The 111,446-nt window shown below is 71.0% G+C and carries 108 protein-coding genes, 3 tRNA genes and 4 pseudogenes; 55 read left to right on the plus strand and 60 right to left on the minus strand.

Annotation, left to right across the window (positions count from 1 at the left end):
- Positions 1 to 117: 117 nt before the first annotated feature.
- Positions 118 to 603 carry a HEAT repeat domain-containing protein gene (locus ABGB11_RS35030; RefSeq protein WP_347639780.1) on the minus strand — a complete coding sequence of 162 codons (486 nt, stop codon included), beginning with the start codon at positions 601 to 603 and terminating at the stop codon, positions 118 to 120.
- Positions 604 to 705: 102 nt separating this feature from the next.
- On the opposite strand from ABGB11_RS35030, the gene ABGB11_RS35035 reads away from it, so the two are divergent.
- From ABGB11_RS35035 to ABGB11_RS35050, 4 genes are all read left to right on the plus strand, one after another.
- Positions 706 to 1,047: a metalloregulator ArsR/SmtB family transcription factor gene (locus ABGB11_RS35035; RefSeq protein ID WP_347639781.1), complete on the plus strand. Its 342-nt coding sequence runs from the start codon at positions 706 to 708 to the stop codon at positions 1,045 to 1,047.
- Positions 1,048 to 1,050: 3 nt separating this feature from the next.
- A complete protein-coding gene (locus tag ABGB11_RS35040; RefSeq protein WP_347639782.1) occupies positions 1,051 to 1,545 on the plus strand; it encodes an SRPBCC family protein in 495 nt (164 codons plus the stop codon).
- Positions 1,545 to 2,177 carry a dihydrofolate reductase family protein gene (locus ABGB11_RS35045; RefSeq protein ID WP_347639783.1) on the plus strand — a complete coding sequence of 211 codons (633 nt, stop codon included), beginning with the start codon at positions 1,545 to 1,547 and terminating at the stop codon, positions 2,175 to 2,177. The genes ABGB11_RS35040 and ABGB11_RS35045 overlap by 1 nt, the downstream gene beginning before the upstream one ends.
- A gap of 115 nt (positions 2,178 to 2,292) precedes the next feature.
- Positions 2,293 to 2,595, plus strand: coding sequence for a DUF1905 domain-containing protein (locus ABGB11_RS35050; RefSeq protein ID WP_347639784.1), 303 nt, complete (start codon positions 2,293 to 2,295; stop codon positions 2,593 to 2,595).
- A 19-nt stretch (positions 2,596 to 2,614) separates the two neighbouring features.
- Here the strand turns inward: ABGB11_RS35050 and ABGB11_RS35055 are convergent, their stop codons facing one another.
- From ABGB11_RS35055 to ABGB11_RS35065, 3 genes and pseudogenes are all read right to left on the minus strand, one after another.
- Entirely contained in the window at positions 2,615 to 4,234 is a 1,620-nt protein-coding gene (locus ABGB11_RS35055) for a carboxylesterase family protein (RefSeq protein WP_347639785.1), read from the minus strand.
- Positions 4,235 to 4,359: 125 nt separating this feature from the next.
- Entirely contained in the window at positions 4,360 to 4,587 is a 228-nt protein-coding gene (locus tag ABGB11_RS35060) for a DUF2804 family protein (RefSeq protein ID WP_347639786.1), read from the minus strand.
- Positions 4,541 to 4,639 (minus strand): annotated as a pseudogene (locus tag ABGB11_RS35065) (DUF2804 family protein); the annotation flags it as partial. The gene ABGB11_RS35060 and the pseudogene ABGB11_RS35065, both read right to left, overlap by 47 nt.
- A gap of 247 nt (positions 4,640 to 4,886) precedes the next feature.
- Here ABGB11_RS35065 and hpnC point away from each other — a divergent pair.
- The 6 genes from hpnC to hpnH are packed head-to-tail and all read left to right on the plus strand — an operon-like array spanning position 4,887 to position 12,048.
- Entirely contained in the window at positions 4,887 to 5,750 is an 864-nt protein-coding gene (gene hpnC, locus ABGB11_RS35070; RefSeq protein ID WP_347639787.1) for a squalene synthase HpnC, read from the plus strand.
- The gene (gene hpnD, locus ABGB11_RS35075) at positions 5,747 to 6,664 is read left to right on the plus strand and encodes a presqualene diphosphate synthase HpnD (RefSeq protein ID WP_347639788.1); all 918 of its coding nucleotides are present in this window, start codon (positions 5,747 to 5,749) and stop codon (positions 6,662 to 6,664) included. The genes hpnC and hpnD overlap by 4 nt, the downstream gene beginning before the upstream one ends.
- A gap of 28 nt (positions 6,665 to 6,692) precedes the next feature.
- Complete coding sequence (gene hpnE, locus ABGB11_RS35080) at positions 6,693 to 8,078, plus strand: hydroxysqualene dehydroxylase HpnE (protein WP_347639789.1); 1,386 nt, start codon at positions 6,693 to 6,695, stop codon at positions 8,076 to 8,078.
- A complete protein-coding gene (locus ABGB11_RS35085) occupies positions 8,075 to 9,085 on the plus strand; it encodes a polyprenyl synthetase family protein (protein WP_347639790.1) in 1,011 nt (336 codons plus the stop codon). Before hpnE ends, ABGB11_RS35085 begins: the two co-directional genes overlap by 4 nt.
- Positions 9,085 to 11,040, plus strand: a complete 1,956-nt coding sequence (shc, locus tag ABGB11_RS35090) for a squalene--hopene cyclase (protein WP_347639791.1) — start codon at positions 9,085 to 9,087, stop codon at positions 11,038 to 11,040. The genes ABGB11_RS35085 and shc overlap by 1 nt, the downstream gene beginning before the upstream one ends.
- Positions 11,041 to 11,043: 3 nt before the next feature.
- Positions 11,044 to 12,048 (plus strand): adenosyl-hopene transferase HpnH, encoded by a 1,005-nt coding sequence (gene hpnH / locus ABGB11_RS35095; RefSeq protein WP_347639792.1) that lies wholly within the window; start codon positions 11,044 to 11,046, stop codon positions 12,046 to 12,048.
- 131 nt (positions 12,049 to 12,179) lie between these two features.
- On the opposite strand, the gene ABGB11_RS35100 is transcribed toward hpnH, so the two are convergent.
- Positions 12,180 to 14,165, minus strand: a complete 1,986-nt coding sequence (locus ABGB11_RS35100) for a phosphatase PAP2 family protein (protein WP_347639793.1) — start codon at positions 14,163 to 14,165, stop codon at positions 12,180 to 12,182.
- 214 nt (positions 14,166 to 14,379) lie between these two features.
- Here ABGB11_RS35100 and ABGB11_RS35105 point away from each other — a divergent pair, with 214 nt between their 5' ends.
- Both ABGB11_RS35105 and ABGB11_RS35110 read left to right on the plus strand, forming a co-directional pair.
- The gene (locus ABGB11_RS35105) at positions 14,380 to 15,054 is read left to right on the plus strand and encodes a PadR family transcriptional regulator (protein ID WP_347639794.1); all 675 of its coding nucleotides are present in this window, start codon (positions 14,380 to 14,382) and stop codon (positions 15,052 to 15,054) included.
- A gap of 2 nt (positions 15,055 to 15,056) precedes the next feature.
- Complete coding sequence (locus ABGB11_RS35110; RefSeq protein WP_347639795.1) at positions 15,057 to 15,560, plus strand: DUF1707 domain-containing protein; 504 nt, start codon at positions 15,057 to 15,059, stop codon at positions 15,558 to 15,560.
- A gap of 30 nt (positions 15,561 to 15,590) precedes the next feature.
- On the opposite strand, the gene ABGB11_RS35115 is transcribed toward ABGB11_RS35110, so the two are convergent.
- Complete coding sequence (locus ABGB11_RS35115; RefSeq protein ID WP_347639796.1) at positions 15,591 to 15,782, minus strand: hypothetical protein; 192 nt, start codon at positions 15,780 to 15,782, stop codon at positions 15,591 to 15,593.
- On the opposite strand from ABGB11_RS35115, the gene ABGB11_RS35120 reads away from it, so the two are divergent.
- On the plus strand, positions 15,754 to 16,074 hold the full coding sequence (locus ABGB11_RS35120; RefSeq protein ID WP_347639797.1) for an ABC transporter permease: 321 nt from the start codon (positions 15,754 to 15,756) through the stop codon (positions 16,072 to 16,074). The genes ABGB11_RS35115 and ABGB11_RS35120 overlap by 29 nt on opposite strands.
- 5 nt (positions 16,075 to 16,079) lie before the next feature.
- On the opposite strand, the gene ABGB11_RS35125 is transcribed toward ABGB11_RS35120, so the two are convergent.
- On the minus strand, positions 16,080 to 17,006 hold the full coding sequence (locus ABGB11_RS35125) for a LysR family transcriptional regulator (RefSeq protein WP_347639798.1): 927 nt from the start codon (positions 17,004 to 17,006) through the stop codon (positions 16,080 to 16,082).
- Between the two features lie 73 nt (positions 17,007 to 17,079).
- Here ABGB11_RS35125 and ABGB11_RS35130 point away from each other — a divergent pair, with 73 nt between their 5' ends.
- Positions 17,080 to 17,250: a hypothetical protein gene (locus tag ABGB11_RS35130; protein ID WP_347639799.1), complete on the plus strand. Its 171-nt coding sequence runs from the start codon at positions 17,080 to 17,082 to the stop codon at positions 17,248 to 17,250.
- On the opposite strand, the gene ABGB11_RS35135 is transcribed toward ABGB11_RS35130, so the two are convergent.
- Genes ABGB11_RS35135 through edd form a run of 4 tightly spaced genes read right to left on the minus strand, consistent with a single transcriptional unit; the run spans position 17,231 to position 21,137 of the window.
- Complete coding sequence (locus tag ABGB11_RS35135; RefSeq protein ID WP_347639800.1) at positions 17,231 to 17,620, minus strand: PPOX class F420-dependent oxidoreductase; 390 nt, start codon at positions 17,618 to 17,620, stop codon at positions 17,231 to 17,233. The two genes, ABGB11_RS35130 and ABGB11_RS35135, sit on opposite strands and share 20 nt — an antisense overlap.
- Before the next feature lie 36 nt (positions 17,621 to 17,656).
- Entirely contained in the window at positions 17,657 to 18,283 is a 627-nt protein-coding gene (gene eda, locus ABGB11_RS35140) for a bifunctional 4-hydroxy-2-oxoglutarate aldolase/2-dehydro-3-deoxy-phosphogluconate aldolase (protein ID WP_347639801.1), read from the minus strand.
- Entirely contained in the window at positions 18,280 to 19,329 is a 1,050-nt protein-coding gene (gene glk, locus ABGB11_RS35145) for a glucokinase (RefSeq protein WP_347639802.1), read from the minus strand. The genes eda and glk overlap by 4 nt, the downstream gene beginning before the upstream one ends.
- Complete coding sequence (gene edd / locus ABGB11_RS35150) at positions 19,326 to 21,137, minus strand: phosphogluconate dehydratase (protein ID WP_347639803.1); 1,812 nt, start codon at positions 21,135 to 21,137, stop codon at positions 19,326 to 19,328. The genes glk and edd overlap by 4 nt, the downstream gene beginning before the upstream one ends.
- A 172-nt stretch (positions 21,138 to 21,309) precedes the next feature.
- Between edd and ABGB11_RS35155 the strand changes: the two genes are divergently transcribed.
- Together ABGB11_RS35155 and ABGB11_RS35160 are read left to right on the plus strand one after the other, a co-directional pair.
- Positions 21,310 to 22,431: an ROK family transcriptional regulator gene (locus ABGB11_RS35155; protein WP_347639804.1), complete on the plus strand. Its 1,122-nt coding sequence runs from the start codon at positions 21,310 to 21,312 to the stop codon at positions 22,429 to 22,431.
- A 167-nt stretch (positions 22,432 to 22,598) separates the two neighbouring features.
- Positions 22,599 to 23,183 carry a hypothetical protein gene (locus tag ABGB11_RS35160; RefSeq protein WP_347639805.1) on the plus strand — a complete coding sequence of 195 codons (585 nt, stop codon included), beginning with the start codon at positions 22,599 to 22,601 and terminating at the stop codon, positions 23,181 to 23,183.
- A gap of 17 nt (positions 23,184 to 23,200) precedes the next feature.
- Here ABGB11_RS35160 and ABGB11_RS35165 read toward each other — a convergent pair whose 3' ends face one another.
- Positions 23,201 to 23,701: a helix-turn-helix domain-containing protein gene (locus ABGB11_RS35165; RefSeq protein WP_347639806.1), complete on the minus strand. Its 501-nt coding sequence runs from the start codon at positions 23,699 to 23,701 to the stop codon at positions 23,201 to 23,203.
- 170 nt (positions 23,702 to 23,871) lie between these two features.
- Here ABGB11_RS35165 and ABGB11_RS35170 point away from each other — a divergent pair, with 170 nt between their 5' ends.
- From ABGB11_RS35170 to ABGB11_RS35185, 4 genes are all read left to right on the plus strand, one after another.
- Entirely contained in the window at positions 23,872 to 24,531 is a 660-nt protein-coding gene (locus tag ABGB11_RS35170; protein ID WP_347639807.1) for a class I SAM-dependent methyltransferase, read from the plus strand.
- A 495-nt stretch (positions 24,532 to 25,026) separates the two neighbouring features.
- Complete coding sequence (locus ABGB11_RS35175; RefSeq protein WP_347639808.1) at positions 25,027 to 26,406, plus strand: DUF222 domain-containing protein; 1,380 nt, start codon at positions 25,027 to 25,029, stop codon at positions 26,404 to 26,406.
- 71 nt (positions 26,407 to 26,477) lie between these two features.
- Positions 26,478 to 28,655 carry a Tn3 family transposase gene (locus ABGB11_RS35180; protein ID WP_347639809.1) on the plus strand — a complete coding sequence of 726 codons (2,178 nt, stop codon included), beginning with the start codon at positions 26,478 to 26,480 and terminating at the stop codon, positions 28,653 to 28,655.
- A 174-nt stretch (positions 28,656 to 28,829) separates the two neighbouring features.
- The gene (locus ABGB11_RS35185; protein WP_347639810.1) at positions 28,830 to 29,330 is read left to right on the plus strand and encodes a DUF4265 domain-containing protein; all 501 of its coding nucleotides are present in this window, start codon (positions 28,830 to 28,832) and stop codon (positions 29,328 to 29,330) included.
- 89 nt (positions 29,331 to 29,419) lie between these two features.
- Here ABGB11_RS35185 and ABGB11_RS35190 read toward each other — a convergent pair whose 3' ends face one another.
- From ABGB11_RS35190 to ABGB11_RS35205, 4 genes are all read right to left on the minus strand, one after another.
- Positions 29,420 to 29,740, minus strand: a complete 321-nt coding sequence (locus tag ABGB11_RS35190; protein ID WP_347639811.1) for a recombinase family protein — start codon at positions 29,738 to 29,740, stop codon at positions 29,420 to 29,422.
- Positions 29,741 to 29,885: 145 nt separating this feature from the next.
- On the minus strand, positions 29,886 to 30,239 hold the full coding sequence (locus ABGB11_RS35195) for a hypothetical protein (protein WP_347639812.1): 354 nt from the start codon (positions 30,237 to 30,239) through the stop codon (positions 29,886 to 29,888).
- A 392-nt stretch (positions 30,240 to 30,631) separates the two neighbouring features.
- Complete coding sequence (locus ABGB11_RS35200) at positions 30,632 to 31,306, minus strand: DUF4234 domain-containing protein (protein WP_347639813.1); 675 nt, start codon at positions 31,304 to 31,306, stop codon at positions 30,632 to 30,634.
- 185 nt (positions 31,307 to 31,491) lie between these two features.
- Positions 31,492 to 31,995, minus strand: coding sequence for a hypothetical protein (locus tag ABGB11_RS35205; RefSeq protein ID WP_347639814.1), 504 nt, complete (start codon positions 31,993 to 31,995; stop codon positions 31,492 to 31,494).
- A gap of 155 nt (positions 31,996 to 32,150) precedes the next feature.
- Here ABGB11_RS35205 and ABGB11_RS35210 point away from each other — a divergent pair, with 155 nt between their 5' ends.
- Positions 32,151 to 33,020, plus strand: a complete 870-nt coding sequence (locus tag ABGB11_RS35210) for an NAD(P)-binding domain-containing protein (protein ID WP_347639815.1) — start codon at positions 32,151 to 32,153, stop codon at positions 33,018 to 33,020.
- 5 nt (positions 33,021 to 33,025) lie between these two features.
- On the opposite strand, the gene ABGB11_RS35215 is transcribed toward ABGB11_RS35210, so the two are convergent.
- Together ABGB11_RS35215 and ABGB11_RS35220 are read right to left on the minus strand one after the other, a co-directional pair.
- Positions 33,026 to 33,988 (minus strand): alpha/beta hydrolase, encoded by a 963-nt coding sequence (locus ABGB11_RS35215; protein WP_347639816.1) that lies wholly within the window; start codon positions 33,986 to 33,988, stop codon positions 33,026 to 33,028.
- Between the two features lie 55 nt (positions 33,989 to 34,043).
- Positions 34,044 to 34,607 (minus strand): DUF1349 domain-containing protein, encoded by a 564-nt coding sequence (locus ABGB11_RS35220; RefSeq protein ID WP_347639817.1) that lies wholly within the window; start codon positions 34,605 to 34,607, stop codon positions 34,044 to 34,046.
- 288 nt (positions 34,608 to 34,895) lie between these two features.
- On the opposite strand from ABGB11_RS35220, the pseudogene ABGB11_RS35225 reads away from it, so the two are divergent.
- Together ABGB11_RS35225 and ABGB11_RS35230 are read left to right on the plus strand one after the other, a co-directional pair.
- A pseudogene (locus ABGB11_RS35225) lies at positions 34,896 to 35,432 on the plus strand (phosphatase PAP2 family protein); the annotation flags it as partial.
- 49 nt (positions 35,433 to 35,481) lie between these two features.
- Entirely contained in the window at positions 35,482 to 36,243 is a 762-nt protein-coding gene (locus tag ABGB11_RS35230) for a creatininase family protein (protein WP_347639818.1), read from the plus strand.
- A 3-nt stretch (positions 36,244 to 36,246) separates the two neighbouring features.
- Here the strand turns inward: ABGB11_RS35230 and ABGB11_RS35235 are convergent.
- From ABGB11_RS35235 to ABGB11_RS35275, 9 genes and pseudogenes are all read right to left on the minus strand, one after another.
- Positions 36,247 to 37,038: pseudogene (locus ABGB11_RS35235) on the minus strand (lysylphosphatidylglycerol synthase domain-containing protein); the annotation flags it as partial.
- Positions 37,038 to 37,946, minus strand: a complete 909-nt coding sequence (locus tag ABGB11_RS35240) for an SAM-dependent methyltransferase (protein WP_347639819.1) — start codon at positions 37,944 to 37,946, stop codon at positions 37,038 to 37,040. The pseudogene ABGB11_RS35235 and the gene ABGB11_RS35240, both read right to left, overlap by 1 nt.
- Positions 37,943 to 39,049, minus strand: a complete 1,107-nt coding sequence (locus ABGB11_RS35245) for a glycosyltransferase family 4 protein (protein ID WP_347639820.1) — start codon at positions 39,047 to 39,049, stop codon at positions 37,943 to 37,945. The genes ABGB11_RS35240 and ABGB11_RS35245 overlap by 4 nt, the downstream gene beginning before the upstream one ends.
- Positions 39,050 to 39,051: 2 nt before the next feature.
- Positions 39,052 to 39,450 (minus strand): 6-carboxytetrahydropterin synthase, encoded by a 399-nt coding sequence (locus ABGB11_RS35250; RefSeq protein WP_347639821.1) that lies wholly within the window; start codon positions 39,448 to 39,450, stop codon positions 39,052 to 39,054.
- Between the two features lie 24 nt (positions 39,451 to 39,474).
- Positions 39,475 to 40,446: a zinc-binding alcohol dehydrogenase gene (locus ABGB11_RS35255; protein ID WP_347639822.1), complete on the minus strand. Its 972-nt coding sequence runs from the start codon at positions 40,444 to 40,446 to the stop codon at positions 39,475 to 39,477.
- On the minus strand, positions 40,403 to 41,233 hold the full coding sequence (locus tag ABGB11_RS35260) for a CDP-alcohol phosphatidyltransferase family protein (RefSeq protein WP_347639823.1): 831 nt from the start codon (positions 41,231 to 41,233) through the stop codon (positions 40,403 to 40,405). Before ABGB11_RS35260 ends, ABGB11_RS35255 begins: the two co-directional genes overlap by 44 nt.
- A complete protein-coding gene (locus ABGB11_RS35265; protein ID WP_347639824.1) occupies positions 41,230 to 41,895 on the minus strand; it encodes a GTP cyclohydrolase II in 666 nt (221 codons plus the stop codon). The genes ABGB11_RS35260 and ABGB11_RS35265 overlap by 4 nt, the downstream gene beginning before the upstream one ends.
- A gap of 112 nt (positions 41,896 to 42,007) precedes the next feature.
- Positions 42,008 to 42,751, minus strand: coding sequence for a nucleotidyltransferase domain-containing protein (locus ABGB11_RS35270; RefSeq protein ID WP_347639825.1), 744 nt, complete (start codon positions 42,749 to 42,751; stop codon positions 42,008 to 42,010).
- Positions 42,748 to 43,449, minus strand: coding sequence for a nucleotidyltransferase domain-containing protein (locus ABGB11_RS35275; RefSeq protein ID WP_347639826.1), 702 nt, complete (start codon positions 43,447 to 43,449; stop codon positions 42,748 to 42,750). Before ABGB11_RS35275 ends, ABGB11_RS35270 begins: the two co-directional genes overlap by 4 nt.
- A gap of 205 nt (positions 43,450 to 43,654) precedes the next feature.
- On the opposite strand from ABGB11_RS35275, the gene ABGB11_RS35280 reads away from it, so the two are divergent.
- The 11 genes from ABGB11_RS35280 to ABGB11_RS35330 all read left to right on the plus strand — a co-directional run bounded on the left by ABGB11_RS35280 (position 43,655) and on the right by ABGB11_RS35330 (position 56,149).
- On the plus strand, positions 43,655 to 45,016 hold the full coding sequence (locus ABGB11_RS35280; protein ID WP_347639827.1) for an ABC transporter substrate-binding protein: 1,362 nt from the start codon (positions 43,655 to 43,657) through the stop codon (positions 45,014 to 45,016).
- Positions 45,017 to 45,021: 5 nt separating this feature from the next.
- Positions 45,022 to 46,044 (plus strand): sugar ABC transporter permease, encoded by a 1,023-nt coding sequence (locus ABGB11_RS35285; RefSeq protein ID WP_347639828.1) that lies wholly within the window; start codon positions 45,022 to 45,024, stop codon positions 46,042 to 46,044.
- Positions 46,041 to 46,865, plus strand: coding sequence for a carbohydrate ABC transporter permease (locus ABGB11_RS35290; protein WP_347639829.1), 825 nt, complete (start codon positions 46,041 to 46,043; stop codon positions 46,863 to 46,865). Before ABGB11_RS35285 ends, ABGB11_RS35290 begins: the two co-directional genes overlap by 4 nt.
- Before the next feature lie 31 nt (positions 46,866 to 46,896).
- Positions 46,897 to 48,528 carry a glycoside hydrolase family 13 protein gene (locus tag ABGB11_RS35295; RefSeq protein WP_347639830.1) on the plus strand — a complete coding sequence of 544 codons (1,632 nt, stop codon included), beginning with the start codon at positions 46,897 to 46,899 and terminating at the stop codon, positions 48,526 to 48,528.
- 10 nt (positions 48,529 to 48,538) lie between these two features.
- Entirely contained in the window at positions 48,539 to 49,585 is a 1,047-nt protein-coding gene (locus tag ABGB11_RS35300; RefSeq protein WP_347639831.1) for a LacI family DNA-binding transcriptional regulator, read from the plus strand.
- Between the two features lie 176 nt (positions 49,586 to 49,761).
- Positions 49,762 to 51,057 (plus strand): ABC transporter substrate-binding protein, encoded by a 1,296-nt coding sequence (locus ABGB11_RS35305; RefSeq protein WP_347639832.1) that lies wholly within the window; start codon positions 49,762 to 49,764, stop codon positions 51,055 to 51,057.
- A gap of 111 nt (positions 51,058 to 51,168) precedes the next feature.
- The gene (locus ABGB11_RS35310; RefSeq protein ID WP_347639833.1) at positions 51,169 to 52,158 is read left to right on the plus strand and encodes a sugar ABC transporter permease; all 990 of its coding nucleotides are present in this window, start codon (positions 51,169 to 51,171) and stop codon (positions 52,156 to 52,158) included.
- Positions 52,155 to 53,057, plus strand: coding sequence for a carbohydrate ABC transporter permease (locus ABGB11_RS35315; RefSeq protein ID WP_347639834.1), 903 nt, complete (start codon positions 52,155 to 52,157; stop codon positions 53,055 to 53,057). Before ABGB11_RS35310 ends, ABGB11_RS35315 begins: the two co-directional genes overlap by 4 nt.
- Positions 53,054 to 54,478 (plus strand): GH1 family beta-glucosidase, encoded by a 1,425-nt coding sequence (locus ABGB11_RS35320; protein ID WP_347639835.1) that lies wholly within the window; start codon positions 53,054 to 53,056, stop codon positions 54,476 to 54,478. The genes ABGB11_RS35315 and ABGB11_RS35320 overlap by 4 nt, the downstream gene beginning before the upstream one ends.
- A gap of 33 nt (positions 54,479 to 54,511) precedes the next feature.
- Positions 54,512 to 55,522 carry a LacI family DNA-binding transcriptional regulator gene (locus ABGB11_RS35325; protein ID WP_347639836.1) on the plus strand — a complete coding sequence of 337 codons (1,011 nt, stop codon included), beginning with the start codon at positions 54,512 to 54,514 and terminating at the stop codon, positions 55,520 to 55,522.
- Positions 55,523 to 55,666: 144 nt separating this feature from the next.
- Positions 55,667 to 56,149 carry a nucleoside deaminase gene (locus ABGB11_RS35330; RefSeq protein ID WP_347639837.1) on the plus strand — a complete coding sequence of 161 codons (483 nt, stop codon included), beginning with the start codon at positions 55,667 to 55,669 and terminating at the stop codon, positions 56,147 to 56,149.
- A 32-nt stretch (positions 56,150 to 56,181) separates the two neighbouring features.
- On the opposite strand, the gene ABGB11_RS35335 is transcribed toward ABGB11_RS35330, so the two are convergent.
- From ABGB11_RS35335 to ABGB11_RS35410, 16 genes are all read right to left on the minus strand, one after another.
- Entirely contained in the window at positions 56,182 to 56,505 is a 324-nt protein-coding gene (locus ABGB11_RS35335; RefSeq protein ID WP_347639838.1) for a hypothetical protein, read from the minus strand.
- A gap of 73 nt (positions 56,506 to 56,578) precedes the next feature.
- Complete coding sequence (locus ABGB11_RS35340) at positions 56,579 to 56,971, minus strand: SSI family serine proteinase inhibitor (RefSeq protein WP_347639839.1); 393 nt, start codon at positions 56,969 to 56,971, stop codon at positions 56,579 to 56,581.
- Positions 56,972 to 57,193: 222 nt separating this feature from the next.
- Positions 57,194 to 57,391, minus strand: coding sequence for a BBE domain-containing protein (locus tag ABGB11_RS35345; RefSeq protein ID WP_347639840.1), 198 nt, complete (start codon positions 57,389 to 57,391; stop codon positions 57,194 to 57,196).
- A 132-nt stretch (positions 57,392 to 57,523) separates the two neighbouring features.
- Positions 57,524 to 60,358: a beta-galactosidase gene (locus tag ABGB11_RS35350; RefSeq protein WP_347639841.1), complete on the minus strand. Its 2,835-nt coding sequence runs from the start codon at positions 60,356 to 60,358 to the stop codon at positions 57,524 to 57,526.
- A 61-nt stretch (positions 60,359 to 60,419) separates the two neighbouring features.
- Positions 60,420 to 63,407, minus strand: coding sequence for a glycoside hydrolase family 3 C-terminal domain-containing protein (locus ABGB11_RS35355; RefSeq protein ID WP_347639842.1), 2,988 nt, complete (start codon positions 63,405 to 63,407; stop codon positions 60,420 to 60,422).
- 106 nt (positions 63,408 to 63,513) lie between these two features.
- Entirely contained in the window at positions 63,514 to 64,521 is a 1,008-nt protein-coding gene (locus ABGB11_RS35360) for a LacI family DNA-binding transcriptional regulator (RefSeq protein ID WP_347639843.1), read from the minus strand.
- Between the two features lie 110 nt (positions 64,522 to 64,631).
- Positions 64,632 to 65,996 carry a GH1 family beta-glucosidase gene (locus ABGB11_RS35365; RefSeq protein ID WP_347639844.1) on the minus strand — a complete coding sequence of 455 codons (1,365 nt, stop codon included), beginning with the start codon at positions 65,994 to 65,996 and terminating at the stop codon, positions 64,632 to 64,634.
- Positions 65,996 to 68,287, minus strand: a complete 2,292-nt coding sequence (gene yicI, locus ABGB11_RS35370) for an alpha-xylosidase (protein ID WP_347639845.1) — start codon at positions 68,285 to 68,287, stop codon at positions 65,996 to 65,998. The genes ABGB11_RS35365 and yicI overlap by 1 nt, the downstream gene beginning before the upstream one ends.
- Positions 68,287 to 69,177, minus strand: coding sequence for a carbohydrate ABC transporter permease (locus ABGB11_RS35375; protein WP_347639846.1), 891 nt, complete (start codon positions 69,175 to 69,177; stop codon positions 68,287 to 68,289). The genes yicI and ABGB11_RS35375 overlap by 1 nt, the downstream gene beginning before the upstream one ends.
- Complete coding sequence (locus tag ABGB11_RS35380; RefSeq protein WP_347639847.1) at positions 69,174 to 70,085, minus strand: sugar ABC transporter permease; 912 nt, start codon at positions 70,083 to 70,085, stop codon at positions 69,174 to 69,176. Before ABGB11_RS35380 ends, ABGB11_RS35375 begins: the two co-directional genes overlap by 4 nt.
- On the minus strand, positions 70,085 to 71,368 hold the full coding sequence (locus tag ABGB11_RS35385) for an extracellular solute-binding protein (protein ID WP_347639848.1): 1,284 nt from the start codon (positions 71,366 to 71,368) through the stop codon (positions 70,085 to 70,087). Before ABGB11_RS35385 ends, ABGB11_RS35380 begins: the two co-directional genes overlap by 1 nt.
- A 161-nt stretch (positions 71,369 to 71,529) precedes the next feature.
- A complete protein-coding gene (locus tag ABGB11_RS35390) occupies positions 71,530 to 72,996 on the minus strand; it encodes a cellulose binding domain-containing protein (protein ID WP_347639849.1) in 1,467 nt (488 codons plus the stop codon).
- A 20-nt stretch (positions 72,997 to 73,016) separates the two neighbouring features.
- Entirely contained in the window at positions 73,017 to 73,808 is a 792-nt protein-coding gene (locus ABGB11_RS35395) for a putative hydro-lyase (RefSeq protein WP_347639850.1), read from the minus strand.
- Positions 73,805 to 74,695, minus strand: coding sequence for a biotin-dependent carboxyltransferase family protein (locus ABGB11_RS35400; RefSeq protein WP_347639851.1), 891 nt, complete (start codon positions 74,693 to 74,695; stop codon positions 73,805 to 73,807). Before ABGB11_RS35400 ends, ABGB11_RS35395 begins: the two co-directional genes overlap by 4 nt.
- Positions 74,692 to 75,300, minus strand: a complete 609-nt coding sequence (locus ABGB11_RS35405) for an allophanate hydrolase subunit 1 (protein WP_347639852.1) — start codon at positions 75,298 to 75,300, stop codon at positions 74,692 to 74,694. The genes ABGB11_RS35400 and ABGB11_RS35405 overlap by 4 nt, the downstream gene beginning before the upstream one ends.
- A gap of 7 nt (positions 75,301 to 75,307) precedes the next feature.
- A complete protein-coding gene (locus ABGB11_RS35410) occupies positions 75,308 to 76,537 on the minus strand; it encodes an NRAMP family divalent metal transporter (protein WP_347639853.1) in 1,230 nt (409 codons plus the stop codon).
- Positions 76,538 to 76,694: 157 nt separating this feature from the next.
- Here ABGB11_RS35410 and ABGB11_RS35415 point away from each other — a divergent pair, with 157 nt between their 5' ends.
- Positions 76,695 to 77,390: a GntR family transcriptional regulator gene (locus ABGB11_RS35415; RefSeq protein WP_347639854.1), complete on the plus strand. Its 696-nt coding sequence runs from the start codon at positions 76,695 to 76,697 to the stop codon at positions 77,388 to 77,390.
- Between the two features lie 21 nt (positions 77,391 to 77,411).
- On the opposite strand, the gene ABGB11_RS35420 is transcribed toward ABGB11_RS35415, so the two are convergent.
- Positions 77,412 to 78,044 (minus strand): GntR family transcriptional regulator, encoded by a 633-nt coding sequence (locus ABGB11_RS35420; RefSeq protein ID WP_347639855.1) that lies wholly within the window; start codon positions 78,042 to 78,044, stop codon positions 77,412 to 77,414.
- 209 nt (positions 78,045 to 78,253) lie between these two features.
- Here ABGB11_RS35420 and pdhA point away from each other — a divergent pair, with 209 nt between their 5' ends.
- The 11 genes and pseudogenes from pdhA (at position 78,254) to ABGB11_RS35475 (ending at position 90,528) form a co-directional block, all read left to right on the plus strand.
- The gene (pdhA, locus tag ABGB11_RS35425; protein WP_347639856.1) at positions 78,254 to 79,357 is read left to right on the plus strand and encodes a pyruvate dehydrogenase (acetyl-transferring) E1 component subunit alpha; all 1,104 of its coding nucleotides are present in this window, start codon (positions 78,254 to 78,256) and stop codon (positions 79,355 to 79,357) included.
- Positions 79,358 to 79,368: 11 nt separating this feature from the next.
- The gene (locus ABGB11_RS35430; RefSeq protein ID WP_347639857.1) at positions 79,369 to 80,385 is read left to right on the plus strand and encodes an alpha-ketoacid dehydrogenase subunit beta; all 1,017 of its coding nucleotides are present in this window, start codon (positions 79,369 to 79,371) and stop codon (positions 80,383 to 80,385) included.
- Positions 80,382 to 81,659, plus strand: a complete 1,278-nt coding sequence (locus ABGB11_RS35435; protein WP_347639858.1) for a dihydrolipoamide acetyltransferase family protein — start codon at positions 80,382 to 80,384, stop codon at positions 81,657 to 81,659. Before ABGB11_RS35430 ends, ABGB11_RS35435 begins: the two co-directional genes overlap by 4 nt.
- Before the next feature lie 314 nt (positions 81,660 to 81,973).
- Positions 81,974 to 82,809: pseudogene (locus tag ABGB11_RS35440) on the plus strand (SDR family NAD(P)-dependent oxidoreductase).
- Between the two features lie 241 nt (positions 82,810 to 83,050).
- On the plus strand, positions 83,051 to 84,607 hold the full coding sequence (locus ABGB11_RS35445) for a DUF4331 domain-containing protein (RefSeq protein WP_347639859.1): 1,557 nt from the start codon (positions 83,051 to 83,053) through the stop codon (positions 84,605 to 84,607).
- 8 nt (positions 84,608 to 84,615) lie between these two features.
- Entirely contained in the window at positions 84,616 to 85,926 is a 1,311-nt protein-coding gene (locus ABGB11_RS35450) for a hypothetical protein (protein WP_347639860.1), read from the plus strand.
- Positions 85,923 to 87,305 (plus strand): High-affinity nickel-transporter, encoded by a 1,383-nt coding sequence (locus ABGB11_RS35455; protein ID WP_347639861.1) that lies wholly within the window; start codon positions 85,923 to 85,925, stop codon positions 87,303 to 87,305. Before ABGB11_RS35450 ends, ABGB11_RS35455 begins: the two co-directional genes overlap by 4 nt.
- 65 nt (positions 87,306 to 87,370) lie before the next feature.
- On the plus strand, positions 87,371 to 87,982 hold the full coding sequence (gene sigK / locus ABGB11_RS35460) for an ECF RNA polymerase sigma factor SigK (protein ID WP_347639862.1): 612 nt from the start codon (positions 87,371 to 87,373) through the stop codon (positions 87,980 to 87,982).
- Complete coding sequence (locus ABGB11_RS35465; RefSeq protein ID WP_347639863.1) at positions 87,979 to 88,713, plus strand: anti-sigma factor; 735 nt, start codon at positions 87,979 to 87,981, stop codon at positions 88,711 to 88,713. The genes sigK and ABGB11_RS35465 overlap by 4 nt, the downstream gene beginning before the upstream one ends.
- Positions 88,714 to 88,753: 40 nt before the next feature.
- Positions 88,754 to 89,404, plus strand: coding sequence for a nicotinamide riboside transporter PnuC (gene pnuC / locus ABGB11_RS35470; protein WP_347639864.1), 651 nt, complete (start codon positions 88,754 to 88,756; stop codon positions 89,402 to 89,404).
- A gap of 14 nt (positions 89,405 to 89,418) precedes the next feature.
- Complete coding sequence (locus tag ABGB11_RS35475; protein ID WP_347639865.1) at positions 89,419 to 90,528, plus strand: AAA family ATPase; 1,110 nt, start codon at positions 89,419 to 89,421, stop codon at positions 90,526 to 90,528.
- 14 nt (positions 90,529 to 90,542) lie between these two features.
- Here the strand turns inward: ABGB11_RS35475 and ABGB11_RS35480 are convergent, their stop codons facing one another.
- The 4 genes from ABGB11_RS35480 to ABGB11_RS35495 form a co-directional block, all read right to left on the minus strand.
- Complete coding sequence (locus tag ABGB11_RS35480; RefSeq protein WP_347639866.1) at positions 90,543 to 90,833, minus strand: hypothetical protein; 291 nt, start codon at positions 90,831 to 90,833, stop codon at positions 90,543 to 90,545.
- Entirely contained in the window at positions 90,830 to 91,141 is a 312-nt protein-coding gene (locus ABGB11_RS35485) for a hypothetical protein (protein WP_347639867.1), read from the minus strand. The genes ABGB11_RS35480 and ABGB11_RS35485 overlap by 4 nt, the downstream gene beginning before the upstream one ends.
- 79 nt (positions 91,142 to 91,220) lie before the next feature.
- The gene (locus tag ABGB11_RS35490) at positions 91,221 to 95,009 is read right to left on the minus strand and encodes a glycoside hydrolase family 2 TIM barrel-domain containing protein (RefSeq protein ID WP_347639868.1); all 3,789 of its coding nucleotides are present in this window, start codon (positions 95,007 to 95,009) and stop codon (positions 91,221 to 91,223) included.
- A 118-nt stretch (positions 95,010 to 95,127) separates the two neighbouring features.
- Positions 95,128 to 96,327, minus strand: a complete 1,200-nt coding sequence (locus ABGB11_RS35495; protein WP_347639869.1) for an ROK family transcriptional regulator — start codon at positions 96,325 to 96,327, stop codon at positions 95,128 to 95,130.
- Between the two features lie 126 nt (positions 96,328 to 96,453).
- On the opposite strand from ABGB11_RS35495, the gene ABGB11_RS35500 reads away from it, so the two are divergent.
- Both ABGB11_RS35500 and ABGB11_RS35505 read left to right on the plus strand, forming a co-directional pair.
- The gene (locus ABGB11_RS35500; RefSeq protein ID WP_347639870.1) at positions 96,454 to 97,737 is read left to right on the plus strand and encodes a Gfo/Idh/MocA family oxidoreductase; all 1,284 of its coding nucleotides are present in this window, start codon (positions 96,454 to 96,456) and stop codon (positions 97,735 to 97,737) included.
- Positions 97,734 to 99,017: an ABC transporter substrate-binding protein gene (locus ABGB11_RS35505; protein ID WP_347639871.1), complete on the plus strand. Its 1,284-nt coding sequence runs from the start codon at positions 97,734 to 97,736 to the stop codon at positions 99,015 to 99,017. The genes ABGB11_RS35500 and ABGB11_RS35505 overlap by 4 nt, the downstream gene beginning before the upstream one ends.
- Positions 99,018 to 99,191: 174 nt before the next feature.
- Here the strand turns inward: ABGB11_RS35505 and ABGB11_RS35510 are convergent, their stop codons facing one another.
- From ABGB11_RS35510 to ABGB11_RS35530, 5 genes are all read right to left on the minus strand, one after another.
- The gene (locus ABGB11_RS35510) at positions 99,192 to 101,027 is read right to left on the minus strand and encodes a glycoside hydrolase family 3 N-terminal domain-containing protein (RefSeq protein WP_347639872.1); all 1,836 of its coding nucleotides are present in this window, start codon (positions 101,025 to 101,027) and stop codon (positions 99,192 to 99,194) included.
- A 59-nt stretch (positions 101,028 to 101,086) separates the two neighbouring features.
- Positions 101,087 to 101,158 (minus strand) — tRNA-His (locus tag ABGB11_RS35515).
- Between the two features lie 2 nt (positions 101,159 to 101,160).
- Positions 101,161 to 101,233 (minus strand) — tRNA-Arg (locus ABGB11_RS35520).
- A 76-nt stretch (positions 101,234 to 101,309) separates the two neighbouring features.
- A tRNA-Ser gene (locus ABGB11_RS35525) sits at positions 101,310 to 101,394 on the minus strand.
- A gap of 37 nt (positions 101,395 to 101,431) precedes the next feature.
- Positions 101,432 to 102,067, minus strand: coding sequence for an SDR family NAD(P)-dependent oxidoreductase (locus ABGB11_RS35530; RefSeq protein WP_347639873.1), 636 nt, complete (start codon positions 102,065 to 102,067; stop codon positions 101,432 to 101,434).
- 9 nt (positions 102,068 to 102,076) lie between these two features.
- Between ABGB11_RS35530 and ABGB11_RS35535 the strand changes: the two genes are divergently transcribed.
- Positions 102,077 to 102,559, plus strand: a complete 483-nt coding sequence (locus ABGB11_RS35535; RefSeq protein WP_347639890.1) for a LysR family substrate-binding domain-containing protein — start codon at positions 102,077 to 102,079, stop codon at positions 102,557 to 102,559.
- On the opposite strand, the gene ABGB11_RS35540 is transcribed toward ABGB11_RS35535, so the two are convergent.
- Entirely contained in the window at positions 102,547 to 102,810 is a 264-nt protein-coding gene (locus ABGB11_RS35540) for a sigma factor-like helix-turn-helix DNA-binding protein (protein ID WP_347639874.1), read from the minus strand. The two genes, ABGB11_RS35535 and ABGB11_RS35540, sit on opposite strands and share 13 nt — an antisense overlap.
- A gap of 262 nt (positions 102,811 to 103,072) precedes the next feature.
- Between ABGB11_RS35540 and ABGB11_RS35545 the strand changes: the two genes are divergently transcribed.
- Positions 103,073 to 103,294 (plus strand): hypothetical protein, encoded by a 222-nt coding sequence (locus tag ABGB11_RS35545; protein ID WP_347639875.1) that lies wholly within the window; start codon positions 103,073 to 103,075, stop codon positions 103,292 to 103,294.
- Positions 103,287 to 103,886: a DUF2637 domain-containing protein gene (locus ABGB11_RS35550; protein WP_347639876.1), complete on the plus strand. Its 600-nt coding sequence runs from the start codon at positions 103,287 to 103,289 to the stop codon at positions 103,884 to 103,886. The genes ABGB11_RS35545 and ABGB11_RS35550 overlap by 8 nt, the downstream gene beginning before the upstream one ends.
- A 68-nt stretch (positions 103,887 to 103,954) precedes the next feature.
- On the opposite strand, the gene ABGB11_RS35555 is transcribed toward ABGB11_RS35550, so the two are convergent.
- Entirely contained in the window at positions 103,955 to 104,800 is an 846-nt protein-coding gene (locus ABGB11_RS35555) for a hypothetical protein (protein WP_347639877.1), read from the minus strand.
- A gap of 82 nt (positions 104,801 to 104,882) precedes the next feature.
- Positions 104,883 to 105,614, minus strand: coding sequence for an XRE family transcriptional regulator (locus tag ABGB11_RS35560; RefSeq protein ID WP_347639878.1), 732 nt, complete (start codon positions 105,612 to 105,614; stop codon positions 104,883 to 104,885).
- 171 nt (positions 105,615 to 105,785) lie between these two features.
- Between ABGB11_RS35560 and ABGB11_RS35565 the strand changes: the two genes are divergently transcribed.
- From ABGB11_RS35565 to ABGB11_RS35580, 4 genes are all read left to right on the plus strand, one after another.
- Positions 105,786 to 106,064: a hypothetical protein gene (locus ABGB11_RS35565; protein WP_347639879.1), complete on the plus strand. Its 279-nt coding sequence runs from the start codon at positions 105,786 to 105,788 to the stop codon at positions 106,062 to 106,064.
- A gap of 203 nt (positions 106,065 to 106,267) precedes the next feature.
- On the plus strand, positions 106,268 to 106,507 hold the full coding sequence (locus ABGB11_RS35570) for a hypothetical protein (RefSeq protein WP_347639880.1): 240 nt from the start codon (positions 106,268 to 106,270) through the stop codon (positions 106,505 to 106,507).
- Between the two features lies 1 nt (position 106,508).
- The gene (locus tag ABGB11_RS35575; RefSeq protein ID WP_347639881.1) at positions 106,509 to 106,967 is read left to right on the plus strand and encodes a winged helix-turn-helix domain-containing protein; all 459 of its coding nucleotides are present in this window, start codon (positions 106,509 to 106,511) and stop codon (positions 106,965 to 106,967) included.
- A 49-nt stretch (positions 106,968 to 107,016) separates the two neighbouring features.
- Positions 107,017 to 107,583 (plus strand): HD domain-containing protein, encoded by a 567-nt coding sequence (locus ABGB11_RS35580; protein ID WP_347639882.1) that lies wholly within the window; start codon positions 107,017 to 107,019, stop codon positions 107,581 to 107,583.
- Between the two features lie 18 nt (positions 107,584 to 107,601).
- Here the strand turns inward: ABGB11_RS35580 and ABGB11_RS35585 are convergent, their stop codons facing one another.
- The 4 genes from ABGB11_RS35585 to ABGB11_RS35600 all read right to left on the minus strand — a co-directional run bounded on the left by ABGB11_RS35585 (position 107,602) and on the right by ABGB11_RS35600 (position 111,289).
- Positions 107,602 to 109,197 (minus strand): hypothetical protein, encoded by a 1,596-nt coding sequence (locus tag ABGB11_RS35585; protein WP_347639883.1) that lies wholly within the window; start codon positions 109,195 to 109,197, stop codon positions 107,602 to 107,604.
- Positions 109,194 to 109,913: a hypothetical protein gene (locus ABGB11_RS35590; protein WP_347639884.1), complete on the minus strand. Its 720-nt coding sequence runs from the start codon at positions 109,911 to 109,913 to the stop codon at positions 109,194 to 109,196. Before ABGB11_RS35590 ends, ABGB11_RS35585 begins: the two co-directional genes overlap by 4 nt.
- Positions 109,914 to 110,065: 152 nt before the next feature.
- On the minus strand, positions 110,066 to 110,542 hold the full coding sequence (locus ABGB11_RS35595; protein ID WP_347639885.1) for an NUDIX domain-containing protein: 477 nt from the start codon (positions 110,540 to 110,542) through the stop codon (positions 110,066 to 110,068).
- Positions 110,543 to 110,545: 3 nt separating this feature from the next.
- On the minus strand, positions 110,546 to 111,289 hold the full coding sequence (locus tag ABGB11_RS35600; protein WP_347639886.1) for an XRE family transcriptional regulator: 744 nt from the start codon (positions 111,287 to 111,289) through the stop codon (positions 110,546 to 110,548).
- Positions 111,290 to 111,446: the final 157 nt, after the last annotated feature.

Genomic DNA, 111,446 nt, shown 5'->3' on the forward strand with positions numbered 1-111,446 from the left:
GATCGACTGGCTTAGACACCCAAGATCATCGGGGACCGCGTTCGTCGTTCACAACCCCGGGTGCCGCCTGCCGATGGCCTGCCGGTCTACCGGCTCATCTCAGCACCTGAGAACGCATCAGCCCTGCGCCACAAGTGCACCCAACAGCGGTTCGCGCAATCCTGGGAACTCACCGTCGGCAAGCGCACCGATCAGCGCGTCCTTTGCGGAAGTGTCCCCGATCCGTCCCAGTGCCCCGGCGGTGATGGAACTGATCGTCTCGTTGCTGGAAAATCTGGTGGCGCGGCCGTTCTTGCCATGGATCCCGCCTGTTTCGACGAGCAGCGGAACGAGTGCCGGCACAGCGCGAGGATCACCGATCTTGCCCAGCATTCTGCTGATCTCAGCACGGACGGCCCCGATCGGATGGCCAAGAACAGGGAGCAGCGGATCGATCCCCGTATCTCCGGCGATCCTTTCTAGAGCCTCGCGGGCCCGACTGTAGACAAGGACATTGTCGTGCCCCAGAAAGTTCGCCAAGCTAGCCACATCGCATTTCTGCTCAAGCCTGTCGACCTTTCGTTCGAGCCGGTTCAGCTTGCGTATCTGGGAGCCGGGGAGCATGCGCCCACTATGGCAGGGAGCCGGGAGCCGCGATCACCCCAGCGACACCTCCGGTCCAGCCAGCCGCTTGACGCATGCCCATATGAGCATATGATGACGGTCATGGCACGAGCAGCGACGACCTCGGACGTGTTCAACGCGATCGCCGAGCCGCAGCGCCGGGAGATCCTGGTCCTGCTGCGGGCGGGCGAGCTGCCGGTGACCGAGCTGGCGCGGGAGCTGGGCATGACCCAGCCGGGGGCGTCCAAGCACCTGCGGGTGCTCCGGGAGGTCGGGCTGGTACGGGACCGCAGGGCGGGCAAGCAGCGCCTGTACGGCCTGGACGCCCGCGGACTGCGACCGGTCCACGAGTGGACCGGCGGGTTCGAGCAGTTCTGGAACGAGAGCTTTGACCGGCTGGACGCCTACGTGCAGGACCTCAAACAGGCGAAGCAGGAGGAGTGACATATGGCAGCCGCAGAATCCAAGGTGGCGACGGCCGACCGCGAGGTCGTGGTCTCCAGGGTCATCGATGCCCCGCGGGAGCTGGTGTTCGAGGCGTTCACCGAAGTCCGCCACCTGTCGCAGTGGTGGGGACCTGAGGGGTTCACCACCACCACGCGGGCGTTCGAGTTCCGCGTCGGCGGGGTGTGGGACTTCGTCATGCACGGCCCGGACGGGACGGACTACCAGGAGTGGATCTCCTGGACCGAGATCACAGCGCCCGAGCGGATCGCGATGCTGCACGGCGAGTCCAGCGACGACCCGAACGCCTTCGGGTCCGTCCTGACGTTCACGCCCGACGGCGCGGCGACTCGGATCCAGATGCGCACTGTGTTCCCCACCAAGGAACTGCGCGACGAGGCGGTCGAGAAATACCACGCGATCGAGGGCGGCCGACAGACCCTGAACAACCTCGCCGCCTACATCACCGAAATTCTCCAAGCGGGAGATGAGAGCTGATGGCCGGAAAGGTATTCTTCAGCGTCTCGATGACGCTGGACGGTTTCATCGCGCCCGACCCCTCCGACGAAGTGATGGGGCGGCAATGGATGAAGCAATGGATGGAACTGCAGGCGTGGGTGTTCCCGCTGCGTTTCATGCGGGAGAATCTGAAGCTGGGCGAGGGCGGCGAGGAAGGCCGCGACAACGACATCGTGCGCGAGACGTTCGAGCGCACCGGCGCCAGCGTGATGGGTAAGCGCATGTTCGACGCCGGCGAGCAGGGGTGGCCGGAGGAGGCGCCGTTCCAGACGCCGGTCTTCGTCGTGACGCACGAGAAGCGCGACCCGTGGCACCGGCCGGGCGGGACCACCTTCCACTTCGTCAACGACGGCATCGAGGCCGCGCTCGACCAGGCCCGCCAGGCCGCCGGCGACCGGGACGTCCGCATCGCAGGCGGGGGCGCGACGATCCTGCAGTACGTCAACGCCGGCCTGGTCGACGAGTTCTCGATCGCGCTCTCGCCCGTGCTGTTCGGCTCCGGAGTCAGCCTGTTCGAGGGCGTGGACGCGGGCCGCGTGGCCCTGGAACCGATCCGGACGGAGCACTCCCCCAGGGTGACGCACCTGACCTACGCCGTCCGGGAACGTTGAGACTCGCGAGTCGTCGTCGACGTCCAGCCGGCACCGATGAGTTCTGCCGTCCAGCGTGGTCTCGCTAGTAAGAGGCCCTGGCAGAGGCGGGGCCGGCGCGCGGGAAGGACGCACCGTGGCAGCACAGCCCAAGAGCATGAAAAGCACGCCGCTCGACAAGGAATTCACCGAGATCCTGCGGAAGAGTCCCGCCAAGGGCGGTTGGACCTACGTCGTCTGGCCGGAGTCGGCTGAGTTCTTCGGGACCCGCGGCCTGGTGAAAGTGAAGGGGACCATCGACGGGCACCCGTTCCAGGGCTCCTTCATGGCACTGGGCGACGGCAACCACAAACTCGCCGTGAAGGCGGAGACCCGTGAGGCGCTCGGCAAGGAGGAAGGCGACCAGGTCACCGTCCACCTCACCGAACGCCTCGGCTAACCGAGCCGGCGGACCGTGCTCAGAGGGAGTCCCAGAACGAGCACTTACTGGCCCGGGTGGTGTCGGTGCGGTGAATGCCACCGGCCCCCGGCGCCAGCGACAACACATCGCCCGGTGACCGGAAGCGCGGCCATTGCGGCGCGTGCCGCGCCTTCGGCTTGCCGTTCCAGGCGAAGGACGTCCAGTAGCCGACCATCGCATCGGAGAGCTGCTGCTGCTGCGGGTCGAGTTCGCCGAGCAGTCCCGGGAACAGGTAGGTCAGCTCGGTGGCGTGTTCGGCGCCCTCGTCGAATCCGGGGACGTCGATGAGCGGCGGCGCCGCGCGGTCGGCGAACTGGTACGCGTAAACCGGGACGCCGGCACGTTCGAGCATCTGGAACGCGTCTTGATGCAGGCAGGTGGAGAGCGCGCCGCCTGCGTCGGTCTGGATGGTGGCCAGCGCGATTCGAGGATCGGAGTAGTTCCGCGCCGGATACCGCGCGAGCACAGCGTCGGCGGCGTCGCCGTACGTCGAGCGGACGATGCTCTCGTACTGCGCCTCCGTGATGGGCTGCGGGTAGAACAACGAGACGTACAGCCGCATCTCGTCCAGCGTATTGCCGTGCATCACCGGCACCCGGTTGAAGCGCCCCTGCTCGATGGCCTTCGCGGGTTGCAGTGGCAGCACGCGGTCGCCGCCTGCGACGGGTCCCGCGCTCATCCCCGCCTCCTCGAATGTCTCCAGCAGCGTCTTGACGGGGACGCCCCGCAAGCATGCAGCGTTCTCTGCCGGCGAGCCCTGGTCACACCCCACGGCCTTCGCGAGCGAGACCGCGTCGGCCTCTGCCGAGGCTTCGGTCCGGATGGGAGTGACGCAGCTGAAGCTTTCCGAAATCACCTTGTGGAACAGTCCGGCGGCGGACGGCGAGGTGAGGTTCGCGCAGGAGTCGGCGGCGCCCGCGGACTCCCCGAACAACGTCACATTCCGGGGATTCCCACCAAAAGCTCGGGCGTTGCGCTGCACCCAGCGCAACGCGGCCTGCTGGTCGAGCAGTCCGTAATTGCCTGCCTGGTAGCGCCGGTCGGCGCCGTTCTCCAGGCCGGGGTGCGCGAGCCAGCCGAGAGGTCCGAGGCGGTAGTTGATGGTGACGACCACGACGTCGCCGTCCACCGCGAGCTTGGCCGCGTTGTAGGCGCTGCCGCTCCCGGTCATGTTGCCGCCGCCGTGGACCCACACCATGACCGGCAGCCCGTGCCCCCGAGGTGCGCGGGCGGGGGTGGTCACGTTGAGGTACAGGCAGTCTTCGCCGTAGGTGGTGTCGCCGCCGTAGGGCGGGGCGAGTTGCGCGCACTGGCCGCGCGGGGAGGTCGCGTCGTAGATGCCCTGCCACGGCCGTACCGGCTGCGGCGGTCTCCAGCGCAGGCTCTCCGTCGGCGGCGCCGCATACGGGATGCCCTGGAACAGCCGGTAGCCCGTTTGCAGTTGGCCGCGCACCAGACCACGGTCAGTGCGCACGACGGCGGACGGCTCCGCAGCACGCTGCTGCGCCCCGGCAGGCTGGGCCCCGGCAGGCTGGGCCCCCGCGGGCTGGGCCACGGCCGGGGCGGCCCCGGCGAGAAGGAGAGCGGACGCGATCAGGGAGATGCCGGTGAGCCTCACAGGGCCCCCTTTCAGCATGGCGCTTCTGGCAACCCCCCGAGCCGGGCACGGAGCCGAACCCCGCACCCGGACCCAAATTAGAACTCGATTCTAAGATGGACGCAAGCCCCGACGCGGCAAGGGATTCACCAACGCTGGCGGCACTCCTCCGCCCACCCCGTAAGGCCGTCGAAGCCGATCCAAGTCCCGTCGTCGACACGGACACGCCCGCTGAAATGGCCGAAGCACTGGTGGGTCTCGGTGCCGACGAACGCCGAGTTCCGTCCGCGCGACCCGCTCATGGAAAGGACGGAACTCGGCCGCGCCCCGCCGCCCCCGGATCGTCCAGGAGTGAAGCCAGTCAGCCCGGTCATAGCTCCAGTCGAGCTCTCCGCCGATCTTGTGGAGCCGCCCGTCGACGAACACGTGCCGGGGCGTGACGATGCCCCAGTACTCCCAGCGCTTGTCTCACGCTCGTGGTTCGGCATGACCCGAGGCCAGGCCGCCCGCGGGTCGCCCGCGGGTCGCCCGCCGGCGAGTCGCGCGCCCGCACAAGGCCCGGTGATGGCGACGCCGGATCCTGGACCTGTTCAGGCCCGGGACACGCATCGTTTAAATAAGTCCATACCTCGGCCAGAGTTTCTCTCGTGCCGTACCTGCCGATCTCCACTAGGTGATCATTGAACCGTCCTGGAGCGCCGAGGAGCACGACCGCGCGCTGGACCGGCTCGCGGCACGGGAGAACTTCCCGGTGGCCGCGCGGCTGCTCCCGGCCCGGCACCGCGCCGACCTGCGGGCCGTGTACGGCTTCGCGCGGCTCGTCGACGACATCGGCGACGAGGCGCCGGCGGAGCAGCGGCCGAAGCTGCTCGGCCTCGTGGACGACGACCTGGACCGCGTGTTCGCCGGACGGACGCCGGCCCTGCCGCAGTTAAGGCGGCTGGCGCGGACGGTGCACGCGCACCGGATCCCGGAGGAGCCGTTCCGCGACCTCGTCCAGGCCAACCGGCAGGACCAGACCGTCCACCGGTACGACACGTTCGAGGACCTGAAGGGGTACTGCACCCTGTCGGCAGCGCCCGTGGGACGGATCGTGCTGCGCGTGTTCCGCGCGCACACGCCGCGGCTGGAGGCGGCGTCCGACGACGTCTGCACGGCGCTGCAGATCATCGAGCACTGCCAGGACGCCGGGCAGGACTACCGCAACGGGCGGATCTACCTGCCCGGCGAGGACCTGCGGCGGTTCGGCTGCGCCGAGGACGACCTGGCGCGCCGGGTGACGCCGACGCGGCTGCGCGGCGTCCTGGCGCTGCAGGCCCGGCGTGCCCGCGACCTGCTGGACGGGGGCGCCGGGCCGCTGATGGCGGAGCTGACCGGGTGGGCGCGGTTCGCCGTCTCCGGCTACGTGGCCGGGGGGCGCTCGGCGCTGTCGGCTCTGGAACGCGGGCGGTTCGACGTGCTCGCGCATCCGCTGCGCCCGCGGCGGGCCGCGCTGCCGGCCCGCTGGGCGCGCGCTCTTGGAGGGAGAGGGCGATGACGGTTTCGGAGGCTTGCGAGCGTTCCGAGCGGGTTGCCGAGGCGTACCGGCACTGCGAGCGGGTCGTGCGCGACGAGGCCCGCAACTTCGCCTACGGGATCCGGCTGATGCCGGCCCCGAAGCGGAGGGCGATGAGCGCGATCTACGCGTTCGCGCGGGGCATCGACGACATCGGGGACGGGCCGGAGCCGGCGTGCGTGCGGCTCGACCTGCTGGACCGGTCGCGGCAGCGGCTCGCGACCGTGCAGGAGGTGCTGCGGCGGCGGCTGGACGTCCGGGCGCTGGAGGGCCATCCGGTGCTCACGGCGCTGGCGGACGCGGCGAGCCGCTACCCGATCCCGCTGGAGGCGTTCGAGGAGCTGATCGACGGCTGCGAGAACGACGTCCGGGGCGCCGACTACCGGACGTTCGACGACCTGCTGCGGTACTGCCAGCGGGTCGCCGGGACGGTCGGGCGGCTGTCGCTCGGCGTGTTCGGGTCGGACGGCCGGCAGCGGGCCGAGGGGCTCGCGGACTCGCTCGGCGTCGCGCTCCAGCTCACGAACATCCTGCGCGACCTGCGCGAGGACCGGCTGGCCGGGCGGACCTACATCCCTGCGGAGGACCTGGCCCGGTTCGGCTGCACGCTGGAGCTGGACGAGTCGGGCGCGTTCGTCGACCCGCCGTGGCGGCTGAACGAGCTGATCGGCTTCCAGGCGGAGCGGGCGCGGGCCTGGTACGCCGAGGGGCTGCGCCTCCTGCCGCTGCTGGACCGGCGCAGCGCGGCGTGCACGGCGGCGATGGCCGGCATCTACCGGCGGCTGCTGGAGAACATCGCCGAGCGCCCGCATCTCGCGCTGAACACGCGGGCCTCGCTGCCCACCTGGCAGAAGGCCGTCGTGGCGGCCCGCGCGCTGTCGGGAGTGGAGCGGTGAGCGCCGCCGGAGCCCTGGGGGTGGGCAGGTGAGCGTCGTCATCGTCGGAGGAGGGCTCGCCGGCATCAGCGCCGCGATCGCGCTCCAGGAGTCGGGCGTGCCGGTCACGCTCGTGGAGTCCCGGCCGTGGCTGGGCGGCGCAACGCACTCGTTCACGCGGGGCGATCTGAGCGTCGACAACGGCCAGCACGTGTTCCTGCGGTGCTGCTCGGCGTACCAGGGGCTGCTGCGCAGGCTGCGCGCCGACCATCTCGTCGACGTCCAGGACAGGTTCGACGTCCCGGTCCTGCGGGCGGGGGCTGAACCGGCGCGGCTGCGGCGGTCGCCGCTGCCGAGCCCGCTGCACCTGCTGCCGGCGCTGGCCGGGTACGCGCCGCTGTCGGCCGCCGACCGGCTCCGCGCGGTGCGCGCCGCGGCGGCGATGCGGCGCCTCGATCCCGCCGATCCCGCGCTCGACACGCTGTCGGCGGGGGCGTGGCTGGCGCAGCACGGGCAGCGGCCGTGGGCGCGGGACGCGCTGTGGGGGCTGTTCATCACGTCCGCGCTGAACGCCGAGGTGGACGAGGCGGCGCTGGGGCTGTCGGCGATGGTGTGCCGGCGGGCGCTGTTCGGCCGCGCCGACGCCGCCGACATCGGGCTGCCGCTCGTCCCGCTGGAGGAGCTGCACGGCGGCCCGGCGCTGCGGCGGATCGCCGAGATGGGCGGGACGGTGCGGCTGAAGGCCAAGGTCGAGGCCGTCACCACCGACCCGAAGGTGGTGGTGGACGGGACGCCGATCGCGGCCGACGCGGTGATCATGGCGGTGCCGCACGAGGCGGCGGCGCGGCTGCTGCCCGCGCAGGCGCTGCCGGACCCGCTGCGCTGGGCCGAGCTGGACGCGAGCCCGATCGTCAACGTCCACGTCGTCTACGACCGCAAGATCATGGACTTCCCGTCCTCGCGTGGGGGGACGACCCCCGACACCCCGCGGAACGACCTTTTCGCCGCCGCAGTGGGCTCGCCCGTCCAGTGGGTCTTCGACCGGACGGCGGTGAGCGGGCTGCGCCGCGGCCAGTACCTCGCGATCTCGCTGTCGGCGGCCGACCGCTGGATCGACATGCCGACCGCCCGGATCCGCTCGCGGCTCGTGCCGGAACTGCGGCGGCTGCTGCCCGCCGCGTGGGACGCCGAGGTCCAGGAGCTGTTCGTGACGCGGGAGCGGCGCGCCACGTTCCGGCAGCGCCCCGGCACCGCCGCCGTCCGGCCCGGGCCGGTGACGCGCGCGCCGGGCCTGTTCCTGGCCGGCGCGTGGACCGCCACGGGCTGGCCGGACACGATGGAGGGCGCGGTGCGCAGCGGTCTCACCGCCGCCCACCTGGTCCGCCGCTACCTGCGGAGCACGCACCGGGCCGAGGAGAGGGTGAGCGTCCGATGACCACCGTGCCGGTCTCGCTCACCGACGTCCGCGAGCTCGTCGACGGGGCGCTGCGCGCCGCGGTCGGCCGCCTCGACCCGCGCACGTACCGGGTCGCCGCCTACCACCTCGGCTGGACCGACGAGGAGGGTCGCCCGCGCAAGGAGCCGGCGGGGAAGGCGCTGCGCCCGGCGCTGGCGCTGCTGTCCGCCCGCGCCGCCGTGGCGCCGCCGGAGAGCGCCCTGCCGGGAGCGGTCGCCGTCGAGCTGACCCACGCGTTCTCGCTCCTGCACGACGACATCATGGACCGCGACCGGACGCGCCGGCACCGTCCGGCGGCGTGGACGGTGTTCGGCGAGGCGTCGGCGATCCTGGCCGGCGACGCGCTGCTCGCCCTCGCGGCCGAGGTGCTGCTGGAGGCTCCCGCCCAGGGCTCGGCGCGGGCGGCGCACGCGCTGTCCACCGCGACCCGCCGCCTCATCGCCGGCCAGTCCCTCGACATGGACTTCGAGACGCGCCGGCAGATCGGCGTGGACGAGTGCGTCGCCATGGCGTCCGGCAAGACGGCCGCGCTGCTGGCGTGCTCCTGCGCGATCGGGGCCGTGCTGGACGGCGCGTCCGAGAAGCTGTGCGCCGCGCTGCAGGCGTTCGGCGAGGACCTCGGCATCGCGTTCCAGCTCGTGGACGACCTCCTCGGCATCTGGGGCGATCCGGAGACCACCGGCAAGCCCGCGCTGTCGGACCTGCGGTCCCGCAAGATGTCGCTGCCGGTCGTCGCCGCGCTGAACTCCGGGACCCCGGAGGCGGCGCGGCTCGCGGACCTGTACGCGCGGCCGGACCCGTCCGAGGACGACCTGGCCGAGACGGCCGCGCTCGTGGAGGCCGCGGGCGGGCGTGCCTGGGCCGAGCTCGAGGCCGAGAGCCGCATCCAGCGGGCCGCCGAGCACCTGCTGTCGGTGCGGCTGCCCGACCCCGTCCGCGCCGAGTTCCTGCACATCGCCGACTTCGTCACCTGCCGGGATCACTGATGACGACCACAGAACCAGTCACAGAACCAGCCCTGGAAACCACCACGATCAGGACGGCCGCGCAGGCACTGGACGCCGCGCGCGAGCACCTGCTCGGCCTCCAGTCCCCCGAGGGGTGGTGGAAGGGCGAGCTCCAGACCAACGTGACCATGGACGCCGAGGACCTGCTGCTGCGCGAGTTCCTCGGCATCCGCACCGGCGAGGACACCGCCGAGGCGGCCCGCTGGATCAGGTCGCAGCAGGCGCCCGACGGCACCTGGGCGAACTTCCACGACGGCCCGCCGGACCTGTCCACCACCACCGAGGCGTACGTCGCGCTCCGGCTCGCCGGGGACCTCCCCGACGCGGGCCACATGGTCCGCGCCGCCGCCTACATCCGCGGCGAGGGCGGCATCCCGGCCACCCGCGTCTTCACCCGGTTCTGGCTGGCGATGTTCGGCCGCTGGCCGTGGGACGAGCTGCCGGTGCTGCCGCCGGAGATGATGTTCCTGCCGCGCTGGTTCCCGCTGAACGTCTACGACTGGGCGTGCTGGGCGCGGCAGACGATCGTCCCGCTGACCGTGGTGGGCGCGCTGCGTCCCGTCCGGCCGCTGCCGTTCGCGCTGGACGAGCTGTACCCGGACCACGGCGTCCCGCGGCCCCGCGGGCGGCGCCTGCCCGGATGGGGGGAGGCGTTCGAGGCGCTCGACAGGGCGCTGCACGTGTACGAGCGGCGCCCGCTCAAGGCCGTGCGGAGGGCCGCGCTCCGCCGCGCCGCCGAGTGGATCATCGCGCGGCAGGAGCGGGACGGCTCGTGGGGCGGGATCCAGCCGCCGTGGGTGTACTCGCTGCTCGCGCTGCACCTGCTCGGCTACGGCCTCGACCACCCGGTGGTCCGGCGGGGGCTGGACGGCCTCGAGGGCTTCACGATCCGGGACGAGCGGGGGCGGCGGCTGGAGGCCTGCCAGTCCCCCGTCTGGGACACCGCGCTCGCGATGAACGCGCTGGCCGACGCGGGCCTGCCCGCCGGGCACCCGGCCCTGGAGCGGGCCGCCGAGTGGGTGATCGGCGAGGAGGTGCGGGGGCCCGGCGACTGGTCGGTCGGGCGGCCCGGCCTGCCCCCGGGCGGCTGGGCGTTCGAGTTCGACAACGACTGCTACCCCGACACCGACGACACCGCCGAGGTGGTCATCGCGCTGGACCGCGTCCGGCACCCGCGGGCGGAGCCGGCGATCGAGCGCGGCGTGCGCTGGCTGGCCGGGATGGTGTCGAGGGACGGCGGGTTCGGCGCGTTCGACGCCGACAACACCCGCGCGCTGTGCCGCAGGCTGCCGTTCTGCGACTTCGGCGAGGTGATCGACCCGCCGTCCGCCGACGTCACCGCGCACGTCGTGGAGGCGATGGCCCGCCGCGGCATGGCGGACTCGCTGCTGGTGAAGCGGGCCGTCGTCTGGCTGCTGAAGGCGCAGGAGCCGGACGGCTCGTGGTTCGGCCGGTGGGGCGCCAACCACGTGTACGGGACGGGCGCCGTCGTGCCCGCGCTGATCGAGGCGGGCGTCCGGCCGGAGAAGCCGGTGATCCGGGACGCGGTCGGCTGGCTGGAGCGCCACCAGCGCGACGACGGCGGCTGGGGCGAGGACCTGCGCTCCTACCGGGACCGGTCGTGGGTCGGGCACGGCGCGTCCACCCCGTCCCAGACCGCGTGGGCGCTGCTGGCGCTGCTCGCGGCCGGGGAGCGCGGCCCGTCCGTCGAGCGCGGGATCCGCTGGCTCGTCGACCGCCAGCGGCCGGACGGGACGTGGGACGAGGACCACTTCACCGGCACCGGCTTCCCCGGCGACTTCTACATCAACTACCACCTGTACCGCCTGGTCTTCCCGCTGTCGGCGCTCGGCCGCTACGTGAACGGAGCCGGCCCGTCCCCGGCACGGCCCGGCGCCGCCGACCGCGGGCACCGCGACCCGGAAGGGATCTAGAACATGGCGATGCCAGTGCGCCAGAGCCTGCGCGTCGGCGGGTACGTCCTGCGCAACCGGCTGGCGGGACGGCGCAGGTACCCGCTGATCGTCGAGCTGGAGCCGCTGTACGCCTGCAACCTGGCCTGCGCGGGCTGCGGGAAGATCCAGCATCCGGCGGACGTGCTGAAGCGGCGGATGCCGGTCGAGCAGGCGGTCGCGGCGATCCGCGAGTGCGGGGCGCCGATGGTGTCGATCGCGGGCGGCGAGCCGCTGATGCACCCGCAGATCGGCGAGATGGTCGCCGAGCTGGTGAGGATGAAGCGGTACGTGTTCCTGTGCACGAACGCGGCGCTGATCCCGAAGAAGATCGACGCGTTCCGGCCGTCGCGGTACTTCGCGTGGGCCGTGCACATCGACGGGCTGCGGGAGCGGCACGACGCGTCCGTGTGCAAGGAGGGCGTGTTCGACCAGGCCGTCGAGGCGATCCGGATGTGCCGGGAGCGCGGGTTCCGCGTCACGACGAACACGACCGTGTTCAACACCGACACCCCGCAGACCGTCATCGACGTGCTCGACTACCTGAACGACGAGCTGCGCGTCGACCAGATGATGATCTCGCCGGCGTACGCGTACGAGAAGGCACCGGACCAGGACCACTTCCTCGGCGTCCAGGAGACCCGGGACCTGTTCCGCAAGACGTTCGCGGACGGCCGGCGCAAACGCTGGCGGTTCAACCACTCGCCGCTGTTCCTGGACTTCCTCGAAGGGAAGGTCGACTTCCCGTGCACGGCGTGGGCGATCCCGTCGTACTCGCTGAAGGGCTGGCAGCGGCCCTGCTACCTGATGGACGACGGCTACGTCGACACCTACCAGGAGCTTCTGGACACGACCGACTGGGACGCCTACGGGCGGGGGCGCGACGACCGCTGCGCGAACTGCATGGCCCACTGCGGCTACGAGCCCACCGCCGTGTTCGCGACGATGGGCTCGCTCAAGGAGTCGATACGCGCCATGCGGAGCGTCTGATCGTCACCGGCATGCCGGTTCGACGGCGCGCGTCACTGCGCGCCATGCGGAGCGTCTGAGCCGGGCGGCGACGGCGCCGTGCCGCGTTCCAGCGCGTGCCGGATGAGGGCCACCAGGATCTCGGCGCCGGGTCAGGTGTCGCGGAGCTCGTCGATCACGTCGCGGACGGCGTCCATGAGGGCGTCGGCGTCGTCGGTGAGGCCGGGGTCGGCCGAGAGCCCGAAGCACAGGTCGCGGTCGACGCCGAGGCCCGCGATCGCCAGCGGCGTGCCGGGCGCGAGCGGGACGATCGGGTACACCGCGGTGAGCGGCGCCCCCGCGAGCCGCAGCTGCCGGTCGGGGCCGGGAAGGCTCGACACGGTGCCCTGCAGGAAACGGCCGCTGTAGGACATCCGGGCGAACCGGGCGTGCAGCGGGACCGGCATCAGCCGTCCCGCCTGCCACATGACGAACCACGCGGCCTGCGCCCGCGTCCCCGACCGCAGCACCCGGCCGCGCTCGGCGATCACGGCGAGCCGCTCGGTCTCGGCCATCTTCCCGATCGGCAGGTCGACCATCACGGCGGTGGTGTGGTTGCCGACCATCGCGCTGCCCGGCGGGCGCATCATCAGCGGGACCGCGACGCGGCAGCTCCCGGGCCGCCCGTCGTCCTCGCTGACGACCCGGTTCAGCGCGCCCGCGACCGCGCACAGCACCACGTCGGTGACGCGGGTGCCGTGGCGGCGGGCGACGTCGCGCACCGCGCCCAGCGGCAGGGCCATCGTGCTGTACCGGCGCTCGGACGTCCCGGCGGAGGGCAGCCGCTCGGGCCGCGTCACGGCGGTCGCGAGCTGGCCGAGCCCGACCACGGTCGCGAGCGCCTTGCGGAACGGCGCGCGCGGGGGCCCGGCGACGGGTTCGGGCGGCGGCTCCATCAGGTACATCGCCTGCGCGACGATGCCGACGCCGTCCGCGACGACGTGGTGCATCAGGTACACGACGGCGGTGCGGCCGGGTTCGGCGCCCTTCAGGACGGCCATGCGCCACGGCGGCCGGTCCGGCGGCAGCGGCTCGGACTGGATCCGGGCGACCTCGGCGCGCAGCCCGGCCATGCCGTCGACGCGCCGCTCCTCGACGTGCCACTCCCAGTCGACGGGGTCGTGGTCGCGCCAGACGGGGCGGCGCCAGCGGCCCCGCCGGACGAGCCGCTGCCGGAACCGGGGCAGCCCGTCCAGCCGGCTCCTGATCACCCGGACGAGGTCGTCGCGGCCGACGCCGGCCCGCGAGGTGTCGAGCATGATGACGCCGCCGGCCTGCTGCGGGGCCTCGGGCGTCTCCACGGCCAGGAAGAACGCGTCGGGCCCCTGCACGCGCGGCGCCGGCGGGCGGGCGATGCGCTCGGCGAGGTACACCGGGACGACGACGAACGGGATCGCGGCGACGGCGTCCAGCAGGTAGTGGTTCGCGGTCGCCAGGATGACGTAGAGGGTCACGATGATGTGCAGGGCGTTCACGCCCTGGACCCAGCGTTTCGCGTTGACGCGGGCGAGCTCGACGCCGACCCACAGCGTCCAGGCCATGTGCAGGGACGGGACGGCGGCGAACCGGTCGGCGTGCTCGACCAGCGGCGAGCCCCACGACCCCCAGGTGCGGCCCTCGGCGACGGTGTCGATGAACCCGAGGTCGGGCATCAGCCGCGGCGGCATGACGGGGTACAGCGCGAAGCAGGCCAGCCCGCCGAGGTTGAGCATGACGAAGGCGTTGCGGGCCGTCCGGTACCGCTCGGGGTGCCGGAGGAATAACCAGGTCAGCAGGGCCAGCGCGCTCGCGATGTAGGTGATCGCGTACTCGTAGTTGGCCAGCACCCGCAAGACCGGCTGGTCGGCCAGCCAGTGGTTGAGAGCCGGTTCGACGTCGAGGTGGAGCGCCCGCTCCAGGGCGTACAGCGACTCCCCGTGGTCGCGGGCGGCCTTCTCCCTCGCCTGCTCGGGCAGCATCGTCACCAGCGAGTACAGCACGAACAGCGCCAGGCCGAGCGCGAGCTCGTTCCGCACGCGCGGCCTTGCGCGCGGACCGCTGCCCGCCGCGTCCGGTGCCAGCACCGCGTCCGGCGCGGTCACCGCCTCGTGTGTGCCCATAGTCCCCCTCGCCCCGGGTGGTACCCACAGATTCGCCAAATCAGACGGCGATGCCGGTATTCGGGGATCACGCCCGGCCCGCCGCGAGGGACCCGCCCCGTCCGCCGGAAATCTCCCGGAACCATCTGGCCCGTTCGGACGTCTTCGATATATCGTTGTCGTATCGCGAGAGCTCTTAGAGAGATCTCAGAAGGTGGTGAAGAACCTGGGACACATGCACGGACGCGGCCCCTGGGGACGCGGCGGCGACTTCCCGAACTTCGGCGCGCTGTTCGGCGGCGGCCCCGGCCCCTGGGGCCCGCCCGGCGGCTTCGGGCCCGGCCCCGGCCCCCGGCCGCCCTGGGCGGGGGGACGCGGCGGGCCCTGGGGCAGGGGCCCGAAGGCGCGCAAGGGGAACGTCCGCGCGGCGATCCTGGTCCTGCTGGCCGAGGAGCCGCGCAACGGCTACCAGATCATCCAGGAGATCCACGAGCGCAGCGACGGGGCGTGGAAGCCGAGCCCCGGCGCGGTCTACCCGGCGCTCCAGCAGCTCGCGGACGAGGGCCTGATCGTCGGCGACGAGTCCGGCGGGCGGCGCACCTTCCGCCTGACCGACGAGGGCCGCGCCTACGCCGAGGAGAACGCCGACCGGCTCGCCGAGCCGTGGGCGGAGATGACCCCGGAGTTCGGCGAGGGCGTCCCGGAGCTGTTCAAGCAGGCCGCGCAGACGGGGGCCGCGGTGATGCAGATCGTCCACTCCGGTTCCCCCGAGCAGGTCGCCCAGGCCAAGGACGTCCTGTCGGACGCCCGCCGGAGCCTGTACCGGATCCTGGCCGACGACCTCGCCCACGACCCCGACGACACCCCCGGCACCGACGACGCGGGCCCGACGGCCCGCGACGAGGAGTAGAGATGGCACGGCACGACGAGATCCGCGTCGGCGACGCCGAGCGGGACGCGGTCATGGTCGCCCTGCACGACCACTTCGCCGAGGGGCGGCTGGACCGCGGCGAGCTGGACGGGCGGCTGGACGCCGTCCTGTCCGCCAGGACGCGCGGGGACCTGCGCGCCCTCGTCAAGGACCTGCCGGCCCCCACCGGGCTGCCCGAGCCGCCGAAGACCCCGTCCCTGGATCAGGGGATGGCGGTCATGTTCGGCGGCCCGGGGCATCCCGCCTGGCACCGCCGGCACCGGCACATGGCCGCCCGGCGGCACCGGCACGGGAGGCCGCCCTTCCCGGCGTTCCCGGTCCTGCTCGGGGTGTTCCTGGTGCTGGCCTTCACGGCCGGGCCGGGCACGGGGTTCCTCGTGGTCCTGCAGATCGCACTGGCCGTCTGGGTCGTGCGCGCGGTGCTGCTGGCGTTCGGGGTGCGGCGTTCCCGGCGGCCCGGCCCGCCCCTGTCCCCCGGCGCGTGACCCGCGTCCCCCGGCGCGCGACCGCCGGGCTCAGCCCAGGCCGGCGTCGCGGGCGAGGAGGCCGGCCTGGGTGCGGTTGGCGCAGCCGAGCTGTTCGCCGCCGTCGTCGACCGGCGCGGCGCGATCGTCGGGGCCGAACCGCAGACGGGCGTGGCCTGGGACGGCGACCGGGACCTGCACGCTCGCGCTGGCGGTGACGGAGCGGACCCGCGAGATCGGCATGCTCCGCGCCCTCGGCATGCAGCGCCGCGAGATCCGCCGCATGATCCGCTACGAGGCGGTCGCCGTCTCCCTGTTCGGCGCGCTGCTCGGCGTCGGCGCCGGCGTGCTGCTCGGGATCGTCCTGCAGCGCGCGATGGCCGAGGGCGACGGCGGCATGGAGGTCCTCGCGATCCCCGGCGCGCGGCTCGCCGTGTGCGTCGCGGCGGCGGCGCTGATCGGCGTCCTCGCCGCCGTGTGGCCCGCCCGCCGCGCCGCCCGGATGGACGTCCTGCAGGCGGTCTCCACCGAGTAGCGGGCTCAGGCGGCGGCGAGGACGCAGCGGTCCGGGACCGCGTCGCGCAGGGCCTGGAGGCCGCGGGCGATCAGCGGGTTGCCGCGGCTGCCGCGCCGCACACAGGTCAGCACGCGCCGCCTCGGAACGCCGTCGCCGCCCAGCGGGACGCGCACGACCGGCTGGTCGGACGGCCCGCCCGCCAGCCGCGGCACGAGGGACACGCCGAGGCCGTTGGCGACCAGCGCCCAGATCACCGACCAGGTGGTGGCGTGGTGGGCGATGCGGGGCGTGAAGCCGGCGGCGGCGCAGTAGGTCATGACCTGCTGGTGGTGGGCGCACTGCTCGGGCTCGACGCTGATCCAGGGCTCGTCCGCGGCGTCCTCCAGCCGGACCCCGGCGCGGGACGCGAGCGGGTGCCCGGCCGGGACGATGAGGTCGAGCGCCTCCTCCAGCAGCGGCCCCCGGTCGAAGCGCGGGTCGCCGGGCGGCGGCGCCTCCGGGGTGGGTTCGATGACCGCGATGTCGGTCTCGCCCGCGGCGAGCAGCCCCACCGCCACGTCGGTGTCGCACTCGCGGATCTCGACCGTGAGGCCCGGGTCGTCCCGCAGCAGGGCGCCGGCGGCCGGGGCGATGAGCCCGCCGACCGCGGTCGTGAACCCGCACATCCGCAGCGGCCCGGCGGCGCCGGCGCGGTGCGACTCCAGGTCGGCGAGGGTCTCCTCCCACTTGGCGAGGAGCCCGTCGGCGTGCTCGACCAGCAGGTGCGCGGCCGGGGTCAGCCGCACCTTGCGGCCCTGCGGCTCCAGCAGCGGCACCTTCAGCTCCCGCGCCAGCTCGCGCAGCTGGTGCGAGACCGCCGACGGGGTCAGGTGCAGCGCGTCCGCCGCGGACGTGACCGTACCGTACTGGTGGACGAGCCGGAGCATGTGCAACCGCCGCAGATCAATCATGCAACCATATTGCACGATCTAGTGCGCAAATCTGAAATGGACGGCAACGTTCGACGGGCCGCAGACTGGTGCCATGACGAACCAGAACACCCTCGTGTCCCGGCACCTCACCAGCGACGGCATCGTCGTCTGGACGCGGTGCGCCTGCGGCAGGCTGCGCATGGACCTCGTCCCGAACGACGGCGGGCGCGGGCTCGTCGCGGGCCCGTGCCCGCACTGCACGGTCAGCCCTCGTCGATCGTGACCTCGTAGTGCAGCGTCCGGTAGCGCTTCACCTTGTGGAAGAGCGGCACCGCGAACCCCTGCAGGAACGGGTGCTTGCGCGCCAGCAGCCTGCGGATCGGCTTCGACTCCTCCTCGCTGAGCAGCCGGACGCGGCCGTGCGTCTCCGGACCGGTGGCCTCGCCCTTGAAGGTGCTCGGCGCGATCTCCACCTCGGGGTTGCGTGCCAGCCGCTTGGTCTTGAACGCCTTGTCGTAGGTGCGGAAGTAGGCGTGGTCGCCGCGGACGACGATGTTCACTGGCGTCCCGACCGGCGTGCCGTCCTTGCGGTAGGTCGTCAGCCGGACGGTGCGCTGCGCCTTCAGGTTCTCAAGCGTCGATGTGGTGTTCATGTCCAGGAGACGGGGGCGCCGCCTCCGGATGTGACATCACCGCGCCCGGAGGGCGGCGGCCTCGGCGGCGAGCTTGCGGATCCGGTCCCAGTCGCCGTCGCGGACGACGTCCGCCGGGGTCAGCCAGGACCCGCCGACGCAGCCGACGTTTCCCAACGCGAGATAGTCCGCGGCGTTGCGCGGGCTGATGCCGCCGGTCGGGCAGAACCGGATCTGCGGCAGCGGCCCGGCGAGCGACTTCAGGTAGGCGGCCCCGCCCGCGGCCTCGGCGGGGAAGAACTTCATCGCCGTGACCCCGCCCTCCAGCAGCGCGATCGCCTCCGACGCGGTCGCCACGCCCGGCAGGAACGGCAGGCCCGTCGCGACCATCGCCGCCTGGAGCCGTGCCGTGCAGCCGGGGCTGACCAGGAACCTCGCCCCGGCGGCGACCGAGCGCTCGGCGTCCTCGGGACGGACGACCGTCCCGGCGCCGACGACCGCGTCCGGGACCTCCGCGGCGATCCGCGTGATCGCCTCGATCGCGGCCGGGGTGCGGAGCGTCACCTCGATCACCGGCAGCCCGCCCTCGACCAGGGCGCGGGCCAGCGGGACGGCGGTGTCCGCGTCGTCCAGCACGACGACGGGGATGACGGGCGCGAGGTCGAACAGGTCTTCGGCGATCATGCGGGCTCCAGGTCGGGCAGGCTCTGGGCGAGCCGGACGGTGGCGCCGACCAGGGCCGGGCCGGGGTGGACGATGAGGGCGGTCGGGATGGCGCGCATGTAGTCCTCGACGGGAGGCTTCCCCTCGAAGCGGGCCCGGAACGCGCTGCCGCGCAGGACGTCCACGATGCGCGGCAGGATCCCGCCGCCGAGGTAGACGCCGCCGCGCGCGCCGAGCGTCAGGGCGGCGTTGCCGGCGAGCGAGCCGAGCAGCGCGCAGAACATCTCCAGCGTCTCGCGGCAGCGGGGGTCGTCCTGCCTCTCGCAGATCTGCCGCGGGGACGGCTCCTCGCGCGGCTCGCCGTCGAGCGTCGCCAGGTAGCGGTGGACGCGGACGAGCCCCGCCCCGGACAGCAGGTACTCGGCGGTGGCCGCGCCCTTCTCGGCGCGCAGGAGCCGCGCCACGGCGATCTCCCGCTCGGTTGCGGCCGGAATGTCGACCTGCCCGCCCTCGCCGGGAACCGGCACCCAGCCGGACGGGGTCGGCACGAGACCCGCCACCCCGAGACCCGTCCCGGGCCCGACGACCGCCAGCGGCGCGCCTGCTTTTGCCGCGCCTGCTTTTGCCGCGCCTGCTTTTGACGCGGCCGCGTTCGGCCGTTCTCCGCCGATGGGGATCAGGTCGTCCGCGTCCAGGCGCGGGAGGGCGAGGGCGAGGGCCTCGAAGTCGTTGATGATGTCGAGGTACGGGAGGCCGAGGTGGGCGCGCACCGCCTCGGGGGTGCCCTCCGGCCAGCCGGCGTTGGTCAGGCGGAAGGTGCCGTTCCCCACCGGCCCGGCCACCGCCAGGCACGCGGCGGACGGTTTCGCGCCGGGCGCGTGCCGTGCGAGGTAGTCGGCCGCCGCCTCCGCCAGGCCCGGGTAGTCGCGCGTGGGAAGCGACTCCACCTGGGCGGGGAGTCCCTGCGGGCCGTCCACCAGCGCGAACCGGGCGTTCGTCCCGCCCACGTCCGCGACCAGCCACGGGCTGATGCGCGCACCTCGTGGGGGGACGTTCGGTTCGCTCATGAGAAGACCCCCGCACCGCGCTCCGCCGGGCCGACCGCGTGGCGGAACGACCGGAACAGCTCGCGTCCCGTGCCCCACGTCTGGCCGGGCGGCCCGGCGGCGGGCTCGCGGGCCGCGAGTTCCTCGTCCGGGACGAGGACCTCCAGGAGCCCCCCGTCCGCGTCGAGACGGACGATGTCGCCGTCGCGGACGCGGGCGAGCGGCCCGCCCGCCGCCGCCTCCGGTGACACGTGGATCGCGGCGGGCACCGCCCCGGAGGCGCCCGACATCCGACCGTCCGTCACCAGCGCGACGCGGTGCCCCCGGTCCTGGAGGACCGACAGCGGCGGGGTGAGCCGGTGCAGCTCCGGCATCCCGTTGGCGCGCGGCCCCTGGTTCCGGACGACCGCCACCACGTCCCGGTCCAGCTCCCCGGCGGCGAACGCCTCCTGGAGCTGCTCCTGCGAGTCGAACACGCGGGCGGCGGCCTCGATCACCCGGTGCTCCGGCCGCACGGCCGACACCTTGATCACCGCCCGTCCCAGGTTGCCGCGCACGGTGTGCAGGCCGCCGTGCGAGTCGAACGGCTCGGCGACCGGACGCAGCACGTCCGTGTCGCCCGATCCTCCGCCGAGCGGCCGCCACTCGACCCCGCCGTCGGTGAACTCCGGCGCGTTCCGGTACGCGGCGAGGGTGTCGCCGCCGACCGTCCGGGCGTCCTCGTGCAGGAGCCCGGCGTCGATCAGCTCGCCGATGAGGAACGCGGTGCCGCCCGCCGCGTGGAAGTGGTTCACGTCGGCGGTGCCGTTCGGGTAGAGGCGGGTGAGCAGCGGCGTGACCTTGGACAGCTCGTCGAAGTCGTCCCAGGTCAGCTCGATGCCCGCCGCCGCGGCCATCGCGACCAGGTGCAGCGTGTGGTTGGTCGAGCCGCCCGTCGCGAGGAGGGCGACGACGCCGTTCACGAACGCGCGCTCGTCCAGCATCTCGCCGATGGGCGTGTAGCCGCCGGCCAGGTCCGTGAGCTGCAGGACGCGCTTGCCGGCCGCCTCGGTCAGGGCGTCCCGCAGCTTGGTCCCCGGCGGGACGAAGCTCGCCCCCGGCAGGTGCAGGCCCATGACCTCCATGAGGAGCTGGTTGGAGTTGGCGGTCCCGTAGAAGGTGCAGGTGCCGGGCGAGTGGTAGGAAGCCGCCTCGGCGGCCAGCAGCTGGTCGCGTCCGATCTCCCCGGCCGCGAACCGCTTGCGGACCTTCGCCTTCTCCCCGTTCGGCAGCCCGGACGCCATCGGCCCGGCCGGCACCAGGACCACCGGCAGGCGCCCGAACGACAGCGCCCCGATCACCAGGCCGGGGACGATCTTGTCGCACACGCCGAGGAGCAGGGCGCCGTCGAACATGTCGTGGGACAGCGCCACCGCCGTCGCCATCGCCACCACGTCCCGGCTGAACAGCGACAGCTCCATGCCGGCGCGGCCCTGCGTGATGCCGTCGCACATCGCGGGCACCCCGCCGGCGAACTGGGCCGTCCCGCCCGCGGCGCGGATCGCGGCCTTCAGCAGGTCCGGGTAGTCCTTCAGCGGCTGGTGCGCGGAGAGCATGTCGTTGTAGGCCGACACGATGGCGATGTTCGGCGTGGCGTCGCCGCGGAGCCACAGCTTGTCCTGGACGCCGCAGGCGGCGAAGCCGTGCGCCAGGTTCGCGCAACCCATTCCAGAGCGCACGGGGCCTTCCGTCCTTGCGTCGCGGATCCGCTCCAGATACGCGCCGCGCGGCCCGGCGCTCCGCTCGACGACGCGCCGGGTCACTGCCGCCAGCACGGGATGCACAGCCATCAGACGCTCCTGCTCCACACTTCACGATCGGGGGGCTCTAGATCGTCATCGTCATCGTCAAGCTATCGAGACATCGGTCATCCGATCAACCGTAATTATGAACTTTGAATGACATAAGTCCATCGATTCCGCCAACTGGACTGGCCGAAAGGGCGCGTGCTTGACTGGCGGGATGCCGCGCCCCGTCACCCGCCCCTCCACGGTCGGCGACATCCTCCGCCTGATCCGCGAGGACGGCGTCGCCACCCGCGCCGACCTCGGCCGCATCACCGGGCTGTCCCGTCCCGCGGTGGCGTCCCGCGTCGCGTCCCTCATCGCGCGCGGCCTCGTCGCCGAGCACCCGGACGGGACGTCCACCGGCGGACGTCCCCCCATGCGGCTCGCGTTCAACGCCGCCGGCGGCACCGTCCTGGTCGCGAACCTCGGCCAGTCGCGCGGCCAGCTCGCCGTCTGCGACCTCGCGGGGAAGATCCTGGTCCGCACCGACGGGCCGCCCGCCGAGGTGTCCCCCGGCAAGACGCTCCCCCGGCTCCTGGACCAGTGGACGTCGCTGCTGTCCGCCTCCGGCATCGACGCGTCCACCGTGCGCGGGGTCGGCCTCGGCGTCCCCGACGCGGTCGAGCATGTCGCCGGACGCTGGGACGCCGTCGAGATCGGCGCGCCCATCTCTGCGCGCTTCGGCGTCCCCGCCTACCTGGACAACGAGGTCAACGCCGCCGCCCTCGGCGAGCACCAGGCCCACCCCGGCGTCGACGACCTGCTGTTCGTCAAGGTCTCGACCGGCATCGGCGCGGGCGTCATCGCCGGCGGCCGCATCCAGCGGGGCGCCCTCGGCGCGGCCGGGGAGATCGGCCACGTGCCCGTCCCCTCGCCGGACGAGGCCCCGTGCCGCTGCGGCAACGTGAACTGCGTCGAGGCCATCGCGGGCGGCACCGCGCTCCTCGCCCGCTCCCCCGCGGACGACCTGCCCGGCCTCGCCGCCCTCGCCCGCGCGGGCGACCCCGCCACCGTCGCCCTCCTCCGCGACGCCGGCCGCCGCATCGGCGAGGTCGTCGCCACCGCCGTCAACCTGCTCAACCCCTCCGTCGTCGTCCTCGGCGGCGACCTCGTCGGCGCCGACGAGCCCCTGATCGCCGGACTGCGCGAGGTCGTCTACCAGCGCTCCACCGCACTGGCCACCCGCAACCTCCGCATCGAACCCAGCCGCCTCGGCGAACAGGCCGGCCTCACCGGCTGCGCCGCCATGGTCCTCGACCACATCCTCTCCCCCGCCGCCATAGACGCCACGCCGTAACAATCGGGCACTCCGCAGACGACAGGCACGCCGTAGACGGCGGGCAAGACTTGGGTTGCTGGCGCGGCGTGCACGGCAGGGGCGACGTGGGCGTCACGGCTTAGAATCGGCGGCAGGCCGAAAGGGGCGCAATGGACGCGTCGGTCCCTCTTCATCAACCGGGTGACATGCTCTTCAACGCGCTGATGACGCGGGAGGAGACCTGGGAGACCATCCCCAAGCAGGTCCGCAAGGAGCTCACACGGCGGTCGGGCAAACCCATCGACTGGATCGCGAACCTCGGTCCTGACGGCCTCCCCTGGGCCGTGATCTTCGGCAAACGCGGCCTCGCCGCATACCGGCCCAGCTTCGGCGTCTTCTCCTTCGACTTCACCCCTGAATCCCTCAGCCAGGCGCCAGTCGAGGGCGGGTACCCCTCGGCCGCCGGATCGCCCGAGGACGGCATGCCGGTCGACCCGCCCGATCTGGGCCTCAACCAAGAGGACTACGACATCCTCGGCAACCTTCCAGCCCAGGCGCAGCGGCTGCTCCAACTGCCCTTCCTGGACGGCCAAGAGATCCTGAGTAACTGCTGGCTGTACAAGGGAACCCTGGAGCGCATCGACGAGTTCATGTTCTACCTTGCGGGACCGCAAGAGGTCACCGCCGCCACCGGCACGATGGTCACCCCACCCGGCGGCACCGCCCACTGGTCGCTGACCTGCTACCACGCCACCGTCGCCCACACGGACGCCCCACGGAAAACGTCCTGAAGCTCCGCATTCAGCGTTCAGGCGCGCTCGGCCAGGAGGGGGCCTAGCACTTGGGTGCCTGGGCCGACGCGTCCGCCTGGACCAGGGAGCTGGGTGGTGTTGGACGGCGTGAGCGTCCCGCCGCAGTGGGCGCAGGACGGGACGGACGTGGTGTCGCTCCCGCAGTCCAGGTGACGGATGCGCGCCGGCGGGCCTTCGGGACCGGCATACCAGCGATCCCCCCATGCCATGAGGGCCAGCAGGACCGGGTAGAGGTCCTCCCCCTTCGCGGTCGCGCGGTAGTGCTCGCGGGGCGGATGGTCCTGGTAGCGCTCGCGTGTCAGCACGCCCTCCTCGACCAGACGCGCCAGGCGCGCGGCCAGGACCTTGCGGGAGATTCCGAGGTCCCGGGCCAGATCGTCGAACCGCGTGACGCCGGTGATGACGTCCCGCATGATCAGCGCCGTCCACGCGTCCCCGAACAGGTCGGTGGCACGGGCGATGGAGCAGGCGACCTGGCCCAGTGGTGTACGTGTCACGGCGCTGGATCCTACCCGAGTTCCCCGAGGAAACCCGGCATGTTAAGTTTCCTTAAGAAACTTAGTGGAGGGATGTGCCGGTGGCCTCACCGAACCTGGTCTTGGACTCGTCCGCACCTGGCGGCGTTGACGGACGTCATCTTCGAGCCGTCGTCTTCCAGGACGTCCGCATGCAGTACGTCACGAAGGTTCTGGACGAGACTTCGGGCAAGCGCGCCGCCGTGATCGGCGGTGGACGGGGGGTCCTCGCCCAGGGGCTGGTACACCTGGGAATGGAGGTCGCGTCCCTGGACCCGTCGCACGAGGCCACCGCACTGGCCCGGGAGTCCGACGACTCCGAGACGGCCAGCTACAGCACCGCACCTTTCGAGCGCCCCGGCCTGCCTGAAGGGACGTTCGACCTGGTCTACTGCGCCGACACGTTCGAGATCACCGAAGACCTGGACGCGGTGCTGGCCGCCGTCGCCCGGTTGCTGCGTCCTGGCGGCACGTTGATCTACGACACCGTGAACCGCACGCCGATCTCCCGCCTGGTCTATCTGGGGATGCTCCAGCGCTTTCCCGGCACCCGCATCATGCCTCCCGGCCGCTATAGCGCCGCCCGGCTGCGTCCGCCTGCCGAGCTGGCCGCCCGGATGACCGCCCACGGCCTCGCCGACCTCGGCACCTGCTCCTTCAAACCCCGCAGTGTCGGCGCACTGATCACCGCGACTCGCGCCCGCCGCGCCGGCCGTGTCACCGACGATCAGTTGTCCTCGATGGTGGACTTCAAGCTCGACCCCAACGGCCCGCCCGTCGTCACCTACTTGGGCCACGCCGTCCGCAGCTGACAGAGATGATGTAGGTGAGCACCTCCCGGCGGGGTCTGACCCAGCAACTGACTGACCTTGGGTCCTGAATCGGATCTGTCGGCCTTGGCCGGGAGGTGCTCATGTGCACTCACTGGACGTGGATCACGCTCTTGGCTTGGGGTCTGCGCCCGCCTGCGCCTCTCTGCTCATGCGGGTGGGGGATTTATCGAGAAGCCTGGCTGATGCGAGTGGACGGCTGAGCCCGTTCCCGTTTGTCCGCGGGCCCGTTCCTGCCAGCGCTCATTGCTGTCACGTTGGCTGAGGCAGTCGGTGGGGGTTTGATTTTATCTGCGGCTTTGCGACCCTCCTGCTTTTCGGCGCGGCCTTGCGGCCGCGCCCTGTCGTCGGCAATGCCCCGCCTCAGCTTTGACGATCAGAGAGTGAGAACGTTCTTACTTAGAGTCACAGAATGACTCCAAAGAGTCACAGAGATGGTAAGATGAATTTGGTTGGACGAGAGGGGGTGATCCAACGATGACGGCCCTGACGGTCGCCGAAGACGTGCACACCGAAATCGGCGAATGGGAAGGGCGCGGATGGTTTCCGCCAGGCCCCCAACTGGCCATCTGCCTTTCCGGCGGATTGGACGGTCTCTCGGACACCGGACTCCTGGAAGTGGCCGCTGCCGCGCGACGTCAGACCTCGTGGGCGCAGGCTCGGGAACTCGCCGCCGTCGCGGAGTTGTCCCGCCGACGCGCCGCCGACGAGGCAGAGGGCGACCCCGATTACCGGATCCTTTCCGGTTACGAATCGGTCGTCGAAGAAGTCGCCGCCGCGCTCACGGTGACCGGCGACGCGGCCGCCACTCTGGTCCACCTCGCCGGCCGGCTCGCCGACGACCTGCCGGCCACGCGCGAAGCTCTGGAGACCGGCCGGATCGACCTGTCGAAGACCCGCGTCATCAGCGACCTCACCGACGGGCTTCCGGACGGCCTCCCCGAGAGGGTCGAAGCCGCCGTCCTTGAAAGGGCGCCCGACCAGACCACCGGCCAGCTTCGCCGCCGTATCCGGCGCATCGTGCAGAAGCTCGCTCCCGAGCAACTCGAAGAGCGCAAGCGCGAGGCCGCCCGCCGCCGCGATCTGCAGGTCTGGGACACCCCCGACGGCACCACCGACCTCACCCTCACCGGCCTGGAGACGACCGAGGCCCACGCCATCTTCAACAAGATCAGCGCAGTCGCGCGGGCCTTGAAGACGGACGGCGACCTGCGGCCTCTCCACGCCATCCGCGCCGACCTCGCCAAGGAACTCCTCCAGGGGACCTCGTACCCCGAGGCCGCGCATGCGTCCGGCGTCCAGCCGGTCGAGCCGCCGCGAGTTCCGGCCGTCACCCCCTCAACGGTCGCCCTTCCTGACACGACGATCGTCGAGACACTCGCCAAGATGGCCGACCAGCGGCTCAGTAAGGTCCTCGCGCACGCCCGCGCCACGGGACGGACGAACGCCCTGCCCTTCCTGATCAACCGGGCCGTCCGGGACATGCACGACCAGCTGCGCGGCCTTCGCGAGACCTGGTGCCAGGCCACCGGCCCGACACCCGGCCGACACGGCCATAACGCCTACCGCCCACCGGCGGCCATGCGGCGCCTCATCGAGGCCCGCCACGAAACCTGCGTCTTCCCCACCTGCAACCGACGGTCGAACCGCTGCGACCTCGACCACACCGTCCCCTGGGGCCAGGGAATCACCTGCCAGTGCAACCTCGCCCCACTCTGCAGGCGACATCATCGGACAAAACAGTCCCCCGGCTGGACCCTGATCCAGCCCTGGCCAGGCCTCCTGATCTGGATAACCCCATCAGGACTCTGGCACATCACGGCCCGCGAGGAGGATCGGACCGGATTTTGGCGGTAGCCCGCCGGGGGTTGACGACAGTTCGGTGACGGCAGGCTTGGTGTGGTTGGCGGAGCTCTACGTTCCTGGGCATGCCAGTTGATTTCTTGTCGGATGAGCAGGTCGCGCGGTATCGCCGGTTCCGTGATGAGGTGACGGTCGGCGAGCTGGAGCAGTTCTTCCGCCTGGACGCGGCGGCGCGGGCGGTGGTGGCGGACAAGCGGCGCCCGGCGACCAAGCTCGGGTGGGCGGTGCAGTGGGGCACGGTCCGGATGCTGGGGACGTTCCTGGCGGACACTCCGCTGAAGGTGCCGGCGGAGGTGGTCGAGTTCGCCGCCGAGCAGGTAGAGGTCGATCCGGCGTGCGCGCCGGAATACCTGGCCCGGCCCAAGACCGCCTATGAGCATTCCTGGGAGATCCGCGACCTGCTGAGGTTGTCGGAGTTCGCCGACCGGGATCAGGACGTGCGGGCGTTCATCGCGGCGCGGGTGTGGGCCTCGGCCGAGGGACCGCGCGCGCTGTTCGACCGGGCGGTGGTGTACATGCTGGAGGCCGGAATCTTGCTGCCTGCCGGGGTCACGACGCTGACCCGGCTGGTCAGCGAGGTGCGTCGGGCCGAGAACGCCCGGCTGTATGGGTTGTTGGCCGAGCGGACGCCGGCCGAGACCGCCGTGACGCTGCGGGGCCTGCTGCGGGTGCCGGAGGATCGGCGGGTGTCGGAGCTGGAGCGTCTTCGAACTTCGCCGGTGAAGGCGTCGGGGCGGGTGCTGGTGCGGGAGCTGGACCGGGTCGCCGAGATCGGCGGGATCGGGGCTGGGCGGGTGCAGGTCGAGCCGGTGCCGGCGGTGAAGCTGGCGTCGCTGGCCCGGTATGGGATGGCGTCCAAGGCTCCGACGCTGCGGGATCTGGAGGTACGGCGGCAGACGGCGACGCTGCTGGCCACGGTCCAGCATCTGGAGACCGCGTCGATCGACGACGCGCTGGACGTGCTGGATCTACTGATCACCTCGATTCTTCTGGCGCGGGCGGAGCGGGCGGGCAAGGCCGAGCAGTTGCGGACCCTGCCCAAGCTGCGGTCGGCGGCGCGGCATGTGGCCTCGGCGATGGAGATCTTGATGGGTGCGCCGCAGGCGACCGAGGACCGCCTCGTCTCGTTGGCGGAGGTGTGGAACGAGATCGAGCGGGTGGTGCCGCGGGAGAAGCTGTCAGCGGCGGTTGAGGTGATCGCGGCGTTCGTGCCCGAGACCGACGATGACGCGGCGGCGGCGTGGCGGGCGGAGCTGGTCAAGCGGTACCGGACGGTGCAGCAGTTCATCGAGCTGCTGCTGGAGACGATCGAGTTTCGGGCGGTGGCGGCCGGGCGGCCGGTGCTGGCGATGGTGGCCGCGGCCGCCGCGATGGCCAAGGCCCGCCGCCGCGACGTGTTCGCCACCGGCGCCGACCGGTGGAGCGACCCGCGCGCCCGCCTGCTGGAAGGCCAGGGCTGGGACGCGGCGCGGCCGCGGGTGCTGGCGGCGCTGGAGCTGGAAGAGGAGCCGGCCGGGCATCTGGCCGAGCTCGCGAGTGCGCTGGAGGGCGCCTACACCCGGGTGCTGGACGGGCTCGGCGGCAACACCGCGGTGCAGTTCGTCGGTGGCCGCCTGCAGATCGCGGTCAGCCTGAGCGGGCTGATCGTGGCCGAGGCGTGCAACGTGGGCCTGGTCCCGATCGAGAAGCCGAACGTGCCCGCGCTGACCCGTGCCCGCCTGCAGCAGGTCGACCAGGGCTACCTGCGCGCGGAGACGATCTCGGCGGCGAACGCCCGGCTGATCGCCGTCCAGGCCGGGATCGACATCGTGCATACCTGGGGCGGCGGGCAGGTCGCCTCGGCCGACGGGCTGCGGTTCGTGGTCCCGGTCGCCAACCTGCACACCGGGCGCGCCACCTACGGGCCTTTGGACCACATGTCCCGCCACACCGTCCGCCTCGACCGCATCCGCGCGCACTGGGCCGACATGCTGCGCGTCGCCGGCTCCCTCACCACGGGCAAGGTGCGGGCCTACGACCTGATCCGGATGCTGTCGCGCGACGGCCGCCCCACCGGACTGGGGGACGCGTTCGCGCACTACGGCCGGATCTTCAAGACCCTGCACCTGCTGCAGTTCATCTCCGACGACGGCTACCGCCGCATGAACATCAACTTCCTGGGCCGCTACGCTTTCACCCGCGCCGAAGTCGCCGTCGGTCTGCGCCCCTTCCACGACCCCGACCAGGACGTCGGCACCGTGTGATGTTCGACCGTTGCGGTTCGTTACGGTGCCCGGGGCCTGGTTCGGCGTGGTTGGGAAGCCTGTGCCACCCGTCCAACGGCACCCGTACCTGATCGGCTCTCCAACTTTGAGGCTCGGTCTCGGCATGAAATGATCAACGGGGCTAAGTCACGACCTCAAGGGGGACACTGAACGGTGGTCAGTATCGACGACATCTGCGGTCACGCGGAGGCGGCTTGGAAACACGAGGCAAACTCGCTTCTCATGTGTGACCTCAGCAACTCGGGAATGCCGGGCCGCTGGGAGCAACTGTGGGCCCGCCGAACAGGCGTCAACGAGTTCGTCATTTGCTCCATCCCGTTCTTCGCGTACGGCCTCGCCCTGGGCGACCGCGTGACGGCAGCTTCGGCACCAGGCGGCTTCTACCGGGTAATCGACTCCGTCGTCGAACACGCTAAAAACGCCGTGCTCCAGATCGCCTTCCGCAGGGACGCGGAGCAGTGGGAGGTTCAGGAATGGCAAGACGAACTCATCGAACACGTGAAGCGTTTGAAGCTACCGTACGAGATCCATGTCCTGGGCTACCTGGCGATCAGCTGCCCAGAGGCCTCTGCCGAGTACGAAGAGATGCAGAAGGTTCTCCATGCTTTCACGCTCCTCGAATGGAGCACCTTCGAGTTGGCCGCTCCCCGTTGAGCGGACCGGGTCGAGCCAGGGCTTAGAGCGTGTCTCACGGTGGCCACCGGAGTACGGCGAAAACGGGCCGTTGCTGGAGTATGTGCTGGTCAGCGGGCTGATAGTGCGGCGTATGCCGTGGATCTGCCGATTTTGAGGGTGCGGGCTGCTTCGGTGACGGAGACGCCCCCATCGACCAGTCGCCGCAGGGCGGCAAGTTCAGCGGGGCCGATGACTCGAGGTCGGCCGATGCGCTGCTTGCCGGGCAGCAGCTTCCCCTCGGCCTCGCGCCGCTTGGCGGCGGCGATCCCCTCGGCCTGACGTTCGGCGCGCAGTTCCACCTCATACTCGGCGGCCGCCGCGAGGACCGCGAACATGAAGCGGCCCTCTTTGGTCTCCAGGTCTGCGCGGCGACCGAGCTCATCAGCCACGAATGGGACCCGAATGGGCAGCCGACAACCAATCCGAACTCACCACCCCGTAGCCCACCCCACTCCGCCGCCATGATTCAGAACGGAAGGTGTCCACGATCAGGGGGAAGTCCCCGCGCGCGGCAGGGTCGCCGGGTGCGTCGGCTCAGCGGACAGAGCCGCTGAGCCGGCTGGTGCCACCGCCTGATCCTGAGCCCGCGGTGCGGGTGAGTGGCTGGCCATCCACATATGCGACGGCGCTCAGCGAGCCTTCGCCTTGGCGCTTCATGACGAGGCTCCAGGTGTCCTCGCCCTTCTTGGTGAGTTCGATGTCCTTCTGCCACGGGAGCGTCACCTGCGGCTCGGTCGTCGAACGGCCGTTGATGACGTAGGTGATGGTGACAGTCCCCTCGCCTTCGACTTCGAAGGTGAGCTTGTGCGGCTCGTCATTGGACGAGCAGGCGGCCGACAACAGCACGACGGTGGCCGCCACCAGCGGCCACCGGACCAACGTGGTCATTCGCTCGCTCCTGGTAATGATCACTGCGAAAAGCTACAGGATCACCACAGACCGGAACAGACCAGCCGATGATCCGCACGCAAGCGAGGTCGCCCCCTCGTGACAACCGGGGCCATGGTCATGGGATGCCGTCCACGACAATGGCCGGTGCAACTCGGTCGGAGCCGATGGCCCGGTCGGGCTCCCCCAGCCGGAATCCGGCCTTGCATTGAGCCCCATGGCCGGACGACCCTCATCCTTCTGATGTCCGTGCTCGCCACCGTGAACGTCGGGCTCAAGGACGTCCTACGCCGCCTCGGTTCAGCCAAGGCTCTGGTCGAGCACGGCACTCAATCAACACCGTCCGCGCGATGGTCAACGCTCGCCGGCGGTTGCCACCCAGGTCCCGGCGGTCAGGCCACCGCACGTCCGCCGTGGGATGCCGTGTCGGCGTGGCGCAAGGCGGAGAGGACCATGTCCTCGGTCGAGTGCACCTCCGGGAACATCTTCTCGGGGTCGGTGTGGAGCTGGTAGTCCCACACGAAGCCGTAGATTCCGAAAGTGACAAATGTCAGGAGGAGATGCACACCGAAGCCGCGCCGCAGGTCTGGCACGGGCTCGAAGACCACGCGGTACTTAACGATTCCGAGACGCAACCAGATATCGCTGAGGCTGTCATGAAAATCCTCTTCGGTGAGCTGGATCTCCCACCAGAATCGCATCATGCGATACACGGCGTAGTACCAGTAAATACCCATCGTGACGATGGAGAGGAAGAGGGAGAGCCCTGCCTTGATAGGTCGATGTTCGTCTTCGAACCGCTCTTTGATGTACCTCCGAAGATCGTCCAACTGCTCCATGGACTCTGGATCACGGCCGCTCTGTTCGGCGTACTGCCTCGTGGCCTCGATGACGGCGCCGTAGTAGTGGAAGCGCCTGTCTCGGAAGAGATCCGTGCGGTTGATGCGCCGGTAGAACACTACAAAGGTGTAGATGCCGAGCGTCACCCATGAAAGCAGGAAGGCGTATATGGCCCAGTCGACGAGTTTCTGGTCGGTGACTCGTCTCTCATGCACGTAGCGGTCCACCCGTTGGACCGCTGGAAGCGGTTGTTCCATTGGCCCTCCCCTATGCCGAGCACAGGAAGGAACCGCGGCGGACCCGGCAGCACGTTGGAAGCCTTGCGAGACGCCTCCAAGCTTCTTTCCACGATACTCCCTGCCTCGCGAGCGAGCCCAGAGTCTGCGCTGGTCAGGGCGTGGGGTTCGTGTTCTTAGCGGGAGTCGCGGCGGGCTTGGCGGCGGGCGCCTTTGGCGCGGGTGGCGGCGTGGCGTTGGTTGAGGGCCGGGTCTGCTGTTGTGGGTCTGCGGCGGGGTGTGGTCTGGGGTGCCTTGGGCTGGGGGTGCGGGGTGTCGGTGCCGGGCGGGGGTGTGCGGGACGGGGTGGCGGCGGCGATGCGTTCGGCCTTCAGTTCGGAGGCGCTGCGCCGTGCGGCTCGGGCCAGGTACCAGCTCACCCGGGCCAGGGCGTCCTCGAAGACCTCGGCTTTCTGGACGTCGCGGGTGTTCTTCGGGCGGGCCTTGCCGCGGCCGCCGTGTTCGGCGACGCGCTCGCTCGCGGCGCGGCGGTACAGCTTGCTGTACTTGTTGCGGGCGCGCCGGATCCGGGTGTGGAGGTCCACGAGGCCGTCTTCGGTCAGGTAGGAGAGCTCGGCGCTCTCGGTCTCCCGGACGAGAGCCTTCTCGGGCTCGTTCAGCGAGTTCAGCAGCGCCTTCATCAGCCCCCCAGACGGTCGGTGCGGCCCGTCGAGCGTCGCACGGACCCCCGCAAAAGGTGGGGCGAGAACGGGCCAAGAACGGCAATCGGGTTGGTTTGACCTCAAGTCTTGTTGAGGTTTTAGCGTGACTGCTCTGAGCAGGGAGGAGCATCTTCATGAAATCGCATGTGGCCGTACTCGGTCTTGGGGAGATGGGGTCGGCGCTGGCCGGTGCCTATCTGGACGGCGGGCATCCGACCTCGGTCTGGAACCGCACGCCTGGGAAGGCCGATGGGCTGGTCGCCAAGGGGGCGAAGGTCGGTTCCACGGTCCGCGATGCCGTCGGTGGGGCGGACGTCGTCGTGGTCAACGTGAAGGGGGCCTCGGTCGCGGGGGACGTCCTTGGGCAGGCGGGTGATGCCTTGGGCGGACGTGCGGTCGTCAACCTCAGCGACGGGACGTCTGCCGAGGTCAGGGCAGTGGCGGAGCGGGCTCGGGAGGTCGGCGCCGACTATCTGCATGGGCAGATCATGACCATCGCGCCCGGCATCGGGCATCCGGACGCGACGATCTTCTACGCGGGCGCGGAGGCCGTCTACGAGCGCCACCGGGCCGTGCTGGGGCTGCTGAGCGGGCATGCGCCTCTGGTGTCCAGTGATCCTGGGGTGGCCGTGCTCTACGGCATGGCTGTTCACGGGACGATGTGGGGTCTGCTCAACGGGTTCCTGCACGCCGCGGCAGCACTGTCGGATGAGGGTGTGCGGGTGGAGGACTTCCTTGAGCGGGCCGATCCCGCGCTCTCGGCGCTCTCGGGGTTCCTGCCGATGATCGCCGGGGAGGTCGACCGGGCCGAGCACGCGACGCCGTACGGGGCACTCCGGCACCATCTGCCGTCGATCGAGGACCTCGTCCGGGAGAGCAGGGCGCGGGGAATCGACACCGAGTTGCCCGAGTACACCCTCGGTCTCGTCGCCAAGGCCGTCCGGGGCGGGCGCGGCGACGACAGCTACTCGCGGCTGGTCGAGCATTTCCGGCGCCGATCCTGAATGGTTCAGGCGGCCCGGGTGTGGGGCGAGGTCGCCCGGCGGGCGAAGGAGCCGATCTCCTTGATGGCGGTCAGGCCCTCGCGGGAGAGGTCGGCGAAGATCTGGAAGACGTGCGCCTGGCCCTCCCAGATCTGGAGGGTGCAGGGGACGCCCGCGGCGCCGAGGCGTTCGGCCATCAGCTCGGCGTCGGCGAGGAGGACCTCGATGGAGCCGACGTGGATGAGCGTCGGGGGCAGGCCGGACAGGTCGGCGTGCACCGGGGACAGCCACGGGTCGGTGAGGTCGGCGTCCGGGAAGCAGGTGCGGACCATGTCCCGCAACCGCGGCGCCGGGATGAACGGGTCGAGGGCGGCGTTCGCGTGCGCGATCTTGGCGTCGATGTCCAGGTCGGCGAACGGGGAGAGCGCGGCGATGCCGGCCGGGCGGGGCAGGCCGGCGCGCAGCGCGTGGATCGGCGCCATGAAGGCGAGGTAGCCGCCCGCGGAGTCGCCGGCGATGACGATGTCGTCCGGCGCGTGGCTGTCGAGGAGCCACCGGTAGGCGCCGACGCAGTCGTCGATGGACGTCTGGATGGTGACGCGGGGCTGCAGGCGGTAGGCGACGGAGAGGACGGGCATGCCGGCGGCCTGGGAGATGCGGGCGATCATGCGGCGGTGGGTGCGCAGGCCGCAGGCGACGAAGCCGCCGCCGTGGAAGTAGAGGATCACCCGGCGGGAGTCCGCGGGCACGCCGCGGCCCCGGACCCACTCGGCCGCGCAGCCCGGCCCGTCGACCCTGGTGACCCTGGTGCCGCGCGGCGGCACGAGGAGGGCCGCGGCCAGGTCGAGCAGCGGGGCGAGGCGCAGCGTGAACGGGGTCCACGGGAGGCGGGTGACGAGCGGGCGCATGAACCGGCGCATCAGGCGCGCGGCCAGCCGCGCGCCCCGGCCGCATCCCGGGCGTTCCTCGATCACCGCCGCGACCGCCATGCCTCGTCCCCTCCCGCCGTGCCCGGAGGAGACTAGCAAGTAAGTGCTTGGGTATCTACGGGTGCAGGGCCTCGTCGGGGGGCGCCGGGTCCGCGCGGGTGAAGCGGACCGTGAGGCCTTCGCGTTCGGGGGCGCAGCAGTAGGGGCCGGCCACGGCCTCGACGCCGGGCGGGAACGGGGCCAGGCGGATCATCTGCCAGGGGTCGTCGCCGGCGCGGGCGCGGATCGTCACCGCGTCGCCGGAACGGCTGGCCCGGATCGTCACCTCCCGGCCCGCCCACGGGACGGGGAACGAGGACCAGTCGGAGACGCCGCGCGTCACCACCGCGCCCAGCTGGAGGGTGCCGTCGCAGTACTCGGCGCCCGCCTTGATCCAGGTCGTCTCGTCCAGCCGGACGAGGAGGCCCGCCTGGTCGAACTGCTGGTCGTAGTCGGCGTCGAAGGACACCTCGACGGCCGCCTCGGGGCCGAACGGGGAGAGGAGGGCGTGGCCGCTGTCGCGGTCGTAGCCGTAGGAGGTCGTCCGCCAGAAGTCGCTGCCCGCGGCGGCGGTGACGAGGAGCGCGGAGCCGTCGTCCCGGACGGACGGGGGCGTGTTGAGCCATTCGCCGGTGATCACACGCCGGAATCTACGGGAGAGGTGGGGCTACCTCCACCCCCGGTGAGGGGCTTTCCCTCCGCGGACCGGGTAGCTGGGCCCAATGCCCCGAGAAGTGTCGGACGCGAGGGTTGTGATGGGACGCGGACGACGGGTACGGGGAGGGCCGGGATGGCGAGCACTGCGGTGGCGGGACGGGTGATGCGGGGCAGGATGCGGCCCCTGGTCACCGAGGTGGGGCTGCTGGCGGTCCTGTTCGCCTTCTACAAGTGGGGCCGGACGCTGGTCGAGCATGGGCCGGGCCAGGCGATGGCGAACGCGCACAGGCTGTGGGGCTTCGAGCAGGCGTGGCTGCCGAGCGAGGTCGACGTCCAGAACTGGGCTCTCGGGTGGGACCACACGGCGCTCCTGGCCAACGTCTACTACGTGAGCGTCCATTTCCCGGGGACGGCGCTGCTGCTGATCTGGCTCTACGTGCGGCACCGCGCGGCCTACGCGAGGGTGCGGAACGAGCTGGTCGTGCTGACGGCGGCGGGGCTCCTGGTGCACATGGTGTTCCCGCTGGCCCCGCCGCGGCTCGCGGGGATCGGGGCCGTGGACACGATGCTGACCGTGGGCCCGTCGGCCTATCCGGCCGCCGCCGACGGGATCGCGAACCAGTACGCCGCGATGCCCTCGCTGCACATCGGGTGGGCGATCCTGGTCGCGGTCGCGGTGCTTCGGGTGTCGCGGAGCCGGTGGCGGTGGGTCGTGGCCCTGCACGCGCCGGTCACGGTCTTCGTGGTGGTCGTGACGGCCAACCACTACTGGACGGACGGGATCGTCGCCGCCGTCCTGCTGGCCGGGGCGATGGCGCTGGTTTCGGCGGCCGGGCGAGTACGGCAGGGTGGGAGCCATGTTGCCGACGCACACGAGCACCGAGGTCCTGGACGTCCCGGTGGCGGTCCTGCCGGTCGGGAGCCACGAGCAGCACGGCCCGTACCTGCCGCTCTCGACCGACACCGTGATCGCCTGCACGATCACCGAGGAGATCGCGAAGGCCTACCCGGTGCGGACGCTCCCGCCCGTGACGATCTCGTGCTCGCATGAGCACGCCGGCTGGCCCGGGACGGTGAGCATCTCGGCGGCGACCCTGCACGCGGTGGTCAGGGACGTCGCCGAGTCGCTGCGCCGGGCGGGCGTCCCGAAGCTGGTCCTGGTCAACGGGCACGGCGGCAACTACGTGCTCGGCAACGTCGTCCAGGAGGCACACGGCGCCATGGCCCTCTTCCCCGGGATGGACGAGTGGGAGGAGGCGCGGAGGGCGGCCGGCATCGAGACGACCGGCGTCAGCGACATGCACGCCGGGGAACTGGAGACGTCGATCCTGCTCCACGCCCACCCGGAGCTCGTCCGTGACGGGTACGGCACCGCCGACCACCTGGCCGATGACCGGCGGCATCTGCTGACCACCGGGATGGCGGCCTACACCGGGTCGGGCGTCATCGGGCGGCCGTCACTGGCCGGCGCCGGCAAGGGCCGGGACGCGCTGCGGAGCCTTGTCGGGGCGTTCCGGGACGTGCTCGCGGTGCTTGACCAGCAGGGTGCCGACGCCGGGCAGGCACGCGATGAAGCTGAGCACCCCGTACACGACGGACACGGTCAGGCCCTGCGCTGAGCCGAGCCCCGCGGCGCCGAACGCCAGGGCGAGGACGGCCTCGCGCGGCCCCCAGCCGCCGACGTTGACCGGCAGCACCATCACCAGCAGCGCCAGCAGCAGCATCGGCAGGAGGGTGAGGAGCGGGGCCGTCGAGCCGACCAGGCGGGCGGCGACGACGAACAGGGCCAGGTGCCCGGCGAGGGCGGCGACCGACAGGGCCACGACGCCCGGCCAGGCCCCGACGACGGCGCGCATGTCGGCGAACGTCGACGTCAGGGCGCGGTGGCGCCACCGGGCCAGGACGAGCACGACGCCGAGGACCACCCCCGCAGGGATCAGCGCGGGAGCCATCGCCGACACCAGCGCCGGGTGGGCGAGCAGGGCCAGGACGCCCGCGACGACGGCGACGCCCTGCCCGGCGATCCGTTCGAGGAACACGCCCCGCACGCCGCGCGCCACGTCGCCCGAGCGGTGGCCGTGGCTGACGGCGCGGTGCACGTCGCCGAGCACCCCCGCCGGCAGGACCGCGTTGAGGAACTGGGCCTTGTAGTAGTCGGCGACCGCGGCGGACAGCGGCAGGTGCAGGCCGAGGCGCTGGGCGACCAGCCACCAGCGGGCCGCGCTCAGCACCGTGGTCGCCAGGCCGACCGCGAGGGCGATCACCACGGCGCCGGTGTCGATCGCGCGGAGCGCGTCCACGAACGCGTCCGTGCTGTGCCACCACAGGAGCGCGGTGAGGATGCCCAGCCCGATGAGCAGGCGCAGCCAGGGCCAGGACTTCTTCACGGCGTTGAGCATCACTGGGGCGGACATCACTGGGTACTCCCGGGGAGGGCGAGCAGGTCGAGGTGGTGCACCTCGGCGGTGAGCCGCCCGGCGGCGCACGCGTCGAGGCGGCGGGCGAGGTAGCCGTCCGCGGACGGGGCGAGGTCCGGCCGCTGCTCGACGGCGGCGGCGACCCAGCCGCGCAGCCACTCGGCGGTCAGCGCGGCCTGCCCGGGGCCGAGCCGCCACGGGCTCGGCCGCGTCAGGACGGTGGCGCCGCGGCGCCCGAACGCCGCGGTCGCGGCGGTGACGGCGTCCGGGCCGAGGAGTCCGGCGCGGCGCTGGTGGGCGTCGAAGGCGGCGGCTAGCTCGGCGTCGAGCGGCTCGGACGGGGAGAGCCGGACGCGCCCGACGACCGACAGGGTCAGCAGGGCCGGGCAGGGCACCGCCGCGGCGATCGCCTCGACCTCGGCGGCGGTGAGCACGTCCAGCAGCGCGGACGCGGTGACCAGCGACACGCCCACCAGGTCGGACGCGCGGAGCGCGCCGAGCGCGCCGGCGCGGGTCTCGATCGTGGCGGCCGCCCCGTCCGCGGTGACGTAGGCGTTCGCGCGGGCCAGGTCGAGCAGCCCCGGGTCGCGGTCGTGCAGGATCCAGTGCTGCGGGCCCCGCAGCAGCCCGGACAGCCAGCGGCCGAGGGAGCCGGTGCCGCAGCCGAGGTCCCAGATGGTCAGCGGCCCGTCCGGCGGGAGCGCGGCCCGGAGCGGGTCGAGCAGCTCCGAGGCCCGCGCGGCGGCGTCGGCGCTCTCCCGCAGCGCCAGCCACGAAGGCGCGTAGGCGTCCGCCCGCTCCTCGCCGGAGAAGTTCTCGAGCCCGGTCAGCGCCTCATTGTGGGGGGACGACCCCCCACGCCCCCCGGTAACGGCCGCACCGATGCCCTCGCTTCGCTCCGTCATCGTGCCTCCCTGCGCAGGCGGGTCAGGACGGTGGCCAGGCGGCGGGCGGTGTCGTCCCAGCCGGGCAGCATGCCGCGGCGCAGCCGGGCGGCGGCGCGCAGCCGGCCGCGCAGCTCGGGCTCGACGAGCCAGCGGCGCAGCGCGGTGGCCAGCGCGGCGGGGTCGTCGGGCGGGACGAGCAGGCCGGGGACGGCGCCGACCGGGTCCCAGCCGACCGTGTCCGGCACGCCGTCCACCGCCGTGGCGACGACGGGGATGCCGCGCGCGAGGGCCTCGGTCACGACCATCCCGAACGTCTCGGCGCGGGAGGCGAGGACGAGCAGGTCGGCGGCGGCGTAGGCGTCGTCCAGCGGCGCCCCGCTCAGCGGCCCCGCCAGCTCGACGCGGTCGTCGAGGCGGTGCCCGCTGATGAGGCGGCGCACGGTCGCGACGTGGCCGGAGTCGCGGCCGAGCGGCCCGGCGCACTGGCAGTGCCAGGGCAGGTGCGCGACGGCGGCGAGCGCCTCGACGAGGACGTCGTGCCCCTTGCGCGGGGTCACCGACGCCACGCACAGCAGGCGGCCGGCCCCGTCGGTGCCCGGGGCGAGGGGCGCCGGGTCGGTGCCCGGCGGGACGGCGTGGACGCGGGACGGTTCGAGGCCGTGGTGGGCGATGAGGTGGTCCTTCGCCCACGGGCTGGTCGCGATCACGGCGCCGGCCGCCTCCAGTACCGCGCGCTCACCGGCGTTGAGGTCGGCCTGGCCGGGCTCGTCCGCCAGCGGCAGGTGGACGAGGACGGCGAGCCGCAGCCGCCTCGCCTCCGGGACGACGATCCCGGGCACCCCGCACGCCACCAGCCCGTCCAGCAGGACGACGGAGTCGCCGGGGAGCGCCGCGAGCGTCTCCGCTAGCTCGGTCCGGGCGCTCTCGCCGGGACGCGGCCACGTCCCGGCGACGGCCAGTTCCCGGACGGGGCGCCCCGACTTCACGAGTTCCTCGCAGACCCGCCGGTCGTACCGGTTGCCGCCGCTCGGGTTCCCGGCGTCGTCGATGTCGCCGGGGACGACCACGACGATCTCGCGCGCCCCGGCCCTCCTGGTGGGCTCGGCCACCGCCTCGTTCACGGTCACAACTCACGCTCGTAACTGGCCCAGGCGACGTGCGACTCGTGCAGCGTCACCTGGAGGCCGGACAGGCCTCGCGCGTGCTCGCCGAGCGCGCCGGCGTGGATCCGGTCGGCGAGCCGGTCGGCGATGGTCTTGGCGAGGAACTCCGTCGAGGTGTTGACGCCGGCGAAGTCCGGCTCGTCGTCGAGGTTGCGGTAGTTCAGGCCGCCCAGGACCCCGCCCAGCTCGCGGGTGGCGAGCCCGATGTCGACGACGAGCCCGTCCGGGTCCGGCTCCGCCCGGCGGAACGTCGCGTCCACCACGTACGTCGCGCCGTGCAGCCGCTGCGCCGGTCCGAAGACCTCGCCGCGGAAGCTGTGCGCGATCATGACGTGGTCGCGGACGGTGAGTGCGAACAACAACGGCCTCCAGTCAGGGTTTGCTCAGTAGGTGATTCGGTGGCACAGGGCGGAAAGTTCACCGGTCGCGAGACGCGGCATGACCTGCGGCAGCTCCCCGAACGGGCTCTCGCCCGTGATCAGCGCGTCGAACGCCGGGTCGGCGAGGATCCGCAGGGCCAGCGCGAGCCGGTCGGCGAAGGTCCGGCGGGACCGCCGCGCCGGCGGGATCGCGCCGACCTGGCTGGCCCGGACGGTCAGCCGCCGCGAGTGGAAGAACTCGCCGAGCGGGACGCTGACCCGCCGGTCGCCGTACCAGCTCAGCTCGACGACCTCGCCCTCCGGCGCGACCAGCTCCAGCGACCGGGCGAGGCCCGCCTCGGTGGCGCTCGCGTGCACGACCAGGTCGCAGCCGCCGGCGGCCTCCTCGGGCGGGACGAACTCGACGCCGAGCGCGCGGGCGACGCCGGCGCGGGACGGGTCGGTGTCGACGAGCTGGACGCGGCTGCCGGGGAACCCCGCGAGGACCCCGGCGACCGAGCAGCCGACCATGCCGGCGCCGACCACCGCGATGCGGTCGCCGACCAGCGGGGCCGCGTCCCACAGCGCGTTCACCGCGGTCTCCACGGTCCCGGCGAGGATCGCGCGGCCCGGCGGCACCCCGTCCGGGACGACGCTGACCGCGCTCGCCGGGACGACGTACCGGGTCTGGTGCGGGTAGAGGCAGAACACCGTCCGCCCGAGCAGCTCGCGCGGCCCGTCCTCGACGGTGCCGACGTTCAGGTACCCGTACTTGACCGGCCCCGGGAACGCGCCGTCCTGGAACGGCGCCCGCATGATCGCATGCTGGTTCGGCGGGACGCCGCCGCGGAACACGATCGCCTCGGTGCCGCGGCTGACGCCGGAGAACAGGGTCCGGACGAGCACCTCGCCGGGACCCGGCTCCGGCAGGACGAGATCACGGATCTCCCCCTTACCGGGCGACCGGATCCAGAAGGCGCGCGCCTCGCGCTCCATCCGTGCTCCTCCCCCGAGTCCCCCGAATGCCGGGCCCGCCCGGACGGGCCGCGCGGTGCCGCCTGACCAGCCACAGCACGTCCCGTCCGAACGACCACAGCAGCAGCCCCAGCGCCGCGCCCACCAGCACGCCCGACAGCGGGACGACGCCCGACGCCGCGACGACCAGCGTCACGCCCTGCACCACCGCGACCGCCTTGCGCGCGACGCTCGGCGGCAGGTCGGCGCGCAGCCACGGCGCCGCCCAGGCCGCCGCGCCGAACAGGTACCGCATCGCCCCGATCGCCAGGACCCACGCCCCCGCCGACCACGCGACCTCGACGCTGAGCACCAGCACCAGGAAGGCGTCGGTCTCCATGTCGAACCGCGCGCCGAGCCTGGACGCCGTCCCGGTGCGCCGGGCGACCTGCCCGTCCACGCCGTCCAGGACGAGCGCCAGCGACGCGACCGCGACCAGCGCCCAGGTGTTGCCCCCTCCGGTGAGATGCCCCGCGACCAGCGCCGCGACACCCCCGGTCAGCACGACCCGGGCGAGGGTCACGTGGTCGGCCGGTCCCAGCGTCCGGCGCCGCCGGAACGCCCTGCCGAGGATCCCCCACGACGCCAGCGCGTACAGGACGCCCACGGCCAGGCCCGCGTAGCCGGGACGAAGCAGCGCCAGCAGCGCGAACTGGACGGCCACCGCGGCGGCCAGCTCGGGCCCGCGGGTGAGCCGGGGCCGGCGCGGCGGCGGAGCCGCCGGCAGCCGCACCGCGACCGGCCGTGTCAGAGTGGCCGGCCGCGTCATCCGCGCACCTCGCTGACCGGCGCGTCGCCGAGCGCGGCCGCGGGGACGTCGATCTGCGGCAGGTCGTGGCCGAGACGGTCCCGCTTGGCGGTGAGGTAGCGGACGTTGTCGTCGCTCACCGGGACGAGCAGCGGCACGCGGGCCGCGACGGGCACGCCGTACGACTCCAGCGCGCTGAGCTTGACCGGGTTGTTCGACATGAGCCGCACCGACCCGACGCCGAGGTGCCGCAGGATCCGCGCGGCCGGACCGTAGTCGCGGACGTCCACCGGCAGCCCGATCGCCGTGGCGGAGTCGACGGTGTCCAGGCCCTGGTCGTCCTGCAGGATGTGGGTCCGGACCTTCGCCACCAGCCCGATCCCGCGCCCCTCGTGCCCGCGCAGGTAGACCAGGACGCCCGCCCCCTCCCGGACGATCGCGTCCAGGCCGGCGCCGAGCTGGTCGCCGCACTCGCAGCGCGTCGCGCCGAAGATGTCCCCGGTCATGCACTCGGAGTGCATCCGGACCAGCACGTTCTCGCGTCCGCGCACCTCGCCGCGCACGAGCGCCATGTGCTCCTGCCCGTCGACCGGGTCCCGGAACGCGACGGCGCGGAACACGCCCCGCCTGGTCCGGAGGTCAGCCTCCGCGATGTCCTTCTCATCGATGCCCTGGTCCCGCATCGCTCCCCTTCCTCGGCTCCGCAATCACTCCTGGTACGTGGCGACAGCACCGGGTGGTTGCGTCTAAGACGGTCCGTATAACCGGTGGCACGCAGGGGAGGCTCTCGAGGGTTCAGCCTAGGCGCGTGCGGACCACCAAGTCGTGAAGGGCACGGTGGTTCGCGGGCGCGTCGGGGAGGGCGCCGCGGTCGCGTTCCTCCACCAGCAGGGCCGTGAGCGCGGCGACGTCGTCGCGCAGTCTGGGCAGGTCAGGCGCGTCGGGCGGCAGCGCGCCGTGCTCGGCGGCCCGCTTGGCCTCGATCAGGTCGGGAAGGTAGGGCGGCCCGCCGGCGAGCCGCGTCAGGTCGGCCTCGACCTCGCCCGTCCGCATCAGGTGGACGCCCGTCAGCAGCACCCGGAAGGTGTAGAGGAGCGGCTTCAGCTCGCCGGTCTTCTCGAACAGCTTCCACTGGTTCCGCGCGAACCCCAGGTAGTGGTGGGCGTGGTGGAGGGTGATCAGCCCGGGGACCAGGGCCCGCAGCTCCTCGTGGACCGGCGAGGCGGCCACGACGAGCGGCGACATGACCTGCTCCAGGACGTAGCCGTTGCGCCGCAGGAGCAGCGTGCAGAACTTGGCCAGGTCGTGGGTGACGGCGTCGGCCTCCACGCCGCCCTGGTCCCACGTGAGCGTGACGGTGTCCCGGCCCGGTTCCAGCCCGACGATCTCCTCCAGGGGCAGCAGGTGGACGCCGCGCAGGTCGACATCGGAGTCCCGGGAGGGGAAACCGTACAGGTGCGCGCCGCTCACCGTGAGGAACGCGCGGGGATACGGGTGGTCGGCGGCGAAGCGGTCGATCATGCCTTCGGGGAGGTTCACCACGTCACGCTCCTGCGTCGGACGGAGACCAGCAGTTCCTCGACCGTGGCGCGGTCGGGTTCGGGCGGCAGCGGGCTGCGGGGCGCGGCCTCCTCCAGGCCGGCGGCGAGGGAGGCGCGCCACGCCTCGATCTCGTCCCAGCCGACCTCGCCCCGGCGGACGGCGAGGAGGCGGTCGCGCAGGCCGCCGACGTCCAGGCGCGGCTCGCCGTGCCGGACGAGGTGCACGCCGCTCTCCAGCAGGCGCAGCATGTGCATGACGTGCTTCCAGCGCGGGACGCCGCCGTTGCGCAAGTCGCCTTCGAGTTTGCGGAACTGCGCCTCGGCGTAGCGGAGGAAGGTGCGGTGCGCGTGCCGCGACAGGAAGGCGGATCGGACGGCCAGCAGCTCCTCCCCCACCGGCGTCACCCGCTCGACCAGCGGCGACCACAGGCACTCCAGGACGGTCGGGTTCGCGGCCAGCCCCAGCTCGCAGAAGCGCTCCAGCTCCCAGGAGAACTGCTCGGGCAGCGGGCCGTCCAGGTGGGTGGGCGGTTTGGTGAAACGCCAGAACAGCGGGGCCGGCGCCGCGTAGACGCCGCGCCGGTCGACGTCGCTGGCATCGGTCGCCAGCCCGTAGGCTCGCGAACCGGACACCACGGACAAAATCGTGTGGTCGCGGACGAGGCCGAGGGCCGCGGCCCGGTCGGGGTCGGTCACGGAGGCAGCCTTGCGCAGCGCCTCCGGACGTGTCGACCCGATTGCCGGCGGCTCGCAAAGGGTTACAGATCGGCCACGGACTTGCTGAAAGTTTCTGCAAGAGGTTTACGGGACTGAAACGCGTTGCTAACGTCCCGGTCCAGCCACCCCATCTCGTGACCTGCGGGGCGCCGGCCCGACGGCGCGTCCCGCGAAGGAGGACACCATGCGGCGCATCCCCCCGATCGGCGGCGCACCTCTGGCTGGAGGCCTCGTCTGCGCCGCCCTCGCGCTCTCGCTCTCCGCCTGCGGCGGCGATGACGGCGGCTCCGCGGGCGGAACCGGCGTGGCGAGCCTGCAGGGCCGCGGGCCGATCACCTTCGTGAGCGGCAAGGACCGCTCGGGCTACCTCCAGAAGCAGCTGGACGACTGGAACGCCGAGCACCCGAAGGAGCAGGTCCGCCTCATCGAGCTGGCGGACGAGCCGAACGAGCAGCGGCAGCAGATGATCCAGAACGCGACCACCAAGTCGGACGCCTACTCGGTGCTCAGCCTCGACGTGGTGTGGACCGCGGAGTTCGCCGCGAACCGGTGGCTGACGCAGATCCCAATGGCGCCTTCATCCGGGGGGTCTGGGGGGTCGTCCCCCCAGGCGATGAACGGGCGGGTCGACCTGTCGAAGATGCTGCCCGCGACCATCACCACGGGGCAGTACCGCGGCAAGCTGTACGCCGTGCCGTCCACCTCCGACGCGGGGATGCTCTACTACCGCGAGGACCTGCTCGAGAAGGCCGGGATCGCCGAGCCCCCGAAGACCTACGACGAGATGTGGTCCGCCTGCGACAAGGTCAAGAAGCTGCCCGAGGGCGAGGACGTCGACTGCTTCTTCACCGAGGTCAACAAGACCGAGAGCATGACGATCAGCGCGGTCGAGGCGATCGACAGCGCCGGCGGCTCGATCATCGGCGCCGACGGCAGGCCTTCTCTGACCACACCGCAGGCCGAGCAGGGCGTCGAGTTCCTCGTGAAGGCCAAGAAGGAGCACATGCCGAAGGAGGCCGTCACCCTCGACACCGAGGGCGGGCGCCGCTACTTCCAGTCCGGGAAGCTGCTCTTCCAGCGGCAGTGGCCCTACCAGTACGCCCTCGCGAACGCCGACGACGGCTCGTCCAAGGTCGCGGGCAAGTTCGCGGTCGCGCCGCTGCCGGGCCCGTCCGGCCCCGGCGTCGCCAACCTCGGCGGGCACAACCTCGCGATCTCCGCGTTCGCCAAGAACAAGGCCACCTCGCTCGACTTCATCCGGTACCTGGCCGGTGAGCAGTCGCAGCGCGCCAACCTGCTCGCGACGTCGAAGGCCCCGACGATCGCCGCGCTCTACGACGACCCGGAGATGGTGAAGAAGTTCCCGTACCTGCCCGTCCTCAAGGAGGCCATCGCGAACGCGAAGCCGCGCCCGGTCGCCGTGAAGTACGGCGACGTGACCGCCGCCATCCAGGGCGAGATGTACGACGCGGTGACCGGCAAGAAGTCCGCCGACCAGGCTCTGGCCGACCTGCAGTCCAAGCTCCAGCCGCTGACCGCCCGGTGAGCGGCATGACCACCACGCGGAACAAGACGCCGTCCGCCGCGGGCACCCCTGCGGCGGGCGCGCCGCGCGGGCGCCGGCGCGACGTGCAGGGGACGAGACGGCTCGCGGCGCTGCTGCTGTCCCCCACGCTGCTCGTGCTCGCGCTGGTGATCGGATACCCCGTCCTCGCCGGGTTCCGCGAGTCGCTGTACGCGCGCGGCGAGGGGCTGGACGCCGAGGGGTTCGTCGTGGAGGGCGACCGGTTCGTCGGCCTCGACAACTACACCGCCATCTTCCAGGGCGACCGCGCCGACGCGTTCTGGAACGCCTTCGGCAACACGACGTTCTTCACGCTGACCACGGTCGTGCTGGAGACGGTCATCGGCGTCGCGATGGCGCTGATCATGCACCGGGCGTTCCGGGGACGGGCGATCGTGCGGGCGAGCATCCTCGTCCCGTGGGCGATCCCGACCGCGATCTCCGGCCTGCTGTGGCGGTGGATCTTCCAGGCGGACGGCGCCGCCAACGCGGTGCTGCGCCAGGAGATCCTGTGGACCGCCGACGGGTTCCCCGCCAAGATGGCCGTCGTCATCGCCGAGGTGTGGAAGACCTCGCCGTTCATCGGGCTGCTCGTCCTCGCCGGCCTGCAGATGATCCCCCGGGACGTCTACGAGGCGGCGCGGGTGGACGGCGCCGGCCCGGTCCAGCAGTTCTGGCGGATCACGCTGCCGCTGGTCAAGCCCGCGCTGCTGGTCGCCGTGCTGTTCCGGATGCTGGACGTGCTGCGCATGTTCGACCTGCCCGCCGTCCTGATCGGCGTCAACCAGAGGTCGGTCGAGACGCTGACGATGATCGCCTGGTTCGAGGCGTCCAACCTGCGGTACGGGTCGGCGGCGGCGTACGCGACCGTCCTGTTCCTGTACATCGCGCTGATCGCGTACCTGTTCGTGAAGCTGCTCGGCGCCGACATCATCGGCGAGGCCCGGCAGCAGACCAGGCGCCCCCGCAGGAGCAAGCCGGTGAAGGGTACGAGAAGGGTCCCGGCATGACGCGGGCGAAGCGGTTCCTGTCCTACCTCGGGTTCGCGGCGGTGGCGGTCTACTGCCTGGCGCCGTTCTACTGGATGGCGGTCTCGGCGTTCCGCCGCCCGCAGGACCAGTTCGACAACTCGATCGTCCCGGCGCGGTGGTCGGGGGAGAACTTCTCCGCGGTGTTCTCCGGCGACAACGGGTTCGGGCGCGCGCTGCTGAACAGCGTCATCGTCGCCGGCACCACCACCGTGCTGACGCTGCTGATCGGCACGTTCACCGCGTACGCCCTCGCCCGGCTGCACTTCCGCTTCAAGAACGCGGTGCTCGGGCTCATCGTCGCCACGACGATGTTCCCGGGAATCTCCCAGCTCGTCCCCCTGCTGAAGCTCTTCACCGACATCCAGTGGATCAACACCTACCAGGCGATGGTGCTGCCCAGCCTCGGGTTCGCGCTGCCGCTGTCGGTGTGGCTGCTCACGGCGTTCTTCCGGCAGCTCCCGTTCGAGCTGGAGCAGGCGGCCATGGTGGACGGCTGCACCCGCGGCCAGGCCTTCCGCAAGATCATCATCCCGCTGGCGGCGCCGGGGGTGTTCACCACGGCGATCCTGACGTTCATCGCCGCGTGGAACGAGTTCCTCATCGCGCTGTCCATGGTCAACAAGAAGGAGATGCAGACCGCCACGGTCGCGATCTCCAAGTTCACCGGCGTCTCCGGGTTCGACCAGCCGTTCGGCACCCAGATGGCCGCCGGGGTGGTCGTGACCGTCCCGCTCATCGTCGTCGTGCTGGTCTTCCAGCGCCGGATCGTCGCCGGGCTCACCGCCGGCGGCGTCAAGTAGCTCCTGACGGCTCCCGACTCGAAGGATGTTCATGACCCAGGACACCCTGCTCGTCCCCGCCGGCGGCGGCACCGCCGGCGGGACCCGCTGGTGGCGCGACGCCGTCATCTACCAGGTGTACGTGCGCAGCTTCGCCGACTCCGGCGGCGACGGCGTCGGCGACCTGCCCGGCGTCCGGTCACGGCTGCCGTACCTGGCGGACCTCGGCGTGGACGCGCTCTGGCTGACCCCGTTCTACGTCTCCCCGATGGCCGACTTCGGCTACGACGTGGCCGACTACCGCGACGTCGACCCGCTGTTCGGCACGCTCGCCGACGCCCGCGGCCTGATCGCCGACGCGCACGCCCGCGGGCTGCGGATCATCGTGGACGTCGTGCCGAACCACACCTCCGACCGGCACGCCTGGTTCCAGGCCGCGCTCGCCGCGCCGCCGGGATCCGCCGAACGCGCCCGCTACATCTTCCGCGACGGGCGCGGCCCGGACGGCGCCGAACCGCCGAACGACTGGGAGTCGGTGTTCGGCGGCCCGGCCTGGACGCGGCTGCCGGACGGCCAGTGGTACCTGCACCTGTTCGCGTCCCGGCAGCCCGACCTGAACTGGGAGAACCCCGAGGTCCACGCCGAGTTCGCGGACATCCTGAAGTTCTGGCTCGACCTCGGCGTGGACGGGTTCCGCGTCGACGTCGCGCACGGCATGGCCAAGGCCCCCGGCCTCCCGGACGTCGGCCACGCCGGCCAGACGGAGATGCTCGGCACGGCCGTCCTGCCGTACTTCGACCAGGACCCCGTCCACGACATCCACCGCGAATGGCGCCGGCTGCTCGACTCCTACGACGGCGAGCGGATCGCCGTGGCCGAGGCGTGGGCGCCCACCCCCGAGCGGCTCGCCGACTACACCCGCCCGGACGAGTTGCACCAGGCGTTCAACTTCCATTACCTGACCGCGCCCTGGGAGGCGTCCGGGATGCGGGAGGTGATCGACGAGTCGCTCCACGCCGCCGAGGCGGTCGGCGCGCCCGCGACCTGGGTGCTGTCCAACCACGACGTGAAACGGCACGTCACCCGGTACGGCGGCGGCGAGCGGGGGCTGCGGCGCGCCCGCGCGGCGGCACTGCTCACGCTCGCGCTGCCCGGCTCGGCCTACGTCTACCAGGGCGAGGAGCTTGGCCTGCCGGAGGTGCTCGACCTGCCCGAGGAGTACCAGCAGGACCCGCAGCGGCTGCGCGGGGAGGGCGCGGGCCGCGACGGCTGCCGCGTCCCGCTGCCGTGGGAGGGCGAGGAGCCGCCGTTCGGCTTCGGCGCGGGGGCGTCCTGGCTCCCGATCCCCACCGCGTGGCGCGACCTGACCGTCGCCGCGCAGCGCGACGACCCCGGCTCCATGCTCGCCCTCTACCGGGAGGCGCTGCGCGTCCGCCGCGAGCACCCCGCGCTCGGCGGCGGCGGGCTGCGCTGGCTGGCCGGCCCACCGGGCACACTGGTCTTCGTCCGGGAGGCCGGCGGAGAGGAACGGCGGCTCGCCTGCGCGGCCAACATGGGCGGCCGCGCCGTGTCCGTCCCCGTGCGGGGAACGCCGCTCCTCGCGAGCGGACCGGTCCACATGGACGGCGAACAGGCCGAACTGCCCCCGGACACCGCACTGTGGTGGGACGTCGAGGAGCGATAATTTGAAACCCATGACGACACGCCTGGCGGACATCGCGGCGCACGCCGGGGTGAGCGAGGCGACCGTGAGCCGCGTGCTCAACGGCAAGCCGGGCGTGTCCCCGGGAACCCGCCAGGCGGTGCTGACCGCTCTGGACGTGCTCGGCTACGAGCGCCCGGCCCGGCTGCGCCAGCGGCGGGCCGGGCTGATCGGGCTGATCATCCCCGAGCTGACCAACCCGATCTTCCCGGCGTTCGCCGAGGTCATCGAGAGCGCGCTCGCCCGGCACGGGTACATGGCGGTGCTGTGCTCGCAGGCGCCGGGCGGCGTCGCCGAGGACGACTACATCGAGATGCTGCTGGAGCGCGGCGTCGCCGGGATCATCTTCGTCAACGGCCTGCACGCCAACGCCAACTCCGACCGCGCCCGCTACGTGCGGCTGCTGGAGCAGGCGCTGCCGATCGTCCTGGTGAACGGGTACCGGCCCGACATCGACGCGCCGTACATCTCGAACGACGACGTCGCCTCGCTGGAGGCGATCGTCGCGCATCTGGCCGCAATGGGCCACCGGCGGATCGGGCTCGCGATCGGGCAGGACGTGTACGTGCCGACGCGGCGCAAGACCGAGGGCTTCCGGCGCGGGATGGCGGCGCACTCCGACCTCGCGCCGGACGAGGTGGACGAGCTCATCGTCAACACCATGTACACGGTCGAGGGCGGGCAGGCCGCGGCGGCGAAGCTGCTCGACGCGGGCTGCACGGCGATCTGCGGCGGCAACGACATCATGGCGCTCGGCGCGATCCGGGCCGCGCGGGCGCGCGGCCTGCGGGTGCCCGCGGACGTGTCGGTGACCGGGATGGACGACTCGCTCCTCACCGCCTACCTCGACCCGCCGCTGACCACCATCCGGCAGTCGGTGCGGGAGATGTCGATGGCCGCGGTGAGCACCGTCCTCGACGAGATCCGCGGGGCCCGCGCACCCCGCACGGAGCTGCTCTACCGGCCGGAACTCGTCGTCCGGCGGTCCACCGCCCCGGCCCCGGCGGCGGCCCGGCTGACCCCCGTCACCGAGGGCTGACGGAGGGCCGGCCGCCCGCCGGGCGCACGCCGACCGGGCTCCCGCCGGAGCCAGGTTCTTGTAACGGTTGTGTTGCGGCGCATTGACAGTGAGCCGGGTCACGGTCTTTCCTTCGTGGGAGCGCTCCCACACACCTGCACAACACAACCTGAGAGGGGTCCGCGATGAGGGCCATCATGCGGCGCGGACTGAGTACGGCGATGGCGGCCGTGCTCGTCGGCGGCCTCGCCGTCGCCTGCGGCGGGGACGACAAGGACGACGGCGGCTCCGAAAGCGGGCCGGTCGAGCTCACCGTCGACGTCTTCGGCGAGCCGGGATACGACGCGCTCTACAAGCAGTACGAGCAGTCCCACCCCAACGTGAAGATCAAGCAGCGCAAGGTCTCGACGCTGGACGAGTACAAGCCGCGCATCCAGCAGTGGATGGCCACCGGCAGCGGCGCGGGCGACGTCGTCATGCTGGAGGAGGGCATCCTGCCGCTCTACATGCAGCAGAAAGCGAAGTTCGTCAACCTCTTCGACCACGGCGGCAAGGAGCTGGAGAAGAACTTCCTGCCGTGGAAGTGGCAGATGGGCGTCACCCCGGACGGCAAGCAGCTCATCGGCCTCGGCACCGACGTGGGGCCGCTCGCCATGTGCTACCGCAAGGACCTGTTCAAGAAGGCGGACCTGCCGACCGAGCGCGACGAGGTCGGCAAGCTCTGGCCGACCTGGGACGAGTTCCTCGCCACCGGGCAGAAGTTCCAGCAGAAGGTGCCCGGCAGCAAGTGGCTGGACGGCCCGACCGCCGTCTTCCGCGCCACCGTCCTGCAGAACGCCGGCGCCGGCCCCGGCTACAGCTTCTTCGACAAGAGCGACAACCTCGTCTACGAGAGCAACCCCGCGGTGAAGCAGGCGTTCGACACGTCGCTGAAGTTCGCGCAGAACAAGCTCACCGCCGACATGTCGATCTTCACGCCGCCGTGGCAGACCGCGCTGAAGCGCGACACGTTCGCGACGCTGCCGTGTCCGTCCTGGATGCTCGGGGGCATCGAGGAGTTCTCGGGTGACGCGGGCAAGGGCAAGTGGGACGTGGCGACCACGCCCGGCGGCTCCGGCTACTGGGGCGGGTCGTGGCTGGCCGTGCCGAAGCAGACCAAGCACGCGAAGGCCGCCGCCGAGCTGGCCAAGTTCCTGACCTCTCCCGAGGGGCAGGTCGGCGCGTTCAAGGCCGCCAACGTCTTCCCGTCCTCGCCGCAGGCGGCGCAGGACCCGGCGGTCGCGGGCGCGAAGAGCGCGTACTTCAACGACGCCCCGATCGGCCAGATCTTCGGGCAGCTCGTGGCCTCGGTGAAGCCGGTCCACCTCGGGCCGAAGAACGAGGACGTCCGGTCCGCCGCGGAGAACGTGCTGATCTCCGTGGGCCAGGGCAAGCAGAAGCCGGAGGACGCCTGGTCGAAGTCCGTCGAGGAGGCCGAGAAGGCCGCCCGGTGACCCACCGGGCAAGCTGACCACGGCGGCGGCGCCGCGCCGTTACCTCCCCGCCGGCGCCGCCGCCGTTCCCATCCTCTGCTCAGACCGTCCTCGGAAAGGAGGCGCACGACGATGACCACCGATCTGCGCCCCAGCCGGAACGGCCCGCCGCCGCCCACACCGGCGCAGGCCCGCCCGGCATCCCGCCGCACCTGGCGGGCCCGCCTGGCGCGGCTCGATGTGAAGGGCGCCCCCTATGCCTTCATCTCGCCGTTCTACATCGTCTTCCTGCTCTTCGGCGCGTTCCCGCTCGTCTACACGCTGTGGGTCTCCCTCCACGAGTGGGAGCTGGCGTCCGGAACGCGGGAGTTCATCGGCCTCGACAACTACGACTACCTGCTGACCGACGCCGACTTCTGGCACGCCACGGTCAACACCGTCGGGATCTTCGCGGTCTCGACCGTCCCGCAGCTGCTGATCGCGCTGATGATCGCCAACGCGCTGAACCGGCGGATGCGGCTGCCGACCCTGTTCCGGATCGGGATGGTCGCGCCGCTGGTCACCTCGACCGCCGCCGTCGCGATCGTGTTCACCCAGATGTTCGACACCGACTGGGGCATGATCAACTGGGTGATCGGGCTGGTCGGCATCGACCCGGTCAACTGGACGACCAGCCGCGGCTGGTCCTGGATCGCCATCGCGATGATGGTCGACTGGCGCTGGACCGGCTACAACGCGCTGATCTACCTGGCCGCGATGCAGGCGATCCCCAAGGACCTGTACGAGGCCGCCGCGATCGACGGCGCGTCCCGCATCCGGCAGTTCTGGCAGATCACCGTCCCGATGCTGCGGCCCACGATCATCTTCACGGTGATCATCTCGACCATCGGCGGGCTCCAGCTGTTCACCGAGCCCGTGCTGTTCAGCGTCGGCACGCCGAACAAGATGGACGGCGGCGCGTCGCACCAGTTCCAGACGATCACGATGTACATGTACGACAACGCGTTCGGCCATGACCGGTACGGCTACGGCGCCACCGTCGCCTGGGCGCTGTTCTTGATGATCATCGTGTTCTCGCTGATCAACTTCCTGGCCGTGCGGCGCACCGGAGGCACCAAGTGACCACGCTCCTGGCCGGCCCGGGAGGCCGGCGCACCGAAGGCAAGCACGCCGCCGCGCGCCCCGGCCGCTTCCGCGGCATGTGGAACGCCAGCCCGCTGACCTACCTCACGCTGATCGTCGCGCTGGTGCTGTCGATCTTCCCGATCTACTGGATGATCATCGTGGCGACCCGCACCAACAGCGTGGTCGCCGACGTCCCGCCGCCGCTGCTCCCCGGCGGGCAGGGCGCCGACAACGTCGGCCGGCTGTTCGACAACCCGGAGGCCTACTTCGCCAAGGGCCTGCTGAACTCCGCGATCGCCTCCGCCGCGGTGACGGTCTCCACGGTGTTCTTCGCCTCGCTGGCCGGGTTCGCCTTCGCCAAGCTGCGCTTCCGCGGCAAGAACGGGCTGCTGCTGACGATCATCGCGACGATGATGATCCCGGTGCAGATGGGCATCATCCCGCTCTACATGATCATGGTGGAGCTGGGCTGGCAGAACCAGCTGCAGGCCGTCATCGTCCCGTTCCTCGTCACCGGGTTCGGCGTGTTCATGATGCGGCAGTACGCCGACCAGGCCGTCCCGGACGAGCTGATCGAGGCGGCCCGCGTCGACGGCTGCACCACGTTCGGCATCTACTGGCGGGTCGTGCTCCCCGCGCTGCGCCCCGCCGCGGGCGTCCTCGGGCTGTTCACGTTCATGCAGACCTGGAACGAGTTCATGTGGCCGCTCGCGGTGCTGAACCCCGACAACCCGACGGTGCAGCTGTCCATCAACAACCTGGCGAACGCGTACTTCAAGGACTACACGCTCATGTTCGCCGGGACCAGCATGGCGATCCTGCCGCTCCTCGTCGTGTTCATCATTTTCGGCCGCCAGATCATCGGCGGAATCATGGAAGGTGCAGTGAAGGCGTGACCTCCCTACAGGACGACACCAGCGCGGCTCCGGCCGAACCCTTCCCGACCGGGTTCCGCTGGGGGGCCGCCACCGCCGCCTACCAGATCGAGGGCGCCGCCGGCGAGGGCGGGCGCGGACCGTCCATCTGGGACACGTTCTGCCGCACTCCCGGCAAGGTCCTCGGCGGCGACACCGGCGACGTCGCGGTGGACCACTACCACCGCTTCCCCGAGGACGTGGCGCTCATGGCCGACCTCGGGCTGACCGCCTACCGGTTCTCGATCTCCTGGTCGCGGGTGCAGCCGACGGGGACGGGCGCGTTCAACCAGGAGGGCCTGGACTTCTACCGGCGGCTGGTGGACGCGCTGCTGGAGGCCGGCATCGAGCCGTGGCCGACGCTCTACCACTGGGACCTCCCGCAGCCCCTGGAGGACAAGGGCGGCTGGCCCGAGCGGGAGACCGCGCACCGGTTCGCCGAGTACGCCTCCCACGTGCACGCGGTGCTCGGCGACCGCGTCGGGCAGTGGATGACGGTGAACGAGCCGTGGTGCGCGGCGTTCCTCGGCTACGCGTCCGGGGAGCACGCGCCCGGACGCCTCGACCCGCCTGCCTCGCTGATGGCCGCGCACCATCTGATGCTCGGCCACGGGCTGGCCGTCGAGGCGATGCGGGCCCGGCACCCCGGCAACCGGTTCGGCGCGGCCGTCAACCTGTACGCGGTGTCCCCCGCGACCGACGATCCCGCGGACGTGGACGCGGCGCGCCGCATCGACGGGCTGCAGAACCGGCTGTTCCTCGACCCGCTGCTGCGCGGCCGCTACCCCGAGGACGTCCTCGCCGACACCGCCCGGTACGGGTTCGCGCCGTCGGACGCGGACACCGCGAAGATCAACCAGCCGATCGACCAGCTCGGCATCAACTACTACTCGCGGCACACCGTCGCCGGCACGCCCGGCGAGGCGGCGCAGACCGCGTCGTCGCCGTTCTCGACGCACTCCCCCTGGGTCGGCAGCGACCACGTCCGGTTCGTCCCGGCCGGCCGCCCGGTCACCGGGATGGGCTGGGAGATCGACGAGCGCGGCCTGTACGAGGTGCTGACCCGGCTGCACCGCGAGTACCCCTCCGTCCCGCTGTACATCACCGAGAACGGGGCCGGCTACGACGAGGCGCCGGACGAGGATGGCACGGTCCAGGACGCGGGGCGCATCGCCTACATCGACGCGCATCTGCGCGCGTGCCACGAGGCCATCTCCGAGGGGGTGCCGCTGCGCGGCTACTTCACCTGGTCGCTGCTGGATAATTTCGAGTGGGCTTGGGGCTACTCCAAGCGTTTCGGGCTGGTCCACGTCGATTACGCCACGCAGCGCCGGGTGCCCAAGGACAGCGCACGGTGGTACGCCGGGGTGATCCGGCGGGGCGGGCTGCCCGAACGCGGCTGACCGCGGGGCGAGGTACGGACGGAGGGGGGCCAGATGACGGGCAGGAGCACGCGCCCGACCCTGGAGGAGGTCGCGGCGCGGGCCGGCGTGGGCCGCGGGACGGTGTCCCGGGTCGTCAACGGCTCGCCGCGGGTCAGCCCGCAGGCCCGCGAGGCGGTGCTGAAGGCGATCGAGGAGCTCGGGTACGTGCCGAACCGCGCGGCCCGCACGCTCGTCACCCGCCGCACCGACACGGTGGCGCTGGTCGTCGCCGAGTCGGACCAGCGGTTGTTCGGCGAGCCGTACTTCGCCGGGATCATCCGCGGGATCAGCAACGGGCTCGGCGACACCGGGCTCCAGCTCCTGCTCGCCCTCGCCCGCTCCCCCGCCGAGTACGGCCGACTGGAGGAGTACCTCACCACCCAGCACGTGGACGGGGTGCTCCTCACCTCCCTGCACGCCGAGGACCCGCTGCCCGCCAAGCTGGAGGCCAACGGCGTGCCGACCGTCCTCGGCGGCCGGCCGCCCGGCGTGCACCCGGTCAGCTACGTCGACGTCGACAACCGCAGCGGCGCCCGCGAGGCGGTCGGCCACCTCATCGCGGGCGGCCGCACGCGCATCGCGACCATCGCCGGCCCGCAGGACATGGGGGTGGGCATCGACCGGCTGGCCGGCTACCGGGAGGCGCTCGCCGGGGCGGGGCTGCCCGAGTTCGTCGAGTACGGCGACTTCGGCGAGGCCAGCGGCATCGCCGCCGCGGAGCGGCTGCTGGCCGCCGAGCCGGCCCTGGACGCGGTGTTCGCCGCGGACGACCCGATGGCGCTCGGCGCGCTGCGCGTCCTGCACCGGCACGGCCGCGCCGTCCCGGGCGACGTCGCGGTGATCGGCTTCGACGACTCGGCCGCCGCCCCGCTGGCCGACCCGCCGCTCAGCACCGTCCACCAGTCGCCGGAGGAGATGGGCCTGGAGATGGCCCGGCTGCTGGTCTCGCGGATCCGCGGCGAGACCGTCGAGGAGCCGGTGGTCATCCTGCGGCCCCACCTGGTCCTGCGCGAGTCCGCCTGAGAACGTGCCGGTGAGGGGGCGGCGCCGCTCGTCGGCGCTCCTCAGCGGGCCCCCTCACCGGTGCCTTCGGGGAGGCGCGGTCCGCGCCGTCCGCGCCCCGGCCTATGATCGTTCGGCTGTCCGCCACTCGGAGGAACCGACACCATGACCTACGAACCGACCGCCGACGAGCTCGTCCACCTGAACCGCTGCGCCGAGCTGGCCGAAGAGGCCCTGGAGGCCGCGGACGAGCCGTTCGGGACCGTGCTGGTGTCGGCGTCCGGCGAGGTCCTGTTCGAGGACCGCAACCGGACCGCGGACGGCGACCAGACCCGCCACCCCGAGTTCGAGGTGGCCCGCTGGGCGGCGCGCAACATGGCGCCCGAGGACCGGGCGGACGCCGTGGTGTTCACCTCCGGCGAGCACTGCCCGATGTGCTCGGCGGCGCACGGCTGGGTCGGGCTCGGCCGCATCGTCTACATCCACTCCTCCGCGCAGGTCTCCGCGTGGCGTTCCGAGCTCGGCGTGCCGGCCGGGCCGGTCAACGCGATCCCGATCCAGGAGGTCGTGCCGGGCATCCGGGTGGACGGGCCGGTCGCCGCCCTCGAAGCGAGGATGCGCGAGCTGCACACCCGCGCCTGCTCCTAGGGCGGCGACCCGTTCACGGTGCGCCGCCGGGCTCAGCGCCGGGCCAAGGCCTCCAGCCGGGTGACGGCCGCCCGCCAGTCGAGGGGCAGCCGGCACCGCGTCGTCCGGTGCCCGCGGTAGGTGAGCGCGTAGGTGAAGTGGTCGGCGACCTCGCAGCCGCGCGTCGACGACCGCGTCGTCGTCACCTGCGCCAGCGCCTCCCGCAGGCCGCGCATTTCCTCGTCCTCCAGCGTGACCTTTCTGTCGTTGACGAATGCCGTGCCCGCGGCGTCGACGGTCACCCTTTCGCGAATTCCGGCAAAACCGCCGGAACGCTCGTAGGCGACCAGCACATCCGGTCCGGTGAATGCCAGCATGGACGCTCCTTTTCATGCGGGCCGCCGGACAGCACCCCGCTCCCCATTCCGGCGGCCCGCGGTCTTTGGGTGGTTATCCGGTGAAAAGGATTCCGCCGGTGTCGCGCACCGCGGCGCACCGGTTGGGATACGTCCGCGCGAAATGGCGGGCGGCGCCGCGCCACGAGCCGTCCGCGGTCACCCTGACGGGCGCGTACTCCAGCGTGCAGGCCCCGTGCCTCGCGGGAAGGCGCCCCACGTGGCCGTCCACGGCCTCCAGCTGGGCGCAGGCCGCCGACGCGGCCCCGTGCGTCCCTCCGTCAGGGTCGCAGGACAGGCTCCACGAGCTGGCGGGACCGTGCTGCGGCGTCATGGTGAGCAGGTAGACGCCGGCGGGTTCGGCCGCCTGCGCCGGCGCGGCCGAGGCGATGGCCGCCATCGCGGCCGGTACGGCCGCCCACCGGAAACGGGCACGCGACATGTGCATGTCTTCCTCCCTGGATTCGCCACCGCGATCTGCGGTATCGGCCGGCCGGACGCCCAATTGTGGTGGGCGCCCCGCCGCATCCAGACATTAGGTGCCGCAAACTCCCCCAAACAAGACTGAACTCCGGCCCAACCTGGCCAGCGGTTCATTCTTAAATCAAGTCTGCCCATTCGTGCAATGCCGTTTGACCGCGAATTGGGCCGATCCTGTGCTATCGCTGATTCAGGCCGCGGGGACCGAGAGCGGGTGCCGGAAGACGTCGCGCGGGTCCCACCGGCGTTTGGCCTGCCGGAGCCGCGCGTAGCCGTCCTTGAAGTAGAGGGCGTGCCACGGGGTGGACGAGGCGTTCCAGCGCGGGTCGGCCAGGTCGGTGTCGGGGTAGTTGATGAACGCGCCGTCGTCGTCCTCCCCGGCGGGCACGCCGCCGGAGCCGGCGTGGACGTCGGGTCGGCACGGGTCAGGTGGTGGTGACCGCGCGGCCGGAAGGCCACACTGAAGGAACTGGCCGTGAAAGCGAGACCCCGGCCCCACCGGGCCGGGGTCACGTCCAGCTCAGGGGGCCGGGACGCCTCCTCTCACGTTGGCGGCGGCCTTCAAGGAGACCGGGCCCGGTTTCGATGCGTCCTCCGAGATGACGGCGAGCGTCACGGTGTTTCGGCCGTGCGGGTGGAGGATGCCGTCGGGGAGGGTGAAGTCGTGCTGGACCCCGCCGTTCACGTATTCGCCCAGGTTCCAGCCGTTGATGAAGATGAGAGATCTGTAGCGGCCGGTTCCCGGCTCGATGTGAAGGGTTACGGGGACGTCCTGATCCTTGGGCAGAGCCAGGCGGGCGTTCGTGCTGTACCAGTGGACGCCTGGCCCTATGGGGTCGGTCGGTGATGCGGTAACCCAGGCCTTCGTGGGGGCGGACGGCAGGTGCCAGCCCTCACGTTCCCCATAGAGACCGCCCGTGTTCAGCGGGCCGCGCAGCGGGTCGTAGGTACGCGTGCCCTGGATGCGCCACGTGATCGGGTTGGTCGTCACGTCGGCGTTGACCAGGCCGCGCGGTTGTTTCTGGCGGTAGTCGTCGGCGGTCCAGTCGTCGTTGTGGCCCATGTTCTCGACCAGGACGGAAAGGACGGCCTTCTCGCCCTTGGGGAGGAGGCCGGCGGGGATGTCGAAGGTCCCCGGACCGGGGTTCTCGTTGACGGGGGCGTCGGCGTCCTTCTGTTCACCGCCCGCGGCCGAGCCGAGATAGCGGCCGTTGAGCCAGACCTGGTAGATGCCTCCCTTTCCTGTGATGGCGTTCAGGTCGACCGTTCTCTCGTCCCCGGTCGCGGTGAAGTGGCCGCGGTACCAGACGTGGCCGTAGTGGAAGCCGTAGTCGTCGGCGTAGAGCACGGGTGGCTTCTTGGGCTTGATCGGTCCGGCCGTGGTGGTGTGGTCGGCGACTTTCCAGGACGCGTCGTCGAATTCCAGGGTGGTTTCGGGGGCGCCTGGCCTGCCTCGCCAATGGTTCAGGGCGGGCAGTTCGACGGGGCGCGGACCCTTGGCTCGGGCCAGCAGCGTGCCGCTGCCGGTCCGCCGGGCGTGGAGGTACTCGCCGTTGAGGGTCAGGCGGCGGGTCGCGTTGAAGACCTCGATGTCGCCTGGCTTCGCCAGGTCGGCCCGGATCGCGGTGGTGTCATGTCTCGTGGTGGCGGAGCGGACCAGGTCCGTCCCCCGGATGAGGGTTTCGCCCGAGCGCCAGAACTTGGCCGCTTCCGCGTCCGTGCCGAGGAGGAGAAGCAGGGGTTCACGTCCGCCGCCCGTTATCTGGACGCGGGCCAACCCTTGGTGGGTGTAGTCGAGCTTGAGGTTGCCGTTGGAGTAGGCGGACTTCACCGAGCCGCTGATGACCTTGACGTCGGGCCGGGAGCCGTAGCGGAGAATGGTCGTGCCTTCGACTCCTGCGGTGCCATAGAGGACCGCTGTGTCGCGTCCGTTCGCGGTCGTGTGGGTGAGGAGTTCGGACGTCGACGCCGCCAGCCTCTGGCCACCCATCGTGTAGCCCGCGACGAGGATTTTCGCGTCTCTGCCCTGGAGGCGCACCGGGAGGGTGTAGGCGCCGTCCGGAGTGTTCCAGGCGAGGTTCGCGGACTGGTCGTCGTCGGTCGTCCTGTCGGCGTGCCGGACCAGCACGAACTGCGTCCCGGTGTCGGGATTGGCGCGGGCCTCGGTGTGGACGGCCGGATTGTCCGACGCCGGAGCCGACACCGGATCGGTCTTCGCGAGCGGTGCGACGCCGGTGACGAAGAGGCCCTGGCGTTTGAACTCGTCGTATTTCGCGGTGAGCCGCCGGTTCTCAGTGATGGGCGCGCCGTAGTCGTAGGACGTGTAGACGTCGTTCGGCTGGGCGAGCCGTCCCCAGTTCGTCCCGCCGAAGGCCATGTAATAGCCGAACATCGTGGCGCCCGAAGTGATGAGGTTCGACTTGTAGTAGATTTTCATGTAGTTCGGGCCGGTGAGTTCGCGGCACTTCTCGTAGCCGGCGCGGTTCAGGTCGATGGCGCCCGCCTGGTATTCGGCGGCGTAGGCGGGGGCGCCGGTGCTGAGGCGTTCGGTGACGCCCTCCCCCCACGTCCCCCAGGTGTCGGGGTCACGGCATTCGAAGGCCTGCGGATAGTCGTCCACCCCGGGTATCTGCACGGCCCCCTGGCCGGTCGCCCAGGTGGGCGTCCAGGACGCGTCGCAGCACTGGTTGTGGCTGATCGGGACGTCGATCCCGTGGGCGCGGGCCTGGCGCTGGACGTCCTCCATGTAGGCCGGGTCGGTGTTGGCGGCGTACTCGTTCTCGGCGTTGTAGACGATGACCGATCCGCCGCGGGTGACCTGGTGACGGGCGATGATCGGGTCGATACGGGCGAGCCATTCCCGGTAGGCCCGGGTGTAGTTCGGGTCGCTGGAGCGGGCACGTCCCGGGACGGTCTTCAGCCACGCGGGGAAGCCGCCGCCGGTGGTCTCGGCGTTGATGTACGGGCCGGGGCGCGCGACCACGTAGAGGCCGAGTTCCTCGGTGAGGCGCAGGAGCCGGTCGACGTCCCGGACGCCGGTGAAGTCGTATTTCCCGGGGGCCCGCGAATGGTAGGCCCAGTCGAAGTAGAGCGACACGCCGTTGAATCCGGCGGCTTTGATCTTCTCCAGCACGTCCCGCCAGAGGGCCGGGCTGGGGAGCCGGAAGTAGTGGAACTCGCCCGACCACAGCAGGACGCGCTGCCCGTCCACAGTGAGCGAGTAGCGGTCGTAGCCGACGTGGTGTGCGGCGGCCTCGGCCGGACGGGCGGGAGCCGGGGCGAGGAGCAGGGCGGCGGCGGTGAGGAGGGCGACGGCCGCGGTGAGGGGTGCGGCGGGTTTGCTGTTGGCACGCATGGCTGGCGTCCTTCGCAGCGACCGCCCCGCCCCGGGCGGACCGGGGCGGGGCGGGGGGCGATCATCGGGTGAGGGAGAAGGTGCTCAGGCGCGTTTCGCCGGTGAAGACCAGGTAGACGTCATGGTTTCCGCGGGCGTTGCTGAGCTGTGCGGTGATCTCCTTGTAGGCGTACGTGTCTCCGGTGGACGGCACGGCCAGGGTTCCGGCGAGGGGGCCGTCCGGGCGGTCCAGCCGGACCTGGACGGTGGTCGCCGACGTCCCCGCGACGCGTGCGGTGACCGTGCCCGCGGACCTGCCGAGATCGGCGTCCGCGAACTTCAGCCAGGATCCCGCCGCACCGGCCACCGCGTCGCCCGCCGTCTTCGTCTCGTCGACGAGTTCGATGCCGTTCTGGTCGTCGAAGTCTGCGGCGCGGGTCGGCTTCGCCAGGTCGCGGTCGGGGATCGTCTCGCCGCGCACGGCGAGCGTGGCGCGCTGCCGGATGTCGGTGGACGAGGAGCCGATCAGCAGGTCGTGCCCCGACTTCTCCACCGCCCACCGGTTGCGCGTCACGTCCCAGATCGCGAGGTCGGACGCGGCCAGACGGAGCTTCGCCGGCACGGTCTTCCCGGGTTCGACATGGACCTTGGCGAAGGCGCGCAGCCTCTTCACCGGCTGCTTCACACGGGAGTCGCGCTGGTGCGTGTAGAGCTGGACGACCTCGTCTCCGGCCTTCTTGCCGGTGTTCGTCACCGGCACCGTGACCGTCACCGTCCCATCGCGTCCCACGGAACGGCTGCTGAGCTTCGGCTTGCCGTACCGGAAGCTCGTGTAGGAGAGGCCATGGCCGAACGGGTAGAGCGGCTGCCCCTTGAAGTACTGGTACGTCCGGTCGGTCTTGATGATGTCGTACTCAAGGATGTCGGGCAGGTCGCTCTCGGAGCGGTACCAGGTCTGCGGAAGCTTGCCGGACGGGCTCTCGTCGCCGAACAGGACGGACGCGAGGGCGTTGCCCGTTTCGGCGCCCGCGTGGCTCGTCCACAGGATCGCCGGGATGTTCTCCTGCTCCCAGGTGAGGGTGGTCGGGTAGCTGTTCTCCACCACGACGACCGTGTTCGGGTTCGCCTTGCGCACGGCCTTGATGAGCTCCGACTGCCCTTCGGCGAGCGCCATCGTGGTGCGGTCGTGGTCCTCGCGGCCGTTGATGAACGGCATGCTGCCGACCACGACGACGGCGGTGTCCGCGCCGGTGGCGGCCTTGACCGCCGAGTCCACGCCGCTGCTGACGGCGTCCTTGGCGTACCGGGACGCGTCGTCCTTGGTCGTCAGGGCCAGGGTCCCGTCGTCCTGCGTCTTCACGTAGGTCTTCGCCGGGTCGGCCCAGTCGTACGCCTTCTCGTACCCGGCGTAGCGGAGCAGGTAGTCGCCGTCGTCCTGCTTCTCCAGCTTGAACATCTGCTGGACGAACCAGTTGTTCGGCTGGTCCTGGTCGTTGGCGAAGTTGTCGCCCCAGTTGTAACGCCCGACGGTCTTGCCGTTGGCGACGCTGCGCAGGGTGACGATGCCCTGGCCCCAGTCGAACACGTCGAACTGGGTGGTCGCGTCGGCCGACGAGGTGGGCCCGGTCTTGAGGACGGCGCCCGCGCCCGTCCCGCCTGCGATGTACTTGCCGGTGCCGACGTCCTTCAGCGCGATCCGGTCGACGCCCTCGCTGGTCGCCACCGACGCGGCGCGCTTCCTGATGCCGTCCAGCGGCGTGACCTTGTACGGCAGCGACCCCGAATACCAGTCGGTGTACAGCGTGTTGGAGAGCGGCCCGACGACCGCGACCTTCCCGGTCGAGAGCGGCAGCGTCCCGCCCTGGTTCTTCAGCAGGACCATCTGCTCGGTCGCGGCCTTACGGGCGAGGGCGCGGTGGGCGGGGCTGTCCACCACGTCCTCGGTGATCTTCCCGTAGGGGCCGCCGCCCGGATCGAACTCGCCGAGCCGCACCCGGATGCCGAGGATGTGCCGGACGGCGCGGTCGACGTCGGACTCGGCGAGCAGGCCGCGCGACAGCGCCTCCTTCACCGCGTTGATCGTGATCGAGGAGTTGGTGTCGTCGGTGGTGAAGCTGTCGACGCCCGCCTTGAGCACGGCGGCGTCGCCGGAGGGGAGGTCGGGATAGTACGCCTGGGCGTTGATCAGCCCGTTCGGCGCGCCCGCGTCGGTGACGTTGAACAGCGTCCGGTCGCTCCAGGAGCGGACCAGCCCGCCGGCGTCGGGGGTGACCGTCGCCGGGCGCCCGTTGACGAGGTTGTAGGACGTCATGATCCCGGTCGCGGCGTCCCGGGTCAGCGGGATCTTGAACGGGACCTCGTCGTACTCCTTCTTCACCCGGGGCCGCAGGCTGGAGGAGGTCTGGTCGCGGCGGATCTCGTTGTTGTTGGCCATGTAGTGCTTGAGCACGGGCGCGGCCCGCAGGCGGTCGGGGTCGTCGCCCTCGATGCCGCGGCCGTAGGCGGTGGCGAGGAGGCCGGTGAGCAGCGGGTCCTCGGAGTAGCCCTCCTCGTTGCGGCCCCAGCGCGGGTCGCGGAGCAGGTTGACGACCGGCGCCCACAGTTGCAGGCCCCAGACGTCGGGGTTCTCGCTGTTGTAGCCGCGGGCCTCGTCGCCGACGGCCGAGCCGATCCGCTTCAGCAGCGCCGGGTCCCAGGTCGCGCCGAGCCCGACCGACTGCGGGAACACGGTGCCCTTCGCGGTCACGACGGCGCCGCCGTTGTGGACGTCGGTGGACCACGCGACCCCGTGCAGTGCCTCGGTGCCGGTCTTGAACCGGCCGATGCCGAGGCGCGGGATCGCGGGCTGGTACTGGTGGAGCAGCGAGACCTTCTCGTCGAGCGTGAGCCGCCCGAGCAGGTCGTCCACGCGGGCGGCGACGGGCAGCCGCGGGTTCCGGAAGGGCGGGGTCTCGCGGGCGGCGGCGGGCGCCGTCCACGCGAGGGGGGCCGCCAGCGCGGCGGCCAGGACGAGGGTCAGCGACCGGCTGCGCCGGCCGGGGGGACGGGGGTTTCGATGGTTTCTCCGCACCGGTTCTCCTTGTGGCCTTGCCCCCGAGCGATGACTATCGAAGCGCTTCGATAACGGGCCGGAACGGCCCCTCACCTCCTTGTCGTGCCGGTCGGTCTCGTGCGGTTCAGTGCGCGGCGGGCGCGCTGCTGGCGCGCCGGGTCAGGGTGGGCGGAAGCAGGGTGGCGGCCGGGACGGGGACGCCGCCGAGCTTGGCCATCAGCAGCTCCACGGCGCGCCCGCCGACCTCCTCGGCGGGGATCGCGACGGACGACAGCTGCGGCTCGGCGTGCTCGGCCATCTCGTCCGGGCACAGCGCGACGACGGACACGTCCTCGGGGACGCGGCGCCCGGCGGTGCGCAGCGCCCGCACGACCGGCCCGACGACCGGCTCGTTGTGGACGAGGACGCCGGTGAGCCCGGGACGGTCGGCCAGGAGCCGCGCGACCAGCGCGCGGGCGGCCTCCGCGGTGGCCTCGCACGGGTGGACGTCCCCGGTCAGGCCGTGCCGGCGGACCGCCTCGGCGAACCCGTCCGCGACGCGCTGGGCGTAGCCGGTCTGCCGCGCGTACACCTCGGGCGGCGAGCCGATCAGCGCGATCTCCCGGTGGCCGAGCCCGGCCAGGTGCTCGACGCAGAGGGCGCCGGCGGCGTGGAAGTCCAGGTCGATGCAGGTCAGGTCGCCGGCGTCGGCGGGGAAGCCGATGAGCACGCTCGGCCGGTCCAGGGACCGCAGCAGCGGCAGCCGCGGGTCCTTCATCTGCACGTCCATGACGATCAGCGCGTCGACGAGGGCGCTGTCGGCGACGCGGCGCAGGCCGTCCTCGCCCTCGTCCTGGGTGAGCAGCAGCACGTCGTGGTCGTGGGCGCGGGCGGCGGTGACGACCGACACGGCGAACTGCATGACGACGGGGACCGCGATGCCCGAGCGCAGCGGGATCATCAGCGCGAGCACGTTGGAGCGGCTGCTGGCGAGCGCGCGGGCGCCCGCGTGCGGCCGGTACCCGAGCTCGCGGATGCTCTCCCGGACGCGCCGCCGGGTCTCCTCGGAGATCGAGCGTTTCCCGCTCAGCACGTAGGAGACCGTGCTCGGCGACACTCCCGCGTGCCGCGCCACATCAGTGATCTTGACCACGGACCGTCCCGTCGTCCTCGAAGGGGTGCAGGGTGCGAACGATGCTAGCCGTGCGGCACCTGGGGAAGCGCGGGCGAGAGCCGCCCCCGCCGTGCCTCCGCATGCCCCTGTCATGACGGTCCGCGGGCGATGGTGTCGCGGTACCAGGAGGCGCTGTCCTTCCAGGTGCGGTCGCCGGTGGCGTAGTCGACGTGGACGAGGCCGAAGCGCTTGGAGTAGCCGTAGGCCCATTCGAAGTTGTCGAGCAGCGACCAGGCGAAGTAGCCGCGCACGTCGGCACCGGCCTCGCACGCCCTTTCGACGGCCGCGATGTGGTCGCGCAGGTAGGCGATGCGCCGGTCGTCGCCGACGCGGCCGTCGCCGTCCACGACGTCGTCGAACGCGGCACCGTTCTCGGTGACCATCAGGGGGACGTGCGGGTATTCGCGGTGCAGCCGCAGGAGCAGCTCCTCCATGCCGGACGCGTCCACCGGCCAGCCCATCGCCGTGTAGGGGCCGGGCTGCTCGGCGAACTCCACGTTGTCGCACCCGACGAACGGCGTCGCGGCGCCTTGCTTGTGGCCGTCCGCGTGTGCGCGCGGGGAGACCCCGTCCCAGTCCCGCACGAGCGTGGGCGAGTAGTAGTTGACGCCCAGAACATCGAGCGGCGCGGCGATGAGCTCCTCGTCGCCGTCGTGCAGAAAGCCCCAGTCGGTGAAGGACGCCGTGTCGTCCAGGAGGTCGGCGGGGTAGCCGCGCCCCAGCATCGGATCGAGGAACACGCGGTTGGAGACGGCGTCCACCCGCCGGACGGCCTCCGCGTCTCCGCGCAGATGGTGCAGGTTGAGGGTGACCGAATGCCGGGCCGACGCCGGGACCACACCGCGCAGTGCCCGGACTCCCAGGCCGTGCGCGAGGTTGAGGTGGTGGGCGGCGGCGAGCGCGGCGGCCGGGTCGCTGCGTCCGGGCGCGTGCACACCGGACGCGTAGCCGAGGAACGCCGAGCACCACGGCTCGTTCAGCGTCGTCCAGGTGTGGACGCGGTCGCCGAGGACTCGGCCGATGCGCTCGGCGTACTCGGCGAACCGGTGGGCCGTGTCCCGCTCGGGCCAGCCGCCCGCGTCCTCCAAGGCCTGCGGCAGGTCCCAGTGGTAGAGGGTGGCGACCGGGGCGATGCCGTGTTCGAGCAGCTCGTCGACGAGGCGGGAGTAGAAGTCCACGCCCTTCTGGTTCGGCGTCCCGTCCGGGAGGACGCGCGACCAGGAGATGGAGAACCGGTAGGCGCCGATGCCGAGCTCGGCCATCGTCGCGACGTCGTCCTGCCTGCGGTGGTAGTGGTCGGTGGCCACATCGCCGGTGTCGCCGTTGAAAACCTTGCCCGGCGTGTGGCTGAACGTGTCCCAGATGGACGGCGCGCGGCCGTCCTCCTGAGCAGCCCCCTCGATCTGGTAGGCGGCGGTGGCCGCGCCCCACAGGAACCCTTCCGGGAACGCCATCAGTTCTCCCCTTCCAGCGTGATGAGCAGCTCGCCACCGGTCGCCCTGACGAGGACACCGTGCGGATGGTCCGCGACCTCTCCGCCCTGAACCTCGGCCACCCGTGCGTTGACGAGGAGAACGTTCCAGGCCCCGTCCCCCGTCACGCGCAGGTTTCCACCGTTTCTCGCCATGGTGAAGGTCGTGTCGCCGATCTGGGTGACCACCGTGGTTCCCTCCGACGGCTCGTACACGCGCAACGTGACGTCATGCGCGTGGTCGTAGTCCGGGCGGTCCTGCACGGCGCCATCCGGGATGACCGCTCCTGGACGGACGAGCAGCGGCACGCTGCCGAACCCGTGCCGCTCCCGGACCCAGCGGCCGCCCTTGACGCGCTCGCCCGTGAGGTAGTGCGTCCACACGCCCTCCGGCACGTAGAACGCGACCTCCCCGCCGGACGAGAACACGGGCGCGACGAGCAGGTCGTCGCCGAGCATGTACTGCCGTTCCAGATGCGTGCAGGCGGGGTCGTCCGGGAACTCGACGACCATCGCCCGCATCATCGGCAGGCCTTCCCCGGAGGCCTGGCGGGCAGCGCCGGCCAGGTACGGCATGAGCCGCATCTTCAAATGCGTGAACTGCCGCAGAACGTCGACGGATTCGTCGTCGAAGAGCCACGGCACCCGGTAGGAATGGCTGCCGTGCAGGCGGCTGTGCGAGGACAGCAGCCCGAACGCGATCCACCGCTTGAACAGCGCCGGATCGGGCGTCCCTTCGAAACCGCCGATGTCGTGGCTCCAGTACCCGAACCCCGACATGCCGAGGGAAAGGCCCCCGCGCAGGCTCTCCCCCATGGCCTCGAACGTCGACTCGGAATCCCCGCCCCAGTGCACCGGAAAGCGCTGCCCGCCGGCCGTCGCGGAACGGGCGAACACCACCGCGTCGCCCTCGCCGCGCTTCTTGCGCAGCAGATCGAAGACCGTCTGGTTGTAGAGATAGGTGTAGTAGTTGTGAGCCCGCTCCGGATCGGATCCGTCGTGGTAGGCGACGTCCGTCGGGATGCGCTCCCCGAAGTCGGTCTTGAAGCAGTCGACGCCCATGTCGAGCAGAGCCTCCAGCTTCCCCGCGTACCATTCCCGCGCCTCGGGGTTGGTGAAGTCGACGACGGCCAGGCCGGGCTGCCACTTGTCCCACTGCCACACGTCCCCGTTCGGACGTTTCAGCAGGTAGCCGCGTGCTCGGCCCTCCTCGAACAAGGGTGAGCGCTGCCCGATGTACGGGTTGATCCACACGCACGTCCGCAGGCCGCGCTCGCGGAGCCGGCGCAGCATCCCCTCCGGGTCGGGGAACACGCGCGGATCCCATTCGAAGTCGCACCACTGGAACTCGCGCATCCAGAAGCAGTCGAAATGGAACACGCTCAGCGGTAGGTCGCGGGACGCCATCCCCTCGATGAACGAGGTGATGGTCTCCTCGTCGTAGTCCGTGGTGAACGACGTGGACAGCCACAGACCGAACGACCATTCCGGCAACCGCGCGGGACGTCCCGTGAGGGCCGTGTACTTCCGCAGGATCTCCTTGGGAGAGGGCCCGTAGATGACGAAGTACCGCATCGACTGGCCCTCGACGCTGAACTGCGTCCGCGCGACGGCCTCCGACGCCACCTCGAACGACACGCGCCCCGGGTGGTCGACGAACACGCCGTACCCCGCGTTCGTCAGGAAGAACGGCACGTTCTTGTACGCCTGCTCGCTCGCCGTCCCGCCGTCGGCGTTCCACACGTCCACGGACTGGCCGTTCTTCACCAGCGGCCCGAACCGCTCACCGAGCCCGTACACGAAATGGTCGACGCCCAGGTCAAGCTGCTCCCGCACGTAATGGCGCCCGTCATCGGTGTCGATGACGGCCTGAGCCTTGGGCGCGCTGCCGGTCAGCCGCCGTCCGTCCACCAGGAAGTCGACGGCCCACGGCCCTTCCCGCCCGACCCGTACCGACAGCGCGCCGGACGTCAGCGTCGCCGCCTCCTCGTCCACGGACACCGCCCCGGCGGGGTCGGTCGCCAGCTCGAAGTCGGGGCCGCGCCTCCGCTCCCCCGCGAAGTGGGTGAGGGTGACGCCGACGACGTCCGGCATCGGCGACTCGCACGTCACCGTCACCACGGGCCCCTTGAGCAGGTCACCGCGATGCCGGATCCGCTGCACGGGCGCGTACACCCGGAACGACCCGGACCCGGCGTCGACGTCGAGGACCTCCACCGGATGAGACGCCCGCACACCCTCGCGCATCATCCAGTAGCCGTCGCTGAACTTCATTACTTGATGGCTCCTGCGGTCAGTCCGCGCGCGAGAGTGCGCTGGAAGATGAGGAAGAAGACGACGGTCGGGAGGAGGCCGAGCAACGACGCGGCGCTGGACATGGTGGCGTCCATGAGGCGCTGCCCCTGCAGCACGCCGAGCGCGACCGAGACCGTCTGGTTCTCGTTGGAGATGAGGAAGACCATGGGGATCAGGAACTCGTTCCAGGTCCACACGAAGAAGAAGACGAGCAGCACCGACAGGGTGGGCCGGACGACCGGGACGACCACGCGCCACAGCACCTGCCGGCGGCCCGCGCCGTCGATGCGCGCCGCCTCCAGCAGCGGGCGGGGGAACGCCGACAGCACCGACGACAGCAGGTAGGTGCCGAAGGCCGACTGGATCACCGTGAACACGATGATCACGCTGAGCCTCGTGTCGTACAGGCCGACCTGCTTGGACAGGTAGTACAGCGGGTAGACGAGCGCCTCCTGCGGCACCGTGTTCGCCATCAGCAGCAGGACCAGCACCCACATGCGCCCCTTGATGCGGCCGATGCCGAGCGCGTAGGCGTTCAGCACCGACAGCAGGACGGCGAGGACGGCCACGGAGCCGCTGATGAACACGCTGTTCAGCAGGACGTGGCCGAAGTCCGTCCGCTCCCAGAACGCGCGCACGGCGTCCAGGTCGAAACCGTCCGGCGGCGACAGCGGCCCCTGCGAGGTGTACTCCTCCGGCGTCTTCAGCGCGTTGAAGACCACCACCGCGAACGGGATCAGCATCACGCCGGCGAACGCGACCAGCGCCACCAGCACCGCGTAGGCGGACGGGCCCCGGCGGCGCCTGCGTGCCGTGGCCCGCCCGGTGCGCGGCGGGGTCCCCGCCTTCCTGGTCAGGGTCGCCGTCATCGGGCTTCCTCCAGGTCACGGCCCTGCATGCGCAGGAAGACGATGGTCAGCGCGATGATCAGGAGCGTGAGCACGGTCGCGATCGCCGAGCCGTAGCCCACGTCCGACTTCTCGAAGAAGCTGACCCAGGAGTAGTACGCCGGAACGTTCGTCGCGCCGCCCGGCCCGCCCTTGGTGAGGACGAAGATGTGCGCGAACGCCTTCAGCGCGGCGATCGTCGTCCACAGGAGGACGACGAAGATCTCCGGCCGGATCTGCGGGACCGTGATGTGCCAGAAGCGGCGGGCCCAGGTGGCGCCGTCGATCTCGGCGGCCTCGTAGAGCGAGGGGTCGACCCGCTGGAGGCCCGACATGAAGATCACCAGCGGGAAGCCGATCTGGATCCAGACCATCACCCCGATGACGCTCCACAGCGCGGTCGCCGGGTCGCCGAGCCAGTCGTGCGCCAGCGAGCCGAGGCCGATCTCGGCCAGCAGGGCGTTCACCGCGCCGTCCTCGGGGGCCAGCAGCCAGCTCCACACCACGCCCGCGATGACGATCGGCAGCACCTGTGGCAGGTAGACGCACGCGCGCAGGACGCTCGCCGTCCGCGGCCCGAAGTGCCGGCCGATCAGGTCGGTCAGCGCGGCGGCGAGCACCAGCCCGATCAGCGTCGGCGCGACCGCCATGCCGAGGATGATCAGCGCGTTGTGCCCGAACGACGCCCAGAACTGGTCGTCGCGCACCAGCTCCCGGTAGTTGCCGAGCCCGATCCACTTCGGGCTGCCGACGCCCGACCACTCGGTGAAGCTCGTCCCGACGTTCATCAGGAACGGCACGCCGATGACGGCGGTGAAGAGGAGGAGGCCGGGGAGCAGGTAGGGCAGGTACCCCCACTGCTCCCGCGACCGGCCGCGGCCCTGCTCCATCACTTGGGCAGACCGTCCTCGTACGCCTTCTGGACGGCGCCCAGCACCTCGCCGGGCGCGGTGCCGTTCATGAGCTTCTGCGTCTGCGACACCCACACGTCGTAGAACCCGGCGACGGGCCAGTCCGGGTAGTACGCGAGCCCGCCGGACTTCGTCAGCGCGTCGAAGTCGGCGATGAGCTTCTTGGCCTTCGCGTCGGTGACCGCGGACGCGTCCGCCGCGACCGGGACGCCGCCCGCGTTCGCCAGGATGTTCTGCGCCTTCTTCTTCATCGTGATGTCGATGAAGTCGTAGGCGAGCTCCTTGTTCTTCGAGCCCTTGGGGACGACCCAGAGGTTGCCGCCGGAGCCGAGCGTCATCTTCGCGCCGGGCCACACGGCGGTCTCCCAGTCGAACTTCGCCTCGGAGGCGACCCGGCCGAACCACCAGCTTCCCGAGAACATCATCGGGAACTTGCCGCTCATGAACGCGACGCCCGCGTCCTCGGCCTTGAGGCTGACGGACTTCTTGGCGACGTACCCCTTCTTCACCCAGTCGGCGAAGGTGGTCGCCCCGTACGTCCAGGCGGCGTCGTTGAAGTTCGTCTTGCCGGTGTAGCGCTGGAAGGCGTTCACCCAGTTCTGGTCGGCCTTGTCGAGGGCGAGCTGGTAGACGAACTGGTGCGCCATGTACTCGGCGCCCGCGTTGGTCATCGGCGTGACGCCCTTCGCGACGAACGCGTCCATCGCGGCCGTGAGCTCGGCGAACGTCGTCGGGATCTCGACGCCGTGCTTCTCGAAGAGGTCCTTGTTGGAGTAGACCTGCACGTACTCGGCGTAGTTGGGCACGCCGAACCACTTGTCGCCGCCCATCGTGCCCTTGGCGTCGTACTTGGCCGTGACCTGGACGTTCGGGCTGATCAGCTTGTCCCAGCCTCGCTTGGTCACCTCGGGGGTGAGGTCGGTGAGCAGGCCCTGCTTGGACAGCATGCCGGCGGTCGCGTTGCCCTTGTTGTACTCCATGACGTCGGGCGCGTCCTTGGAGTTGAGGACCATCGGGGCGGTCTTCTGGATCTGCTCGAAGCCCTTCTCCTCGAACGTCACCTTCACGCCCGGGTGGGTGGCCTCGAACTCCTTGATGGCCTCGTTCCAGGCCTTGCCCATGGCGCTCTCGGGGGCCTCGTAGTGCCAGAGCTTCAGTTCCTTGCCGCCGGAGCCGCCGCCGTCGCCGCCGCACGCCGTGAGCGACAGCGCCGCCGCGGCAAGGGCGGCGAGCACCGCCGCGCTCCTGCCTGCCTTGATCATGGGTCTTCCTCCGGGGTGGGACCGAGTGCCTGTCGAAGCGCTTCGATTGCCGGGATCGTAAGCCCCGGACAGGCCGCCGGACAATAGGTCGGGCCGCATCAATTCGGCTGAGGCTCTCCTGACCTGCGACGATGATCTGGGAGCGCTCCCATCTCGGGAGGTCAGCCGCGGCACTCCGCGCCGTTCAGCGTGAACCGCGACGGGGATCCGTTCTCACCGTCCTGGCTGCCGAGGAACCCGAACTCGGCGGTCCCGTCCGGCGGGATCGACCGGTTCCAGTCCGCCGCCGTCACCGTGACGGACGCGCCGTCCTGCTCCTGGGAGCCGTTCCATATCTGGGTGATCGCCTGCCCGTCCGGGAACGCGAAGCCGAGCTTCCAGCCGTCGATCGCGGCGTCGCCGAGGTTCGTGATCCGCACCGCCGCCTTGAAGCCGTCCGGCCACGTTTCCTCGACCCGGTACGCCACCGAGCACGCGACCGCCGATGCCGTCCGCGTGGGCGACGCGGTGCCCGGGGGCGGCGCGGGCTTCTCGCCGTCGGACGATCCGGGCGCCAGGGCGGCGAGCAGGAGCGCGACCACCGCGGCCGCCCCCACCGCGCCGCCGGCGATGACCAGCGGCTTACGGGTCGAGGGCCCGGCCGCGCCATGCTCGTCGACGCTTTGGGTTGGAGGCGGGGGCCGCTCCGGCATCGGCGCCTCGCCGGCCGGGTCCTCGTCACCGGGCTCGTCCGCCTCGTCCAGCGGCTCTTCGGGTGGAGCGGGGTCGTCCAGGACGCGGGTCGGGGTCTCGGACGGGGGCGCAGCCGCCTGCTCCGCGGGCCCGTCCGCGCCGCCGGGCGGCAGCTGGGCGAGCTGGACCCCGGCGCCGTCCGCCAGCCGCCGGGCCGCCTCCGGGGCGGTGGGACGGGCGCCGGCGTCCGGTGACAGGCACGCGCGGCAGAGGTCGGCGACCTCGTCCGGGACGTCCTTCCGGAATGTGGACGCGGGGGTGGGCGGGGCGCCGGTCAGGCACTCGTGCAGGACGACGCCCAGCGAGTAGATGTCGGCCGCCGGGGTCGGATCGGTGCCGGTCAGCAGTTCGGGGGCGACGTAGGCGGGCGTGCCCATGACCCGGCCGTCGGGCGTGCCGGTGAAGGCGATGCCGAAGTCCAGGACCTTCACGCCGACCGGGGTGAGGAAGACGTTCGCGGGCTTGATGTCGCGATGGACGATGCCGGCGGCGTGGGCGGCGGCCAGGGCGTCGGCGACGCGGGCGCAGGTCCCGGCCGCCTCGCGCCAGGGAAGCGGGCCGCGGGACAGCCGCGTCGCCAGGGTCTCCCCGTCCAGCAGCTCCATGACCACGTAGGGGATGTGGCCCTGCCATCCCACCGGCCCTGCGTCGTGCTCGCCGTAGTCGTAGACGCCGGTGATGTTCGGGTGGGTGAGCGCCGCGGCGGCCTGCGCCTCCTGGCGCAGCCGCCGGGTGAACTCCGCGGGCCGGCCCTCCATCGGCACCTTGACCGCGACGGCGCGGTCGAGGACGAGGTCGACCGCGCGCCAGACGGTCGCCATGCCTCCGGCTCCGAGGGGCCGTTCGAGTCGGTAGCGCTCCCCGAGGCGGTCGCCCGGGGCGACGATGTCCGGCATGGGGCGAAGCCTATGCCGGTTCAGGGCACGAGGTACCGGGTGTCGCGAACGTCGGTGATCGCCATGTGGCCGGGGGCGTGCCCGATGGCGAGCTTCGGGCGGGACGCCATCACGGCCGCCTGCGGGGTGACGCCGCACGCCCAGAACACCGGGATCTCGTCCACCCGCACGTCGACCGGGTCGCCGAAGTCGGGGGCGGACAGGTCCTCGATGCCGAGCTCGACGGGGTCGCCGACGTGCACGGGCGCGCCGTGGACCGCCGGGTACCGGGACGTCACCCGCACGGCGTCGGCCACCTGCGCGGCGGGGACCGGGCGCATCGAGACGACCAGCGGGCCGCCGAAGTCGCCGGCGCGGCGGCACATCCGGTTCGTCCGGTACATCGGGACGTTGCGGTTCTGCTCGATGTGCCGGACGGGGACGCCGGCCTCCTGGAGGGCGTCTTCGAAGGTGAAGCTGCACCCGATGAGGAACGCGACCAGGTCGTCGCGCCAGTGGCCGGTCACGTCGGTCGCCTCGGCGACGGGTTCGCCGTGCTCGTAGACGACGTAGCCGGGCAGGTCGGTGCGCAGGTCGCCGGCGAACAGCGAGGCGGAGACCTCACCGGGCTCGGTGACGTCCAAAACGGGGCACGGCTTCGGGTTGCGCTGCGCGAACAGCAGCAGGTCGTAGGCCTGTTCCCGGGGGACGGCGATGAGGTTCGCCTGCGTCCAGCCCGCGCACCATCCCGAGGTGGGGACGCGCAGTCCTTCCCGGAACAGCGCCCTGGCCTGCTCGGGCGACAGCGCGGCCGGGTCGAGGGGGGCGGTCATGGTCTCTCCTTTCCGAGGGGTGGCGCGGGCTGCGGGAGGAAGCGGAGCCGCTGTCCCGGACGGGCCTGGGCGGCGCGCCCCACGTCGTCGCGGGCGACGACCGCGATCACGGGGTACCCGCCGGTCAGCGGACGGTCGGCGAGGAACAGCACCGGCAGGCCGGACGGCGGGACCTGCAGCGCTCCGGTGACCGTCCCCTCGCTGGGCAGTTCACCGCGGCCGGCGTGGGCCAGCGCGGGTCCGTCCAGCCTCATCCCTACCCGGTCGATCTCGCTGGTGACCGTGAACGGGGCGGTGAAGAGGACGTCCAGCGCACCGGGGACGAACCAGTCGGCGCGCGGTCCGGGCATGGCGCGCAGTTCGAGATCCCCGGCGGGCGGGGGGCGGACGGGCAGGACGTCCAGGAGCGGCGCGGCGGCGGGCGGCGCGCCGACCGGGAGGAGGTCGCCGGGTTTGAGGGGCGCGGGGCCGAGCCCGGCGAGCGTGTCGGCGGAGCGGGACCCGAGGACGGGCGGGACGGCGATGCCGCCGCGGACGGCGAGGTAGCTGCGCAGCCCGGCGGGCGGGGAGCCCACCCGCAGCTCGGCGCCGTCCGGAACGTGGAAGATCGCGTAGGACGCCTCGGGACGGCCGTCCACCAGGAGCGGGGCGGGCGCGCCGGTGACCGCGGCGAACACCCCGCCGCGGGAGCGGACGCGCAGGCCGCCGAACGTGATCTCGATCGCGGCGTGGCCTTCGGGGTTGCCGAGCAGCCGGTTGGCGAGGCGGAGCGAGCCCAGGTCCGCGGCGCCCGACACCCCCACGCCGAGCGCCGCGCGACCCGGGCGGCCCAGGTCCTGGACTGTAGCCAGCGGCCCTGTCGCGACAACGTCCAGCCCTCGCTTCATGGTTCCCGCTGGACGAAGCGGACCCGGACCCCCGGGCGCAGGAGGGCGGGGCGCTCGCGGTCGAGGTCCCAGAGGACGGCCTCGGTGCGCCCGATGAGCCGCCACCCGCCCGGGGACTCGACGGGGTAGACGCCGCTGAAGCGCCCGGCGAGCCCGACCGCGCCGGCCGGGACGCGGACGCGCGGGGTGGCGCGGCGCGGGACGTCCAGCCGCGGGTCCCCGCCCTCCAGGTAGCCGAAGCCGGGCGCGAAGCCGGTGAAGGCCACCCGCCACGGCGTCCCGGTGTGCGCGGCGACGACCCCGGCCGGGGTGAGGCCGGTGAGGCGGGCGACCTCGCCGAGGTCCTCGCCGTCGTAGACGACGGGGATCTCGGCGGTGCCGGCGGCGTCGTCCGCCGTGCCCGGCCGTGTCGCGCGCACCATGGCGGCGACCGCGGCCGGGTCCGCGGACGGGTCGAGCAGCAGGGTCAGGGTGCGGGCAGCCGGGACCAGGTCGGCGACGCCGGGGGGCGGGGCCGCCGACAGCGCCGCGTACAGGCCGAGCATCGCCGGCAGGTCCGGCAGTTCGACCAGGAGCGCCGCGTCGCCGCTCGGGAGGATCCGCACCCGCCCCTCACTTCCACAGGTCGTCGAGCCCGGACAGGCTGTTCCAGCCCAGGTAGAGCGAGAGCAGCCAGGCGGCGGCGCCGAGGACGAGCAGCCAGACCGGGTACCGGTAGCCGCCGAGCAGGTCGCGGCGGCGGCCCGCCGCCCACAGCAGCACCGCCAGCCCGAACGGCAGGATCAGGCCGTTCAGCGCGCCCGCGAGGATGAGCAGCTTGGCCGGGGTCGTGCCGATCACGAGGTAGATGGAGGCGGAGACGAGGATGAACGCCACGACGAGGCGGTTGCGGTACCGCTCGACGAAGGACGAGAAGGACACGAGGAACGACACCGAGGTGTAGGACGCGCCGATGACCGAGGTGATCGCCGCCGACCACATGATCAGGCCGAACAGGCGCAGCCCGGCCTCCCCCGCCGCGTGCTCGAAGGCGGAGGCGGGGGCGTTCTCCTTGGCCAGCGTGACGCCGCCGGCGACCACGCCGAGGACGGCGAGGAAGAGCAGCACCCGCATCAGGCCGGTCACCAGGATGCCGGTGACGGCGCTGCGGTTGATCTCCCGGACGTTCTCGCTCCCGGTGAGCCCGGACTCGATCATGCGGTGCGCGCCGGCGTAGGTGATGTAGCCGCCGACCGTCCCGCCGATCAGGGTGGTGATGACGAGGAAGTCGACGGTCTCCGGCGCGACGCTCTGCTTCAGCGCGTCGCCGAGCGGCGGGTCGGACACGAACGCCACGTACAGGGTGAGCAGGATCATCAGCGCGCCGAGCACGACCACGATGCGGTCCATCGCGACGCCGGCCCGCCGGATCAGGAAGATCGCGATGGCGGCGATCGCGGAGACCGCGCCGCCGATCTTGACGTCCAGGCCGAGCAGCGCGTTCAGCCCGAGCGCGGTGCCGGCGATGTTGCCGATGTTGAAGACCAGGCCGCCGAAGACGTCCAGCGCGGCGAGCCCGTAGCCGGCGCCGGGCAGCACCCGGTTGCCGAGCTCCTGCGCGCGCATGCCGGAGACGCCGACGACGCGCCACACGTTCAGCTGGATCGCGATGTCCACCAGCACGGACACGAGGATCGCGAACGCGAAGGCCGCGCCGAGCTTCGCGGTGAACACGGTGGTCTGGGTGATGAAGCCGGGGCCGATGGCGCTGGTGGCCATCAGGAACATCGCGCCGAGGAGGGCGGAGCGGCGCGAGGGGGTGGCCGGGGCGGGGGTCTTGTCCAGGGTGGTCCGGTCCGACATGGGCGGGCCCCTTCCAGGGGGTGAGCTTTCCGACAGCGTAGAGATTGTTCAACAATCCGGCAATCCCCTTGTTGAGGTATTTCCGTCCCGATGGGATACGCTTGCGGGGCACACCCGTCCGCGGCGGCGCTCCGCCGCGCTCTCCGGAAGGACGCCGATGACGGTGCGGGAGCCGTGGCTCGACGAGATCGCGGCCGCGCGGCACGGCCTGGACCGGTCGAGCACCGCCGCCCGCGTCGCCGACCTGCTCCGCGCCCAGATCACCGACGGCCGGCTCGTCCCCGGGACGCGGCTGCCCGACAAAGAGCTCGCGAAGGCCATGGACGTGTCGCGCAACACGATGCGCGAGGCGTTCCAGATGCTGGTCAAGGAGCGGCTCCTCGTCCACGAGTTCAACCGCGGCACGTTCGTGCGCCGCGTCCCCGCCGACGACCTCGCCGACCTCTACCGCGTCCGGCGCCTCCTGGAGTGCGAGGCCGTGCGCGGCGCGGCGGGCGGGCCCCCGGCCACGCTCGGCCGGGTGGAGGCCGCCGTGCTGGCGGGCGAGCGCGCCGCCGCGGCCGAGGACTGGAAGGACGTCGGAACGGCCGACATCCTGTTCCACAAGGCGATCGTCGCGCTGATGGACAGCCCCCGGGCCTACGAGGTGATCGAGCACCTGCTGGCCGAGATGCGCCTGGTCTTCCACGAGATGGGCTCGCCGCGCGAGTTCCACGAGCCGTACCTCGCCCGCAACCGGCGCCTGTACGACCTGATGGCCCGGGGCGACTTCGCGGAGGCGGAGCGGGAGCTGCGCTCCTATCTGGACGACGCGGAGGAGCAGCTCACGAAGGCGTACCGCGAGAAGGCGTGACCGCCCCGCGTCCGGCGCGGGTCACGGGGCGTAGTTCATGACGTGGTCGTGCAAGAGCTGCGGGGCCCGCGGGTCCTCGCGGCGGAACGCCTCGATCAGCTCGGCGTGCTCGGCCGACTTGGAGTAGATCTCCGTGTGGTGCAGGCGGAGGGACAGGGTCGTCCACAGCTCGATGCCGAGGCCCTCCCAGACCGACACCAGCAGCCGGTTCCCGGCCGACTCGACGATCTCGCGGTGGAAGGCGATGCTGAGCCGCATCTGCTCGTGCAGGTCGCCGTCCCCGGCGGCCTCGCTCAGCCGGCGGTTGTGCTCCTCCAGCGCGTCCAGGCAGCCGGCGAGGCGGGGCAGCGCCAGCTCCACCGCCGTCCGCTCCAGCCCCGCGCGGACGGGGAAGATCTCCGCGAGGTCCCGCTCGGTGAAGTCGCGGACGCGGGCGCCCCGGTTCGGCAGCGTCTCGATGAGCCGCTGCGCCTCCAGCTGGCGCAGCGCCTCCCGGACGGGCCCCTGGCTGACGCCCAGCTCGCTCGCGATGCGCCGCTCGACGATGCGCTCGCCCGGCTCCCACCGCCCCGAGCTGATGCCCTCGACGATGAACTCGCGGATCTGGTCGGCGAGTCCGGTGCGGAGCAGCTGGGCGGGGATCGGCGCGTTCACGAGATGACATGGTAGACGGCGGGCCGTTAAGTGCGGCGTTGCGGGCCGCCGGCACACCGCCCTCCGCCTCGGGCCTCTCCTTCGGGCACGGGTAAGTGACCCTTGACAGGCGACGAGGTAGGATCGGATATGATCGATCATAGATCAATGATGATCGGGAGCGTCGTGGCGATCCTACGGCGCTGCCCCGGACAGAGGGAAGATCGCCGATGGCTGAGACCGTCCAGGCCGCTCCGGCGCGGAGCCGGAGCGCGCGCGGCACGAAGGCTCCCCGCCCGAAGAGCGCCGCGGCATCGCCGAAGGCACCCGACGACGGAACCCTCGTCGGCTACTACCGGCAGATGCTGCTGATCAGGCGGTTCGAGGAGCGGGCCGCCCGCGCCTACACCGAGGCCAAGATCGGCGGCTACTGCCACCTGAACCTCGGCGAGGAGGCGACGGTCGTCGGGCTGATGACCGCGCTGCGGCCCACCGACTACTTGTTCACGAACTACCGCGAGCATGGCTACGCCCTTGCGAAGGGCATCGGCGCGGACCGGGTCATGGCCGAGCTGTACGGGCGGTCGACCGGCGTCTCCAAGGGCTGGGGCGGGTCGATGCACCTGTTCGACGCCGAGGCGCGGCTGCTCGGCGGGTACGGGATCGTCGGCGGCCAGGTGCCGCTCGCGGCCGGCGCCGCGCTCGCCGTCTCCTACAAGGGCGGCGACGAGGTCGTCATGTGCCACATGGGCGACGGGACGACCGCCATCGGCGCGTTCCACGAGTCGCTGAACATCGCCGGCCTCTGGGACCTCCCGGTGGTCTTCGTCGTGATCAACAACGGCCTCGGCATGGGCACCACCGTGGAGAACAGCTCCGCCGAGCCCGAGCTGTACCGGCGCGGCGCCGCGTACCGGATGGAGAGCGCCCGGGTGGACGGCACCGACGTCGTCGCGGTGCGGGACGCCGCGCGCACCGCCGTCGAGCGCGCCCGCTCGCAGAGCAAGCCGTACCTGCTGGAGACCGTCAGCCCCCGGCTGAAGGGCCACTCGGTCGTCGACCCGGCCCGCTACCGGTCCAAGGAGGAGAAGGAGACGCTGAAGGCCGCCGACCCCCTGGCCCGGATGGCGCTGGAGCTAGAGGAGGCCGGGATCCTCTCCCACGACGACCGCGACAAGCTGGACGCCGAGGTGACGGCCGAGGTCGACGCCGCCGCCGCGTTCGCCGACGACAGCCCGGCCCCCGAGGTCTCCACGCTGTTCGACTACACCTACGCCACCCCGGTCCCGGGCGAGCTGCGCCGGCTCCCCGCCGACCCCGTCTTCGGTTCCTGAGAGGCACCCCCATGGCAACCGCGACCTACCGCCAGGCCCTCCGGGACACGCTCCGCGCCGAGATGCTCCGCGACGAGAACGTCTTCCTGATGGGCGAGGAGATCGGGCTCTTCGAGGGCTCCTACAAGATCACCGAGGGGCTGCTGAAGGAGTTCGGCCCGCGCCGCATCCGGGACACCCCGATCGCCGAGGAGGGCTTCGTCGGCGCCGCGATCGGCGCCGCCATGCTCGGCCTGCGCCCCGTCGTGGAGATCATGACGATCAACTTCTCGCTGCTGGCGCTGGACCAGATCGTCAACCACGCCGCGAAGATCTACGGGATGTTCGGCGGGCAGGCCAGCGTGCCGATGGTGATCCGCACGCCGGGCGGCGGCGGGCAGCAGCTCGGCGCCACCCACTCGCAGAACGTCGAGCTGTTCTACTCGTTCATCCCGGGGCTGAAGGTCGTCGCGCCGAGCACGCCCGCCGAGGCGTCCGCGATGCTGAAGGCCGCCATCCGGGACGACGACCCGGTGCTGTTCCTGGAGAACCTCGCGCTCTACAACACCAAGGGCGAGCTGCCCGCCGCGGTCGAGGACATCGAGCCCGCCGAGATCGGCCGCGCCGCCGTCACCCGTCCCGGCACCGACATCACGATCATCGGGTACTCGCGGATGGCGCGGGTCGCCATGGACGTCGCCGAGACCCTCGCCGCGGAGGGGATCTCCGCCGAGGTCGTCGACCTGCGGAGCCTGCGCCCGCTCGACCGGCGGACGATCGTGGACTCGGTCCGCAAGACCGGCTCGGCCGTGGTGGCCGAGGACGACTGGCTCACCTACGGCATCGGCGCCGAGATCGCCGCGACGATCCAGGAGGGCGCGTTCGACTGGCTGGACGCCCCCGTCCGCCGGGTCGCGATGGCCGAGGTGCCGCTCCCCTACGCCAAGTCCCTGGAGTCGGCGGCGCTGCCGTCCGCCGACTCCCTGCTCACCGCCGTCCGCGCCACGCTCCGCGCGACCGGCCGCCAGATCCTGGAGCCGACCTCATGACCGAGATCCTCATGCCCCGCCTCTCCGACACGATGGAGGAGGGCGTCATCAGCTCCTGGCAGAAGCAGCCGGGGGACGAGGTCGCGGTCGGCGACGTCATCGTCGACATCGAGACCGACAAGGCCGTCATGGAGTATGAGGCGTACGAGGCCGGCGTGCTCGAGAAGATCCTGGTGAAGGAGGGCGACTCGGCCGCGATCGGCGCCCCCATCGCGGTGATCGCCCCCGTGGGCGGGGCCGAACCGGCCGCCGCACCCGAACCCGCCGCCGCGCCAGAACCGGCCGCCGCGGTGGAACCGGAGCCCGCGCCCGCCACGGAACCCGAGCCCGCAGCGGCACCCGCGGCACCCGCGCCGGCACCGCGGCGTCCGGGCGGGTCGCGCCCGCCGTCGTCGCCGCTGGCGCGGCGGCTGGCCCGCGACCACGGCATCGACCTGTCGACGCTGACCGGGTCCGGGCCGGGCGGGCGCGTCGTCCGCGCCGACATCGAGGCCGCGATCCGCGCCGGAGCCCCGGCTCCCGCCGCACCGGCCCCCGCTCCGGCGGCACCGGCCGTGCAGGCCCCGCCGGTCCAGGAGAAGGCCGACGACCCGGACGTCGAGGCCGTCCCGCTGAACCGGTTCCGGAAGGTGGCGGCGAAGCGGCTCAGCCAGAGCAAGCGCGAGGCGCCGCACTTCTACCTGAACCGCGAGGTGGACGCCGAGGCGCTGCTGGCGTTCCGCGCCACCCTGAACGAGGCGCTCGCCCCGGCGAAGGTCAGCGTGAACGACCTGGTGGTGAAGGCGGCGGCGACCGCGCTGCGCGAGCATCCGGCGGTGAACGTCTCCTACACCGAGGAGAACCTGCTCTTCCACAAGCGGATCCACGTGGGCGTCGCGGTGGCGGTCGAGGACGGCCTGGTCGTCCCGGTCGTCAGGGACGCCGACCGCAAGAGCGTCTCGGAGATCGGCCGGGAGACCCGCGAGCTGGCCGGGAAGGCCCGCGAGGGCAAGCTGTCCGCGCAGGACATGAGCGGCGGGACGTTCAGCGTCAGCAACCTCGGCATGTTCGGCGTCGACTCGTTCTCCGCGGTGATCAACCCGCCGGAGGCGGCGATCCTCGCCGTCGGCGCCGTCCGGGACGAGCCGGTGGTCCGGGACGGCCAGGTCGTGCCGGGCAAGCGCATGGCGGTGACCCTGTCGGTCGACCATCGCGCCACCGACGGCGCGACCGCCGCGAAGTTCCTCGCCCGCCTCGCCGAGCTGCTCCAGAACCCGCTGCTCATCGTGGCCTGACGGTCAGAGCATCACCCGGCCTCCGGCCACGTCGACCGTGAGGCCGGTCAGCCAGGACGACCGGTCGGAGGCGAGGAAGAGCGCGGCGTCCGCGACGTCGCGCGTCTCGCCGAGCCGGCCGAGGGGGTGCGAGGCGGCGACGGCCTGCTGGACTGCCGCCGCCGCCCGGGAGGTTGGTCGGCAGGCGCCCGGCCGAGGACGACATCGTGATGATGGAGCCCGCCTTCCTCTCCAGCATGCCGGGCAGGAAGCTCTTGAGGGCGAGGAAGGACTGGCTCTGGATTTATGCATGAATGTTCATTTATTATTTGCCCATGACGAACTTCGATGTCGACCTGAGCGGCACCGTGGCCGTGGTCACGGGGGCGAGCAGGGGCGCGGGGCGCGGGATCGCCCTCGTGCTGGGAGAGGCGGGGGCGACCGTCTACGTCACCGGACGCAGCGTGCGGGGGGCGCCCTCCGGCCCGGGGCGGGACGGCACGATCAAGGAGACGGCCGAGGCGCTCACCGAACGGGGCGGCGTCGGCGTCCCGGTGCGCTGTGACCACACGAACGACGCCGAGGTGGCGGCACTGGCGGAGCGGGTACGCCGCGACCAGGGCCACCTGACCTGCTCGTCAACAATGCCTGGGGCGGCTACGAGCAGCGGCCCGGTGAGGAGGAGGCCGGGTTCTTCGGCGTCCCGTTCTGGGAGCAACCGCTGTGGCGGTGGGAGGCGATGTTCACCTCGGGCGTCCGCGCGCACTTCCTCGCCGGGCGGCACGCCGCGCCGCTGCTCCTGGAAGGCGCCGGGAAGCGGCCGAGGCTCATCGTCAGCACGCTCGCCTGGGCTTTCGGCGCCTACCTGGGGAACGTCCTGTACGACAGCGCGAAGGCCGCGACCGCGCGGATGGCGTTCGGCATGGCCGAGGACCTGCGCGACCACAAGGTCGCGGCCGTAGCGCTGGCCCCCGGGCACCTCGGCGTCTCCGAGACGCCCGAGTACCTCGGACGCGCCGTCGCCAGCCTGGCCGCGGACCCGGACGTCATGAGCAGGACCGGTGAACTGCTGACGGTGGGCGGCCTCGCCCGCGAGTACGGCTTCACCGATCTCGACGGGACCCAGCCGGAGCCGTTCGGCCTGCCCGCCTCCCAGCGGAGCGGCGGCTGAACGGGGGCGGCGGCACGCCGGGCCGCCCGGTGGCCCGGCGGGACGTCGGCGGCGGCGCTGCGGTTCGAAAGAGGCCGTATCCGGCCAGGGGGCGGTACCGACCAATCACTTTCGGCCGGGCGCGCGAAGTATCCGCGGGCAAGGCGAAGAAACCGGTCGATCCGGCGTCGCGGCACCGAAGCCCAGCGCCACGGAACGGCGCCGCCGCGGCGGGCACCCGGAGACCGGCGAGGGTTCCACGATGCCGACACTCCATCCAGCCGGGGCACGGTCCAGCACGCGGGTCGCCGCGTTGGTCGCCGCGGGGGGCCTGCTGGTCGCGGGCGGGTTCGCCGGGCTCGCGCCGAAGCAGGGCACCGCCTCCAGCCACCGCGAGGCGCCGCTCATCTCCGGGCAGCCGCAGTACGACAACACCGACGTCTACGCGTTCGTCAGTCCCGACAAGCCGGACACCACCACGCTGATCGCGAACTTCATCCCGTTCGAGGACCCGGCGGGCGGGCCCAACTTCTACAAGTTCGCGCGGGACGCCCGCTACGAGCTGAACGTCGACAACGACGGCGACTCCCTGCCCGACCTCACCTACCGGTTCCGCTTCCACGACCGGCTGAAGAACGCGAACACCTTCCTCCACAACACCGGGCCGGTGACGAGCCTGGACGACCCGGACCTCAACTTCACGCAGACCTACGACCTGACCCTGATCCGGCGGGTGGGCGGGCAGGTGCACAGCACCCGAACGCTCGTCTCGGGAGCGCCGGTCGCACCGTCCAACGTGGGCAAGGCGTCGATGCCGGACTACGCGAAGCTGCGCGCCCAGGCCGTCAAGCCGCTCGGCGACGGCACGACGTCGTTCGCCGGGCAGGCCGACGACTCCTTCTTCCTCGACCTGCGGGTGTTCGACCTGCTGTACGGGGCGAACCTGAAGGAGGTCGGCAACGACACCCTGAGCGGCTACAACGTCAACACGGTCGCGCTGCAGATCCCGACGCGGCACCTCGTCAAGGGTAAGGAGCCGGTGATCGGGGTGCACTCGGCGGTGTCGCGGCTCAACGCGTCCGGCGCGTACACCCAGGTGTCGCGGCTCGGGAGCCCACTGGTGAACGAGGTGGTCATCCCGCGCGGCAAGAAGGACACGTTCAACGCGTCCGTCCCGTGGTACGACGCGCAGTTCGCCACGTTCGTCACCGACCCCGAGCTGCCGAAGCTGATCGAGAAGATCTACAAGATCCCGGCGCCGCCCGGCCCGCGCAGGGACCTCGTCCAGGCGTTCCTGACGGGCGTACCGGGGCTGAACCAGCCGGCGAAAGTCCGGCCGGCCGAGCTGCTGCGGCTGAACACCTCCATCAAGCCGACCCCGACGCCGGACCGGCTCGGGGTGCTCGGCGGCGACAAGGCGGGCTTCCCGAACGGGCGGCGGCTCACCGACGACGTCCTCGACATCTCGCTGCAGGCCGTCGAGGGCGAGCTGCTCGGCAAGAAGAACGACCTCGGCGACGCGGTCAACACCAACGACGCCGCGTTCGGCACGTCGTTCCCGTACGTGGCGCAGCCCCACTCGGGGTCGGACGTGCGCGGCCCGAAGAAGACCGGGGCGAAGGCGTCCGGCACGGTGAAGAAGGACGGCGAGACCGTGACCCTGCTGAACGCGGGCGCGACCGACAGCACAGCCGGGTCGGACGACGACGGCGGGATGATCCCGCTGCTGCCCGCCGCCGCGGCGGCGGGCGCGGCCGCGTTCCTGCTGACCGGCGGGCTGCTGTGGTGGCGGCGCCGGCTCCCCGGGATGGGACGGTAAGCGAGCCGATGCGTCCCCTCCTCGCCGGGGCCTCGGTGGCCGGGCTCGTCGCGGCGCTCACGCTCGGATCGGCGGCCGCGTTCGGCCGCCCGTCCGGGCCGCCCGCCGCGGCGGCCCCCGCCGGGGCCCCGGCCTCCGGAATCGCCGGCCTGCAGGAACGCGTGCGCGAGCAGCCGCACGACGCCGCGGCATGGGCGTCGCTCGGGATCGCGTACGTGGAGCAGGCCCGGCTCACCGCCGACCCCGCCTCCTACCCGAAGGCGGACGAGGTGCTGCACCGCTCGCTGCGGGAGGCGCCCGGCAACGACGCCGCGCTGTCCGGACTCGGCGCCCTCGCGGCGGCGCGGCACGACTTCCACGGGGCGCTGCGGTACGCCGACCGCGCGCTCGCGGCGAACCCGCACGGGCAGAAGGCCGCGGCCGTCCGGGTGGACGCGCTGGTCGAGCTCGGCCGCCACGACGCCGCGCTGGCCGCGGCCCGCCGCGCGGACTCCGTCCGGCCCGGCGTCCCGATCTTCACGCGGCTCGCGTACGTGCGGGAGCTGCGCGGGGAGGTGCCGGAGGCGCGGCGCGTCCTCGGGCTGGCGCGCTCGTCGGCGACCGACCCCGGCGACCTCGCCTACATCGCGGCGCAGCTCGGCGAGCTGGCCTGGAACGACGGCGACCTCGGCCGGGCGGGACGCGAATACGCCGAGGCGCTGCGCCTCTCCCCCGGCCACCTGGCCGCCCTGGACGGCCAGGCCCGCGTCAAGGCCGCGCGGGGCGACACGTCCGGGGCGCTCGCCGAGCGGGCCGAGATCGTCCGCCGGCTCCCGCTGCCGCAGTACCTCACCGAGTACGGGGAGCTGCTGGAGGCCGCCGGCCGTCCGGACGAGGCGAAACGGCAGTACGCCGTCGCCACGGCGTGGGCGCGGACCGCCGAGGCCAACGGGGTCGACGCCGACCTGGAGACCGCGCTGTCCGAGAGCGACCACGGCGACCCGAAGGCGGCCCTGCGAGCGGCGCGGGCCGAGTACGAGCGCCGCTGCCCGGACCCCGGCGTCCGGGAGTGCAGCGTGCACGCGGCGGACGCGCTGGCCTGGGCCCTGCACGTCAACGGGCGGGACGAGGAGGCCCTCCGCTACGCCCGGCAGGCGACGGCGACCGGGTACCGCCGCGCGCAGTTCCGCTACCACCTCGGCGTCATCGAGAAGGCGCTCGGCAAGCGCGCCGCCGCCCGCCGCGACCTGGCCGAGGCGCTGCGCCGCAACCCGCGGTTCTCGCCCCTGTGGGCGCCCCGCGCCAAGGCCGCCCTGGAGGACCTGGGAGGGACCCCGTGATCGGTTCCATGCTCGCGGCCGGGCTGATCGCCGCGCATCCGCTGGGCAACTTCACCGTGAACCACTACGACGGGCTGGTCACCGCCCCGCACGAGCTGCGGATCGACCACGTCGAGGACCACGCCGAGATCCCCGCCGCGCAGGCGATGCCCGCGATCGACACCGACCAGGACGGGCGCCCGTCGGGCGGCGAGCTGGCGTCCTGGGCGCGCGGCGCCTGCGGGCGGGCGGCGGCGTCGCTGCGCATCGCGGAGAACGGGCGCGCGGTCACCGCGTCCGTGGCGTCCGCGACCGCCTCCGCGCCGCGCGGGCAGGCGGGGCTGCCGACGCTGCGGCTCGAATGCCGGCTCACCGCGCCTGCCAGGCCGGGAAAGATCACCTTCCGCGGCGGCGGCGCGGACGGCCGGATCGGCTGGCGGGAGATCACCGCGCGCGGCGACCGGATGACCCTGAAGGCGTCCAGCGTGCCGGAGTCGTCCCGCAGCCGGCGCCTCACCGCCTACCCGGACGGCATGCTCAGCTCACCGCTCGACCAGCGGTCGGCGGCGCTGGACGTGCGTGCGGGCGGGCCACCGCTCGCGGGCCCGGCGTCCGGCGGCGGGCCCGAGCGGCTGCTGCCCCGCGGCGCGGACGGGCTCACCCAGCGGTTCACGTCCCTGGTCGCCCGGCACGACCTCACGCCGGGCTTCGCCGCGCTCGCGTTCCTCATCGCGCTGGTCCTCGGCGCCCTGCACGCGCTCGCCCCCGGCCACGGCAAGACGATCATGGCGGCGCACGCCATCGGGACGGGGCGGCGGCGGACCCGGGACGTCCTCACCCTCGGCCTGACGGTCACGCTCACCCACACGGCCGGGGTGCTCGCCCTCGGCCTGCTCGTGACGACCGGGACGTTCCTCGCGCCCGAGACCCTGTTCCCCTGGCTCGGCGCGGCCGGCGGGGTCCTGGTGACGGCGGCCGGGGCGCTGCTGCTGCGCCGCGCACTGCACAACCGCCGCCACACCCACGAGCACGGGCATGGACACGGGCATGGACACGGCCACGGGCACGGGCACGCGCACGCGTCTTCGCGGCGCGGCGGGGTCGTGCTCATGGGGCTGGCGGGCGGTATGGTCCCGAGCCCGTCCGCCGTGGTGGTGCTGGTCGGCGGGGCGGCGATCGGGCGGGCCTGGTTCGGGGTCGTCCTCGTCCTGGCGTACGGGCTCGGCCTCGCCGCCGCCCTGGTGTCGGTCGGGCTGCTCGTCCTCGGCTCCGGGCGCGCCCTGGCGCGGCGCATTCCGGTCATGCGGCCGCGGCTCCCGACCGGAATGATGCCGATAGGAACGTCCGCGACGGTCGTCGTCCTCGGGCTCGGGCTGACGTTGCGCAGCCTGGTGCCGTGATGCCCGATCCGAGGCGGCCCCGGATGCGTAGTGCCGGACGGACGGCCTACCGAGGGGAGCGCGGCATGCCGCCTGAGACGAGACCGCCGGACGACGGGACGGTGGCCGGGCACGACGCGGACGCGCTGCTCGGCCGGACGGCCCGCGGCGACGAGCGCGCGTTCGAGCTCCTGTACGACGTGGCGGCCGCGCCCGTGTACGGCCTGGTGCGGCGGGTGATCCGCGATCCGGCGATGGCGGAGGAGGTGACGCAGGAAGTGATGATCGAGGTGTGGCGGTCCGCGACCCGGTACGACCCCGGACGCGGCGGCGCCATGGCGTGGATCATGACGATCGCGCACCGCCGGGCCGTGGACCGGGTGCGGCGCGAGCAGGCCGCGGGCGACCGCGAGGCGCGGGCCGGCCATCCCTCCTCCCACCCTGCCGCCCACCAGGGGTCGGGCACCGCGCACGACCCGGTGGGCGAGCGGGTCGAGGCGCGGCTGGAGCACGAGCGGGTGCGGCGCTGCCTCGGCACGCTGACGCACCTGCAGCGCGAGTCGGTGACGCTCGCCTACTACGGCGGGCACTCCTACCGCGAGGTCGCCGAGCTGGTCGGGGCCCCGCCGAACACGGTGCGGACCCGGATGCGCGACGGCATCATCCGCCTGCGCGACTGCCTGGGGGTGGAACGATGACGGGGCACGACCTGCACGCCCTCGCCGGCGCGTACGCGCTCGACGCGATCGACGACGCGGAGGAGCGGCGGCTGTTCGAGTCGCATCTCGCCGGGTGCGAGACCTGCGAGACCGAGCTGCGCGAGTTCCGGGCGACGACGGCCCGGCTGGGCATGGCCGTCGCCGAGGCGCCCCCGCCGCGGCTGCGCGCCCAGGTGCTCGCCGACATCCGCAACGTCCGGCAGCTGCCGCCCGCCCCGGCGCGCCGGGAGGCCGCCGTGCGGCCGCTCCGGCCGCGGCGGTGGCGCCGCGCGGCCGCCGCCGGGCTCGCCGCCGCGGCGTGCCTGGTGACGGCGGCGTCGGTCGGGGTGGCGATCAACGAGCGGCAGCGGGTGGAGCGGTCGGAGGCCGCCTACCGGGACGTGGCGTCCGTGCTGTCGGCGCCCGACGCGCGGTCGGCGACGGGCCGGGCCGCGGGCGGCGGGACGGTGACGATCGTGGCGTCCGCGTCACGCGGCCGGGTGGTCGTGGCGTCCTCCGGGCTGCGGACGCTGCCGTCCTCGCAGGCGTACCAGCTGTGGCTGATCGACGCGGCCGGGCCGCGCTCGGCGGGCCTGCTCCCGAGCGACCGGAGCCGTCCGGTCGTCGCCGGGACGTGGCGCCCGTCGGACAAGCTGGGCGTCACGGTGGAACCGGCCGGCGGCTCCGCGCAGCCGACCACGACACCGCTCGTCCTGCTCAGCGCGACCTGACCGCTTGTCGTCTTTCTGACGATATGTGATCATTGCGGGCATGTCGGTGAACGTCCCGCTGGGCCCGCTGCTCGAACCCGCCTTCCATCTCGGGGATGTCCCCACCACGTGGGCGGAGCTGCTCGGCTTCGCGACCGGCGCGGTCAACGTGTGGCTCGTCGTCCGGCAGAACATCCTGAACTGGCCGATCGGCATCGCCAACGTGATCCTGCTCGGGCTCGTGTTCCTGGACGGTGGCCTCTACGCCGATTCCGGGCTGCAGATCGTCTACGTCGCGCTGCAGCTGTACGGGTGGTGGGTGTGGCTGTACGGCGGGGACGGCCGCGACCGGCTCCCGGTGCGGCGCACGCGGCGGGGCGAGTGGGCGGCCCTCGTCGCGGCGGGCGCGGCCGGCACCGCGTTCCTGACCTGGGCGCTGTCGGTGTGGACGGACTCGACCGTGCCGTTCTGGGACGCCCTGACCACCGCCGTCTCCCTCACGGCCGTCTACGGGCAGTCGCGGAAGCTGCTGGAGTCGTGGTGGCTCTGGATCACCGCCGACCTCGTCTACATCCCGCTGTACTTCTACAAGGACCTCAAGCTCACGAGCGCCCTGTACGTCATCTTCCTGACCCTGTGCGTGTTCGGGCTGCTGGCCTGGCGGCGCGACCTGCGCGGTCAGGGCCTGAGCCCGGCGGCCGTGCCCGCATGAAATACGCGGCCCGCATGACGTACGAGCACGGCCTTGTCATCGGCAAGTTCTATCCGCCGCACGCCGGCCACCGGCATCTGATCGACACGGCCGCCGCGGCCTGCGCCCGGGTGAGCGTGGTTGTCGCCGCGTCGACCGTGGAGAGCATCCCGCTCGCGCTGCGAACGGCCTGGCTGCGGGAGGTCCACCCGCAACCGCACGTGGAGATCCTCCCGGTGGTGGACGACGTCGAGATCGACTACGGCTCGGACGAGATCTGGTCGGCGCACGTCATGGCGTTCCGGGCCGGGCTCGCGATGCGGTCGGGGCTCGGCGTGTCCGTCCCGCCGGTGGACGCGGTGTTCAGCTCGGAGGAGTACGGGCCGGAGCTGGCGGCACGGTTCTCCGCCGTCCATGTCGCGGTCGACCCGCCGCGCGGCCGGTTCCCGGTCAGCGGCACGGCCGTCCGGGACGATCCCGTGGCGAACTGGGAGTTCCTCGCGCCGCCCGTCCGGGCGTACCTGGCGCGCCGGGTCGTGGCCGTGGGCGCCGAGTCGACCGGGACGACCACGCTGGCCCGCGCTCTGGCCGCCCACTACGCGGAGCGGGGCGGCGTCTGGGCCGCGACCCGCTGGGTGCCGGAGTACGGCCGGACGTACACCGAGGAGAAGCTGGCCGCAGCACGCCGGGAGTCGGGCGACCCGTCGCTGTGGCTGGACGACCTCGTCTGGGAGCCGGCCGAGTTCACGACGATCGCCGAGCGCCACGCGGCCCTGGAGGACGCGGCGGCCCGGTCGGGTTCACCGTTGCTGGTCTGCGACACGGACGCCTTCGCCACGGCCGTCTGGCACGAGCGCTATCTCGGCGCTCCGGCCGCCGATGTCGAGGCCGTGCACTCGCGCACTCCGCACGACCTGTGGATCCTGACCGATCCGGAGGGCGTCCCGTTCGAGCAGGACGGCTGGCGGGACGGCGAGTCGATCAGACTCTGGATGTCGGGACGCTTCACCGACGAGCTCAAGAGGCGGGGCCTGCCGCACATCACCGTGACCGGCCCCCACGAACACCGCCTGGCCACCGCGGTGGAGGCGACCGACGCCCTGCTGGCCCGGGGCTGGGCCTTCAACACCCCGCTGAAGCCCTAGCCCTCGACCTCCCGTCATCCGGCCCAGCTGATGTCGGTGATGTGGAACTCCTTGATGTCGCGGAGGACCAGATACTCGATGGACGCGTCGATGTCGCCCACCGAGACCTCGTAGGCGACTCCGGCCGCGTCGAGCGGCTTGCCGGGCGGGGGTAACCCGAGGTCGACCGCGGCGCCGCCCTGCCAGGCCAGCTCGCACAGGTACTCGACGAGCCGGTCCTCGATCGGCTTGGGCAGCGAGGAGTGGAGGATCGCCCCCGCCGTCTCGGAGCAGAAGACCGTCCAGCCGCTCTTGCCAGCGGTCACACGTTCCCGCTTCGGAAGCGGCGCCCGGCCTTGATCTCCTCCAGGGAGACCTTTCTCCCGGCCCTCATCTCCTCGATCGTCCTCGCGCGGCGCTCCTCCCTGCCGGGCACCTGGCCGAACATGGCCTCGGCGTGCCAGCCGGCGAGCAGGTTCGTCAGCTCGGGCCCGATCTGCGCGTCCATGACCTCGCGGAGGAACTGGGCCTCCTTCTCCTCGGGCAGCCATTCGGCGATGCCCTTGATCGTCCTCGGGACCCGGTGGACCTGCCCGGGGGCCGACAGGGACGGTTCGAGTGGTTCTGCGCTCATGTCTCTCCTGTCCGTCCTGTCCGGTCCACGCTCACCCGTACACCGGGACCCTACAGCGCCCCACCGACAGGACGGAGCGTCATTTCGCGGAACGCAGCGTATTGATCTGCGCAGGTGTCAGAGGAGACAAAAGCGTTCTGTAGGTGTAAGTGCGATCCGGACGGGTCTGGTATTCGGGACGGACGGGATTGGGCGTGTCGCCCACTCCGGTGACCGAATGGTCGATATGGAGGGTGTTCCAGCCGGGGTTCCGCACGCGGGCGAAGGGGTACAGCGCGCGGTCGAGGTCGTCGTACGGGGTGACGCTCGCCTCGATGGTTCCGTCCAGTCCCGCGGCCAGCAGACCGGAGCGGCCGTCGGTCAGCATCGTCCAGCGGACGTCGTCGTGGTTGCCGTGGTCCTGAGGCCGGTAGTACGAGACGTACTGCTCGTCGACCGTGGACGACCACACCCCCATGGGCGTGCCGTCCTTGCGGTCGTTGTAGTTGCCGACGGGGCCGCGCCCGTACCAGGCGAACCGCTTGTACCGGTCGGGCACCTTGAGCGTGTAGCCGACGCGGGCCAGGTAGGGCAGGCTCCTGACCTGGCCTTGCGGGACGACCTGGTGCGTCAGCTCGATCCGTCCGGCGCCGTCGACGGCGTAGGTGGCGGTCTGGTCGAACCAGGCGTCGGGATGGTCGGGTGCGCCCGTCCTCCCGGTGATCTCGACCGTCACGCGCTCGCCGCCGGCGACCGTGACGCCGGTCGGCGTGGTGGCGAGCCGGTCGAGGCCGAGCCCGCGCCAGTCCTCGCCCTCGGCACGCCCCCAGGTGTAGGTCTCGTTGCTGATCGGGGGGCGCCACACGTCGAGTTCCGGTCCGGTGCGGAGCAGCTCACGCCCGCCGGCGCGCATGGACGTCATCGTGCCCTTGGACTTGTCGAAGACGTACCGGAAGCCCTTGCCGGTGACGATGATTTCCTTTCCGTTGTCTTCGCTCTTTACTTCGCCGGTGGCTTTCTTCTCGATTCCGGGGACCTTCGTGCCGCCCACCGCGAATTGACCGAAGCCCGTCACACGGCCGTTCTCCACGGCCTCAACCGTCAGCCATCGTTCGGCATTAGACGGATTGGCGGGAGGCCCCGGAATTTCCACGTCGCTCGAACCGCCGGGCGGCAGTTTCACCGACGACTTGCCCGAGGAGAGCGTCCGGGCGCCCTCGGTGTACCGCCAGCGCATCTGGACGGGGCTCGTGGCGAAGACCCGCTCACTGGAGACGGACACCGTCCCGTCACCGGCCCGGGTGACCCGGAACGGCGACTGCACCCACGTGAGCTGGGCCGTCTCCGGCTGGACGTACCGGTCGGAGCCGACTAGCCCGTCATCCCCGGACAGGCTCTCACCGTTCGACAGGAACGAGCCCTTGGTGTCGAAGCGGTCGAAGTCCAGGGCGAGGACGGCGTCCTTCTTCGGGTCGGCGCCCGACCCCAGCTCCCCCGCGGTGAGCGCGCGGCCGTAGATGCGGACCTCGTCGATCGTGCCGTGCGCCATGCGGCCCCGGTAGCCGTCCTGCATGGTCTCGGAGTTGCGGGCGATGTTGACGTCCCCGGACGACCGGTCGATCTTCCCCGTGAACGGCACGGACGCGGCCTCGCGGCCGTCGACGTACAGCCGGATCGCCGTCCCGTCGTAGGTCCCGGTGACCCGGTGCCACGTGTCGTACCAGTTCGCCGGGACCGGCGCCCGGACCGTCCGCCAGGTGCCGCTGTGGACGAAGAACTCCAGCGTGGTCTCGTTCGACATCTTCAGCGCGTACGAGTGGTCGCCCTTCCCCATGATGGTGAAGTCGCCCGTCCACGGCCGTGCGGGCTTCACCCACGAGTCCAGCGTGACGGACGTGCCGGTGAGGTCGAAGCGGCGGTCGCGGTAGACCTCGACGAAGTCGTCCAGGCCGGAGAAGTAGAGGGCCTTGCCGCGGTGGCCGTCCACGGTCTTCGGCAGACCCTGCAGCCAGGCCCGGATGCCGTTGCCGGAGCCGTCGGGCGTGGTGATGAGCGGGTGCCGCGGGTTGGCCTCGGCCCAGTCCCAGATGAACCCGCCCTGCGTCTGCGGATGCCGGCGGATCACCTCCCAGAACTCGCGGAAGTTGCCGAGGCTGTTGCCCATCGCGTGGGCGTACTCGCCCATGATGATCGGCTTGGTGGTGGCGGCGGCCTGCGCCTCCAGCCGCGCCGGCGTCGGGTAGCGCGGCCCCCACACGTCCGCGAACGGCGCGTCGCCGTCCGGGCTGTTCGACTGGTGGTACAGCGGGCGGGTCGGGTCGGTGGCGCGCGCGTGGTCGGCCATCTTGTCGTGGGCGGCGCCGAGCCCAGCCTCGTTCCCGGTGTCCCACATGAGGACGCTCGGGTGGTTCTTGTCGCGCGCCAGCATCGCCTTGAACCGGTCGAGGAACGGCTTCTGCCACTCGGGGCGGTCGGCGAGGCAGTCCTGGTCTCCTGTCCTGCCGCAGTCCTCCCAGTTGTGGGTCTCGATGTCGACCTCGTCGTCGACCCACAGGCCGCGCCGGTCGGCCAGCTCGTACAGGTAGGGGTCGGACGGGTAGTGCGCGGTCCGCAGGGCGTTGAGGTTGAACCGCTTCATCAGCGCCACGTCCGACTCCATGCGGGCGCGGGTCTGGTGCCGCCCGGTGTCGGGGTCGGTCTCGGGCCGGTTCACGCCCTTGATGAGGATGCGCTTCCCGTTGACGAGGACCTGCCGGTCCTTCACCTCGATCTCGCGGAAACCGAGGGTCTCGGCCGTGGTGTGGACGGCGCGGCCCCGCGCGTCGGCGAGTTCGAGGACGAGCGTGTACACGTTCGGCGTCTCGTCCGTCCACTTCGCCGGGTTCGTCACCGGTGCGGTCAGCCGGACGGACGTTCCGTCGCCGGAGACGGACGTCTTGCCGGAGAAGCGCTGCACCGTCCGGCCTCCGGGATCGACCAGGGTGGCGCGGACGGTGTGCTCGCCCTGAGGCCCGCCCCGGCTGCCCACGACGAGGCCGACGTTCAGCGTGGCGTCGCGGTAGGCGTCGTCCAGGTCGGTGGTGATGGTGGCGTCACGCAGGTACGTCTTCGGCGTGGAGTACGCCCAGACGGAACGGAAGATGCCGCTGTACCGCCACTGGTCGACGTCCTCCATGTAGGAGCCGGAGCTCCACCGGTGCACCTGGACGGCGACCGTGTTGGCGCCCTTGTGCACGAGGTCGGTGACGTCGAACTCGGCGGGCGTGTAGCCGCCCTGGTCGTAGCCGGCGTACTTGCCGTTCACCCACACGAAGTACGCGCTGACGACGCCTTCGAAGCGGAGGAACGTCCGGCGTCCGTCCCAGGTGCCCGGCACGTTCAGCGTCTTCACGTACGCGCCGGTCGGGTTGATGTCGCGTGGCGTCTTCGGCGGGTCGTCCGGCCACACCTCGGTCGGGATGTTGCGGAACATGGGGTGGTCGAGCCGGTCGCTCTGCCACGTGTGCGGCACCTTCACGCGGCGCCAGTCCGACGTGTCGTAACCCTGCTCGTAGAACCCCGACGGCACCTCGGCGGGACGGTCGGCGAGGGCGAAGCGCCAGTCGCCGTCCAGCGACCTCGTCCAGCGCGAGCCCTTCCCGCCGGCCGCCTGGCGGACGTCCTCGTACGGCCGCAGGACGGCGTGCGGGGCCTCCTGCCCCTCCCCCACCATCTCGGGATCGTCCAGGTAGGTGTAGACGTCGGACGGCGGGGCGGATCCGGGCTGGGCCGCGGCGAGGCCCTGCAGCGCCGACACGGCGAGCGCCGGCACGGCGAGGCACACCGCGAGCATGCGGTACACGTGACGATCATGGCGGCCGCGGGCGCGGAGTCGGGGGAACGCGGTCATCGGCGCGGCGCCTCCTCGCGGGCAGGCCCCCTGACGACACCCGTATGTCGATCACCTACGTCTGGGACGCTAGGTGCGGGTCACGCCGCGGTCAACGCATCGCGTGAGGTGTGGCGCTTCATGACAGCGGGGACGGCCGTGCTTGGCGTTCCTCGCCGAAGCCCGTCTCGCCGTCCGGGGCGGGGCTCCGGTCGAGGCGGAAGAGGTCCTCGTCGATCCGGTCCAGGGCGAGCCGGACGGCGCCGAGGGCGACCGACTCGTCCCCGAGCTCGGACTCCTCGATCCGGACGGGGCTCAGGCACAGCGGCCGGACCCGCCGGCGCACCTCCTTCACGAGCGGGGAGCCCGGCCTGATCAGCGGCCCGCCGACGACGACCATCTCCGGGTCGAGGGCGAGGGCCATCGCCGCGATGCCGCGCGACATGCGCTCGGCGAGCCCCTCCACCACGGCCGTCGCTTCGGGGGAACCGCCCAGCGCCGCGTCGAGGACCTCCTCCGCGCGCTGGAAGGCCGGGCCGGGCGCGGCGTCGCGCACCAGCGTCTCGGTGGTGCCCCGCAGGCCCAGCTCGTCCAGGACGCCGATCTCGCCGGCGGCGCCCCAGCGGCCGCGGTGCAGCCGCCCCCCGATGAGCGCGCCCGTGCCGGTGTGCAGGGCCGCGTGGACGCAGACGACGTCGTCGGCGTCGCGGGCGGCGCCGCGCCACCGCTCGGCCAGCGCGGCGAGGTTCGCGTCGTTCTCGGCGAGGACCGGGCAGGAGAACGAGCGGCCGAGTTCGCGCGCCAGGTGGACGCCCTCCCAGCCGGGCACGACCGTGCAGGACGTGACCGTCCCGTCGGGGGCGACGACGCCGGGGGTCCCCGCGGCGACCGCCCACAGCGACCGCCGGTCGATCCCCGCTGCGGACAGGCACGTCCGGACCGCGGCGCGCACCGTCGCGATCCGCTCGCCGGGCGGGGCCTGCGCGTCCAGGGCGGCGCAGTGGCCGCCGGCGACGTCGCCGGAGAGGTCGGCGACGAGCAGCCGAACCCGGTGCGCGTCGATGTCGATGCCGAGGGCGTGGCCGGCCTCGGCGCGGAACCGGTAGCGGCGGGCGGGCCGGCCGAGCCCGGCGCCGGGCTTCGGCGCGTCCTCGGTGACCAGGCCGCGGTCGATCAGACCGCCGAGCACGCCCTCGGTCGTCGGCCGGGACAGCTCGACCCGGCGGGCCAGCTCCGACAGGGTGGCCTCGCCGCCGTCGCGCAGCGCCCGCAGGGTCGCCGCCGAGTTGAGGCGGCGGAGCACCGAGGGGTCGCCTCCGTGGAGAGAGTGTTGCGGCACGGCACCCCTTGACAGCGATCGGCGGACGGACGACATTATTGCCAACCTACTTATGAAAGGTAGTTGCGTAATACCGGTGCCGGGCCCGGTGGCGCTTAGACTACCCAGGTCAGGAGTGGTCACTCGATGCACGAGACGGGCCCCGCGATCGCCGTGGCCGGAGCCGGACTGCGCGGCCGCGGCTACGCCGCGCGGATCCGCGACACCGGCGCCGGCCGGGTCGTCGCGGTCGCCGAGCCCGACCCCGCGCGGCGCGCCCGGTTCGCGGCCGAGCACGGCATCGCGCCGGAGCGCGCGTTCGCCGGCTGGCGGGAGATGGCCGCCGCCGGCCGCGTCGCCGACGGCGTGATCATCGCGACGCAGGACGCCGAGCACGCCGAGCCCGCGATCCGGTTCGCCGAGCTGGGCTGCCACATCCTGCTGGAGAAGCCGATGGCGACGTCCGAGGCCGACGCGCTGCGGATCGTGGAGGCCGTCGAGCGCGCCGGGGTGATGCTCGCCGTCTGCCACGTACTGCGGTACACCGCGTACACGCGCGCCCTCGCCGGGCTGATCGCCGACGGACGGATCGGCGCCCCGGTCAGCGTCCAGCACCTCGAACCCGTCGGCTGGTGGCACCACGCCCACTCCTACGTGCGCGGGAACTGGCGGCGCGCGGACGAGTCCGGGCCGATGCTGATGACCAAGTCGGTCCACGACGTCGACTGGCTGATCCACGTGATGGGCGAGATCCCGGCACGGGTCTCCTCGTTCGGGCGGCTGTCGCACTTCCGTCCGGAGAACCGGCCGGCCGGCGCCGCCGCCCGCTGCGTCGACTGCGCGGTCGAGCCGCGCTGCCCCTACTCCGCGACGCGGCTGTACCTGTCGTGCCTGGGCGATCCCGGCCGCGAGGCCTGGCCGCTCGGTGCGGTCACCGACGACCGCACCGAGGAGGGCGTGCTGCGGACGCTGCGCGAGGGCCCGTACGGGCGCTGCGTCTACGCCTGTGACAACGACGTCGTCGACCACCAGGTGGTCAACATGGAGTTCCCGTCCGGCGCGACGGGCGTGTTCACCATGACCGCGTTCTCCCCCGCCGCCCAGCGCCAGACGCGCGTCTTCGGCACGTCCGGCTGCCTGGAGGGGAACGGCGTGCGCATCTCGGTCCGCGACTTCGTCACCGGGGAGCTGGAGGTCGTCGAGCCCGGCGAGGCGTCCCCGGACGGCCGGCACGACCACGCCGACGACGCGCTCGCCGACGCCTTCGCCGCCGCGCTGGCCGGCGGCGACCCGGCCCCGCTCAGCTCCGGCCCACGGGAGAGCCTCGCCTCGCACCGCGTCGTCTGGGCCGCCGAACGGGCGCGGCTGGCCGGCACGGTCGTCGACCTCGCCCGCGATCACACCCCCGCGAAAGGCACGGTGCGCCCATGACGATCAGACCCCTGTGGTGCGGAGCCGCGGCGGCCCTGTCCCTGGTCCTCGCCCTGGGCGCGTGCGGCGACTCCGGCGGCTCGGGCGCGCCCGCGAGCAACGACGGCCGCGGCCCGATCACCGTCGCCACCGGCAAGGACCTCACCCAGACCGTCCAGAAACTCGTCGCCGCGTGGAACGACCGGCATCCCAAGGAGCAGGTCCGGCTCGTCGAGCTGCCCGAGGACGGCGACCAGGCGCGCCAGCAGCTCGTCCAGAACATGCAGATCAAGTCGGACGCCTACGACGTCGTCCGGCTGGACGCGGTGTGGACGGCGGAGTTCGCCGCGCGCCGCTGGGTCCTTCCGCTGCCGGACGGCCTGCTCGACACCTCCTCCTTCGTCCCGGCGGCCCTCGGGACCGGCAAGTACCGGGGGAGGCTGTACGCGGCGCCGTGGCTGACCGGCACCGGCGTCCTCTACTACCGGGAGGACCTCCTCGCCAAGGCCGGCATCATGGAACCGCCGAAGACGTGGGCCGAGCTGACCGCTGACTGCGCCAAGGTCCAGAAGATCCCGCAGGGCAAGGGCATCGGCTGCTACGCGGGCCAGTTCGGCAAGTACGAGGGGCTGACCGTCAACTACTCCGAGGCCGTCCAGTCGGCGGGCGGCGAGGTCTTCGACGCGTCGGGCAAGCCGCGGGTGAACACCCCGCAGGCCAAGGCGGGCCTCCAGTTCCTCGTGGACGGCTTCGAGAACGGCACCATCCCCGAGAAGGCCATCACCTACAAGGAGGAAGAGGGCCGCCGCGCCTTCCAGGAAGGCGACCTCGTCTTCCACCGCAACTGGGCCTACGTGTACGCGCTCGCGTCCGAGGAGGACGGCTCGAAGGTCGCCGGCAAGTTCGGCGTCGCCCCCATCCCGGGCAAGGACGGGCCCGGCTCCGGCACCCTCGGCGGCAACAACCTGGCCGTGTCGGCGTTCTCCGAGCACCAGGCGACCGCGCGCGACTTCATCGCCCACATCGTCAGCCCGGAGGTCCAGAACGAGTACGGCCGCGCGCAGTCGTTCCCGCTCTCCCTGGCCGCCCTCTACACCCAGCCCGAGATGATCAAGAAGTACCCGTACCTGCCGGTGCTGAAGGAGGGCATGGACAAGGCGAAGCCGCGCCCGGTGGTCGTCCGGTACAACGAGGTCAGCACCGCAATCCAGGAGCACGTCACGGCGGCCATCACCGGGAAGAAGCCGGTCGCCCAGGCGGCGGAGGACCTCCAGAAGGCACTGAGCGCGTCGGCCGACTGAGCGGCATCTCTATTCCGTTCTCTCGGCGCCGGCGAGGCGTCCGGCTCGGCGGGGACCGGGTCGGCGACGCGCTGGACCTGGTCGGCGGGACGCGGAGGCGCCGCGATCGTCAGGCGCGCCGCCTCGGCCGCGACCGCCGCGCCGTGGTCGTCGCGGATCAGCTGCAGGAGATGCTCACTCGTAGGTGAGGCCGTAGCCGAAGGGGAAGAGCGGCTTCTTGCCGTCCCCCCTGTTGATCGGCTGCTGGGACGCGCTGCGCATCCAGGTCACCGGGAGCCGGCCGGTCGGGGCGGTCTCGCCGTACAGGACGTCGGCGACACCGGCGCCCTCGGTCCCCGGCAGCCAGGACGCGACGAGCGCGTCCCACCCGGGCAGTTCCGCGGCGATGTCCAGGGGGCGGCCCGACACCAGCACCACGATCACCGGGACCCCGGACGCGCGGAGCCTGCCGATCGTTTCCAGGTCGGCGTCGTCGAGGCCCATGGCACCCGGCCGGTCCCCGTGGTACTCGGCGTACGGCCGCTCCCCCACGACCGCGATCGCCGCGTCGTAGGACCCGTCGATGCCCGTTGCGTCCCGGCTGTAGGTGACGGTCGCGGACGGGTCCGCGACCTTGCGGATGCCGTCCAGGATCGTGGTGCCCGGCGTCACCGGGCCCGTCCCGCCCTGCCAGGTGATCGTCCAGCCGCCGGACTGCATGCCGATGTCGTCGGCCGCGCGCCCGGCGACGAACACCTTGTCGTCGTCGTACAGCGGGAGGGCGTCGTCGTTCTTCAGCAGCACCTGCGAGGCGGCGACCGCGCGCCGTGCCAGCCCGCGGTGCTCGGCGCTCCCGACCGAGGCGAGGTACGTCCGGTCGGCCATCGGGCGCTCGAACAGGCCGAGCTGGAACTTCCTGGTCAGGATGCGGCGGTTCGCGTCGTCGACGCGGGCCATCGTCACGTCGCCCCGCTTCACCGCGTCCCGCAGGTAGTCGATGAACCTGCGCCACTCGACGGGCACCATGACCATGTCGATGCCGGCGTTGACCGCGGTGGCGACCTCCTCACTGGTGAACCCCGGCCGCCCGTCGATCGTGTCGATGCCGTTGTAGTCCGAGACGACGAAGCCCTCAAAGCCCAGCTCGCGCTTGAGGACGTCCGTGATCAGGTACCGGTCGCCGTGCATCTTCTGCCCGTTCCAGGAGCTGTAGGAGACCATCACCGCGCCGACGTCCCTCCGCACGGCGGCGCGGAACGGCGGCAGATGGACCGCGCGCAGTTCCTCCTCCGAGATCCGTGCGTCGCCCCGATCCTTTCCGCTCTCGGTGCCCCCGTCCGCCACGTAGTGCTTCGCGGTGGCCAGGACGGACGCGGGGCCCGGCTCGTCGCTCTGCAGCCCGTCGATGAGCGTCGTCATCGCGGCGGGCAGCTCGGGCACCTCGCCGAACGACTCGTACGTCCGTCCCCAGCGGTCGTTGCGGGCGACGCACACGCAGGGCGCGAAGTTCCAGTCGACGCCCGTCCCGGCCATCTCCTCGGCGGTCGCCGCCCCGATCCGGCGGACGAGGGCCGGATCGCGGGTCGCGCCCAGCCCGATGGCGTGCGGGAAGATCGTCGCGCCGACCACCGTGTTGTGGCCGTGCACCGCGTCCACCCCGTACATCAGCGGGATGCGCAGCGGCCCGGCGAGCGCGGCCCGCTGCAGGGCGTCGTACATGTCCGCCCAGCTCCGCGGCGTGTTGGGAACCGGTGCGGAACCGCCGCTGGACAGCACCGACCCGATCCGGTGGCGGGTGATCTCCTCGGGGGTGATGTACCGGCGTTCGGGCTGCGTCATCTGGCCGAGCTTGTCGTCCAGGCTCATCCGGTCCAGCAGGTCCTCGACCCGGTCCTCGACCGACAGCCGCGGATCGAGGTACGGCGCGGGCCCCGGCTCCGCCCGCACGGGACCGCCGAGGGCGACGAGCGCGAGCACGCCGAAGGCGGTCAGGCACGCCTTCAACGAGGAGATGTCCATGCGGTAGGGCATTTCCGGAATTGATCAAACGCACGGCAACAGGACGCCAGCGCCTGGGCAATATCTCTCAGGGCCTCCGATCGGGATCGAACCGACACCTCCGGTACCACAAACCGGCGTGCAGACCACTACACCACGCAGGCCGTGTCTTCGGCAGGATTCGAACCTGCGGCCTCCGGGTCCGCAACCCGGCGCGCTCTCCACTGCGCCACGAAGACGTGTTTCTCTTACGTGCTGAGCGCGGGAATCGGCGGCTTATGAGACCGCCGGACGCACCAGCGTCCCTGCTCAGCGCGGAGGGTGCGAGATTCGAACTCGCGCAGGGGTGACCCTGACGACGGCTTAGCAAGCCGCTGCCTTCCCGCTCGGCCAACCCTCCAGGAAAACAAAAAGACCGCCCGTCATAATCCGGGCGGTCAGGCGTCAGGACGTGTCACGTCCTTCGGCGGCTCCCGCGACCGGAAGGGCTGCTGTGCATTCGATGGCTTCGCATCTTTCCCTCTCCTTCCGATCTCGTTGCCTTCGACGTCCATGGTGCCGGGGCGGTTCCCGCCCCGGCAACCCATTTTAACCTCCGACAGCCCCTCCAGGGCGAACTTGGTCGCGGAGTAGGCGCCCACACCGGGCAGCGAGAACCGGCCGCCCATGCTGGACATCTGCACGATCGCCCCGCTCCCCTGCCTGCGCATGTGCGGGAGGACCGCCCGGGTCAGCGCCGCCGGGCCGAAGAAGTGCAGGTCCATCAGGTCGCGCAGTTCCCTGTCCGTGGTCTCCTCCACGGCGCCGATGACCCCTCGCCCCGCGTTGTTGACCAGCACGTCGACGCGCCCGTGCCACAGCACGGCGTCCGCGACGACGTCCGCCGCCTGCGCCCGGTCGGTGACGTCCAGGGCGACGGCGTTGACCCGCCCCGGGTGGCGCGCCACCAGATCGTCCAGCGTCTCGGGCCGCCGCGCCGCCGCGACGACCGTCCCGCCGGCCGCCAGCGCCGCCTCCGCGATCGCCCGCCCGAATCCCGAGTTGGCCCCGGTGATCAACCAGATCTTCGTCATAGGACGGTTATCGCAGCCCGCCGCGCCGGCGATGTGGACGTCGCGTTCGTGTGGCTGCCCGCCGACCTGGCGGGCCTGCATTCGGAGCTCGTCCACACCGAGCCCCGCGTCGTGGGCCTCCCCACGACCCACCCGCTCGCCTCCGCGGCGAGCGTCTCCATCATGGACGTCAACGACGAGCCCCTCATGTGGACCAGGCGCGCCCCTCGCGCCTGGGTGGACTGGTGGGCGGTCAACCCCCGCCCCGACGGGTCCGAACCACGCTGGGGACCCACCAACGACAACGTCGAGGAAATGCTGGAACAGGTCGCCGAGGGCACGGCCATCTGCTTCGCGCCGTCCAGCATGGCGCTGTACTACACGCGCCCCGGCCTCACCTGGGTGCCCCTCACGGACGTGGAGCCGCTACGCGTCGCGCTCGCATGGGACGACGACGGCCCGCTCGTCCAGGCGTTCGCCACGATCGTCCGAGAACTCTCTCAGACGGTCTGACGCGGCGCCTCCACGGCCGCGCTCAGCGCCCGGAGCGCCTGGTAGACGCGGACCTTCACCACGTCCACCGGCACCCCCAGCGAGGCGGCGGCCTCATTGACCGACCGGTCCCTGAAGACCGTCTCGGTGAGGATCTCACGGTGCGCCGACGGCAGCGCCTGGAAGGCCCGGGCCACCACCGCGGGGCGCATCCGCACCCCCGGCGAACCGGGGGCGAACGAACCGGTGTCTTTGCCCATTCGCAGTGCCACGCCAAGAACCTCCCACTCCCCACCCCCCAAGCCCCCTCCCTTATGCCCGCGTTAAGGAAGGGCTGAGTGAGACTTATTTGCGCCTCGTCCGGCTGAGTCTCGGGAAGTCGTCTAAGGAGCCGCTCACCTGCGAAAACAAGGGAGGGAAGCCAGAGGAACCGTCCGGCACCGTCGATCATGGTCGGTTTAACCCGACCTACGTTGGCTCCCGAGATTGGCTCCCCTGGCTCCCCTCCCTCTCAGCAGGGAGGAGGGGGTCTTCATGGCCCTAGAAATCACCGAGGCCACGATGACCGCCACAGCGAACGGCGAGGTCATAGCCACCGCCACCCGCACAGACTGCTGGTGGCACGCCACCACAAGCCCACGCCCCCTAGACCGCAACACGGCCATCACAACCCTGATGCTCGCCGAACGCCGCATCACCCACGGCGAGGACGACCCATGCGTGATCGAGTGGCGAAGGGAACTCGGCCGTGACTGACCGCCTCATCCGCATCACAACCGCGCTCGCCGTGGTGGCGGTAGCCGCCGTGGCAGCCGTCATCTCGTACCGCCACGCCTACGAACTCGTCCACTCGCACGGCGAGGCCGGCCCCACGGCGCGCCTCGTCCCGTTCACGGTGGACGGCCTGATCTGGGCAGCGTCCATGGTGATCCTGGACGCAAGCCGCCGGAAGCACCCTGCACCACCGTTGGCCAAGTGGAGCCTCGCCGTAGGCATCGTGGCCACCGTAGGCGCCAACGTGGCACACGGCGCGTCCCACGGCGTCATAGGCGCAGTAGTCAGCGCATGGCCGGCACTCGCCCTCGTCGGCTCCTTCGAACTCCTGATGACCCTCACCCGCAGCGCCGCACGTGGCGACCTCGTCCAAGACGAGGAACGCACCAACCCGGAACAGCCCCGCACCAAAGTGGAGCAGACACCAGAACAGGCAGTGCTGGACGAGTACAAGGCAAGCTTGCAGGGCCCTGGCCGCCCGCTCTCTCAGCGCTACCTAGCCGAAAAACACGGCATCGACCGCCGCAAGGTCAAGCGAATCATTACCAACGCGGAACAGGTCATTTCCGCCTGAATCACGAGGCCCCAGGCACCCCCAAGACAGTGGAGTGCCTGGGGTTTCTTCCTTATATGATCGAGGAGCTACCGAATTACTATGACCCTGGTTGGGGTGCCAGGACCATCCTGAGCCAGGTCAATCTCAAGAGATCTCGGGTTGTCGAGAATTTCCTTCGGATCATAGACTATGGCAAGGATTCCTTGACAGTCGGGATGTTTTGGATAACGTCCCCAATCCACCAGCAATTCCGCGCCAACATCCTTATCCCTTTGCCCTTCTCGGACCATCTTCGTCTCAACAGCAACACCAATGTCGCGGATGGTGAAATCCGGTATTGAACTCCCACCGCCATGCTTGGGGGAAGGATCTTCGTCACTCACGTTCACATAGAGCAGGCGTAGAAGTGACAACACGACAATCTGCAGGTCTTTTTCTTTCAAAATATTGGGCGCAGGAACGTTCTGCGATGCCTTATTTTTCAGAGTGCGCAGATAGTCTGGAAATCTCTGAAAGGTTGCCGCAAGTTCGTCCAGGGCGCCGATTACATCACTCTCTTGATGGAGTTCTTCGATCAGAATTTGACGTTGTGTGACCAGAGAGTCGCGAACCGTCCCTTGAAACTCAACCTTCCATTTACTAACAAGCGGATTGTCCACCCCTTCCTCATAAAAATCGTTTCTCGCCAAAGGGTCCAAAAGAAAGGTGCGAACCCTATTAGTCCACGCTCCCCCTTCATACATATCAATGAACTTATCTCGCTGATCGCCGGTCAGCATTGTCTTGGCGGTTCCATACCACGCCCCGTAATCACGCTGAACGTTTCGAATTTCCTCATCAGAGGGAACGGCACCTTGCTGCCAGCGGGACATCTCAGTCTCAAACACCTCATTCTCGGCTATGAGCTGCTGCAACTTCTGACGGCGCTGCACAGATCCAAACATGAATTTCCCTCACACTTTGATTCCCCGTAGCATTATGTTCATTCTACTCCCGTCGATTCTCAGCTATCCACTATTCAGGCCATGATGCGTTCGACCACACGTGTTCGAAGCTCTCCAGGTATGTGCTCGCCATGTCGCCATCTTCCGCCCTCCGCAGGTGCAGGACGGGGGCATGGGACGCTGCGATGCCGTAAGCGTGCGGGTTGACCAGTAGATGGTCATCAGCGCGGTAGATCGAGTTATAAAGCACCGTGTCATGCAGCCGGATGTCAATGCCGTCCACGTCATGTAGAGCCCGATAGTGGACGAGCGCATTGCGGATCTTCGCGGCCATGGACTCGCCTACGCCCTCGTCGCTGCCGCGCTCAGCGATGCACGTTCCGTCCGGGTCGCCGAGCAGGATCCGCACCGAGACGCCCTCATGTGCTCTCTGGGCGAGCGTGCGCATGATGCCTGTGTCCTCGGCGAGGAAGAGACCCGCGTAGGCCAGGATGCCGATCTCGTTCTGCGCAGCTTGGAAGAGCTGGTGCCAGACCGGACGTGGGACGGCCCATCGGTGCGGGTAGGTCGCGAGGATCTCAATCACCGGCGTCTCTACCTGCGTGCTCGACACGGCGACGTGCGGCCATAGATCGGTCTCGTCGCGTCCGACCAGTGCGGCGACCCTCGTCCGGTGGCGTGGGTAGGGGATGCGTCCGGCGATCCATCGGTGGACGGTCTTGGGGTCCACGCCCAGCCGTGCGGCAACGCCGGCTTCGGTCAGGTTCGCGTCGGCAAGGGCACGCCTCAACAAGTCGTTCACCGGACCTCCCGCAGATGCAAGCGACAACGACGCACAAGCGACGCTAACAGAAGACGTCCCTAGACGTCCCTAGATGCCGATGGAGAGGTCCCACCCCGGACGGAAGGCTCAAGACACACCGCGAAGGCACCACTTCGCCCCAGAGATCTACACGGAAGTCAAGGAGCCCCCATGCCCACCGAATGGCCCCAAAAGGCCAACCCGAACCCCCACGAGACCGATGCACGTGCGGCGGACGAGGCGCTCACCGAGTTGCGCCGTGACTTCACCGGTCACCGGATCTGGCGCGCCGTGAAGTGGGACGGACGACTCGGAGACTGGGTGGCGAGCTTGCACGACCCGCACGCCGGCGTGGACCCCACGGTAATCCGATCGAGCCCCGCCGCACTACGTGAGGCGCTCGTCAACGAGGCCGCTCGCGCCGAAGTGCGACGCGTGGAGACCTGGTGATGGCGCGGGACCATTCCCCACAGCCGTCGCCAGAGGAGGCCGCGAAGGGGAGCGCGGCCTCATGGGGTGGGGCGGAGGTGGCGTGGTCGGTGCGTATTCCCCCGGATGCACCGCCCGCGTCCCCTCTACCCACCTACAGCGGCCCATGGCGCGCACGCTGGCACCTCACGCTTCTCGCCTTGGTGATGCGCCGAGACGGCTGGATGACCCAACTCCGGATGACCGGGCCGCGCCGACTCCTCCGCGTGTACTCCAAGTGCACCCCGACCATCGGCGAGAGCGTGTCCGTGGCCTGGGGTAACGGCACCTGGTGGTACCAGTCCAGCACCGGCCTGTGGCTCACGCCGTGCAGGGACGTCGAACTCGCCGCTGACAAACTCGCCATCCTGCTCACCCCCTGGGTATCAGCGGCATTCGACCTGCTGAGGGACGAGCGGCTCTGACATGACCCGCCGCACGGCATGGGGCACCTACGCGCGCATCACAGACGCGCTACGCCAACGCATCACGGACGGCACCTACGCCCCCGGCACCCGCCTACCGGGTGAGGCCGCTCTATGCGCTGAATTCGGCGTTGCCCGCAACACCGTGCGGCGGGCTCTGTCCACCCTGCAAGCCAATGGACTCGTCACCGTCCGCTCCGGCCTAGGACGATTCGTCCAGAACGAGGCCACCGCCCAACCACGAACCAGTGCCGAGCACATCGCCGCGAACCTGCGCCACCAGATCGAGACAGGCGACTTCCAACCCGGCGACGCGCTACCCAGCGAGGCCCAACTCGCACGACACCACGGCGTATCCCGCTTCACAGCCCGCGCTGCCCTCATCGCCCTCGAAACCGCCGGCCTCGTCACCTGCGTCCACGGCAAAGGACGCTACGTCCGCCAAGACGTCCCCAGATGATCCACATACGCCCGTGGACGTCCAGACGCATCCTCATAGCGTCGAGCCCATGAAGAAGAACACCCCAGCATGGGCCCGCGAGCTCGCACGCAAGCACCTAGAGACCACACTCCCGCGCCGCTGGGCCCACACCCAGGGCGTAGCGCGCCAAGCCCGCACACTCGCCCCCATCCTCGGCGACGAGGCCGACCTTCTAGAGGCCGCCGCCTGGCTCCACGACATCGGCTACGCCCCCGACCTCGTCGACACGGGCTTCCATCCCCTGGACGGCGCCCGCTACCTCCGCGACACCCACCACGCCGACACCCACCTATACCGCCTGGTAGCCCATCACTCCTGCGCCATCATCGAAGCCCGTGAACGCGCGCTACTCGGCGAGCTAAGTCAAGAGTTTGGTGCTATACCACCCAAATTGAGCAATTCACTCATCTACTGCGATATGACAACTAGTCCAAATGGCCACAGCTTGTCTGTGGAGCAGCGCATTGCAGAAATATTGTCGAGATATGGAGACGGGCACCTCGTCGCAAGAGCAATTAACAAGGCTGCGCCACAACTTACCGGCGCAGTGAGCATCATTGAACAGCAATTGTCTCAGGAGAAAGCGAGCAACTAATGCGACAAATAAAAAGTATTAACCCGAGAGGTACTCAAGCACGGCAGCAACTGCCGCATTACGCATCTGCCGAGCACGTATCTCACCGACGTAATGCGCCCGCTTGAACACGGCTTCATCGGCATTTAGCACAGCTCCAATGGTAACGAGCTGCAACTCCTCAAGCTTTGATCGCTGAAAATCAGTGACATCTAGCAACGAAGAAGGTCGCGCGAGCTGTGACTCCAGGGCTTCGTTTCCACTCATATCAACGTTTTCCAGCGACAGAGCGTCGAGTGGCCGGTATTCGGGGTGGTTCGCCCCATATTCCACCATTCGTTTGATGGAAAGCGATTTTCGGACCTTAATTCCAGAACTGATGGGCTCCGCGTCCTGTGCGAACAAGCATCCCAGGTTTACCATATAACGCGTCCCCACTTCACTACGCGTGGCTCGAATGCCAGAGTCTCCCTCCAAAATGACGCCGCTATAAGAGAGAAGACGCAAAGCCTCGCGAATTGCTTGAGGTGCATCGCGGTGCATCCAAAAGTACGCTGATGTCTCTGAGCGCCTGCCTCGATTTCGCGCGTGAAGATCAGGGAGAACACGTCCCTCTATAAAGGCCCTCCCCCAATCAACTAGTTCGCGATGGCCCGGATAGCGCTCAGCCAGACCAGAATGTTCGGACCAGATCTCCTCTCTGTAGTACTTCCGGAGCACACTTTCCGCGTTGCGCCGATTGAACGGTACTGTCCGCGCGACCGTCTTCAAAAGGATCCGCGGATTACCTGTGGCGGCGTATGCGAGAGTGTCGAAGACTTCGCCGTTCCGCTCGATAGTCTGCTTCAGGCTAGATTCTTGCTTAAATACAATCTGCCGCATATTGTCGGCATAATCAGAGTCGGTAACGGATCGATCGACCGTCAGAATCGTTGCATCGTGTACTGGCTGAAAAGCGTGGCCATACGAAGTTGCACCTGGATACACAGCGGCCTTCACGGTCAGGAAGGGGCTGCGGAGATCTCTCATAAGCGTGAAGAACTGCCGTTGCTGAGCAGGGATAAACACATGCGCAGCTTCATCCACAAAAAGAATAATTCGCCTAAGATTGGCAGAAGTACACAAGTCCTCCGCAGCGTCCTTCAAGACCTCAGGGTCAGGAACTGTTGATGAATCAGGAGTCGCAGCCTTACCTTTCCAAGACTCCTCGTATTCCTTTTCTATCTGCTCCATCTTAGAGGGCTTGACTGAGCTGCTCCCACCCTGAATCGAGGCAATGGAAGATCCAGCAGGGAGCGTAAGACCGAGCTCTGTGGCCACCCGGACAATTCTATTGCAAACTTTCGCGATCATCCAAGATAGAAAGCGCTCTGGCGAGTCTGCTTTGATTAGACTTGCGGATGCAAAGGTAACATATACTGGAAGAATGCGCTTTTCTTGGAATTCCGCTCGAAGTTCTGCTTCCGCGGCTCGCATCAAAAAGGACTTTCCCACACCCCGACTACCCTTAACGATAACCGGAGAGCGCCCCTTCAACGAGTCAATGATCGAACGATCGGCATTTGTCTCAACGAGATAGCTCAGGACTTCATCTAGTTGGAGGTCTTCCGTCCTAAAAAAGAGATCTGCAGTCATCGCCCATTCTCCTCCCTATCTACAGGCAACCCCAATATAATCCTTACAAATGCATGCTGAGCGAAAGAATGCTCGATCGTTGAGCTGAGCTCACTATCATCCACTATTGCCAATTCGCTACCATACCTGCATAGCAGCAGAAAGAGAGTGGCTGTAGCAGAGTCTCGTCCCGTAGCGGCCCAATCAAGAAAGACCTCCCTAGAAAAGGTAAGGTTCTCAGGTATGCTCTTCGTTACCGCGAGCTTGCCGTGAACAAACTGAGAACAACGACGGTAGCTCTTGAGGGCAAGGTCAGCGTACGTTGGAGCGACATCAACGGCGTCCAGCAGGAACTCTCTCACAAAACTGCTTGAGAGGACACCATCAGCCTGATCAAGAGCCTTGGACCAGGAGAAGTCTGAACGATCAGAAATCCATTGCCGTCGCTGCAGTTCATTCGCCGAAAAATAGACCGCCGCAAAGCTAAGTTCCAAAAAAAGGCGAATGCCATCGTATCCTAGTCTATATAGACCCGATGATGCCGCGTAGATCGCGAGAGCTAATTCCTTGCGAGCGTTCTTGAGTAGCTCAGCTTCAGGTCGTCCCGCTATTCGATCTTCCCAGACTGCAATATCCAAATCAAGCTGCAGGAGTTGACCTAGTATGGCCGGCTCGCGCGCAACCGATTCCTCAAGTACCGTGTCCGCATCCCGATGCAGATTGAGCAGGTGCCTCATAATCGGGGGTGTGGGCTGACCGCCCATCCCACCATTTACCATGTCGCCCAAGGTACACCCTCTCGAATCTCTTGTGTAGGTCCTGGCACGATTGTGCCACTCAGAACCTCACACAGATGGCGATTTACCCCAAAGTTCGCAATCCAGGCACTTCACAGGACAACCGGCGCGTCACTTGTCTTGAGAAAATGCCTGATTCGCATACTCATCGAGGCGTCCATTCTTAGATGGACGAGGGCATTAGTTGATTTCCAGCACACTTCGCGAGATTCATAACTTGGAGTAGGATCTCCCGCAACTGGCCGCGCAGTGAGAACTACTGAGAATTCTTGACGGACTTCGTTGTTGCTGGTGTAGTGGATCACGTGCTTCGGGTCGCTGTAGATGCCTACTAGGCCCGTGATCTCTACCTCTATGCCGGTTTCCTCTATGGTTTCGCGGATGGCGGCTTGGGTGACGGACTCGCCCAAGTCTATTGCACCACCCGGTAGTGCCCAGTTGTCGTTGTCGGTGCGGCGGATCATGAGAATCTCGCCCTTGTCGTTCTCGACGACGACGTTGACGGATGGTACGAGACTGTTGGCCTGGGGGGCGTTGGGATCGTCGTAGTAGTCGATTCTGCGGCCCATATGTCAGTCTCCCGGTATGGGTGTGGCAGTTTCCCAGACTCGTTCGAAGCTCTCCAGGTAGGTGTTCACCAGGTCTCCGCCGGCTATGCGGCGTAGATGCCAGACGGGGGCGTGTGCGGCCGTGACGCCGTAGACGTGGGTGTTGACGAGCAGCTGGTCATCGGCGCGGTAGATGGAGTTGTAGAGGACCGTGCGGTGAAGGCGGAACTCTATGCCGTCTCGTTTGCGTAGGTTCTTGTAGAGAACGAGGGCGTTGCGGATCTTTGCGGCCATGGCGTCGTCTACGCCCTCGTCTGTGCCGCGTTCGGCTACCTGTGGGCTGTCGGGGTCGCCCAGGAGGATGCGGACGCGGACACCAGCCTCGGCTTTCTCGGCGAATGTGCGGTGAATGCCTGCGTCTTCGGAGAGGAAGAGGCCGGAGTAGACCAGGACGCCGATCTCTTCCTTGGCTGTGGCGAAGAGACGTCCCCATGCGTCCCTTGGGACGGACGTGCGGTGCGGGTAGATCGTCACCAGTTCGCTGCTGGACGCTGCCGTGACTTGCTCGTTGGAGAGAGCGTCCGGCCAAAGGAACGTCTCATCTACGCCCAAGCGCGAAGCCACTGCGTAGCGGTGCCGCCGGTAGGGGGTGCGGTCTTTGGTGATCCACCGTTCTACCGTTTTGGGGTCCACGTCGATCGCTTCGGCGAGCGTGGCGATAGTCAGACCCTGCTCTAGCAGGGCTGCGCGTAGACGTTCGTTTGGCATGCACCCGTCCGGATTCCGGGACGTCCTAGGACGCGGTCAACCCTATGAGGACGTCATGAACACGTCCAGTCATGTAGTGATCTCGTCCCCCAGGTCAAGCGCACTCTCTTTCTCGTAAGCCACCGACCGCCCGAACCGCCCCCGCCGGACACGGGCC

Origin of the sequence: Actinomadura sp. B10D3 (assembly GCF_039871695.1) — a bacterium.
In the GTDB taxonomy this organism is placed as follows: domain Bacteria; phylum Actinomycetota; class Actinomycetes; order Streptosporangiales; family Streptosporangiaceae; genus Spirillospora; species Spirillospora madurae.

Bases quoted from the DNA above. Each gene is read 5' to 3' on its own strand.
- ABGB11_RS35045 (WP_347639783.1), top strand. From the start codon at position 1,545: ATGGCCGGAAAGGTATTCTTCAGCGTCTCGATGACGCTGGACGGTTTC.
- ABGB11_RS35230 (WP_347639818.1), top strand. From the start codon at position 35,482: ATGTTGCCGACGCACACGAGCACCGAGGTCCTGGACGTCCCGGTGGCG.
- edd (WP_347639803.1), bottom strand. From the start codon at position 21,137: ATGGCTGTGCATCCCGTGCTGGCGGCAGTGACCCGGCGCGTCGTCGAG.
- ABGB11_RS35130 (WP_347639799.1), top strand. From the start codon at position 17,080: ATGACGAACCAGAACACCCTCGTGTCCCGGCACCTCACCAGCGACGGC.
- ABGB11_RS35115 (WP_347639796.1), bottom strand. From the start codon at position 15,782: ATGCCGATCTCGCGGGTCCGCTCCGTCACCGCCAGCGCGAGCGTGCAG.
- ABGB11_RS35385 (WP_347639848.1), bottom strand. From the start codon at position 71,368: ATGATCAAGGCAGGCAGGAGCGCGGCGGTGCTCGCCGCCCTTGCCGCG.
- ABGB11_RS35125 (WP_347639798.1), bottom strand. From the start codon at position 17,006: ATGATTGATCTGCGGCGGTTGCACATGCTCCGGCTCGTCCACCAGTAC.
- ABGB11_RS35590 (WP_347639884.1), bottom strand. From the start codon at position 109,913: ATGAGGCACCTGCTCAATCTGCATCGGGATGCGGACACGGTACTTGAG.
- ABGB11_RS35110 (WP_347639795.1), top strand. From the start codon at position 15,057: ATGGCACGGCACGACGAGATCCGCGTCGGCGACGCCGAGCGGGACGCG.
- ABGB11_RS35205 (WP_347639814.1), bottom strand. From the start codon at position 31,995: ATGAAGGCGCTGCTGAACTCGCTGAACGAGCCCGAGAAGGCTCTCGTC.
- ABGB11_RS35210 (WP_347639815.1), top strand. From the start codon at position 32,151: ATGAAATCGCATGTGGCCGTACTCGGTCTTGGGGAGATGGGGTCGGCG.
- ABGB11_RS35450 (WP_347639860.1), top strand. From the start codon at position 84,616: ATGCGTCCCCTCCTCGCCGGGGCCTCGGTGGCCGGGCTCGTCGCGGCG.
- ABGB11_RS35375 (WP_347639846.1), bottom strand. From the start codon at position 69,177: ATGACGGCGACCCTGACCAGGAAGGCGGGGACCCCGCCGCGCACCGGG.
- ABGB11_RS35380 (WP_347639847.1), bottom strand. From the start codon at position 70,085: ATGGAGCAGGGCCGCGGCCGGTCGCGGGAGCAGTGGGGGTACCTGCCC.
- ABGB11_RS35500 (WP_347639870.1), top strand. From the start codon at position 96,454: ATGCACGAGACGGGCCCCGCGATCGCCGTGGCCGGAGCCGGACTGCGC.
- glk (WP_347639802.1), bottom strand. From the start codon at position 19,329: ATGAGCGAACCGAACGTCCCCCCACGAGGTGCGCGCATCAGCCCGTGG.
- ABGB11_RS35280 (WP_347639827.1), top strand. From the start codon at position 43,655: ATGCGGCGCATCCCCCCGATCGGCGGCGCACCTCTGGCTGGAGGCCTC.
- ABGB11_RS35505 (WP_347639871.1), top strand. From the start codon at position 97,734: ATGACGATCAGACCCCTGTGGTGCGGAGCCGCGGCGGCCCTGTCCCTG.
- ABGB11_RS35445 (WP_347639859.1), top strand. From the start codon at position 83,051: ATGCCGACACTCCATCCAGCCGGGGCACGGTCCAGCACGCGGGTCGCC.
- sigK (WP_347639862.1), top strand. From the start codon at position 87,371: ATGCCGCCTGAGACGAGACCGCCGGACGACGGGACGGTGGCCGGGCAC.
- ABGB11_RS35160 (WP_347639805.1), top strand. From the start codon at position 22,599: ATGCTCTTCAACGCGCTGATGACGCGGGAGGAGACCTGGGAGACCATC.
- ABGB11_RS35365 (WP_347639844.1), bottom strand. From the start codon at position 65,996: ATGGCGTTCCCGGAAGGGTTCCTGTGGGGCGCGGCCACCGCCGCCTAC.
- ABGB11_RS35215 (WP_347639816.1), bottom strand. From the start codon at position 33,988: ATGGCGGTCGCGGCGGTGATCGAGGAACGCCCGGGATGCGGCCGGGGC.
- ABGB11_RS35475 (WP_347639865.1), top strand. From the start codon at position 89,419: ATGACGTACGAGCACGGCCTTGTCATCGGCAAGTTCTATCCGCCGCAC.
- ABGB11_RS35435 (WP_347639858.1), top strand. From the start codon at position 80,382: ATGACCGAGATCCTCATGCCCCGCCTCTCCGACACGATGGAGGAGGGC.
- ABGB11_RS35510 (WP_347639872.1), bottom strand. From the start codon at position 101,027: ATGCCCTACCGCATGGACATCTCCTCGTTGAAGGCGTGCCTGACCGCC.
- ABGB11_RS35240 (WP_347639819.1), bottom strand. From the start codon at position 37,946: ATGACGGAGCGAAGCGAGGGCATCGGTGCGGCCGTTACCGGGGGGCGT.
- pdhA (WP_347639856.1), top strand. From the start codon at position 78,254: ATGGCTGAGACCGTCCAGGCCGCTCCGGCGCGGAGCCGGAGCGCGCGC.
- ABGB11_RS35035 (WP_347639781.1), top strand. From the start codon at position 706: ATGGCACGAGCAGCGACGACCTCGGACGTGTTCAACGCGATCGCCGAG.
- ABGB11_RS35415 (WP_347639854.1), top strand. From the start codon at position 76,695: ATGACGGTGCGGGAGCCGTGGCTCGACGAGATCGCGGCCGCGCGGCAC.
- ABGB11_RS35585 (WP_347639883.1), bottom strand. From the start codon at position 109,197: ATGACTGCAGATCTCTTTTTTAGGACGGAAGACCTCCAACTAGATGAA.
- ABGB11_RS35265 (WP_347639824.1), bottom strand. From the start codon at position 41,895: ATGCGGGACCAGGGCATCGATGAGAAGGACATCGCGGAGGCTGACCTC.
- ABGB11_RS35100 (WP_347639793.1), bottom strand. From the start codon at position 14,165: ATGGGCACACACGAGGCGGTGACCGCGCCGGACGCGGTGCTGGCACCG.
- ABGB11_RS35295 (WP_347639830.1), top strand. From the start codon at position 46,897: ATGACCCAGGACACCCTGCTCGTCCCCGCCGGCGGCGGCACCGCCGGC.
- ABGB11_RS35340 (WP_347639839.1), bottom strand. From the start codon at position 56,971: ATGCACATGTCGCGTGCCCGTTTCCGGTGGGCGGCCGTACCGGCCGCG.
- ABGB11_RS35060 (WP_347639786.1), bottom strand. From the start codon at position 4,587: ATGACCGGGCTGACTGGCTTCACTCCTGGACGATCCGGGGGCGGCGGG.
- shc (WP_347639791.1), top strand. From the start codon at position 9,085: ATGACGACCACAGAACCAGTCACAGAACCAGCCCTGGAAACCACCACG.
- ABGB11_RS35325 (WP_347639836.1), top strand. From the start codon at position 54,512: ATGACGGGCAGGAGCACGCGCCCGACCCTGGAGGAGGTCGCGGCGCGG.
- ABGB11_RS35305 (WP_347639832.1), top strand. From the start codon at position 49,762: ATGCGGCGCGGACTGAGTACGGCGATGGCGGCCGTGCTCGTCGGCGGC.
- ABGB11_RS35310 (WP_347639833.1), top strand. From the start codon at position 51,169: ATGACCACCGATCTGCGCCCCAGCCGGAACGGCCCGCCGCCGCCCACA.
- ABGB11_RS35575 (WP_347639881.1), top strand. From the start codon at position 106,509: ATGACCCGCCGCACGGCATGGGGCACCTACGCGCGCATCACAGACGCG.
- ABGB11_RS35490 (WP_347639868.1), bottom strand. From the start codon at position 95,009: ATGACCGCGTTCCCCCGACTCCGCGCCCGCGGCCGCCATGATCGTCAC.
- ABGB11_RS35350 (WP_347639841.1), bottom strand. From the start codon at position 60,358: ATGCGTGCCAACAGCAAACCCGCCGCACCCCTCACCGCGGCCGTCGCC.
- ABGB11_RS35170 (WP_347639807.1), top strand. From the start codon at position 23,872: ATGCAGTACGTCACGAAGGTTCTGGACGAGACTTCGGGCAAGCGCGCC.
- ABGB11_RS35565 (WP_347639879.1), top strand. From the start codon at position 105,786: ATGCCCACCGAATGGCCCCAAAAGGCCAACCCGAACCCCCACGAGACC.
- ABGB11_RS35400 (WP_347639851.1), bottom strand. From the start codon at position 74,695: ATGAAGCGAGGGCTGGACGTTGTCGCGACAGGGCCGCTGGCTACAGTC.
- ABGB11_RS35390 (WP_347639849.1), bottom strand. From the start codon at position 72,996: ATGCCGGACATCGTCGCCCCGGGCGACCGCCTCGGGGAGCGCTACCGA.
- hpnH (WP_347639792.1), top strand. From the start codon at position 11,044: ATGGCGATGCCAGTGCGCCAGAGCCTGCGCGTCGGCGGGTACGTCCTG.
- ABGB11_RS35040 (WP_347639782.1), top strand. From the start codon at position 1,051: ATGGCAGCCGCAGAATCCAAGGTGGCGACGGCCGACCGCGAGGTCGTG.
- ABGB11_RS35180 (WP_347639809.1), top strand. From the start codon at position 26,478: ATGCCAGTTGATTTCTTGTCGGATGAGCAGGTCGCGCGGTATCGCCGG.
- pnuC (WP_347639864.1), top strand. From the start codon at position 88,754: ATGTCGGTGAACGTCCCGCTGGGCCCGCTGCTCGAACCCGCCTTCCAT.
- ABGB11_RS35395 (WP_347639850.1), bottom strand. From the start codon at position 73,808: ATGACCGCCCCCCTCGACCCGGCCGCGCTGTCGCCCGAGCAGGCCAGG.
- hpnD (WP_347639788.1), top strand. From the start codon at position 5,747: ATGACGGTTTCGGAGGCTTGCGAGCGTTCCGAGCGGGTTGCCGAGGCG.
- ABGB11_RS35175 (WP_347639808.1), top strand. From the start codon at position 25,027: ATGACGGCCCTGACGGTCGCCGAAGACGTGCACACCGAAATCGGCGAA.
- ABGB11_RS35105 (WP_347639794.1), top strand. From the start codon at position 14,380: ATGCACGGACGCGGCCCCTGGGGACGCGGCGGCGACTTCCCGAACTTC.
- ABGB11_RS35600 (WP_347639886.1), bottom strand. From the start codon at position 111,289: ATGCCAAACGAACGTCTACGCGCAGCCCTGCTAGAGCAGGGTCTGACT.
- ABGB11_RS35085 (WP_347639790.1), top strand. From the start codon at position 8,075: ATGACCACCGTGCCGGTCTCGCTCACCGACGTCCGCGAGCTCGTCGAC.
- ABGB11_RS35195 (WP_347639812.1), bottom strand. From the start codon at position 30,239: ATGACCACGTTGGTCCGGTGGCCGCTGGTGGCGGCCACCGTCGTGCTG.
- ABGB11_RS35330 (WP_347639837.1), top strand. From the start codon at position 55,667: ATGACCTACGAACCGACCGCCGACGAGCTCGTCCACCTGAACCGCTGC.
- ABGB11_RS35335 (WP_347639838.1), bottom strand. From the start codon at position 56,505: ATGCTGGCATTCACCGGACCGGATGTGCTGGTCGCCTACGAGCGTTCC.
- ABGB11_RS35545 (WP_347639875.1), top strand. From the start codon at position 103,073: ATGGCCCTAGAAATCACCGAGGCCACGATGACCGCCACAGCGAACGGC.
- ABGB11_RS35570 (WP_347639880.1), top strand. From the start codon at position 106,268: ATGACCCAACTCCGGATGACCGGGCCGCGCCGACTCCTCCGCGTGTAC.
- ABGB11_RS35135 (WP_347639800.1), bottom strand. From the start codon at position 17,620: ATGAACACCACATCGACGCTTGAGAACCTGAAGGCGCAGCGCACCGTC.
- ABGB11_RS35530 (WP_347639873.1), bottom strand. From the start codon at position 102,067: ATGACGAAGATCTGGTTGATCACCGGGGCCAACTCGGGATTCGGGCGG.
- ABGB11_RS35595 (WP_347639885.1), bottom strand. From the start codon at position 110,542: ATGGGCCGCAGAATCGACTACTACGACGATCCCAACGCCCCCCAGGCC.
- yicI (WP_347639845.1), bottom strand. From the start codon at position 68,287: ATGAAGTTCAGCGACGGCTACTGGATGATGCGCGAGGGTGTGCGGGCG.
- ABGB11_RS35290 (WP_347639829.1), top strand. From the start codon at position 46,041: ATGACGCGGGCGAAGCGGTTCCTGTCCTACCTCGGGTTCGCGGCGGTG.
- ABGB11_RS35255 (WP_347639822.1), bottom strand. From the start codon at position 40,446: ATGGAGCGCGAGGCGCGCGCCTTCTGGATCCGGTCGCCCGGTAAGGGG.
- ABGB11_RS35485 (WP_347639867.1), bottom strand. From the start codon at position 91,141: ATGAGCGCAGAACCACTCGAACCGTCCCTGTCGGCCCCCGGGCAGGTC.
- ABGB11_RS35260 (WP_347639823.1), bottom strand. From the start codon at position 41,233: ATGACGCGGCCGGCCACTCTGACACGGCCGGTCGCGGTGCGGCTGCCG.
- ABGB11_RS35030 (WP_347639780.1), bottom strand. From the start codon at position 603: ATGCTCCCCGGCTCCCAGATACGCAAGCTGAACCGGCTCGAACGAAAG.
- ABGB11_RS35410 (WP_347639853.1), bottom strand. From the start codon at position 76,537: ATGTCGGACCGGACCACCCTGGACAAGACCCCCGCCCCGGCCACCCCC.
- ABGB11_RS35285 (WP_347639828.1), top strand. From the start codon at position 45,022: ATGACCACCACGCGGAACAAGACGCCGTCCGCCGCGGGCACCCCTGCG.
- ABGB11_RS35155 (WP_347639804.1), top strand. From the start codon at position 21,310: ATGCCGCGCCCCGTCACCCGCCCCTCCACGGTCGGCGACATCCTCCGC.
- ABGB11_RS35580 (WP_347639882.1), top strand. From the start codon at position 107,017: ATGAAGAAGAACACCCCAGCATGGGCCCGCGAGCTCGCACGCAAGCAC.
- ABGB11_RS35465 (WP_347639863.1), top strand. From the start codon at position 87,979: ATGACGGGGCACGACCTGCACGCCCTCGCCGGCGCGTACGCGCTCGAC.
- eda (WP_347639801.1), bottom strand. From the start codon at position 18,283: ATGATCGCCGAAGACCTGTTCGACCTCGCGCCCGTCATCCCCGTCGTC.
- ABGB11_RS35430 (WP_347639857.1), top strand. From the start codon at position 79,369: ATGGCAACCGCGACCTACCGCCAGGCCCTCCGGGACACGCTCCGCGCC.
- ABGB11_RS35300 (WP_347639831.1), top strand. From the start codon at position 48,539: ATGACGACACGCCTGGCGGACATCGCGGCGCACGCCGGGGTGAGCGAG.